Source organism: Rhodovastum atsumiense, from assembly GCF_937425535.1.
Lineage (GTDB): Bacteria > Pseudomonadota > Alphaproteobacteria > Acetobacterales > Acetobacteraceae > Rhodovastum > Rhodovastum atsumiense.
This window is the reverse complement of the sequence record NZ_OW485601.1, coordinates 6,282,501-6,396,329: the sequence shown is the minus strand read 5'-3', so window position 1 is coordinate 6,396,329 and position 113,829 is coordinate 6,282,501. Positions and strand designations below refer to the sequence as shown.

General features: G+C 70.1%; 98 protein-coding genes, 1 tRNA gene and 1 riboswitch (2 of these 100 running past the window's edge). Of the genes, 56 read left to right on the top strand and 43 right to left on the bottom strand.

Going from position 1 to position 113,829, the window contains the following annotated elements:
• On the top strand, positions 1-892 hold the 3' portion of the coding sequence (locus NBY65_RS28765; protein ID WP_150042417.1) for a sensor histidine kinase. The gene continues 815 nt to the left of window position 1, outside the view; 892 of the gene's 1,707 nt are visible here — the last part of the coding sequence; its start codon lies beyond the left edge, outside the window; its stop codon occupies positions 890-892.
• Positions 893-973: 81 nt separating this feature from the next.
• Here NBY65_RS28765 and metC read toward each other — a convergent pair whose 3' ends face one another.
• From metC to otnI, 6 genes are all read right to left on the bottom strand, one after another.
• Positions 974-2,203 carry a cystathionine beta-lyase gene (gene metC, locus NBY65_RS28760; protein ID WP_150042418.1) on the bottom strand — a complete coding sequence of 410 codons (1,230 nt, stop codon included), beginning with the start codon at positions 2,201-2,203 and terminating at the stop codon, positions 974-976.
• A gap of 5 nt (positions 2,204-2,208) precedes the next feature.
• A complete protein-coding gene (gene sseA, locus NBY65_RS28755; protein ID WP_150042419.1) occupies positions 2,209-3,048 on the bottom strand; it encodes a 3-mercaptopyruvate sulfurtransferase in 840 nt (279 codons plus the stop codon).
• Positions 3,049-3,061: 13 nt separating this feature from the next.
• A complete protein-coding gene (locus NBY65_RS28750) occupies positions 3,062-3,775 on the bottom strand; it encodes an alanyl-tRNA editing protein (protein WP_150042420.1) in 714 nt (237 codons plus the stop codon).
• Positions 3,772-4,416: an NUDIX domain-containing protein gene (locus NBY65_RS28745; RefSeq protein ID WP_239002898.1), complete on the bottom strand. Its 645-nt coding sequence runs from the start codon at positions 4,414-4,416 to the stop codon at positions 3,772-3,774. Before NBY65_RS28745 ends, NBY65_RS28750 begins: the two co-directional genes overlap by 4 nt.
• 108 nt (positions 4,417-4,524) lie before the next feature.
• Positions 4,525-5,406: a helix-turn-helix domain-containing protein gene (locus NBY65_RS28740; protein ID WP_150042422.1), complete on the bottom strand. Its 882-nt coding sequence runs from the start codon at positions 5,404-5,406 to the stop codon at positions 4,525-4,527.
• 291 nt (positions 5,407-5,697) lie between these two features.
• Positions 5,698-6,477, bottom strand: a complete 780-nt coding sequence (otnI, locus tag NBY65_RS28735; RefSeq protein WP_150042423.1) for a 2-oxo-tetronate isomerase — start codon at positions 6,475-6,477, stop codon at positions 5,698-5,700.
• Between the two features lie 251 nt (positions 6,478-6,728).
• Between otnI and NBY65_RS28730 the strand changes: the two genes are divergently transcribed.
• From NBY65_RS28730 to NBY65_RS28705, 6 genes are all read left to right on the top strand, one after another.
• A complete protein-coding gene (locus NBY65_RS28730; RefSeq protein ID WP_239002899.1) occupies positions 6,729-7,793 on the top strand; it encodes an AI-2E family transporter in 1,065 nt (354 codons plus the stop codon).
• A 253-nt stretch (positions 7,794-8,046) separates the two neighbouring features.
• Positions 8,047-9,036 (top strand): ABC transporter permease, encoded by a 990-nt coding sequence (locus NBY65_RS28725; RefSeq protein WP_150042424.1) that lies wholly within the window; start codon positions 8,047-8,049, stop codon positions 9,034-9,036.
• A complete protein-coding gene (locus NBY65_RS28720; RefSeq protein WP_150042425.1) occupies positions 9,033-9,977 on the top strand; it encodes an ABC transporter permease in 945 nt (314 codons plus the stop codon). Before NBY65_RS28725 ends, NBY65_RS28720 begins: the two co-directional genes overlap by 4 nt.
• A gap of 13 nt (positions 9,978-9,990) precedes the next feature.
• Positions 9,991-10,986: an ABC transporter ATP-binding protein gene (locus tag NBY65_RS28715; RefSeq protein WP_150042426.1), complete on the top strand. Its 996-nt coding sequence runs from the start codon at positions 9,991-9,993 to the stop codon at positions 10,984-10,986.
• Positions 10,979-12,010 (top strand): ABC transporter ATP-binding protein, encoded by a 1,032-nt coding sequence (locus NBY65_RS28710; protein WP_150042427.1) that lies wholly within the window; start codon positions 10,979-10,981, stop codon positions 12,008-12,010. The genes NBY65_RS28715 and NBY65_RS28710 overlap by 8 nt, the downstream gene beginning before the upstream one ends.
• A gap of 71 nt (positions 12,011-12,081) precedes the next feature.
• Positions 12,082-12,318 carry a DUF6614 family protein gene (locus tag NBY65_RS28705; RefSeq protein WP_338110426.1) on the top strand — a complete coding sequence of 79 codons (237 nt, stop codon included), beginning with the start codon at positions 12,082-12,084 and terminating at the stop codon, positions 12,316-12,318.
• A gap of 126 nt (positions 12,319-12,444) precedes the next feature.
• Here the strand turns inward: NBY65_RS28705 and NBY65_RS28700 are convergent, their stop codons facing one another.
• Positions 12,445-12,924: a hypothetical protein gene (locus NBY65_RS28700; protein ID WP_150045726.1), complete on the bottom strand. Its 480-nt coding sequence runs from the start codon at positions 12,922-12,924 to the stop codon at positions 12,445-12,447.
• Between the two features lie 50 nt (positions 12,925-12,974).
• Complete coding sequence (locus NBY65_RS28695) at positions 12,975-13,565, bottom strand: DNA-3-methyladenine glycosylase (protein ID WP_150045727.1); 591 nt, start codon at positions 13,563-13,565, stop codon at positions 12,975-12,977.
• A 206-nt stretch (positions 13,566-13,771) separates the two neighbouring features.
• Here NBY65_RS28695 and NBY65_RS28690 point away from each other — a divergent pair, with 206 nt between their 5' ends.
• Positions 13,772-14,236 (top strand): MarR family transcriptional regulator, encoded by a 465-nt coding sequence (locus NBY65_RS28690; protein WP_239003287.1) that lies wholly within the window; start codon positions 13,772-13,774, stop codon positions 14,234-14,236.
• 111 nt (positions 14,237-14,347) lie between these two features.
• Positions 14,348-15,454, top strand: coding sequence for a polyphosphate kinase 2 (gene ppk2 / locus NBY65_RS28685; protein WP_150045728.1), 1,107 nt, complete (start codon positions 14,348-14,350; stop codon positions 15,452-15,454).
• A gap of 49 nt (positions 15,455-15,503) precedes the next feature.
• Here ppk2 and NBY65_RS28680 read toward each other — a convergent pair whose 3' ends face one another.
• Positions 15,504-16,880 carry an aspartate aminotransferase family protein gene (locus NBY65_RS28680; protein WP_150045729.1) on the bottom strand — a complete coding sequence of 459 codons (1,377 nt, stop codon included), beginning with the start codon at positions 16,878-16,880 and terminating at the stop codon, positions 15,504-15,506.
• 85 nt (positions 16,881-16,965) lie between these two features.
• On the opposite strand from NBY65_RS28680, the gene NBY65_RS28675 reads away from it, so the two are divergent.
• On the top strand, positions 16,966-17,724 hold the full coding sequence (locus tag NBY65_RS28675) for a sulfite exporter TauE/SafE family protein (RefSeq protein ID WP_203330771.1): 759 nt from the start codon (positions 16,966-16,968) through the stop codon (positions 17,722-17,724).
• A gap of 3 nt (positions 17,725-17,727) precedes the next feature.
• On the opposite strand, the gene NBY65_RS28670 is transcribed toward NBY65_RS28675, so the two are convergent.
• The 7 genes from NBY65_RS28670 to NBY65_RS28640 form a co-directional block, all read right to left on the bottom strand.
• Positions 17,728-18,501, bottom strand: a complete 774-nt coding sequence (locus NBY65_RS28670) for a hypothetical protein (protein ID WP_150045730.1) — start codon at positions 18,499-18,501, stop codon at positions 17,728-17,730.
• A gap of 22 nt (positions 18,502-18,523) precedes the next feature.
• Positions 18,524-18,964 carry a DUF350 domain-containing protein gene (locus NBY65_RS28665; protein WP_150045731.1) on the bottom strand — a complete coding sequence of 147 codons (441 nt, stop codon included), beginning with the start codon at positions 18,962-18,964 and terminating at the stop codon, positions 18,524-18,526.
• Complete coding sequence (locus tag NBY65_RS28660) at positions 18,961-20,355, bottom strand: DUF2491 family protein (protein ID WP_162530918.1); 1,395 nt, start codon at positions 20,353-20,355, stop codon at positions 18,961-18,963. Before NBY65_RS28660 ends, NBY65_RS28665 begins: the two co-directional genes overlap by 4 nt.
• A gap of 165 nt (positions 20,356-20,520) precedes the next feature.
• Positions 20,521-21,372: a dienelactone hydrolase family protein gene (locus tag NBY65_RS28655; protein WP_150045735.1), complete on the bottom strand. Its 852-nt coding sequence runs from the start codon at positions 21,370-21,372 to the stop codon at positions 20,521-20,523.
• A gap of 234 nt (positions 21,373-21,606) precedes the next feature.
• Positions 21,607-22,581 carry a threonine ammonia-lyase gene (locus NBY65_RS28650; protein ID WP_150045096.1) on the bottom strand — a complete coding sequence of 325 codons (975 nt, stop codon included), beginning with the start codon at positions 22,579-22,581 and terminating at the stop codon, positions 21,607-21,609.
• Positions 22,582-22,592: 11 nt separating this feature from the next.
• Positions 22,593-24,101: a glycosyltransferase family 39 protein gene (locus NBY65_RS28645; protein ID WP_150045098.1), complete on the bottom strand. Its 1,509-nt coding sequence runs from the start codon at positions 24,099-24,101 to the stop codon at positions 22,593-22,595.
• Between the two features lie 8 nt (positions 24,102-24,109).
• Positions 24,110-24,586, bottom strand: coding sequence for an Lrp/AsnC family transcriptional regulator (locus NBY65_RS28640; RefSeq protein WP_150045100.1), 477 nt, complete (start codon positions 24,584-24,586; stop codon positions 24,110-24,112).
• A 191-nt stretch (positions 24,587-24,777) separates the two neighbouring features.
• Between NBY65_RS28640 and trxB the strand changes: the two genes are divergently transcribed.
• Together trxB and NBY65_RS28630 are read left to right on the top strand one after the other, a co-directional pair.
• Positions 24,778-25,746 (top strand): thioredoxin-disulfide reductase, encoded by a 969-nt coding sequence (trxB, locus tag NBY65_RS28635; RefSeq protein WP_150045102.1) that lies wholly within the window; start codon positions 24,778-24,780, stop codon positions 25,744-25,746.
• 218 nt (positions 25,747-25,964) lie between these two features.
• The gene (locus NBY65_RS28630) at positions 25,965-26,855 is read left to right on the top strand and encodes a LysR family transcriptional regulator (RefSeq protein WP_150045104.1); all 891 of its coding nucleotides are present in this window, start codon (positions 25,965-25,967) and stop codon (positions 26,853-26,855) included.
• Positions 26,856-27,278: 423 nt separating this feature from the next.
• Here the strand turns inward: NBY65_RS28630 and NBY65_RS28625 are convergent, their stop codons facing one another.
• Positions 27,279-29,957, bottom strand: coding sequence for an FG-GAP-like repeat-containing protein (locus tag NBY65_RS28625; protein ID WP_150045106.1), 2,679 nt, complete (start codon positions 29,955-29,957; stop codon positions 27,279-27,281).
• A gap of 340 nt (positions 29,958-30,297) precedes the next feature.
• Between NBY65_RS28625 and NBY65_RS28620 the strand changes: the two genes are divergently transcribed.
• Positions 30,298-31,188, top strand: a complete 891-nt coding sequence (locus tag NBY65_RS28620) for an NAD(P)-dependent oxidoreductase (RefSeq protein ID WP_150045108.1) — start codon at positions 30,298-30,300, stop codon at positions 31,186-31,188.
• Positions 31,189-31,302: 114 nt separating this feature from the next.
• Positions 31,303-32,559 (top strand): Coenzyme F420 hydrogenase/dehydrogenase, beta subunit C-terminal domain, encoded by a 1,257-nt coding sequence (locus NBY65_RS28615; protein ID WP_150045110.1) that lies wholly within the window; start codon positions 31,303-31,305, stop codon positions 32,557-32,559.
• Here NBY65_RS28615 and NBY65_RS28610 read toward each other — a convergent pair.
• From NBY65_RS28610 to rpsU, 4 genes are all read right to left on the bottom strand, one after another.
• Complete coding sequence (locus NBY65_RS28610) at positions 32,523-33,236, bottom strand: GNAT family N-acetyltransferase (RefSeq protein WP_150045113.1); 714 nt, start codon at positions 33,234-33,236, stop codon at positions 32,523-32,525. The two genes, NBY65_RS28615 and NBY65_RS28610, sit on opposite strands and share 37 nt — an antisense overlap.
• A 92-nt stretch (positions 33,237-33,328) precedes the next feature.
• Entirely contained in the window at positions 33,329-34,957 is a 1,629-nt protein-coding gene (locus NBY65_RS28605; protein ID WP_150045115.1) for an FGGY-family carbohydrate kinase, read from the bottom strand.
• 89 nt (positions 34,958-35,046) lie between these two features.
• Entirely contained in the window at positions 35,047-36,549 is a 1,503-nt protein-coding gene (gene pdxR, locus NBY65_RS28600) for a MocR-like pyridoxine biosynthesis transcription factor PdxR (protein ID WP_150045117.1), read from the bottom strand.
• A gap of 212 nt (positions 36,550-36,761) precedes the next feature.
• The gene (gene rpsU, locus NBY65_RS28595) at positions 36,762-36,965 is read right to left on the bottom strand and encodes a 30S ribosomal protein S21 (RefSeq protein ID WP_150045119.1); all 204 of its coding nucleotides are present in this window, start codon (positions 36,963-36,965) and stop codon (positions 36,762-36,764) included.
• Positions 36,966-37,130: 165 nt separating this feature from the next.
• On the opposite strand from rpsU, the gene def reads away from it, so the two are divergent.
• From def to NBY65_RS28580, 3 genes are all read left to right on the top strand, one after another.
• Positions 37,131-37,706, top strand: a complete 576-nt coding sequence (def, locus tag NBY65_RS28590; RefSeq protein ID WP_150045121.1) for a peptide deformylase — start codon at positions 37,131-37,133, stop codon at positions 37,704-37,706.
• Positions 37,703-38,332 (top strand): COQ9 family protein, encoded by a 630-nt coding sequence (locus NBY65_RS28585; protein WP_150045123.1) that lies wholly within the window; start codon positions 37,703-37,705, stop codon positions 38,330-38,332. The genes def and NBY65_RS28585 overlap by 4 nt, the downstream gene beginning before the upstream one ends.
• A gap of 243 nt (positions 38,333-38,575) precedes the next feature.
• On the top strand, positions 38,576-39,673 hold the full coding sequence (locus tag NBY65_RS28580; RefSeq protein WP_150045124.1) for a transglutaminase family protein: 1,098 nt from the start codon (positions 38,576-38,578) through the stop codon (positions 39,671-39,673).
• A gap of 50 nt (positions 39,674-39,723) precedes the next feature.
• On the opposite strand, the gene NBY65_RS28575 is transcribed toward NBY65_RS28580, so the two are convergent.
• Positions 39,724-41,394: a methyl-accepting chemotaxis protein gene (locus NBY65_RS28575; protein WP_162530848.1), complete on the bottom strand. Its 1,671-nt coding sequence runs from the start codon at positions 41,392-41,394 to the stop codon at positions 39,724-39,726.
• Between the two features lie 263 nt (positions 41,395-41,657).
• Between NBY65_RS28575 and clpB the strand changes: the two genes are divergently transcribed.
• The gene (gene clpB / locus NBY65_RS28570) at positions 41,658-44,240 is read left to right on the top strand and encodes an ATP-dependent chaperone ClpB (protein ID WP_150045128.1); all 2,583 of its coding nucleotides are present in this window, start codon (positions 41,658-41,660) and stop codon (positions 44,238-44,240) included.
• Between the two features lie 386 nt (positions 44,241-44,626).
• Here clpB and NBY65_RS28565 read toward each other — a convergent pair whose 3' ends face one another.
• Genes NBY65_RS28565 through NBY65_RS28540 form a run of 6 tightly spaced genes read right to left on the bottom strand, consistent with a single transcriptional unit; the run spans position 44,627 to position 50,133 of the window.
• Positions 44,627-46,282: an NTP transferase domain-containing protein gene (locus NBY65_RS28565; protein ID WP_150045129.1), complete on the bottom strand. Its 1,656-nt coding sequence runs from the start codon at positions 46,280-46,282 to the stop codon at positions 44,627-44,629.
• A 46-nt stretch (positions 46,283-46,328) separates the two neighbouring features.
• The gene (locus NBY65_RS28560; protein ID WP_150045130.1) at positions 46,329-47,036 is read right to left on the bottom strand and encodes an XdhC family protein; all 708 of its coding nucleotides are present in this window, start codon (positions 47,034-47,036) and stop codon (positions 46,329-46,331) included.
• Positions 47,033-47,353 carry an XdhC family protein gene (locus NBY65_RS28555; protein WP_150045135.1) on the bottom strand — a complete coding sequence of 107 codons (321 nt, stop codon included), beginning with the start codon at positions 47,351-47,353 and terminating at the stop codon, positions 47,033-47,035. The genes NBY65_RS28560 and NBY65_RS28555 overlap by 4 nt, the downstream gene beginning before the upstream one ends.
• Before the next feature lie 2 nt (positions 47,354-47,355).
• On the bottom strand, positions 47,356-48,576 hold the full coding sequence (locus NBY65_RS28550; protein WP_150045131.1) for a vWA domain-containing protein: 1,221 nt from the start codon (positions 48,574-48,576) through the stop codon (positions 47,356-47,358).
• A 7-nt stretch (positions 48,577-48,583) separates the two neighbouring features.
• Positions 48,584-49,498 (bottom strand): AAA family ATPase, encoded by a 915-nt coding sequence (locus NBY65_RS28545; RefSeq protein WP_150045132.1) that lies wholly within the window; start codon positions 49,496-49,498, stop codon positions 48,584-48,586.
• Positions 49,498-50,133, bottom strand: coding sequence for an SRPBCC family protein (locus tag NBY65_RS28540; protein ID WP_150045133.1), 636 nt, complete (start codon positions 50,131-50,133; stop codon positions 49,498-49,500). Before NBY65_RS28540 ends, NBY65_RS28545 begins: the two co-directional genes overlap by 1 nt.
• 269 nt (positions 50,134-50,402) lie before the next feature.
• Between NBY65_RS28540 and prpB the strand changes: the two genes are divergently transcribed.
• Positions 50,403-51,326, top strand: coding sequence for a methylisocitrate lyase (prpB, locus tag NBY65_RS28535; RefSeq protein ID WP_150045134.1), 924 nt, complete (start codon positions 50,403-50,405; stop codon positions 51,324-51,326).
• A gap of 56 nt (positions 51,327-51,382) precedes the next feature.
• Here prpB and NBY65_RS28530 read toward each other — a convergent pair whose 3' ends face one another.
• Entirely contained in the window at positions 51,383-52,306 is a 924-nt protein-coding gene (locus tag NBY65_RS28530) for an IS110 family RNA-guided transposase (RefSeq protein WP_408895628.1), read from the bottom strand.
• A gap of 233 nt (positions 52,307-52,539) precedes the next feature.
• Positions 52,540-53,451, bottom strand: a complete 912-nt coding sequence (locus tag NBY65_RS28525) for a PhnA-like protein (RefSeq protein WP_150043450.1) — start codon at positions 53,449-53,451, stop codon at positions 52,540-52,542.
• 237 nt (positions 53,452-53,688) lie between these two features.
• On the opposite strand from NBY65_RS28525, the gene NBY65_RS28520 reads away from it, so the two are divergent.
• The 5 genes from NBY65_RS28520 (at position 53,689) to NBY65_RS28500 (ending at position 58,178) form a co-directional block, all read left to right on the top strand.
• A complete protein-coding gene (locus NBY65_RS28520) occupies positions 53,689-54,819 on the top strand; it encodes an acetoin utilization protein AcuC (RefSeq protein ID WP_150043452.1) in 1,131 nt (376 codons plus the stop codon).
• On the top strand, positions 54,816-55,304 hold the full coding sequence (locus NBY65_RS28515) for a DUF192 domain-containing protein (RefSeq protein WP_150043453.1): 489 nt from the start codon (positions 54,816-54,818) through the stop codon (positions 55,302-55,304). The genes NBY65_RS28520 and NBY65_RS28515 overlap by 4 nt, the downstream gene beginning before the upstream one ends.
• A gap of 57 nt (positions 55,305-55,361) precedes the next feature.
• Positions 55,362-55,438, top strand: a tRNA-Pro gene (locus NBY65_RS28510).
• A 209-nt stretch (positions 55,439-55,647) separates the two neighbouring features.
• Entirely contained in the window at positions 55,648-57,843 is a 2,196-nt protein-coding gene (locus NBY65_RS28505) for an RNA degradosome polyphosphate kinase (protein WP_150043519.1), read from the top strand.
• A 194-nt stretch (positions 57,844-58,037) separates the two neighbouring features.
• Entirely contained in the window at positions 58,038-58,178 is a 141-nt protein-coding gene (locus NBY65_RS28500; RefSeq protein WP_162530773.1) for a hypothetical protein, read from the top strand.
• 443 nt (positions 58,179-58,621) lie between these two features.
• On the opposite strand, the gene NBY65_RS28495 is transcribed toward NBY65_RS28500, so the two are convergent.
• Positions 58,622-59,236 (bottom strand): TetR/AcrR family transcriptional regulator, encoded by a 615-nt coding sequence (locus NBY65_RS28495; protein ID WP_239002989.1) that lies wholly within the window; start codon positions 59,234-59,236, stop codon positions 58,622-58,624.
• A 145-nt stretch (positions 59,237-59,381) separates the two neighbouring features.
• On the opposite strand from NBY65_RS28495, the gene NBY65_RS28490 reads away from it, so the two are divergent.
• Both NBY65_RS28490 and NBY65_RS28485 read left to right on the top strand, forming a co-directional pair.
• Entirely contained in the window at positions 59,382-60,527 is a 1,146-nt protein-coding gene (locus NBY65_RS28490; RefSeq protein WP_150043459.1) for an efflux RND transporter periplasmic adaptor subunit, read from the top strand.
• 25 nt (positions 60,528-60,552) lie between these two features.
• On the top strand, positions 60,553-63,726 hold the full coding sequence (locus tag NBY65_RS28485) for an efflux RND transporter permease subunit (RefSeq protein ID WP_150043461.1): 3,174 nt from the start codon (positions 60,553-60,555) through the stop codon (positions 63,724-63,726).
• Positions 63,727-63,803: 77 nt separating this feature from the next.
• Here the strand turns inward: NBY65_RS28485 and NBY65_RS28480 are convergent, their stop codons facing one another.
• From NBY65_RS28480 to NBY65_RS28470, 3 genes are all read right to left on the bottom strand, one after another.
• Positions 63,804-65,420, bottom strand: coding sequence for a sensor domain-containing diguanylate cyclase (locus NBY65_RS28480; RefSeq protein ID WP_150043463.1), 1,617 nt, complete (start codon positions 65,418-65,420; stop codon positions 63,804-63,806).
• A 238-nt stretch (positions 65,421-65,658) separates the two neighbouring features.
• Positions 65,659-69,144 (bottom strand): methionine synthase, encoded by a 3,486-nt coding sequence (gene metH, locus NBY65_RS28475; RefSeq protein ID WP_150043465.1) that lies wholly within the window; start codon positions 69,142-69,144, stop codon positions 65,659-65,661.
• Positions 69,141-70,115, bottom strand: coding sequence for an ArsR/SmtB family transcription factor (locus NBY65_RS28470; RefSeq protein WP_150043467.1), 975 nt, complete (start codon positions 70,113-70,115; stop codon positions 69,141-69,143). The genes metH and NBY65_RS28470 overlap by 4 nt, the downstream gene beginning before the upstream one ends.
• 29 nt (positions 70,116-70,144) lie before the next feature.
• Between NBY65_RS28470 and NBY65_RS28465 the strand changes: the two genes are divergently transcribed.
• Both NBY65_RS28465 and NBY65_RS28460 read left to right on the top strand, forming a co-directional pair.
• On the top strand, positions 70,145-70,510 hold the full coding sequence (locus NBY65_RS28465; RefSeq protein ID WP_150043469.1) for a hypothetical protein: 366 nt from the start codon (positions 70,145-70,147) through the stop codon (positions 70,508-70,510).
• A gap of 30 nt (positions 70,511-70,540) precedes the next feature.
• A complete protein-coding gene (locus NBY65_RS28460; RefSeq protein ID WP_150043471.1) occupies positions 70,541-71,794 on the top strand; it encodes a Zn-dependent hydrolase in 1,254 nt (417 codons plus the stop codon).
• On the opposite strand, the gene NBY65_RS28455 is transcribed toward NBY65_RS28460, so the two are convergent.
• Both NBY65_RS28455 and NBY65_RS28450 read right to left on the bottom strand, forming a co-directional pair.
• On the bottom strand, positions 71,791-73,776 hold the full coding sequence (locus tag NBY65_RS28455) for a TonB-dependent receptor plug domain-containing protein (RefSeq protein ID WP_150043473.1): 1,986 nt from the start codon (positions 73,774-73,776) through the stop codon (positions 71,791-71,793). The two genes, NBY65_RS28460 and NBY65_RS28455, sit on opposite strands and share 4 nt — an antisense overlap.
• A gap of 110 nt (positions 73,777-73,886) precedes the next feature.
• A riboswitch (cobalamin riboswitch) is annotated at positions 73,887-74,101 on the bottom strand.
• 75 nt (positions 74,102-74,176) lie between these two features.
• Positions 74,177-74,878 (bottom strand): enoyl-CoA hydratase-related protein, encoded by a 702-nt coding sequence (locus NBY65_RS28450; RefSeq protein WP_150043475.1) that lies wholly within the window; start codon positions 74,876-74,878, stop codon positions 74,177-74,179.
• A gap of 82 nt (positions 74,879-74,960) precedes the next feature.
• Between NBY65_RS28450 and NBY65_RS28445 the strand changes: the two genes are divergently transcribed.
• The 3 genes from NBY65_RS28445 (at position 74,961) to NBY65_RS28435 (ending at position 79,459) form a co-directional block, all read left to right on the top strand.
• Entirely contained in the window at positions 74,961-75,599 is a 639-nt protein-coding gene (locus tag NBY65_RS28445; RefSeq protein ID WP_150043477.1) for a DUF1194 domain-containing protein, read from the top strand.
• 116 nt (positions 75,600-75,715) lie between these two features.
• Positions 75,716-77,245, top strand: coding sequence for a class I SAM-dependent methyltransferase (locus NBY65_RS28440; protein WP_150043480.1), 1,530 nt, complete (start codon positions 75,716-75,718; stop codon positions 77,243-77,245).
• 228 nt (positions 77,246-77,473) lie between these two features.
• The gene (locus NBY65_RS28435) at positions 77,474-79,459 is read left to right on the top strand and encodes a PAS domain-containing sensor histidine kinase (protein ID WP_150043481.1); all 1,986 of its coding nucleotides are present in this window, start codon (positions 77,474-77,476) and stop codon (positions 79,457-79,459) included.
• Positions 79,460-79,549: 90 nt separating this feature from the next.
• Here the strand turns inward: NBY65_RS28435 and NBY65_RS28430 are convergent, their stop codons facing one another.
• The 5 genes from NBY65_RS28430 to carA all read right to left on the bottom strand — a co-directional run bounded on the left by NBY65_RS28430 (position 79,550) and on the right by carA (position 86,293).
• Positions 79,550-80,746, bottom strand: a complete 1,197-nt coding sequence (locus NBY65_RS28430; RefSeq protein ID WP_150043484.1) for a threonine ammonia-lyase — start codon at positions 80,744-80,746, stop codon at positions 79,550-79,552.
• A 4-nt stretch (positions 80,747-80,750) separates the two neighbouring features.
• Positions 80,751-81,224: a transcription elongation factor GreA gene (greA, locus tag NBY65_RS28425; protein ID WP_150043486.1), complete on the bottom strand. Its 474-nt coding sequence runs from the start codon at positions 81,222-81,224 to the stop codon at positions 80,751-80,753.
• 171 nt (positions 81,225-81,395) lie between these two features.
• Positions 81,396-84,638: a carbamoyl-phosphate synthase large subunit gene (gene carB, locus NBY65_RS28420; protein WP_150043488.1), complete on the bottom strand. Its 3,243-nt coding sequence runs from the start codon at positions 84,636-84,638 to the stop codon at positions 81,396-81,398.
• A gap of 1 nt (position 84,639) precedes the next feature.
• Complete coding sequence (locus NBY65_RS28415) at positions 84,640-84,906, bottom strand: hypothetical protein (RefSeq protein WP_150043490.1); 267 nt, start codon at positions 84,904-84,906, stop codon at positions 84,640-84,642.
• 1 nt (position 84,907) lies between these two features.
• Positions 84,908-86,293 (bottom strand): glutamine-hydrolyzing carbamoyl-phosphate synthase small subunit, encoded by a 1,386-nt coding sequence (gene carA, locus NBY65_RS28410; protein WP_150043492.1) that lies wholly within the window; start codon positions 86,291-86,293, stop codon positions 84,908-84,910.
• 129 nt (positions 86,294-86,422) lie between these two features.
• Here carA and NBY65_RS28405 point away from each other — a divergent pair, with 129 nt between their 5' ends.
• The 22 genes from NBY65_RS28405 to NBY65_RS28295 all read left to right on the top strand — a co-directional run bounded on the left by NBY65_RS28405 (position 86,423) and on the right by NBY65_RS28295 (position 110,037).
• A complete protein-coding gene (locus NBY65_RS28405) occupies positions 86,423-86,881 on the top strand; it encodes a GatB/YqeY domain-containing protein (RefSeq protein WP_150043494.1) in 459 nt (152 codons plus the stop codon).
• A gap of 38 nt (positions 86,882-86,919) precedes the next feature.
• Positions 86,920-88,785, top strand: coding sequence for a DNA primase (gene dnaG / locus NBY65_RS28400; protein WP_150043495.1), 1,866 nt, complete (start codon positions 86,920-86,922; stop codon positions 88,783-88,785).
• An 80-nt stretch (positions 88,786-88,865) separates the two neighbouring features.
• Positions 88,866-90,842, top strand: coding sequence for an RNA polymerase sigma factor RpoD (rpoD, locus tag NBY65_RS28395; RefSeq protein ID WP_150043497.1), 1,977 nt, complete (start codon positions 88,866-88,868; stop codon positions 90,840-90,842).
• A 19-nt stretch (positions 90,843-90,861) separates the two neighbouring features.
• Positions 90,862-91,431, top strand: a complete 570-nt coding sequence (locus NBY65_RS28390; RefSeq protein ID WP_150043499.1) for a GNAT family N-acetyltransferase — start codon at positions 90,862-90,864, stop codon at positions 91,429-91,431.
• A 139-nt stretch (positions 91,432-91,570) separates the two neighbouring features.
• On the top strand, positions 91,571-93,004 hold the full coding sequence (locus NBY65_RS33945; protein WP_150043501.1) for a glycosyltransferase family 4 protein: 1,434 nt from the start codon (positions 91,571-91,573) through the stop codon (positions 93,002-93,004).
• Between the two features lie 87 nt (positions 93,005-93,091).
• A complete protein-coding gene (locus NBY65_RS28380) occupies positions 93,092-94,780 on the top strand; it encodes an ABC transporter substrate-binding protein (RefSeq protein ID WP_239002996.1) in 1,689 nt (562 codons plus the stop codon).
• Between the two features lie 257 nt (positions 94,781-95,037).
• Entirely contained in the window at positions 95,038-95,319 is a 282-nt protein-coding gene (locus NBY65_RS28375; RefSeq protein WP_338110432.1) for a hypothetical protein, read from the top strand.
• A gap of 303 nt (positions 95,320-95,622) precedes the next feature.
• Entirely contained in the window at positions 95,623-97,863 is a 2,241-nt protein-coding gene (locus NBY65_RS33940) for a response regulator (protein WP_162530775.1), read from the top strand.
• Between the two features lie 117 nt (positions 97,864-97,980).
• Positions 97,981-99,252, top strand: coding sequence for a glutamate-5-semialdehyde dehydrogenase (locus NBY65_RS28360; RefSeq protein WP_150043509.1), 1,272 nt, complete (start codon positions 97,981-97,983; stop codon positions 99,250-99,252).
• Positions 99,253-99,262: 10 nt separating this feature from the next.
• Positions 99,263-99,880, top strand: coding sequence for a nicotinate-nucleotide adenylyltransferase (locus NBY65_RS28355; RefSeq protein WP_150043511.1), 618 nt, complete (start codon positions 99,263-99,265; stop codon positions 99,878-99,880).
• Positions 99,881-99,948: 68 nt separating this feature from the next.
• Complete coding sequence (gene rsfS / locus NBY65_RS28350) at positions 99,949-100,434, top strand: ribosome silencing factor (RefSeq protein WP_239002991.1); 486 nt, start codon at positions 99,949-99,951, stop codon at positions 100,432-100,434.
• Position 100,435: 1 nt separating this feature from the next.
• A complete protein-coding gene (locus NBY65_RS28345; protein ID WP_150043513.1) occupies positions 100,436-100,891 on the top strand; it encodes a 23S rRNA (pseudouridine(1915)-N(3))-methyltransferase RlmH in 456 nt (151 codons plus the stop codon).
• A 9-nt stretch (positions 100,892-100,900) separates the two neighbouring features.
• Positions 100,901-101,818 (top strand): retroviral-like aspartic protease family protein, encoded by a 918-nt coding sequence (locus NBY65_RS28340; RefSeq protein WP_150043515.1) that lies wholly within the window; start codon positions 100,901-100,903, stop codon positions 101,816-101,818.
• 25 nt (positions 101,819-101,843) lie between these two features.
• Positions 101,844-102,749: a retroviral-like aspartic protease family protein gene (locus NBY65_RS28335; RefSeq protein WP_162530776.1), complete on the top strand. Its 906-nt coding sequence runs from the start codon at positions 101,844-101,846 to the stop codon at positions 102,747-102,749.
• Positions 102,750-102,843: 94 nt separating this feature from the next.
• Positions 102,844-103,731, top strand: a complete 888-nt coding sequence (locus tag NBY65_RS28330; RefSeq protein WP_275266331.1) for a cation diffusion facilitator family transporter — start codon at positions 102,844-102,846, stop codon at positions 103,729-103,731.
• 95 nt (positions 103,732-103,826) lie between these two features.
• Positions 103,827-104,642 (top strand): ABC transporter substrate-binding protein, encoded by an 816-nt coding sequence (locus NBY65_RS28325; RefSeq protein ID WP_150045674.1) that lies wholly within the window; start codon positions 103,827-103,829, stop codon positions 104,640-104,642.
• Entirely contained in the window at positions 104,639-105,589 is a 951-nt protein-coding gene (locus NBY65_RS28320) for a FecCD family ABC transporter permease (RefSeq protein WP_150045675.1), read from the top strand. Before NBY65_RS28325 ends, NBY65_RS28320 begins: the two co-directional genes overlap by 4 nt.
• Positions 105,586-106,269 (top strand): ABC transporter ATP-binding protein, encoded by a 684-nt coding sequence (locus NBY65_RS28315; protein ID WP_150045676.1) that lies wholly within the window; start codon positions 105,586-105,588, stop codon positions 106,267-106,269. The genes NBY65_RS28320 and NBY65_RS28315 overlap by 4 nt, the downstream gene beginning before the upstream one ends.
• On the top strand, positions 106,266-107,285 hold the full coding sequence (locus NBY65_RS28310) for an energy transducer TonB (RefSeq protein WP_150045677.1): 1,020 nt from the start codon (positions 106,266-106,268) through the stop codon (positions 107,283-107,285). The genes NBY65_RS28315 and NBY65_RS28310 overlap by 4 nt, the downstream gene beginning before the upstream one ends.
• Before the next feature lie 73 nt (positions 107,286-107,358).
• Positions 107,359-107,919: a cob(I)yrinic acid a,c-diamide adenosyltransferase gene (locus NBY65_RS28305; RefSeq protein ID WP_150045678.1), complete on the top strand. Its 561-nt coding sequence runs from the start codon at positions 107,359-107,361 to the stop codon at positions 107,917-107,919.
• Positions 107,920-108,343: 424 nt separating this feature from the next.
• The gene (locus NBY65_RS28300; RefSeq protein ID WP_150045679.1) at positions 108,344-108,706 is read left to right on the top strand and encodes a hypothetical protein; all 363 of its coding nucleotides are present in this window, start codon (positions 108,344-108,346) and stop codon (positions 108,704-108,706) included.
• Entirely contained in the window at positions 108,703-110,037 is a 1,335-nt protein-coding gene (locus NBY65_RS28295) for a glutamate--tRNA ligase (RefSeq protein ID WP_150045680.1), read from the top strand. Before NBY65_RS28300 ends, NBY65_RS28295 begins: the two co-directional genes overlap by 4 nt.
• Positions 110,038-110,152: 115 nt before the next feature.
• Here NBY65_RS28295 and NBY65_RS28290 read toward each other — a convergent pair whose 3' ends face one another.
• Positions 110,153-111,136: a lysylphosphatidylglycerol synthase domain-containing protein gene (locus NBY65_RS28290; protein WP_162530914.1), complete on the bottom strand. Its 984-nt coding sequence runs from the start codon at positions 111,134-111,136 to the stop codon at positions 110,153-110,155.
• 209 nt (positions 111,137-111,345) lie between these two features.
• Between NBY65_RS28290 and NBY65_RS28285 the strand changes: the two genes are divergently transcribed.
• The 3 genes from NBY65_RS28285 (at position 111,346) to NBY65_RS28275 (ending at position 113,720) form a co-directional block, all read left to right on the top strand.
• Positions 111,346-112,164 (top strand): nucleotidyltransferase family protein, encoded by an 819-nt coding sequence (locus NBY65_RS28285; protein ID WP_150045682.1) that lies wholly within the window; start codon positions 111,346-111,348, stop codon positions 112,162-112,164.
• Positions 112,157-112,924 carry a metallophosphoesterase family protein gene (locus tag NBY65_RS28280; RefSeq protein ID WP_150045683.1) on the top strand — a complete coding sequence of 256 codons (768 nt, stop codon included), beginning with the start codon at positions 112,157-112,159 and terminating at the stop codon, positions 112,922-112,924. Before NBY65_RS28285 ends, NBY65_RS28280 begins: the two co-directional genes overlap by 8 nt.
• Before the next feature lie 91 nt (positions 112,925-113,015).
• On the top strand, positions 113,016-113,720 hold the full coding sequence (locus NBY65_RS28275) for a DUF599 domain-containing protein (RefSeq protein ID WP_150045684.1): 705 nt from the start codon (positions 113,016-113,018) through the stop codon (positions 113,718-113,720).
• A 13-nt stretch (positions 113,721-113,733) separates the two neighbouring features.
• Here NBY65_RS28275 and NBY65_RS28270 read toward each other — a convergent pair whose 3' ends face one another.
• Positions 113,734-113,829, bottom strand: partial view of a GNAT family N-acetyltransferase gene (locus tag NBY65_RS28270; RefSeq protein WP_150045685.1) — the end only. It continues 429 nt past the right edge of the window; only the last 96 of its 525 coding nucleotides appear in the window; its start codon lies beyond the right edge, outside the window; it ends in the stop codon at positions 113,734-113,736.

The window sequence follows — 113,829 nt, the reverse complement described above, 5'->3', positions numbered from 1 at the left end:
GCTGGCGATCGGCATCGCCGCCGTGGCGCAGGGGGCCAACCTTGCCGTGGTGATACCGTTGCGCCGGCTGGCGCGCGCGGTCGGGCGCTGGCGGGGCGGCGGCAGCTTCGCACCCGGTCAGTTGGAAGGCATGCCGGTCGAGTTGCGCGAGCTGTCTGCCAGTTTTGCGCAGGCGACGGCCGCGCTGGGCGAGCGCGAGCAGCAATTGCGGTCTGCCCTGGCCCAGCAGGACCTGCTGATGCAGGAGATCCATCATCGGGTGAAGAACAACCTGCAGATCATCGCCTCTCTGCTGAACCTGCAGGCCAGTCGCATCCGCATGCCGGAGGCGCGGGCGGAATTCCAGGCGGCGCGTGACCGCATCCGCGCGCTGGCGACGCTGCACCGGCACCTCTATGCCGAGGGCGAGCTGCACACGATCAACATGCGCAGTTTCCTGACCGAGCTGTGTGGCCAGTTGCTGCAGGCGGTCGGTGATCCCAGCCGCATCAGCCTGACCATCGAGGCGCCGGAGCTGCAGATTTCCTCCGACCAGGCCGTGCCCTTGGCATTGGTGGTCACCGAGGCGGTCAGCAACGCGGTGAAATACGCCTTCCCCAATGGGCGGGCGGGCCATATCCAGGTCTGCCTGACCACCGAGGGTGAGGACCGTGCCCGTCTGGTGATCGAGGATGATGGCGTGGGCATTCCCGCCGGCCGCGCCGAAACCGAGACCGGCGTGCGCGATGGCATTGGCCTGCAGCTCATCCGGGGCTTCGCCCGCCAGCTCGGCGCGCCGTTGACGGTTACCGAGGATGGCGGCACGCGCTACGAACTGGACCTGACTCTGCATCGCAGTCGCGGCGAAACCGCCCCCGGAGTCGATGCGGAAGACGCCCCGGCAACCGCATAAAGCCGCGCAGCGAGAATGGGATCCAAGGGCCTTGTGGCCCTTGGCGGGTCACGGGCGGAGCCCGTGTCTTCCTTTTTGCTTTTAAGACCCCGGGTCCTGCAGCCCCGAAGGATGCGCGCGCAGCACCGCCAGTGCCTGTTCCAGGTCGGCGGTCAGGTCCTCCACGGCTTCCAGTCCGATATGCAGCCGCAGCACCTGGCCTTCGAAGCGCCCGGTGCCGGCGGTGCGGGTGATGAAGCCCGTGGTGGGCAGGGCCAGGCTTTCATAGCCGCCCCAGGACGCGCCGATGCCGAACAGGCTCAGCGCCTCGGCCATGGCGTGCACCGCCGCCTGCGAGAACTGCGGCTGGAACACCACGCCGAACAGGCTGCAGGCGCCGGAGAAGTCGCGCTTCCAGATCTCGTGGCCGCGTGCGCTGGGCAGCCCGGGGTGCAGCACCTCCGCCACTTCCGGCCGCTCGCGCAGCCAGGCGGCGACGCGCAGGCCGGACTCCATCTGCCGTTCCAGCCGCACCCCCATGGTGCGCACGCCGCGCAAAGCGAGCCAGCAATCATCCGGGCTCGCATATTGCCCGAGCGACAGTGCCACGCCGCGGACCCGTTCCCAATCGTCCGGCGTGTTCACGGTGACGCTGCCGAGCAGGACGTCGGAATGCCCGACCACGTATTTGGTCAGGGCCTGGATCGAGCAGTCCACGCCTTTGGTGAAGGGCTGGAAGAAATGGATGCCCCAGGTGTTGTCCATCAGCACCTTGGCCCCGCGCGCATGCGCCACCTCGGCGAGTGCCGGAATGTCCTGCATCTCGAAGGTGTGGCTGCCGGGACTTTCCGTGTACAGCACGGTGGTGTTGGGCTGGAACAGCGCCGCGATGCCGGCGGCGTCGATGCCGGGATCGTAATAGGTGGTTTCCACGCCGAAGCGCTTCAGCATGCCGTCGCAGAAGCTGCGGGCCGGGCCGTACACCGAATCCGGCACCAGCACGTGGTCGCCCGCCCGCGTGTAGCCAAGCAGCGGCGTGGTGATCGCGGCCAGGCCCGAGGAGACGATCTGGCAATGCGTGCCGCCCTCGATTTCGGCGATCACGTTCTCCAGCGGCCAGTGCGTCGGCCCGCCCATGACCCCGTAGACGAGCTTCTGCTCCAGCCGGTGGGCGAAGGCGGCGCGGCGCCCGGCCATGTCGGGATAGAGCACGGTGGAGCCGCGATGCACCGGCGGGTTGACGAAGCCGTGCACATGGGTTCCGGCGCGGCCGGCATGTGACAGGCGGGTGGTCAGGCGCGGCTTCTGGGGCGGCACGGCGTCATCGGGCATCAGCGTCAGGTCTCCACCGGGGTATCGGGGCGGCCGCCCCATTCGGTCCAGGATCCATCGTAGACCGCCGCGTGCGGCAGGCCGGCGCGCACCATGGCGAGCGCGAGCACGCAGGCGGTCACGCCGCTGCCGCAGGAGGCGACCACCGGCCGGCTGCCATCGACGCCGGCCTGGGCGAGGCGGGCGCGCAGGGCCTCGGGCGGCAGCATGGTCTGGTCGGGGGCAAGCAGTTCGGTGAAGGGCAGGCTTGCCGCCCCCGGGATGTGGCCCGACCGCATGCCCGCGCGCGGCTCCGGCACGGTCGCGTTGAAGCGGCCGGCGGCGCGGGCGTCGAGCACCTGTTCGCCCGCCGTGGCGAGGTTTGCCAGCATGTCGCCGATGCCGCGCAGGCGCTTTGCCCGGAAATCGGGGCGGAAGGTCGCGGGCGGTGGCGGCGGCGGGTCGCCGGAGTCGGTCGGGTGGCCCTCGGCCAGCCATTTCGGCAGGCCGCCATCCAGCACGACGGCGCGGTCATGGCCGAACAGCCCCATCATCCACCAGCCGCGGGCGGCGGAGAACAGGCCCTTCTGGTCGTAGAAGACCACGGTGGTGTCGTTGGCGATGCCGAGCGCCCCCACCAGCTTCGCGAACCGGCCGGGGGTCGGGACCATGTGCGGCAGGTCGGTGTCGGCATCGGCGATGGCATTGATATCGAAGAAGCGCGCGCCGGGGATGCGGGCTTGCCGGAATTCCGCCGCCGCGTCCTTCGGCTCGTTGGGCAGATAGAGGGTGGCGTCGAACACCGCGAGGTTCGGCGCGCCGAGGCGCCCGGCCAGCCAGGTGGTGGAGACGAGCGGTGCGGTCATCGGCAACCTCCGATCAGGCCAGGGCGACGGTGATGCGGCGGTTCTGGCGCCCCTTGTTCTCGATCTTCCGCACCACCACGGGGCCGATCTCGGCGGTGTTGGCGACATGGGTGCCGCCGCAGGGCTGCAGATCGACCGGCGGCTCGCCGGCGCCGATGCGCACCAGTCGCACCCGCCCGCTGCCGCGTGGCGGCTGCACCGACAGAGTACGGACCAGGGCGGGGTTCTCGTCCAGCACCGCCTCGTCCACCCATTCGGTGCGCACCGGATGGGCGGCCGCGATCACCGCGTTCAGGTGTTGCTCGATTTCCTCGCGCGGGGGCGGGCTCGGCAGGTCGAAATCAAGCCGCGAGCTGTCGGGCCGCACCGATCCCCCGGTGACGGCGATGCCCGGAAGTACGGTGCACAGCAGGTGCAGGGTCGTGTGCATGCGCATCAGGCGGTGCCGCCGCTGCCAGTCGATGGCGCCTTCCACGGTCGCGCCGACCGGCGGCAGCAGCGCCTCCGCGGTGGGGATGTGCAGGATGGCCGCGCCGTCGCCCTTCACCGTGTCGGCGATCGCGGTTTCGCCGCCTGCCCAGCGCAGTACGCCGACATCGCCCGGCTGGCCGCCCGAGCGGGCGTAGAAGATCGTCCGGTCCAGCACGATGCCTTCCGGCGCCGCCGCGACCACGGTCGCGAGCACGGTGCGGAGGGTAGGCTCATCGAGGAACAGACGGTCGGTCATGCGGGGTCCTTCCACAGCGTGCGCAGCGTCTCCCGCTTCGCGGCCAGCCAGAGCAGCGCGATGGCGGTGACGGCATTGGGCATCTGCCCGGCCAGCGCCGCCTCGATGGCGCGGTCGGCCGGCCAGATGCGGACCTGGATGTCCTCGGCCTCGGAGGCAAGCCCGGTGCGGCCGACGATCCCCTCCGCGTCGCAGGGCGGGGCGGTGACCTCGCCGGCATGCAGCGCGCAGAATTCGTCGCAGCCGCCCGGCGAGAGCAGGATATCGGAAATCGGCAGGATGCGGCGCGGGGTGAGGCCCAGTTCCTCCTGCGTTTCGCGCACCAGGGTGGTGGCGACGTCCTCGCCCGGGTCGCACAGCCCGGCGGGCACTTCCACCATCACCGGATCGACGCCGGCGGCGAGGGCGGGTAGGCGGAACTGCTCGATCAGCACCACTACGTCGGCGACCGGGTCATAGGGCAGCAGGGCGGCGGCACGGCCGCGGCGCCACAATTCCCAGGTTCGCACCGGGCTGGTGTCGCCGTCGAAACGCCGGTGGCGGAATTTGATCCGCTGCAGCGGGAAGCGGCCGTTCCAGACCGTTTCGTCGGACTCGACGGTCAGGCCGGGCCAGGGGGGGAGGGGGGATGACTTGGGCATCGGGGGCACCATAGAACGCGGTCGCGTGGCTGCCCACCCCGGCCATCCGGATGGGATCCAGGGCGCGGCCGGGTTTCGCCCGGCGCGCGTGGCGGGACGATCCGGCCCTCAGGCCACCATTTGCGTCGCCAGCAAGTCGCGCACCCGTGCCGCCGCGTTGGTGCCCTTGACCGCTTCCTTCCAGAGCGCCTCGGCGACGCGCTGATGGGCCGCGATGGCTTCGTCGGCGCCGGTGATCATGGCGACACCGGTGGCGGCGCCGGGCGGGCTGTCCGGCCGGAACGGGTTCACCGCCAGCATGGCGCGATCGCGCGCCCGCAGGATCTTGAAGCTGCCGGTGGGCTCGGTGCCGGTGAGCAGGCCGAACTGCAGCCCCATGGGCTCGGCTTCCATCAGCGCCGCGATGTTCTGCACCTCGGCCGCCGCCACCTGCCGGCACAGCCGGCGTGTGCGCTCCGACAATGGTACGGTGCCGGCGATCCCGGTTTCCAGGAAACGGGTGAGTCGTGCCAGGGAGAGGATGCAGATGATGCCTGGCTTGCGCACGGCATAGAGCCGCTTGCGGGCGGCCAGGATGCCGAGGACCTGCTCGGCGGTCGCCCGCCATTGCCCCCGTTCGACCCGGGTCTGTTCGCCGGTTTCCTCGAAGGCCGCGGCCAGGGCGGTATCATAGGAGTCGGAGGTCACCAGGTAGGCCGGCATGCCGTCGACCTGCAGGATCTGGTCGGTGGTTTCCTCGATCTGCCGGATCCGCTCGAAATAGCCGATCGGACGATGGTAATATTCGACACCGATCCCAAGCAGCGACAGCGGGGAGATCTTCAGCAGTTCGGCAAGCCGCTTGATCGTGTCGAGCTTGATCACTTCGCCTTTTTCATAGCGATAAAGCGCGGCGCGTGAGACTCCCAGCCGGGCTGCGATTTCTTCGGCACGCAGGCCCGACTCCAGGCGGTAGGCACGGAGTTGCTGGCCGATCTCGGTAAAGCGCATGGCGGTGCTCCGTGCAGAGACGACGAAGCCCGACATCCGGCGTCCCCCGAAACGTCTCAGATGTGAGCGGGGCCTACCATATTTGCGATTCGTCCGGAAATCCAACCCCAAACCCGACCAAAGAGCGCCTTCTCACCCGTTAACGCAACTCAACGGTTATATAACGGACCTTTAACGTGGTTTTCCGGTCGAATGCCTCATGGTTGTGGATTGGACATGGTTTCGATCGCCCGCACGAGGGCGGGGGGGGGGGCGGGGGCGGCGCCGGTGTCGCGGTGGGACCGCGCCGCGCTACACGCCGTAGCGCCTGCGCCACGCCAGGCCGGCCACGGTCCCCTTCGCCGGGCGGTACTCGCAGCCGATCCAGCCGCCGTAGCCGAGGGCGTCGATGTGCCGGAACAGATGGTCCCAGCCGATCTCGCCGGTGCCCGGTTCGTGGCGGTCCGGCACGTCGGCAAGCTGCATATGCGCGATGATGGGCAGGTGCGCCTCGATCCGCCGGGTGATGTCGCCTTCGGTCACCTGGCAGTGATAGATGTCGAACTGCAGCCCGAGCCGGTCCGGGCCGATCGCGGTCACGATGGCCGCGCCCTGGGCCAGGGTGTGCAGGTGGTAGCCCGGCATGTCGCGGTGATTGATCGGCTCGATGGCCAGCTTCACGCCGGCGCCGTGCGCCTGTTCGGCGGCCCAGGCGAGATTGGCGGCATAGACGGCGGCGGCGGTGGCGAAGGGCACCTCCGGACCGGGGATGCCGGCCATGCAGTGCAGCGTGCGGCATCCCAGCGCGGCCGCGTACTCCAGCGCCTGTCGCACCGAATCCCGGAACTCCGCCTGGCGTCCCGGCAAGGCGGCGAGTCCCCGTTCGCCGGCGGACCAGTTGCCCGGCGGCAGGTTGAACAGCACCTGGGTCAGGCCATTCGCCTGCAGCCGTGTGCGCAGCTCGGCGACGGGATAGTCATAGGGGAACAGGAACTCGACGCCGCTGAAGCCGGCCTGCGCCGCGGCGTCGAAGCGGTCCAGGAAATCGACCTCGTTGAACAGCATTGTCAGGTTGGCGGCCAGACGCGGCATGCGGGTTTCTCCCTCCAGGGGCTGCGGCCCTGACGGGCTCTTGATCGGGTGGGCCGGTTGGCGCGACGGGACCGATGGCGCCGTCGCGCCCCGGACACTAAAGCGCTTCCGGTTCGACCGTAAACGGCCGGTCTGCCTTGGTTGCGGGTTTTGACCGCGCCGTTCCGCGGCCGGGCCGGCCGGAGCGGGGCGTTGCGGAGCAAGGCCGGTTTGCCCGATACCCCCACGGAACGGGACAGGAGCAGACAGCGATGCCGACCAACGTCATGATCGCCGAGCGCGTGCTGATGGGGATGCTGCTGGGTGGTGTCGGCGTCGGCTGCGTGCTGGTCCTGTGGCCGTTCTTTTCCGGCATCCTGTGGGCGGCGATCCTCACCTACACGACCTGGCCGGCCTATGAATGGCTGCGCGAGCGCGCCGGCCTCAGCCGGGTGCCGGCATCCGGCATCATGGTTTCGGCGGCCTTCGTGCTGGTGGTGCTGCCGCTGGCGCTGGCGGCGCCGGGCGGGGCGGACGACGTCGACCGGCTGCGCAAGACCGTGCAGGCGGCGCTGGCCGCGGGCCTGCCGGGCGCGCCGTCCTGGCTGTTCGACGTGCCGCTGATCGGCCCGACCCTGGGCGGGCTGTGGAACTCGTGGGCCGCCGACCTCTCCGTCATGGGTGATTTCTTTCGTCCCTATTTCGGCATGGCGGCGGAGTTCGGCCTCTCGCTGCTGCTGGGCCTGGCCAATGGCGTGCTGATGTTCCTGCTCGCCCTGTTCGTCGCCTTCTTCTTCTTCGCCTCCGGCGACCGGCTGGCGGCGACGCTGCGCCTGGTGCTGCTGCGCATCGCCGGCGCGCGGGGGCCGCGCCTGATCGAGGTGACCGGGGCGACGATCCGTGGCGTGGTCTATGGCATCCTCGGCACCGCGATCGTGCAGGGCATTCTGACCACGTTCGGGCTGTGGCTGTCCGGCGTGCCGCGCCCCCTGCTGCTCGGCCTGATCGCGGGCGGGCTGTCGGTGCTGCCGATCGGGGCGCCGGTGGTGTGGATCCCGGCCTCGCTCTGGCTGCTGGCGGAGGGGAAGACGGCCTGGGGCATCTTCCTGTTCCTCTACGGCGTGATCGCGGTGTCCGGCGCGGATTCGCTGATCCGCCCGTTCTTCATCGCGCGCGGGGCGCAACTGCCGTTCCTGCTGACCATGCTCGGCGTGCTCGGGGGCGCGATCGCCTTCGGCCTGCTCGGCATCTTCGTGGGGCCGGTGCTGCTTGGCGTCGGCTACACCCTGGTCGCCGAATGGGCCCGCGGCGATGCAACGGTTGTGGATGTGAAGTAATGTACGGTTACGTCCGGCGCGGCACTCCGTCAGGCCGCGCCGGCCGGATGCAGAAGCCGCAGGCGGATACTGCAACAAGCCGGCCGTTATCGTTTCGTTCCGATCCGTACGTTTGGCGGCCCGGCGGTACGTTCCGGGTCAGGCGCCGTCTTTTCCCGTCTTTACCGGGGTTTGCAAGGCCGTTCTCTCTGGCATAACGTCGCGGCACGCCGGCTGGCAGGCCGGCCCAGAAGGGGGCTTTGGATCGGCACGCATGTTCGCCTTCATCATCTCACGGCTTCTGCAGGCGATCCCGGTGCTGCTCGTCGTCGGCTTCATCTCCTTCGCCATGTTCGCCTTCGTCGGTGATCCGGTCAGCATCATGCTCGGCCAGGACGCCACCGAGGCGCAGCGCCAGGCGCTGGTGCAGCAGCTCGGCCTCGACCAGCCCTTCCTGGTGCAGTACGCGAAATTCATGTGGGCGGTGGCGCAGGGGCAGTTCGGCATTTCCTACCGTATCGCCCGCCCGGTCTCCGAGCTGATCCTCGAACGCCTGCCCGCCACCGTGGAACTGGCCTTCTCGGCGGCGCTGCTGGCGCTGGCGGTCGGCGTGCCGATGGGCGTCTACACCGGCATCCGCCGCCATTCGCCGCTGGCACGCGCCTTCATGGTGTTCTCGCTGCTGGGCGTGTCGCTGCCCACCTTCCTGATCGGCATCCTGCTGATCCTGGTCTTCTCCGTGGTGCTGGGCTGGCTGCCGAGCTTCGGCCGCGGCGAGGTGGTGCATTTCGCACACTGGAGCACCGGCTTCCTGACTCTCAGCGGGCTGCGCTCGCTGGTGCTGCCGGCGGTCACGCTGGCGATGTTCCAGATGACGCTGATCATGCGGCTGGTGCGGGCGGAGATGCTGGAAGTGCTGCGCAGCGACTACATCAAGTTCGCCCGCGCCCGCGGCCTGTCGGAGCGCGTCATCAATTTCGGCCATGCCCTGAAGAACACGCTGGTGCCGGTGATCACCATCGTCGGGTTGCAGATCGGCGGCCTGCTGGCCTTCTCGATCGTCACCGAAACGGTGTTCCAGTGGCCGGGCATGGGGCTGCTGCTGGTGCAATCGATCGGCGTCGCCGATATCCCGGTGATGTCCGCCTACCTGCTGCTGATCGCGGTGTTCTTCGTGCTGATCAACCTGATCGTCGATTTGCTTTACTATGCAGTTGATCCGCGGCTGCGCCTGGACCGTCGCGGCGCGGGGGCGGCGCGATGAGCGCCACCGCCTCCACCGTCCGCCGTCCCCGCGCGCTGGCGCGGCTCTGGGACAGCGACGTCGTCTGGTCGTTCCGGCATTCGCCGATCGCGGTCATCTCCGCCCTGGTGGTGGCCGTGCTGGTCATCGCCGCGGTGTTCTCGCGCTGGCTGGCGCCGCACGACCCGTTCGACCTGGCGAGCCTGTCGCTGATGGACAGCCTGCGCCCGCCCGCCTTCCTGGGCGGTGAGGGCGACTGGAGCTTCCCGCTCGGCACCGATGACCAGGGCCGGGACGTGCTCTCGACGATCATGTACGGCATGCGCGTCAGCCTGGTGGTGGGCGTGCTGGCGGTGGGCTTCGCCCTGGTCGTCGGCATCGTCATCGGGCTGGTCGCGGGCTATGTGGGCGGTCTGGTCGACACCGTGCTGATGCGCATCGCCGACATCCAGTTGACCTTCCCGGCGATCCTGATCGCGCTGCTGGTGGACGGCATCGTGCGCGCCGTGCTGCCGCGGGATCTGCACGACCAGTTGCAGATCTACGTGCTGGTCTTCGCCATCGGCATCGCCCGCTGGCCGCAATTCGCCCGCACCGTGCGCGGCTCCACCCTGATCGAGCGCGGTCGCGAATACGTCATGGCGGCGCGCGTCATCGGGCTCTCGCCGCTGCGCATCATGGCGACCCATATCCTGCCGAACGTGCTCGGCCCGGTGCTGGTGATCGCGACCCTGAACGTGGGGCTCGCGATCGTCGACGAGGCCACGCTGTCCTTCCTGGGCGTCGGGCTGCCGCCGACTCAGCCCTCGCTCGGCACGCTGATCCGAATTGGCAACGATTTCCTGTTTTCCGGCGAATGGTGGATCACGATCTTTCCGGGACTCACGCTGGCCATGCTGGTGCTGTCCATCAACCTGCTCGGCGACTGGCTGCGCGATGCGCTGAATCCGCGGCTGCGATGAAGGGCGCCCGCTGATGCCGTTGCTCGACGTGCAGGACCTGGTGGTCGAATTCCCGACGCGGCGCGGCGTGCTGCGTGCCCTCGACGGCGTTTCCCTCGCCATCGATCCCGGCGAGGTGCTCGGGGTGGTGGGCGAGAGCGGGGCGGGCAAGTCGATGACGGGCGCCGCCATCATCGGCCTGCTGGAACCCCCCGGCCGGATCGCCGGCGGGCGCATCCTGCTGGATGGCAACCGCATCGACGACCTGCCGCCCGAGCGCATGCGCCTGATCCGCGGCCGCCAGATCGGCGCGATCTTCCAGGATCCGCTGACCACGCTCAATCCGTTGCATTCGGTCGGCCGCCAACTGGTCGAGACCATGCAGACGCATCTGCGCCTGTCCGACCGCGACGCCCGCGAACGGGCCGTCCAATGGCTGGAGGATGTCGGCATCCCGGCGGCGCGCCGTCGCATCGACGCCTATCCGCACGAATTCTCCGGCGGCATGCGCCAGCGCGTGGTGATCGCGCTCGCGCTCTGCGCCGAGCCGCGCCTCATCATCGCCGACGAGCCGACCACCGCGCTCGATGTGTCGATCCAGGCGCAGATCATCGCGCTGCTCCGGCGCCTCACCCGCGACCACGGCACCTCGGTGATGCTGGTGACCCATGACATGGGGGTGATCGCCGAGACCGCCGATCGCGTCGCCGTCATGTATGCCGGCCGCATCGCCGAGATCGGGCCGGTGCGCGACGTGGTGAAGCATCCCGCCCACCCCTACACGGAAGGCCTGATGGGCAGCATCCCTTCGCTCGAGCATCGGGTCGGGCGGCTGCGCCAGATCGATGGCGCCATGCCCCGCCTGAATGCCATCCCGCCGGGCTGCGCCTTCAATCCGCGCTGCCCGCGTGTGTTCGACCGTTGCCATGTCGAGCGCCCGGACCTGCTGCAGGCCGGCGCCACCCGCGCCGCCTGCTGGCTGCATGATCGCGGCGCGGTGCACCCGGCCCAGGTGGCGGCCGATGCCTGAGGGATCGCTGCGCGCCGCGTCCGGCCCGGTGGTGCTGGAGGCGATCGAGGTCTCCCGCAGCTTCGACGTCTCGCGTCCCTGGCTGCAACGCAAGCTGGCGCGCGAGAAGCGCGCCGTGCTGCGGGCGGTCGACGATGTCAGCTTCGCCATTCCCCGCGGCACCACGCTGTCGCTGGTGGGCGAGAGCGGCTGCGGCAAGTCAACCGTCGCCCGGCTGTCGGTGGGGCTCTATCCGCCGAGCGGGGGCGAGATCCGCTTCGAGGGCCAGCCGCTCTCGGCCGCGCGGGCGCAGCCGGCACTGCGCCGGCGCATGAACATGATCTTCCAGGACCCGTACGCCTCGCTCAATCCCCGCTGGCGGGTACGGGATATCGTGGCCGAGCCGATCCGCGCCTTCGGCCTGCTGCGCACGCGCGCCGATATCGCCGCGCGGGTCGGGCAGTTGCTGATGCAGGTCGGGCTTTCCCCGGCCGATGGGGAGAAATTCCCGCACGAATTCTCCGGCGGCCAGCGCCAGCGCATCTCGATCGCGCGGGCGCTGTCGAGCGAGCCGGAATTCCTGGTCTGCGACGAGCCGACCAGCGCGCTGGATGTCTCGGTGCAGGCGCAGATCCTGAACCTGATGCGCGACCTGCAGGCGCGGCTGGGGCTGACCTACCTGTTCATCAGCCACAATCTCGCGGTGGTGCGCCACGTCTCCGACCGGCTCGGGGTGATGTATCTCGGCCGCATCGTCGAGATCGGCCCGGTCGAGGCGATCTTCCGCACGCCGCACCACCCCTACACGCGGATGCTGCTGGACGCGATCCCGGATCTCGAGATGGCCGGCCGCGCCCGCATCCCTGTGGGCGGCGAGGTGCCGAGCCCGATCGATCCACCCTCGGGCTGCCCGTTCCACCCGCGCTGCCCGCTCGCCAATGCGCGCTGCCGGGAGGAGAAGCCCGGGCACACCCGGGTCCAGGCTCCCGAGGGGCCGGTGCTCGCGGCCTGCCACGCCGTGGAGGAAGGGCGCGCGCAACCCTGAGCCAGGGGGAGGCGGAATGGACATCTATCACATCTGGTGCGACCTCAGGCCGGGCGTGCGCGACACGACCCTTGCAGGACCTGTTTGAGCGCATGGCGACCCGCACGGGGGCGGACGAGGAGGCGCATCACGGCATGAATTCGCTGGTGCGCAATACCCAGTTCGGTCTGACCCGCGATTTTCCCGACCCGGTCCGCCAGCGCGGCGAGGACGGTTCTGAGAGAAAGGCCAGGACTCCACCCCAGAGGCGCTCGGATCAGGACGGGCCGCGTTGGCGGGGTTTCAGCGCAGGTCATGTCGTCATGTAGGGCGGATAAGCGCAGCGCAATCCGCCAACGCAAGATGGCCACCTCGCAGAGCGTTGCGGTGGCGGATTGCGCTGCGCTTATCCGCCCTACACTGCATTTGCTGTGCTGCCCAGTCGTGCTGCCTGGCTAGGAGGTCTCGCCCGCCGGCCGCGAGATCCGTGTCGGCGAGAGCATCCGCAGCCATTCCGTCACCGCCAGCATGTGCCGCAGGATATGGCCTGCCTCGGTGCCTGCGAGGTGTTCCAGCACGCGCCGGGCCTGGGCGGCCTCGCCGCGGCCCAGCGCCTCCCAGGTGGCGAGCAGCACCGCTTCGGCTTCCTCCACGCGCAGGGCGCAGGGGCGTTCGAAGCGGAGGGTTTCGCGTGAGCTCCGGTCGAGCAGGGTCATCGCGGCATCGAAATCCTCCAGCGCTTCGCCCACGCCAAACCGGGCGAAGCGCGGCGTGAGCGGCTGGCGCGGATCACCGCCAAGGGTGCGGGCGAGCACCCAGACACGGGTGACATTGAGCAGGAAGCGGTCACGCAAGGCCAGATCGTTCACCTTCTGGTCGAGATACGCGTACAGGGCCGCCTCCTGCTTCGTATTGCTAATGAGAATAAGTCTCAATTACAGCCTGGGCACGCCCCCGTCAAACGGGAACGTGACGTTCCCCCCGGCTACAGGTTCAGGTGACGCGGCCCGCTGAGGAAGGGGCTGCCGCGCACCAGGAAGCGCAACGGACGGTGGGCGTCGCGGGTGATGCCGATGCGGGTTGAAATCCCGATCTCGCCGGTGGGGGCTCCGTCTTCGGCCAGGAACAGCGCCCCATCCCGGCACAGGTCGATGCCATCGAGCGCAAGATCGATCCCGAGCGCCGCCGCCAGCCGTCCCGGTCCGCGGGCGAGGTCGCGCGGCTTCGCGCCGGGTCGGCGGGCCGCCATCAGCGCCACCCCCTCGACCGGCGCGAGGGCACGGATCAGCACGCCCGCGCCGACGCCGCCCGGTTCGCTGGAGACGTTCAGCATCATCGCGGTGCCGTAGCAGACATAAACGTAGGCGTGGCCGTGCGGCAGGAACAACGACCGGTTGCGCCGGGTCATGCCGCGCCAGGCGTGCAGGGCGGCATCGCCCGGCGGATAGGCCTCGGTCTCGACGATCCGGCCGGCGGCGAGTCCTTCGGGCAGGCGGCGCACCACCAGCCGGCCGAGCAGGAAACGAGCCTGTGTCACCGTTTCCTCCGGCAGTCGCGCGCGCGCGATCACCTGCATTGGCAGCCCTGCCGGGGGCGTTGCATTCGGTCGGCCAATTGTTGGGAAAAGCAGAACACTTATCGACATTTCCCGATTAGGTGGCAGGCGGGCTCTGGATTACGACTGTGCGCAGGCACACACATTCCCCCGCAACGGCCGATACATGCCGGGTCCGGCGCCGGCAGGCGCGACGCGGAGGAAAAAACAACGAGAACGAGGCAGCCATGAACCACGACCAGATGACGACCGGAAAGACGCCGTTCGGGTTCACCAGCAATCTGCAGGCCCCCGCCCTCGAGACCAACGGCCTGGTCGCGCTGCCCGAGTCCGAGGACGTGGGAAGCGGCAATGCCCCGGTGCCTGAACGCCTGGTCACGCTGCACGGCACCCTGCTTGCGCTGGTGCGCCGCGACGGGCGCGACCTGACGGCCCGCCAGCTCACCGCCTTCATGACGGTCTATCTGGACAACCAGGTCCACACCGTCAGCAGCATGGCGGAACTGCTCAACATCTCCCGCCCTGGCGTGACCCGGCTGCTCGACCGGCTGGCCGAGTATGACCTGGTGGAGCGCCAGGAAGATCGCAACGACCGCCGCCGTGTGCTGATCCGCCGCACTGTCCGTGGCACCGCCTTCCTGCGCGAGCTGGAAGAGATCGCCCGCACCGCGCCGGCGCTCGTCCACGCCTGAACCCGACTCGCCGCGGCCGGCAGCGCGCCCCCGGGATGGGGGCGCAGTTGCCATTGCGGCCCTGTGCTGCCACGGCCTAACCTCGCGGGCGTGGCAGCACAGGAGTTGATGATGCCTGTGAGACCGAAGTCGAACGGCACATCGCCAGAGCCCGATCCCTTCATTGGTCCCGATCCGGACGCCACGGCCGCCGCAGCGGCCGTCACGTCGCCTTCCGAACCCGCCGGCCCGCCGCAACCCGAACCGTCCCCGCCCGCGGCACCGGTTTCCGACGCCCCGTCGGAGTCAGCCGCTGCCCCGGCCACGCCGTCGCCGGAGTCGCAGGCGGCGAAACTGCGCCTCAGCCTGGCCGAGTTGCGGCACGACCCGCTGGCGATCCGCCGCATCTTCGAGGGCGGTGACTATCCCTACCGCTCCCGCCTGCGCACCGGCGCCTACGAAGAGCACATGCTGGAGCTGCAGCGCGAGCTGCTGAAGGCGCAGCGCTGGGTGGAGCAGAGCGGCGAGCGCGTGGTGATCCTGTTCGAAGGGCGCGACGCCGCCGGCAAGGGCGGTACCATCAAGCGCTTCATGGAGCACATGAACCCGCGCACCGCGCGGGTGGTGGCGCTGCAGAAGCCCACCGAGCGCGAGCGCACCCAGTGGTTCTTCCAGCGCTACATCGTGCATCTGCCCGCGGCCGGGGAACTCGTGCTGTTCGACCGCTCCTGGTACAACCGCGCCGGAGTCGAGCGGGTGATGGGGTTCTGCACGCCGACCGAATACCTGGAATTCATGCGCCAGTGCCCGGAGCTGGAGCGCATGCTGGTGCGCAGCGGCGTGCAGCTGTTCAAGTACTGGTTCTCGGTCAGCCGCGAGGAGCAGCGCCGGCGCTTCTTCGCGCGCGAGACCGACCCGCTGAAGCAGTGGAAGCTCTCACCGATCGACCGGGCCTCGCTCGACAAGTGGGACGACTACACCGAGGCCAAGGAGGCGATGTTCTTCCACACCGACACCGCTGACGCGCCCTGGACCATCATCAAGGCCGATGACAAGAAGCGCGCCCGCATCAACTGTATGCAACACTTCCTGTCATGTCTGCCGTACGAGCCGAAGGACCGCTCGCTGGTCAGCGGGCCCGATCCGCTGATCGTCGGCAGCACCGCTCACGTCATCGGCACCGACCTGCACATCATCGACAAGAGCCGCCACCCCAAGCTCGGGCGCGGGCGGTTGTAGCGGGACGCGGTCACGGGACGGGGAGGCGCGCTCCCCGTCCCGGCGCGTCCTAACCCTTCAGCTCCGCCCAGGCCGCATCCAGGCCCTTGCGGAACAGCGCGCACATTTCCTGAAGATTCTCTTCGGTCATGATCAGCGGCGGGGTGAAGGCGATGCGGTCGCCGATCGCGCGCACCACCAGCCCTGCCTCCAGGCATTTGCGCTCGACCAGCGCACCCGCCTTCGCCTCGGCGGGGAAGGGGGTACGGGTCCGCTTGTCGGCCATCAGCTCCACCCCGGCGATCAGCCCGACGCCGCGGGCATTCCCGACCATCGGGTGGTCCTCGGTGGCCTTCAGCCCTTCCTGCATCACCGGCGAGACGCGGCGCACATGGGTGAAGATGTCGCGTTCCTCGTAGATCTTCAGCGTCTCCACCGCCACCGCGCAGGCCACAGGATGGGCGGCGTAGGTGAAGCCATGGGCGAAGCTGCCGATCTTTTTCGATTCCCCCAGCATCGCCTGGTAGATCTTCTCGTTGACCAGCAAAGCCGAGATCGGCTGGTACGAGGCCGACAGCGCCTTGGCGCAGGAGAGCATGTCGGGTTCGATGCCGTAGGTCTGGCAGCCCCAGACATTGCCGGTGCGGCCGAAGCCGCAGATGACCTCGTCGGCGATCAGCAGGATGTCGTATTTGCGAAGCACCGCCTGGATCTTTTCCCAGTAGGTCGCCGGCGGGGTGATGGCGCCGCCCGCGCCCTGCACCGGTTCGCCGAAGAAGGCGGCGACGGTGTCGGGGCCTTCGCGCAGGATCAGTTGCTCCAGATTGTTCGCCATGCGGGTGGCGAACTGCTCCTCGGTCTCGCCGTCTTCGTGGAAGCGGTAGTAATGCGGGTTGTCGGTGTGCCGGAACTGCGGCAGCGGCACGTCGAAATCCGAATGCATCTGCGGCTGGCCCGAGAGGCTGACCGCCGCCACGGTGTTGCCGTGATAGCCGCGCACCCGGCCGATGATCTTCTTCTTCTGCGGCTTGCCGATGGCGTTGTGGTAGTACCAGACCAGCTTGATGGCGGCGTCGTTCGCCTCCGAGCCCGAGCAGGAGAACAGCACCTTGCTCATCGGCACCGGCGCCAGTTGCACCAGGCGCTCCGCCAGATCGACGCTCGGAATGTTTCCCTTGGCGAAGAAATGATGGTAGTACGGCAATTCCAGCATTTGCCGGTACGCCACCTCGGCGAGTCGCCGCTCGGAGAAACCGAGCGAGGCGCACCACAACCCTGCCATCGCCTCCAGGTACTTCTTTCCGGCTTCATCGTAGACGTAAACGCCCTCGCCGCGGGCCATCAGCGTGCCGCCGGTTTCGCGATAGCCCGCGATGTCGGTCTGGTGATGGACCAGGAAGGCGATGTCGCGGGCGTGGACGGAGTTCGGGGCGAATGCGGCGGTCATGCGAGCCTCTTTGCATACGGGGCAATAAAGTTTCCGCGCCTGACGTGAACTTCGCAAGCCCCGGTGCAGCCGCGCCGGTCAGCCGGTGACATCGCTCCTGTCCGAAAGCGGCGCCTGGGCGGGTGTGCTCGGCGCGGTCTTCCTGGCCGGCCTGCTGCGCGGCTTCACCGGCTTCGGGTTCGCGCTCGCTGCCGTGCCGCTGGCGAGCCTGGTGCTGCCGCCTTCCCGTGCGGTGCCGATGGTGATCCTGCTGCAGCTTTGCCTTGGCCTGCGCGACGGTATCGCCGAGCGCCGCCGGGCCGACCGCTTCTCGGTGGGGTGGGTGGCCGCGGGCTGCGTGCTCGGCACGCCGCTGGGGGTGGCCGCGCTGGCGGCGTTGCCGCAACCGGTGGTGCGGCTGGTTCTGGGCGTGATCGTCGGCGTCGCCGTGCTGGCCACCTGGCACGGTCCGGGACGGCCGCTCGAACGGCGCCGGGGACTGGCGATGCTGGCGGGACTGGCGAGCGGCGTGTGCAACGGGCTGGCGGCCATGGGGGGGCCGCCGGTGATCCTGTATTTCCTCGCGGTGGAGCCGGTACAAGCGGTGATGCGCAGCTCGCTGCTGGTCTATTTCGCGCTGGCCGCGGTGATTGCCCTGCCGGGGACCCTTGCGGCAGGGCTGATCGACGCGCCGCTCCTGGCCGCGGCGGCCGCCGGGGTGCCCGTGGTGCTGGCCGGCAGCTGGATCGGCGGCTGGGGATTCCGCCATGCCGGCCACCGCTGCTATCGCATGGTGGCGGCCGGCGTCCTGCTGGTCACCGCCCTGGCGACGATCATCCGCGGTATCGCCGGGCTGTCCGGCTGAGGATCAGACCTGCCGCGCGCGCAGCGCCGCCAGCCTTTCGTTCAGCCCCTGCGGCGCCGGCGACTTGCCGGCGGCGGCTTCCAGCGCGCGGGCGATGTTCGGGTCCTCCTGCTCCGGCCGGCTCGGCCGCAGCAGCCGCGCCTTCGACGCCGCCGCATCCGCCGAGGCGAGATCCTTCGCCGCCGCGTCCTGCATCGCCTTGAGCGCCACGGTCAGGCTGGAGGTCGCCTGGCTCAGCCCGGCCGCGCGGCGTGCCGCCTCGGCCTGCTGCTCGGCGGTGCTGCGCTGCTGTTCCGCCCGCGCCATGTCACGTTGCGCGCGTTCGAGCTGCGAGCGGCCTTCCTTCAGCTTGCGCCCGGCTTCCAGGTAGGTGCTTTCCAGCATCTGCAGGAAGTCCTTCGCCTCCTCGGCATCCTTCTTCTCGCGCTCGACGTCGGGCGCCATCTGCTCGAGCATGTCCAGCAGCGTGGCGAGGCTGTGCTCCAGCTCGGCCTTGCGGCCCGCGTTCGGTTCGGCGGCGATCTGGGTCTGCAGCAGCTCGGCCGCGGCCATGCGCTGGCGCGAGAGTTTGGCGATCTCGTCGGCCTCCCGCTGCTCCTTGTCGAAGGCCTGGCGGGCGGACGCCACCTGCAGGCCGAGATCGTCGAGATGCTGCTCCATGCCGCGCAGCTCCGCCTCGCTCGCGGATTTCGGATCCCAGCGCACCAGCGCCTCGATCCCCGACTGCACCGCCTTGTCCGCCTTCACGCCGATCAGGTTGCCGATGAAGCGAAGCATCGCGTGTCTCTCCCTTGTTGATTCAGGCCGGCACCATCGCCGCCGCGTTCAGCAGCGCCACGGCGAGCTGGATCGCCACCAGCAGGATCGCGCCGGCGATCTGGTCGGCCTCGATCATCTTGCCGAGCGCCCCCAGCAGCCGCGACGCCACCTGGAACGTCACCAATTGCAGTACCACCGCCACCAGCCCCCACACCAGCAGGTCCAGCGCCACCGGCGTGGTCGCCAGCAGCGAGGCGAGCGGAATCGCCAGCGCCACCACGGTGCCACCCAGCACCAGCGCGGCGCTGCTGTTGCCGCCGCTGATCAGCCGGCGTTCGTTGAACGGCGTCAGCGCCATGTAGATCGCCGTGCCGAGCGCGAGCAGCGCCAGCGTCAGCAGGAATTGCAGCAACAGGTTGGGCAGGCCGGTGCCGAGCGCGCCGAGCACGGCGGCGAAGGTTCCGGGAACCGGTTCGTTCATGCGGATCTCCGATCGGGGGCGGCGGGCAGGGCGAGCGCCGCAGGATTGACGTCGATGCCGGCGTGGATCTCCACCCACGCCTGGTCGGCGGCCTGGATCGCGGCCACCATGACGAATTCGGTGGGCGGGGCCGGCGGCGCGGCCCCGGTGGGCGCGGCATACAGCATGGCCTGCAGCCGGCGTTGCGCCGTGCCGTCCAGGGCCTGCACCGTCTCGTCCAGCATCTGCGGGCTTACCCGGCCCCCGCCGGGCACCCAGGCGCGGCCATAGGTCTTGCCGTCCCGGGTCTGGAAGGCAGGCCAGCCGATCATGCCCTCGGCGGGGTCGAGCCAGACGCCCCATTCCCGCGCATCGGCCGGCGTCACCTCGTCGAGCAGGCTGAAATACCGGCACTCGTCGATCGCGCCCGCCGCATCGGTGTGGACCTGGAAGAAGCCCTGCCGCCCCGGCAGGTAAAGCCGGTGCAGCACCACCCCCGCGCCGCGCAGCGTGCCAACCGCCTCGACATTGGTCATGCCGCCCGGCGGGGCCTGCACCTTGGTCGCACTCCCGGCCAGCAGGAAGGGCGAGGGATCGATCGGGAAGGTCATGCCGACGCGGAATCCCGCCTCGGCACTGCCGGGGGGCGGGGGGCGTCCGGCGGTGGCGCCCGTGCCGGTGGTGCCACCCGCGGCACGCCGGCTCAACCACAGGAACACGAGGATCGCGCCTCCCCCCAGGAGCACCAGCCAGAGGATCCCCGTCCCGACCTTGACGGAGGAGCGCGGTGCTGGCTGCGCCAGTTCCTGGTCGAGCTGGTTCAGTTGCGCCGCGACCTGCGGATCCTGCGCCGCCCGTGCCTCGGCTTCCTGGCGCCAGCGCAGGTATTCCGGGTTGTCGCGATGCGCGCGGAAATACTCCGCCCGGCCGGGCGAGGTCAGGCTGTTCAGCAACGCCCACAGCATGACGCCGTTGACCACGGCGCCGGCCGAGGGGCCGCCCCAGCCTCGGGCCGGCGAGGGCCGGCGATCCACTGGTGGGGTGGTGGCGCCGCCCCAGGGCGTCGGCCGGCGCTCGGCCGGGGCCGCGTTGCCGCTGCCCCAGGGCGAGGGGGTGCGCTGGTCCGGCCGGGGGCGCTGGCTCGCCTGGAAGTCCTGCAGCGCCTGCGCCGAGCCGCGCCGCGAAACCGCGCGATCCCCCGCCGAGCCGCTGGAATAGCCGGACGACGGCACGGAGGGTCGGGCATAGCCGCCACTGCTGGCGGGTGGGCGCGGCGCCGGTGCCGAATAGCCCGGGGAGGGACGGCGATATCCCCCGCTGGCGTACTGCGCCGCCGCGCCGTCCTGCAGCAGGCAGAAAAAGACGGCCGCCAGCAGCAGCCGCGCGATGCGGCGGTGACGTCGTGGCGTCATGCGACGGGGCCGCTCAACATGGGCTGCTTCCTGCTGCCGACAGACCGGACGCCATCTGCCAAGATCAATGGAATGAAGTCGGGATGCACGACTCGTCCGCCCGCCGCCGCCCTGGCCGTGCCGCAGCGGGTACGATACGCCCCCCGGTGTCGGCAAGGACGTTCATCACCCCACGCCATGGCCGCGGAACCAGGCCAGCATGCGCTGCCATCCATCGGCCGCATCGGTGGCACGATAGCTCGGCCGGTAGTCGGCCAGGAAGGCGTGGCCGGAATCGGGATAGATCACCAGATCCACGGTTCGGCCGGCCGCCCGTGCCCTGGCGACCGCCGCCTGCACGTCGGCCACGGGGATGCTGGTATCCTTGCCGCCGTACAGCGCCAGCAGCGGGCAGCTGATCCGGTCGGCGATGTCCGTGACGGTTTTCGGCTGGATCTCGGTGCGGGCCCCCCCGACCTGCCCATACCAGGCGACCGCGGCCTTCAGCGTTGGGTTGTGCGCGGCATAGAGCCAGGTGGCGCGCCCGCCACGGCAGAACCCGGTCACGCCCACCCGCCCGGAATCCCCGCCATGCGCCGTTGCCCAGCGGAGCGTGGCATCGAGGTCCGCCATCAGCGTCGCGTCCGGCGCCTTGCTGATCACGTCGCGCATGATCACCGCCGCGTCGGTCATCTTCGAGAGGTCGGCCAGCCGCGCATAGACCTCGGGCGCCACCGCGAGATAACCGGCCTTGGCGAGCCGGCGGCAGATGTCCTTGATGTGCTCGTGCACGCCGAAGATCTCGGCATTGACCAGCACGATCGGGAAGGGGCCATTCCCCTGCGGCCGGGCGAAATAGGCCGGCAATTCCCCGTCCACGACGGGCACCCTGGCCTCGCCCGCCTCCAGCCCGGCGGTGTCGGTGTGGATCACCTGCGCCTCGACCCGCGTGGTCGCCAAGGTCAGCCCGGTGATCAGGCCGGTCATCATCAGCCCCCGGCGCGCCAGCGGCGGGCCATCCTGCGCAAGTTTGGTCATTGCCGGTTCTCCCCTGTGATGCAACCGCTTCCGCACTTAGGCCGCTGCCCGGGCTGGACAAGCATGTCCCGGGGCGCTGCCCCGGCCCCGCCAGGAGGCTTTGCCTCCTGGACCTCCACCAAGGGCCGAAGGCCCTTGGATCCCAAACGAATGGGGTGCAGGGGCCTTTGGCCCCTGCCGGAGTCCAGAGGCGGAGCCTCTGGCGGGGCCGGGGCAGCGCCCCGGAAACACCGGTCAGCCGTTGAGGGCGCGGCCGAACACCTGGGGGTCGACGTTGCCGCCGCTGATCACCGCCCCCACCACCTTGCCCCGTGCGTCGAAATGTCCGGCCAGCAGGGCGGCGAGGGCCACGGCCCCGCCCGGCTCCACCACCAGCTTCAGGTGCGAGAAGGCAAACGCGATCGCCGCCAGCACTTCCGAGTCGGTCACCGCGAGGCCGCCGGAGAGGCGGGGGCGGTTGACTTCGAAGGTGATGCGTCCGGGGGTCTTCGACAGCAGCGCGTCGCACAGGGTGGAGCCGCCGGGCGCGTTCTGCCGCCGCTCCCCGGCAACCAGCGAGCGGGCGGTGTCGTCCCAGTCCGCCGGCTCGACGGCGTAGACGCGGGTGCCGGGTGAGGCGCCTTCGATTGCCAGTGCGCACCCCGCGATCAGCCCGCCGCCGCCGGTGCAGACCAGCAGCGCGTCCATGGCGAGGCCGCAAGCAGCGGCGTCCTCGACCAGTTCCAGCGCCAGCGTGCCCTGGCCGGCGATCACGTCGGGGTGGTCGAAGGGCGGCACCAGCGTGGCGCCCGTGCGCTCGGCATGGGTGCGCGCCAGGGCCTCGCGGTCGTCGTTCAGGCGATCATAGGGCACGATCTCCGCCCCCCAGTGGCGGGTGCTCTCCACCTTGATGCGGGGGGCGTCGGCCGGCATGAACACGGTGGCATGGCTGCCCAGGGCGGCGGCGGCGCAGGCGGTGGCCTGGCCGTGGTTGCCGGAGGAATGGGTGACCACCCCGGCGCGGCGCTGGGCATCGGAGAGCTGCAGGATGGCGTTGGTGGCGCCGCGCAGCTTGAAGCTGCCGGTGCGTTGCAGCGGTTCCGGCTTGAGCAGGATGGTGCCGCCGGTGCGTTCGTCGAGCAGCGGATGGCGCAACAGGGGCGTGCGCACCACGTGCGGGGCCAGCCGCGCGCGGGCGGCGGCGACGTCCTCGAAGCCTGGCAGGCGCATCCCCGGTTCCCCTATCTGTCGGGGCGCGGGAGGATCACCACTGGTTCCTCTCCCGCGCGGCCGCGCACAGGATAGAGCCGGAAGCCTTCTGCCACCACTCCGCCGCGGGCGCGCTCAACCAGGGCGGCCGGGCCGGTCGGGGTGAAGGTGGTGGTTTCCAGGGCCTCGGCACGGCGGGCGCTGCGCACCAGCAGGCCGGGGCGGTCCTCGGCCAGGGCGGTGCCGTCCGGCAGGGCGAACCAGCGCCAGCGCGACTCCACCGCGAGCACCGGGATGTCGCGCGGCATCAGCCAGGCGAGCAGGGCGGCCTGACCGTAATTGTCGGCGACCACGTAGGCGGCGCCGCCGGCGCGGGCGGCAGCGGTGACGTCGGCGGCCAGCCTGTCCCAGCCGCCGAGTCGGATCAGCGTCATGTCGGCGCGGCGCGGCAGTGCGAGCGGCGCCCAGGCCGCCTGCACCCAGACCACCGCCGTGATCACGGCTCCGCAGGCCAGGGCCGGCCAACGCCACCGCAGCCAGCTTCCGGACAGTCCCGCCGCGGCGATTGCCGCCGGTGGATGCAGCAGCAGCGGCCAGTTGGCCTGCACCCGGTCGCCCAGGGCGTGTTGCAGGAACACCAGCGTCGGCACTCCGAGCAGCGCCGCGAGCAGGGTCCAGCCGGGATCGCGCCCGACCGCCCGGCGCAGTGCCAGCACCAGCCCGGCGCCGAACAGCACCGCGATCAGCGGGGTGGCAAGTCCGATCTGCCCGCCGATCAGCTCGCCCAGGAACTGCAGCGCCCGGGCCGGTTGGAAGTCGCCGACGCGCCCACCCTGCTTGGCGAAGCTGACCCAGTCATGGGTCGCGTTCCAGGCCAGCACCGGGGCGAAGAGCAGAGCGGCGAGGGCGGCGGCGATCCAGGGCTGGGGCCGGCGCAGCCAGGGCCGCAGCGACGGTACCGCGAGCAGCCAAACCAGCACCGCCGGCGCCAGCAGCGCCGCGGTGTATTTGCTGTCGAGCGCCAGTCCGGCGGCGAGCCCGGCCACCAGCCACCAGGCGCCGTGCCCGGTCGCGACCAGCCGGGCCAGCGCCCAGATCGAGGCGGTCCAGAACAGCAGCAGCGGGGTATCCGGCGTCATGGTGACGGCGCCGGCGCCGAAGGTCAGGGTGGCGTTGGCCAGCGCCGCCGCCCAGGGCCCGGCGCGACGGCCGGGCAGCAGGTCCTCGGCCGCCTGCCACAGCAGCACCGAGCCCAGCGCCGCCGCCAGCGGCCCGAGCAGCCGCACCCCGAGCGCGGTGTCGCCGGCGAGCCAGGTGCCGGCGCGGATCCACAGCGCGACCATGGGCGGGTGGTCGTAGTAGCCGCCCGCGAGCGCCTGCGACCACACCCAGTAATAGGCCTCGTCCGGGGCGAGCGGAGTCGCGGCGGCGATGCCCAGGCGCAGCGCCGTGAGCAGCAGCAACAGCGCCGCCCCGGCCAGGATGACGCCATGCGGGGTCGCCCCGCCCGGGGCGGGGAGGGCGGCTGGCCGGACGGACATGGGGTGATCTAGAGCGGCACGCCCGCGAGCGCGCGGCTGGTGCGGATGGTCTGCAGGGTCTGCACCCGGCTGACATGGGACGCGCCGGTCAGCTTCTGGGTCAGTGCGTTCTCGTGCGCGGTGTCACGCGCCACCAGCTTGAGCAGGAAATCCCCGCCGCCGCGGATCATGTGGCATTCGCGCACTTCCGGCCATTCGCTGACCATGGCCTCGAACCCGGAAAGCACCTGTTCTTTCTGGCTTTCCAGGCCGACGACGGCGAAGAAGGTGATCTCCCACCCCAGGGTCTGGGGGTCGGTGTCGGCGTGGTAGCCGCGGATGATGCCGGCTTCCTCCAGCCGGCGCACGCGGCGCAGGCAGGGGGGGGCGGAAATGCCGGCCCGGCGGGCGAGCTCGACATTGGTCATGCGCCCATCCTCCTGCAACTCGGCCAGGATGCGGCGGTCGATCGCGTCAAGCAGGGGCGTCTCGGCTGGGGGCTTCATCTGGTATATGCGGGCAAGGGCGCGGGCGGGGAACGGTGATCACCGTTCCGCCGTTGCTCATGGGTGACGGTCGCGCGCAATAATATTGCACGACCCTCGCGCCGCAAGGGCGAAATCCCGATGCTTCCTTGTGCCCGATCCTGCGGCCCCGATATGGTCGTCAATCAACATGTCTGGAACGCCTTTCGCACATGCCTGACACCCACCGCACCCGCGTGCTGATCATCGGCGCCGGACCGGCTGGCTACACCGCCGCGATCTATACCGCGCGGGCGAGCCTGCAGCCGCTCCTGGTCGCCGGTCTGCAGCCGGGCGGGCAACTGACGATCACAACCGACGTCGAGAACTACCCGGGCTTCGCCGAAACGGTCCAGGGGCCGTGGCTGATGGAGCAGATGCAGAAGCAGGCCGAGCACGTCGGCACGCGCATCCTGTACGACCTGATCACCGAGGTCGATTTCACCACCACCCCGTTCCGCTGCGTCGGCGATTCCGGCGACCTTTACCTCGCCGATTCGGTGATCATCGCCACCGGGGCGCAGGCGCGCTGGCTGGGACTCGAGTCGGAGAAGCGCCTGCAGGGCTTCGGGGTGTCGGCCTGCGCCACCTGCGACGGGTTTTTCTTCCGCGGCAAGCGCGTCGCCGTGGTGGGCGGCGGCAACACCGCGGTGGAGGAGGCGCTGTATCTGACCCACCACGCCGAGAGCGTGGTGCTGGTGCACCGGCGCGACACGTTGCGCGCCGAGAAGATCCTGCAGCAGCGCCTGGCCGCCAACCCGAAGATCCAGGTGATCTGGGACAGCGTGGTCGAGGAGGTGCTAGGCACCGACAAGCCGCCTTCGGTCACTGGCCTCAGGCTGCGAAATCGCCATAGCGGGGCGGAAAGCCGGCTCGACGTGGACGGTGTCTTCATTGCGATCGGTCACGCACCGAATACTTCCGTATTCCGCGGTCAGGTCGAACTGGACGAAGATGGCTATGTCGTGACCGCGCCCGGCACGACGCGCACCTCGGTGCCCGGGGTGTTCGCGGCGGGCGATGTGCAGGACAAGGTCTGGCGGCAGGCGGTCACCGCGGCAGGAACCGGTTGCATGGCGGCATTGGAGGCCGAAAAGTGGCTGGCTGCGCAGGAAACCGAGTCGGCGCTGGCCGCGGACTAGTGTACCGGTTCCGACAGGTGCGTCCGCCCCGTCGGGGGAAAGCGGAACGCCCCATGCAAGCTTGGTGTTCCGGTCCGGCGGTCCTGTGGGCCGGGGCTGGAGCCTGCGTGGCGGATACCGTGACTGGAGCGAATGATACCGCCGGGGTGCTGGGCTTCGGGCGGATTGACGATCAAAGGCCGGCCGGCAGGGACCGGACGGCAGGGGATGGCTGAACGATGGACTGGGACAAGCTGCGCGTCTTCCATGCGGTGGCCGAGGCTGGCAGCTTCACGCATGCCGGCGACGTGCTGAACCTCAGCCAGTCGGCGGTATCACGGCAGATTTCGGCGCTCGAGGAAGCGCTGCAGGTGCCGCTGTTCCACCGGCACGCGCGCGGGCTGATACTCACGGAACAGGGAGAAAGCCTGAACCGTACGGTGCGCGAGGTCTTCGCGAAACTCGCGATGACCGAGGCTTTACTGACCGAAAGCAAGGAGAAGCCGGCCGGCCGGCTGAAGGTGACCACCACGGTGGGCTTCGGCTCGTCCTGGCTGGCGCCGCGGATCAATGCGTTCAACCAGCAATATCCTGACGTGACGATGCAATTGCTGCTGGACGATTCCGACCTCGACCTCGCCATGCGCGAGGCCGACGTGGCGATCCGGATGCATGCGCCGAAGCAGCCGGATCTGGTGCAACGCCACCTGCTGTCGCTCGACTGGCATGTCTGTGCCAGCGCCGACTACCTGCAGCGGCACGGCACGCCGACCAAGCCCGAGGACCTGGACGGTCATCACCTGATCCTGTTCGGCAATTATCGCCCGCCGGTGCCGGATATCGACTGGCTGGCCGAGGCCGGCCGCAAGACCGGCCATCCGCGCCGGGGCGTGCTGGAGGTAAACAGCCTGACTGCCATGCTGCTGGCGGTGCAGTCGGGGCTGGGGATCGCGGCGCTGCCCGACTACATGGCGGCCGATCCGGCGAACGGGGTGGTGCGGCTGCTGCCCGACATCAAGTCGCCGAAGGTGGACGTGTATTTCGTCTACCCGGAAGAGTTGCGCAATTCCAAGCGCGTGGCTGTCTTCCGCGACTTCCTGCTCGCCCGCCTCGCGGAACGCTCCTACTGAGCGACGCCTCTGCCGACAAGGAAGGGGCGGCTGATCGGCGGCAGGCTTCCGGCCTGCCGCCGGGCCGGCGAGACCGGAGCCGGCATGCGGACCGGTCATATCCGATCCGGTGAATCGGACATGGTTCGGGCCGGTCGGGCACCTTAGCTAATCCTCAGTGATTACGGTGTGCCCGGTGGGGCTGTCGCAGGCCCCCGGATATGCCAGCCTTCCTGCCCTGTCGGGGCGGGAAAGGGGGTCATCGACCCCTACGTCTCCCAGACGTAAAGCCTCCCTGTATCCTCGCCCCGCCGCCCTTCGGGCTGGCGGGGCTTTTCTTTTCTGGCTTGAAGATCCGGGGGACGGCGAAGCTGCCATCGCCATGGCCCCGCACTATCCTGGTTCCGTCAACTGCCCGGGTTCATACTGAACCGCAGAGTGAATCTATCCCATCGTTGCATGGCCGATCGGTGCCGCGAAGGCGAAGCCTGTCTGGGTGGTGGCTGGCGTCGACAGCATGAAGGTGTCGCTTGCCGTGGCCCCGGCGCTGTCCTGGGCGGTGACGCGGATGGACAGATCCGGTGCGTTCGCCGGCACCGTGGCGAGAAAGCTGCCGTTCTCGGGGGCGAAGCTGATCCAGTTGGGCAGCGGCGAGCCGTCGGCAGCGGTCGCCATGTAGGTCATCGTTTGGCCGTCGAGGTCGGTGAAGGTGGCATTGCCGATGACCGTCCCCCCACGATTGGCGGTGCTGTCGTAGGTCGTTCCCTCGGGCGCGCTCTGATCGGGGATCGGGTTGGTGACCACGATCCGGTGCTGTGCCGCCATGCCGTGGGCGTTCAGCAGCACGGTCAGGCCAATGGGATACCCGGTATTGCCCCCCACGGCATCGAGCCAGCCATCATTGTTGAGGTCGCCGGCCGCGACGTCCTGTGACCACTGGTTCCGAGCGAAACCCCGCGCTGCCTGGAAAGTGCCATCGCCGGTGCCGCGTAGTACCTGCAGCCCGGCTTCGGTCCCGACCAGCAGATCGAGAGTGTCGTCGTTGTCGACGTCACCTGTGACGATCCCGTTCGGGGCCGCGGTGGTTCCGTACTCGACCGCCGGCCGGAAGCTGCCATTGTCCTTGCCGAGCAACACCCAGACTGTGTTGCTGTCGTGGCGGGTGGCGGCGATGTCGGGCTGGTTGTCCTTGTTGAAGTCACCAACCACCAGTGTGGAGGGGCCCCGGGAGGTGATGCCGTCGGTGGGGTAGGGAATGGGGTTGGCGAAGCTGCCATCACCCTTGTTGAACCAGATGCCGATCGTTCCGCTATTGCCGATGGTGATCAGATCGGCGTGGCCGTCATGGTTGAGATCCTGTGCGGCAACGCCCCGGGCGGCGGTATCGCTGCTGTAGGTGCCGCCGCCCGTGAAATTGCTGCCGGCGAATCGCACTGCCAACGTCTCGTTCGTGTTGACTGCGGCGATGTCGGGATGGCCGTCGCCGTCGCCGTCGAGGTCGGCAGCGGTGGCGGCGTTCGGAAGGTAGCCGACGGGAATCGGCGCCGGTGCTGCCAGGGTGCCGTCGCCCTGGTTGTGCAGGATCGAAACAGTACCATCACGCTGATTGGTCACCACCAGGTCGGTGTGCCCGTCGCCGTCCATGTCGGCGCCCACCAGCGTTCCCGGGTCGGAGCCGGCAGGATAGAGGGCGCGGTTGCCGAAAGTTCCATCACCGTTGCCCGGCAGCACCGAGATGAAGCCATCGTTGTCCCCGTTCCAGTCGGTGCTGGCGAGGTCAAGGATGCCGTCGCCGGTGAGGTCGACGACGGTCACCGCCACCGGTGTGGTTTCGATTCGATAATTGACGATGTCGGTGAATGCGATTTCGCCGTTACCCATCCCCAGGCCAAAAAACAATGCCTGCAACTGATTGACGGTCATGATGGAGAGTTGGTGCGCGGTGAAGCCATGGCTGCGTCCGGCAGGCGGGATGGCGGCCAGGGCTTTGGCCTTCAGTGCCAGCACCTGGGGCGTGGTGAATGCGACGACCTGGTCGATGCTCAGCGCCGCTGCCTGCCCCGCCGTCAAGGCCGCCATCCCGGCCGTCGACAGCGCCGTGACCTCCGTGGTTGACAGCGCCTGGATCTGCTCGGTCGTCAGCGCGGCGACCTGGGCCGTTTGCAATGCCATGACCTGCGCGGTGGAGAGGATCGCCACCTGATCGGCCGTCAGCGCGGCGACCTGGGCCGTTTGCAATGCCACGAACTGCGCGGTGGAGAGGGCCGCCACCTGCGTGGTGGTCAGCGCTGCCACCGTCCCGGTCGACAGCGCCGCCACCTGCGTGGCGCCCAGCCGGGGCAATTGCCGCCGGACGCTCAGGGCCTCGATCTGCACGGGCTGCAGCGCGTTTATCTGTGGCGTGGTCAGCGCGCCGATGTAACCGGCCGGCAACTCGGCGATCTGCGTGCTGGTCAGGGCCGCCACCTGCGCGGTGGTGAGCGCCTGCAGTTGCACCGTGCTGATCGACCAGGCCCAGTAATTGCCGAGGGCGGGGATGTCGTCGGTCGGCAGCGCTGACAGTTGCGCAGGGGCGAGCGCCGCCACCTGGGTCGGCGTCAGGGCCGCCACCTGGGCGCTGGAAAGCGCCGCCACCTGGGCGCTGGAAAGCGCCTGGATCTGCTGGGCGGAAAGCGCGCCGATCTGCGCGGGGGCCAGCGCCGCCACCACCTCGGTCGACAGCGCGCGCAGCTGCGAGCTGGTCAGTACCGTCATCTGGGCCTGGGCATCGAGGGCGGCGATTTGCTCGGGGCTCCAGCTGGCCAGTTGCGCGCTGCCGAGCACTGCGACCTGGGCCGGGCGGAGCACGGCGATCTGGGCGGGGGTGAACGCTGCCACCTGGGCCGTGTCGAGGCTCGCCAGCACCGCGGTCGGCAGCGCGATGACCGGGCTGCCGGCGCTGATGGCCTGGATCTGGTGGATCGAGAGCCTGGCTGTTTGAGAGGGCGTCAGCGCTGCCACCTGTTCGGCGTCGAGGCTTGCCACCTGGGTGGTGGTGAGTGTCGCCACCTGTGCCGAAGTGAGGCCGGTGATTTCCGCGGGCGTGAACGAGGCCAGATCGGTGGTCTGGGTGACGACACTCATGACGGCTCCATTCGTTGCCCCTGTGAGCACAAGGCGAAAACGGCAAGGCGGGAGTCGAGGTCATGCCTGGATGCACACGCGGGAATAAGACCGCGAGGGACGCGGGAAGGAGGCATGACTGTGTTGGATGAAACTGTTGCCCCGCATCATTGGAACATACGTCTGGGCGTGAAATCCGCGCCAAATCACCTGCGGACACCATCGCACCGGCCTTGCCTTTGTGCCGTCTTGCGGCCAGGGGAGAGTAGCGCAAAAGGTCAGGGCACATGGACGTTGTTTCTGCGCACGGGCAGCCGCTTCTGGTCCGCACGTGCGGGCCCGATATCATCCGGAGGGGAACATGAAAGTCGGAGTCATCGGCCTCGGGCGCATGGGGGCGGCCATGGCCGCCAACCTGCTCAGGGCCGGGCACGAGGTGACTGTCTACAACCGCAGCCCGGAGAAGGCGCAGGACCTGGTGGACCAGGGCGCCCGCCTCGCCGCCCGGGTGGAGGAGGCCTGTGCCGGTGCGGCCGTCATCACCATGCTTGCCGACGATCCGGCGGTGGAAGGCGTGGTCTGCGGCGAACACGGCGTGGTCGCCGGGCTCGGGGCGGGGGCGATCCACATCTCCATGAGCACCATCAGCGTGGCGCTGTCCGAACGGCTGCAGGGGGCACATGAAGCGGCCGGCCAGCGCTTCGTCGCCGCCCCGGTGTTCGGGCGTCCGGAAGCCGCCGCCGCCGCCAAATTGTTCGTCGTCGCCGCGGGGGCGGCCGCGGCACTGGATGAATGCGCCCCTCTGTTCGATGCGATGGGGCAGCGGACCTTCCGCATCGCCGATCGCCCGCCGGCGGCGAACCTGGTCAAGCTCAGCGGCAATTTCCTGATCGCCTCGGTGATCGAATCGCTGGGCGAGGCGATGGCGCTGGTCGGCAAGGCCGGCATCGACCGCCACCAGTATCTCGACATCCTGACCTCGACGCTGTTCGCGGCGCCGGTCTACCGGACCTATGGCGGGCTGATCGCCGAGGAGAAATTCGAGCCGGCCGGCTTTGCCGCCCCGCTCGGCCAGAAGGACATCCGCCTGACCCTGGCCGCGGCGGAAAGCCTGCGCGTGCCGATGCCGCTGGCCAGCCTGCTGCGCGACCGGTTCCTGACCTTGCTGGCGCAGGGGGGGGAGGCGCTCGACTGGTCGGCGATCGGGCAACTGGCGGCGCGCGATTCCGGCCAGGGCGACCGGCGCGGATAGGGGGCTACGGATAGGGGCGCTGGCGCCACGATCGCCCCTCGATTAGTTTCGCCCCGGACCGCCCGGCGGCGCGACCGCCCCCGGGGCGGGCGTGCTGACCGGTGGAAACGTCCCATGCCGCATTCCCTCGCCGAACCCGCCTCCGTGACCACGCCGGAGGCCGCGCCGCCCTGGACTCCCCCCCTGGCCGAGCCGGCGCCACGCAGCCTCTGCACGGATTGCGGCATTTCCCGCTCCGACGATCCGCGGCGCTGCGGTCGGGCCTGCCAGTTCATCCGGCCGGACCATGCCGCGCTGGAACGCCGCGTCCATGGCCGCACCCGCGATCCCGCCGCCAGCCCGGATGAACTGTTCTTCGGGCCATTCCGCCGCATGCTGCGCGCGGCGCTGAAGGAGCCTCGCCCCGGCGCGCAATGGACCGGCATCACCACGCGCATCGGCCAGCGCCTGCTGGAAACCGGCGCGGTCGACGCGGTGCTGGCCATGGCGCCCGATCCGGCCGACCAATGGCGGCCGATGCCGGTGCTGGTTACCCGCCCCGAGGACATGGCCAGGTGCCGGGGCATGCGCATGGGCTACGCGCCGCTGCTGGCCTTGCTGGAACCGGCGCGGGCGAAGGGCTACCGGCGGCTCGCGGTGATCGGCGTCCCCTGCCAGGTCTATGCCCTGCGCGCGCTGGAGCAGGAACTCGGCTTCGAGCGCATTTACGTCATCGGCACGCCCTGCTCGGACAACACCACCACCGAGCATTTCCACGACTTCCTGGCGCTGCTCGCCGAGGATCCCGCCACCATCACCTATCTGGAATTCCGCGCCGACTACCACGTGGAGCTGCGCTTCACCGACGGGCGGGTGAAGAAGATCCCGTTCCTGCTGCTGCCGCTGTCGAAGCTGCCGGGTGATTTCTTCCCGCTGACCTGCCGCACCTGCGTCGACTACACCAATTCGCTCGCCGACATCACCGTGGGCTACATGGCCGGGCAGGGCGAGCAATGGCTGCTGGTGCGCAACCAGCGTGGCGAGGAGTTGCTGGCCCTGCTCGGCGAGGAACTGCGCACCGCCGAGCCGGGCAGCGCCGGCAAGCGCCGCGGGCCGGTCACCGGGTTCCTGAAGAACACCGAACGTGCCGCCGGTGGCCTGCCGGTGCGCGGCATGCCGAATTTCCTGCGTCCGCTGGTCGGTTGGCTGATGCCGAAGGTCGGGCCGCGCGGCCTGGAATTCGCCCGCGCCCGGCTGGAGATGAAGGCGATCGAGACCATCCTGCACCTGCGCCGCGAGGAACCGCGGCGGCTGCGCCACATGGTCCCGCCGCATGTCTGGTCGCTGGTCGCACCCTACGGGCTGGCTCCCACCGAAACCGAGCGTCCCTGAGCTGCCGGCAGCCAGGGAAGCCGGTCCGGCGTCGCTTGCAGCGGGAAGGCGAAGCGCAATTGGCGGGCGAGCGGATTGACCGGGGTGACCAGCGTGGTCTCGAACACGCCGCCATTGGCGGCGATCACCCCGATCGAGCCGGCATTGTGGGTGTCGCAGACCGCCGAGACCGAGGACAGGCCCTCCTGGCGCGCCAGTTGCAGCAGCATGCCGAGTGCCCGGCTCGCGTAGCGGCGGCGCCGCTTCCAGGGCACGATGGCATAGCCCAGGTGGCCCATCAGTTCCGCCGGCAGGTCCTGGTCGTCCGGACGCCAGCGCAGGCTGCAGACGCCGCAGAATTCGCCGTCCCACAGCCAGAAATGGCAGGTGCGCAGCATGAAGCTGCGCCGCGGCGGCTGGCGCAGCATCCGCTCCAGCAAGGGGGGCAGTGCCAGCAGATTGCCCTGGCCGAGTCGCATGACGCGGATGTCCCGCCCGCGGCACCGTTGCAGGAAGGTCGCCGGGCTGCGCCGCACCATCCGCAAGGTGCGGCGGCTGGTGTCGTGCTGGCTGTTCGGCGACCATCCGGCTTCCAGCGCCGCCACGAACCCGGGCAGCATGGCCGCGTCCGGTTCGCGCAATTGCAGCGGATGCTCCGTTCCGGGCAGGAGCGGGACGGCGGTCGGCGCGAGGGGCATGCCGGACTCCGGGGCAGGGCGCGGCCGCTAACCCGCGTCCACCGGTTCCGGTTGCACCACGCGACGACCTCTCGCGCAGGCGTGTGCCGGGCTCAGCCTTCCCGCATCAATTGCCGGTATGCCATCTGATCATCGTGCAGCCGCAGATGCACGGCGTATTTGCGGTCGTAGAAGTCGCGCAGGTCCGGGCCTGCGGGCAACACCTCACGTCCCATCCGCGTCATCGCCGCCATAGCCGTGGGCATGTCGGCATAGGCGCCCGCCGCCAGCGCGCCCAGGATCGCGGCGCCGAGCAGCACCGCTTCCGGCTCGGCCGGCAGCACCACCCGGCAGCCCGTGGCGTCCGCATGCGCCTGCAGGAACACTTGGTTGCGCGCATCGCCGCCGCAGGTGAGCAGGGTGTCGATCGCCCAGCCCTGCGCATTCAGGGATTCGATGATGTGGCGCGTGCCGCAGGCGATGCCCTGCACCGTCGCCAGGTACAGCAGCGCCAGATCGTCCGCCGTCGCCGAGAGATCAAGGCCGCTGATCATGCCGCGCAGTCCGGGATCGGCGCGGGGCGAGCGGTTGCCGTGGAAATCCGGGAAGACGTGCAGCCCGGTGGTCAGCGTCGCCACCGGCTGCGGGCCCCCCGCCAGGGATTGCAGCCGCGCGTTCAGCGCCGCGAACACGCTCTCGCTGCCGGCATCCGCCGCGACCGCGGGAAAGGCGGGATGCGTCCGTACGATGTGGTCCAGCAGCGCCCCGGTCGCCGACTGGCCGCCCTCGGCCAGCCACAGCCCCGGCAGCATGGCGGACAGGTAGGGGCCCCAGACTCCCGGCACGAAGCGGGGTTCGGGCGACACCGCCATGTGGCAGCTCGAAGTGCCGCCGATCAGCGCGAGGCGGCGCTGGGCCGTCCCGGCGTCCAGCCCGGCGCCGTCCAGGCTGGCCCCGATCATGCCGATGCCGCCGGCATGCGCGTCGATCGCGGCGACTGAGACCGGCAGGCCCGCCGGCAGCCCCAGTTCGCCTGCCGCCGCCGCCGACAGCCCGGCCCCCAGCGTGGTGCCGAGCGGCAGGATGCGCGTGCCGATGCGTGCAAATTCTTCTTCCGCCAGCTCGCCCAGGCCGATCCGGCGGAAATAGGCGGCATCCCAGCGCGCCTCGTGGCCGAGATAAGTCCACTTGCAGACCGTCGTGCACAGCGACCGCGCCGTGTCGCCGGTCGCCCGCCAGGTCAGCCAGTCCGGCAGGTCGAGGAACAGCGCGGCCCGCTCCCATGCCGCCGGCAACTGCTCGCGCAGCCACAGCAGCTTGGGCGTCTGCATCTCCGGCGAGATGCGCCCGCCAACATAGCGCAGCACCTCGGCGCCGGTGGCGTTGATGCGCTCCGCCTGGGCGGTGGCGCGGTGGTCCATCCAGACGATAACGTCGCGCGCCGGATCGCCCTCGGGATCGACGCTGACGCCTTGGCCATCGCTTCCCGCCACGGCCAGCGAACAGGTCGCGTCGAAGCCCAGGCCGATCGGCGCGACCGGGCCGGCCATCGCCAGCGCGTCGCGCACGCAGGCGCAGACCGCGGCCCAGATGTCGGCGGTGGATTGCTCGGCCCAGCCCGGACGCGGCTGCCAGAGGCGGATGGGGTGGACGGCATGGCCGCGCCGATGCCCCGCCAGATCGAAGATCGCGGCGCGGGCACTGCCGGTGCCGACATCCACGCCCAGGACGACTTGGTCCATCCGTTTGTCCTCCCCGTTGCCGGGGCGTTGCCCCGGACCCCACAAGGGCTTTGCCCTTGACCCACCAAGGGCTTCGCCCTTGGGTCCCGTTATTCTCTGTGCCGCGCAGAGAGAATGGGATCCAAGGGCCTTGTGGCCCTTGGCAGGTCCAGGGCGGAGCCCTGGCCTTCCTGCACGGCCATCGCCAGCCGCCGTGCCGCCTCCGCCGCCCGTGCCACCGGCGTCGCCGCGAAACCCGTGACCAGCCCAGGCAGCCGTGGAGGCCCCGCAAAATACGCACCCAGCGGGGCCGCCGCCACGCCGCGGGCCCGGGCCGCGCGCACCACCGCCGCCTCGTCGCAGCCGGCCGGCAGCTTCAGCACCAAATGCAGCCCGCCGGGGGCAGCGACCGGCTCCAGCGCCGGGCAGTGCTGCGCCAGCGCCGCCAGCACGGCGCTGCGCCGCCGGGCGTATTCCGTGCGCATGCGGCGGATATGGGCCGCCAATCCGCCGTGTTGCATGAAGGCGGCGAGGGTGGCCTGTTCGAACGTTGCCGGGCCGCGGTCCATCAGCGCGCGGGCCCGCACGAAGCCGGCGGTCAGGGGCGGCGGCACCACTGCGAAGCCCAGCCGCAGCGCCGGGGCCAGCGATTTGCTGAAGGTGCCGCAATAGATCACCCGCCCCACCCGGTCGAGCGAGGCCAAAGGTGGCAGCGGCTTGCCCTGCCAGCGGAACTCCGAATCCGCGTCGTCTTCCAGGATCCAGGCCCCTGCCTGCGCCGCCCAGTCGAGCAGCGCGAGTCGCCGCCCGACCGGCAGCGCGCCCCCGAGCGGTGTGGCGTGCGATGGCGCCACCAGCGCCAGCCGCGCCGCCGGCGCGAGGCGCAGGCCGGCGGCCACGTCCAGGCCCTCGGTGTCGCTCGGCACCGCCACCGGCATGGCGCCGGCGGCGCGCAGGGCGCCGCGTCCGGCGATGTAGCCGGGGTCTTCCACCCAGGCCGTGTCGCCGGGGTCGAGCAGCAGCTCCGCCGCGACCCGCAGCGCCTGTTGCGTCCCGGCGGTGACGACGATGTGGTCGGGATCGACGATCAGCCCGCGCGCACCCGCGAGATGCGCGGCGATCTCGGCGCGCAGTGCCGGCAGCCCCTGCAGGTCCGGGTAGCCCGTCAGTGCCGGCGGCAGGTCCCGCAGCACCCGCGCGGCGCAGCGGGCCCAGGCCGTGGCGGGGAACAGTTCGGGGGCGGGCACGCCGGGGGCGAGCAATGGCGGCCCGTCGGCGACCGGGCCGGAAGCCGAGGCGGGGAGGGCGGCGAGCGCGGCGCCGCGGCACGACAGCCCGCCGCCTCCGCCCCCTGGCATCGGCGCGGGCGAAGGGGCGGCGTCCGGCAGGTCGGCGGCGACGAAGGTGCCGCTGCCGACGCGGGCCCGCACATAGCCTTCGGCCGCCAGCCGTTCATAGGCCAGCACCACGGTTTGCCGGGCGACGCCCAGTTCCTCGGCGAGTCGGCGAGTGGGGGGGAGTTGCGCACCAGGGGCCAGCGTACCGGCCAGGATGCCCTGGCGGAGCCTGTCGAACACCGCCTGTTGTCGGGTTTGGTCCAGTGGGTCCGGCATGGAGTGGCGCTGCCCTTCGGACCAATCCTGCCATGGCAGGAGAGGGCTCACCAGGGGGCGCGACGCCGGCAGGGGCGCGGAGGCGGTGGTCGATCTGATCGGGGCGACTCTGCCCGGGTCCTGGGTGAGCGGACCTGGGCAGGAAGCCTGGGCGGCGCGGGAAACCGACCGTCGAAAGGCTGGACGGGCCCGTAACGGGGGAAAGGGGGGGCTTAGAAGCCCTCGCGCTCCAGCCGCTTGCGCTCCATCTTACGGGCACGGCGAACAGCCTCGGCGGCCTCGCGGGCACGACGCTCGGATGGCTTCTCGTAGTGACGGCGAAGCTTCATCTCGCGGAAGACACCCTCCCGCTGCATCTTCTTCTTGAGCGCCTTAAGCGCCTGGTCGACGTTATTGTCGCGGACGAGAACCTGCACTTGGCGGCATGCTCCTGTGGTTGAAGCCCTTGCGGGTATGAAAAAGGTTCCGACCAGGGGGCCCGGACGGAGGACGGCCGCTATAACACGGCCATCGCACCTCGCCAACGCGCAACTGCGCCCAATGTTTGATGCGCGCCCCTAATTCCGTGACCGGAGACGCAAATGGCCATTCTGAAGATCGCCCGCATGGGCCACCCGGTGCTGCTGCAACGTGCTGTCGAGGTGTCGGATCCAACCGCGCCGGAGATTCGCCGCCTGGTGGCCGACATGATCGAGACCATGGAGGATGCGTCCGGCGCAGGGCTGGCGGCGCCGCAGGTGCATGCCTCGCTGCGGATCTTCGTCTTCCGCGTGCCGGAGGGGCGTGGCAGCGGCGATGCGGATGATCGTCCGGTCGGCACCACCGTGGTGATCAATCCGCGCGTGCAGCCGGTGGGCGAGGATCTGCGCCTGCGCTGGGAAGGCTGCCTGTCGATTCCCGGGTTGCGCGCGGCGGTGCCGCGGCACTGGCGCATCCGCTATTCCGGCGTCGACACCGAAGGCCGCCCGCTCGGCGGCGAGGTCACCGGCTTCCATGCCGGCGTGGTGCAGCACGAGAACGATCATCTGGACGGGGTGCTCTATCCGATGCGCATGACCGATTTGCGTCTGTTCGGCTTCAACGAGGAACTGGCGAAGGCCGAGGCGCTCGCCGCACAGCACCTGGCGGCGCGGCAGGCGGCGGAGGCAGGCCGATGATCGCGCCGCCGGAGCGCTCGCCCGCGCGCGACGCCGCCATCACCGCGCTGTTGCCGCTGGTGCCGGCCGAGGGCTGGAGCCTGGTTGCGCTGCGCCACGCGCTGCGGCAGGCGGGCCAGGATCCGCTGGATGCCGAGTTGCTGTTTCCCGGCGGACCGGCCGATCTGGTCGAGGCCTATATCGACCTGGAGGACCGCCAGATGGAACAGGCCATGGCGGCGCAGGACTTGCAGGGGCTGCGCCTGACCGAGCGGGTGCGATTCGCCATCGCGCTGCGGCTGGCGGCGGCGCGGCCGCACAAGCAGGCGGTGCGCCGGGCGCTGGCGCTGCTGGCCTTGCCGCGCCATGCCCGGCTGTCGGCGCGGACGCTGGCGCGGACCGTCGATTCGATCTGGCACGCAGCCGACGACCGCTCGACGGATTTTTCCTGGTATACGAAACGTGTGATCCTGAGCGCGATCTATGGCGCGACTTTGCTGTTCTGGCTGCGCGACCAGAGCGACGACGATGCCGCTACGCTGTCCTTCCTCGACCGGCGGCTCGCCGATCATGCGTGCTTCCATCGCTGGCAGCGCCGGACCGCCACGGCCATCGAGCGCTGCCTGCCGGGGGAGGCCGCGGCCTGATCCCGGCGAGGGCGGTGGCTGCGCGCACAGCGAAGCAAAAACCCGAACTCCTTCGGGGTTCGGGTTTATAACGGCAACCGTCTCGGCTGAAGGAGCGTTGCGGTGGCGAACATCCGGCAAGGGGAAACGCCATGCGTGGCATCCTGCTTTGGCTCCTGGGGCTTCCCATCCCCATCATCATCCTGCTCTATCTCTTCAACGTCATCTAAGCCCTCGACGCTTCCCGAACGGATCGGACCGCACATGCCGTTGGTGCGTGTCGTCCACACCACCGAGTACCATTATGCCCGGCCGGTGCGCTTCACCGCGCACCGGCTGATGACGCGCCCGCGCGACTCGCATGACCTGCGCCTGCTCGGGGCCACCCTGACCCTGACCCCGCCGGCGCAGGGGATGCACTGGGCGCATGACGTTTTCGGCAATTCCGTCTGCATCCTGGAATGGGATCCCGCGATGCGGGCCGATCTGCTGCGCATCGTCTCCACCTTGCACCTGCAGCATTATCCGGTGGGTGCCGAGGAGCCGCTGGCCACGCTCGATCCGGCCGCCGAGACTTTTCCCTTCAGCTATGCGTCCGAGGAATTCCCCGACCTTGCCCGCCTGCTCGAGCGCCATTACCGGGATCCGGACCGGCAGGTCGATGCCTGGGCCCGCAGTTTCCTGCGCCGTGGCGAACCGACGCCGACCATGGACCTGCTGACCCGGATGACGCAGGCGATCAAGGCGGATTTCACCTATGCCACGCGCGAGGCCGAGGGCACCAACTCGCCGCTGGTCACGCTGGCGACCGGCACCGGGGCCTGCCGGGATTTCGCCCTGCTGATGATAGAGGCCTGCCGCTCGCTTGGCCTCGCCGCGCGATTCGTCAGTGGCTACCTGTATGACGCGGCGCTGATGGACAGCTCCGATCCGGTGGTCGGCGGCGGTGCCACCCATGCCTGGTGCGCGGTCTACCTGCCCGGGGCCGGCTGGGTCGAGTTCGATCCCACCAACGGCCTGGTCGCCGGCCGCAATCTGATCCGGGTCTGCACCGCCCGCACGCCGGAACAGGCCGTGCCGGTGGCGGGTGGGTTCGTTGGCATGCCCGGCGATGCCGCCGGCATGTACGTGAACGTGGAAGTCGCTGTCGGGGACAACGCCGACATGTCCGCCTGTGACATGAAGCTGCGCGCTTGCGGCGCGCCGGCGGGGCGGGCGACCTGGACCGGGGCACCGGTGACGACTGGGGCACCGGTGACGGAGGCCAGCGAACCCGGAATCTCCGGGATGGAGAGGCCCGTGACGGCGATGCCCGAGGCGGAACTTCCCGCCCGGGTGGCGCCGGAGACGGCGATGGGCTGACCGGGCGGGCAAGGCGGCCCGCCCGGCCAGGCGGAGTCAGGCGGGCGAGGTCAGGCGGCGCGGATCTCGGCGGTGAAGCGGGTGACTTCCCCGCGCAGGGATGCGGTCTGCCGGCCCAGGTCGCCGGCGGCGTCGAGTACCTGCGTGGCGGCGGTGCCGGCTTCGGCGGAGGCATTGGTGACCGCGGCCACCGCGCTGGACACGGTGTTGGTGTGCTGCGCCGCATCCGCGGCACTGCGGGAGATCTCGGTGACCGCGGCCGTCTGCTGCTCGACCGCGGCGGCGATGCCGGTGGCGACCTCGCTGACCGCCGCGATCGCCGAGGTGATGCGGCGGATCGCCTCCACCGCGCGCCCGGTGCTGCCCTGGATGGCGGCGATCTGGCGGGCGATTTCGTCGGTCGCGTGGGTGGTCTGGTTGGCCAGCGCCTTCACCTCGGCCGCCACCACGGCGAAGCCCTTGCCGGCATCGCCGGCCCGCGCCGCCTCGATGGTGGCGTTCAGCGCCAGCAGGTTGGTCTGGCTGGCGATCGAGGAGATCAACTGCACCACCTCGCCGATGCGCCCGGCCGCCTCGGCCAGTTCGCCGACATTGGCATCGGTGGCGCGTGCCTCGGCGGTGGCCTCTGCCACCATCTGGCTGGAGCGGCCGACCTGCTGGGCGATCTCGCCGAGCGAGGCGGCCAGTTCCTCGGCCGAGGCGGCGACCGTCTGCACGTTGGCGCTGGCCTGGCGCGCCCCTTCGGCCGAGCCGAGCGCCTGCCGGTTGGTGGACTCGGCGATGTTGGCCATGCTGTGCGCCGTGGATTCGAGCTCGTGTGCGGCGGCCGAGAACGCCTCCAGCACGGCGCTGATCGAGTGGTCGAAATCGGCGGCCAGCCCGGTCACTCGCATCGTCCGCTGTTCCTGGGCGCGGTGCTCCGTCTCCTGCTGCGCGGCGGTGGCATCGGCGGCGGCAAGGTCCTGGCGGAACTGTTCCAGGGCCTGCGCCATCGCGCCGACCTCGTCGCGCCGGTCGCAGCCGAACACCACGATGCCGGGTTCCCTGGCGGCGACCTGTCGCATCTGCCCGGCCAGCGTCAGGACCGGGCGGCACACGCTGGAGATGGTCATGACGCCACCGATGCCGCAGACCCCGGCGCAGGCCACCATGGCCCCGATCGTCAGCCACATCCCGAACAGATAGGTGCTGCGGGTGGTGCCGACGCCGGTCCATGCCTCCAGCACGATCGTCTGGCGCATGGTGTTCACGGTATCGACGAACTTCTGGTAGAGCCCCCCGACACGGTCGAGCGCCGCGGCTTCCATCCGCTGCCCGCCACCCTCGTGGCCGAGCGCGATCACCCCCGCCGCCGCTTCGCGATACGCCGCCCAGGCGCCGCGCGCGGTTTCCAGCAGGCGCTGTTGCTGCGGCGCGGTGAAGGCGGACCCCGCGTTCCGGAAGAAGGCGTCGATCAGCCCGGTCTCGTCAGTGAGTTGCGATTCCAGCGTCGCCATCGCCTGGGGCGTGTCGGCGATCACGTGGCGCAGCAGGATGCGGTTGTGTTCATTCACTTCGGCGCGCAGATCGGCGAGCACGCTGACATGCGGCAGCAACTCGGCGCCGAAGCGGGCTGCCACCGCATTGAGGCGGTGGGTCTGGTAAAGCGAGATCAGCCCCAGGCCGAGGCAGGCAAGAAAGGCCACGGCGAAGCCGAACAGAATGCGGGTGCGGAGGGTCATGGACCGATCCTGGCAATGGCATAGCAATGCCCGACCATGCCGCCGGACGCTTAACGACAGGTGAAGGGCGCCGGCGTAAAACCCCTGCCTGCGGCGGGGAATGGCTACGCCCCCGCTCGCCCGCCGGGCGTGGGGCAGGGGCTGCCTGCACTTGCGTTCGCCGGGCTCGCACACCATCTCGATGCGCGGATATACTGTTCAGCGTCGCCGTTGCCTCGGGGAGGGGCGGCCACGCGGGGGTCGCCTTCACAGGGACACAACACATGGATTTCGAGAAGTTCACCGAGCGTTCGCGCGGCTTCATCCAGGCCGCCTCCACCATCGCCATCCGCGAGTTCCACCAGCAGCTCACGCCCGAGCACCTGCTCAAGGCCCTGCTCGACGACGAGGAAGGGGCGGCGGCCGGGCTGATCCGTGCCGCCGGCGGTGATGATCGTGCCGCGCGCGGCGCGGTCGAGGCCGAACTCGCCAGGCTGCCCAAGGTCTCAGGGGCCGGCGCCGGGCAGCCGGGTGCCACGCCCGGCTTCGTGCGCGTGCTCGATGCCGCCCAGACCGCGGCGCAGAAAGCGGGCGACGAATACGTCGCCCAGGACCGGTTGCTGGTGGCACTCGCCGCCTCCGACGGCCCCGCTGCCAAGGCGCTGCGCAACGCCGGGGTGACGCCGCAGGCGCTGGACCGCGCCATCACCGACATCCGCAAGGGCCGCAAGGTCACCAGCCAGAACGCCGAGGCCAACTTCGACGCCCTGAAGAAATACGCGCGCGACGTCACCGCGCTGGCACGCGAAGGCAAGCTCGACCCGGTGATCGGCCGTGACGAGGAGATCCGCCGCGCCATCCAGGTGCTGGCCCGCCGCACCAAGAACAACCCGGTGCTGATCGGCGAGCCCGGCGTCGGCAAGACCGCCATCGTCGAAGGGCTCGCGCTGCGCATCGTCAACGGCGACGTGCCGGAGGCGCTGAAGGGCAAGCGCCTGCTGGCACTCGACCTCGGCGCGATGGTGGCCGGCGCCAAGTATCGCGGCGAGTTCGAGGAACGGCTGAAGGCCGTGCTGAAGGAGATCGAATCCGCTCAGGGCGAGATCGTCCTGTTCATCGACGAGATGCACACCCTGGTCGGCGCCGGCCGCGCCGACGGGGCGATGGACGCCTCCAACCTGATCAAGCCGGAACTGGCCCGCGGCGCGCTGCATTGCATCGGCGCCACCACGCTCGACGAGTACCGCAAGCACGTCGAGAAGGACGCCGCCCTGGCCCGGCGCTTCCAGCCGGTCTTCGTGGGCGAGCCCTCGGTCGCCGACACCATCTCGATCCTGCGCGGCATCCGCGAGAAATACGAGCTGCACCACGGCGTGCGCATCACCGACAACGCCCTGGTGTCGGCGGCGACCCTGTCCAACCGCTACATCACCGACCGCTTCCTGCCCGACAAGGCCATCGACCTCGTGGACGAGGCGGCCAGCCGGCTGCGCATGCAGGTCGACAGCAAGCCCGAAGAACTGGACGAGCTCGATCGCCGCGTCATGCAGCTCAAGATCGAGCGCGAGGCGCTCCGGCGCGAGGAAGATGCGGCCAGCCGCGACCGTCTCGTCCGGCTCGACCGCGAGCTTGCGGATCTCGAGGAACGCTCCAACGCCCTGACCGCCGCCTGGAAGGCCGAGAAGGAAAAACTGGCCGAACGGCAGAAGCTGAAGGAACGGCTGGACGCCGCCCGCAGCGAGGTCGAGGTGGCGCAGCGGCGCGGCGACCTCGGGCGCGCCTCGGCGCTGCTTTATGGCGAGATCCCCGAACTGGAGAAGAAACTCGCCGAAGCCCAGGATTCCGGCCACCTGGTCAACGAGGCCGTCACCGAGGAACAGATCGCCTCGGTGGTGTCGCGCTGGACCGGCGTGCCCGTGGACAAGATGCTGGAAGGCGAACGCGCCAAGCTGCTGCGCATGGAAAGCGAACTCCGTCGCCGCGTGGTCGGCCAGGAGGACGCGCTCAAGGCGGTGGCCAACGCCGTCCGTCGCGCCCGCGCCGGGCTGCAGGACCCCAACCGGCCGATCGGCAGCTTCCTCTTCCTCGGCCCGACCGGCGTCGGCAAGACCGAGCTGACCAAGGCGCTCGCCGAGTTCCTGTTCGACGACGAACGGGCGATGGTGCGCGTCGACATGAGCGAGTTCATGGAGAAGCACAGCGTCTCCCGTCTGATCGGTGCCCCGCCGGGTTATGTCGGCTATGACGAGGGCGGCGTGCTGACCGAGGCGGTGCGGCGCCGGCCCTACCAGGTGATCCTGTTCGACGAGGTCGAGAAAGCCCACGAAGACGTCTTCAACGTGCTGCTGCAGGTGCTCGACGACGGGCGGCTGACCGACGGACAAGGGCGCACGGTGGACTTCAAGAACACCATCATCGTGCTGACCTCCAACCTCGGCAGCGACATCCTGGCCGCCCAGCCGGAGGGCGAGGACATCGCGTTCGCCTACAAGGACGTGATGGAAGTGGTGCGCGCACGGTTCCGGCCGGAATTCCTCAACCGGCTGGACGAGATCGTGCTGTTCCGCCGCCTGCAGCGCAGCGACATGGCCGCGATCGTGGAGATCCAGTTGCAGCGGCTGCGCAGCCTGCTGGTTGACCGCAAGATCACGCTCGACCTCGACCACAGCGCCACCGAGTGGCTGGCCAGCGAAGGCTACGACGCCGTCTACGGCGCCCGGCCGCTGAAACGGGTGATCCAGCGCAGCCTGCAGAACGTGCTGGCGGGGCTGATCCTTGAAGGGACGGTGCGCGAAGGGGAGACAGTGCACGTCTCCGCCAACGACGAGGGGCTGGTGATCAACGGAAAACTGGCGGAAGCCGCTTAAGAGAAAGGGAAGGCAAGGGCTCCGCCCTTGACCCGGCAGGGGCCACACGGCCCCTGCACCCCATTCTCGCTGCGCGGCAAGGATGGGGTTCCGGGAGCCCGTGAGTTGATGTAGGGCGGACGCAGTCCGCCAACGCAAGCCGGCCACCTTGCGAAGCTTAGCGATGGCGGATGACGCTGCGCTTATCCGCCCTACTTTTGCTCTGGCTGTTGAGCCTGTCGGGGTGAAGCCCCGACAGGCTCAACAGCCAGAACCTTGCTGACAGGGAAAGGCGACGAAGTGCGAGTGGACGCCGCCGGTCGGCCCCTCGATGGCGCGGCGGTCGTAGACCAGCGTGCGCGGGCCGCCCGCAACTGGCGAGCACCAGCGCCAGGCCCGGCAAAAGCCTAACCAACATCGACAGGTCGCAGCCGTTGCGGCAACCGGGCCAGGCTTTCCGGCGTGTCGAAGTCGCGCAGCACGGCGTCTTCGACTTCCACCTCGACGACCTGCTCGGCATGGTGCCGCAACAGCTCCCGCGCACCCTTGTCGCCGGACAACGCCAGGATCTCGGGGAAGAAGGCGCGGTCCCACAGCACCGGGTTGCCAGCCTGGCCCTGGTGCGTCGGCACCACGATGGCGCGGCCCTCGTCGGGGTCATAGGCGGCCAGCAACCGGTCGATCATCCGGCCGGTGACCAGCGGCATGTCGCCGAGACAAACGAGCGCGGCGGTGGCTTCCTCAGGCAAAGCGGCAATGCCCGCCTTCAGGCTCGCGGACAGGCCGGCTGCATAATCCGATGCCTGCACCCAGCCGACGGGCCGCCCGCCGAGCGCGGCACGCACCGCCTCCGCCTGATGGCCGGTGACCACCACCACCGGGCGGGCGGCGGAGGACAGCACGTTGTCGACCACGCGGGCGATCATCGGCTTGCCGCCGCGGTCGGCGACCAGCAGCTTGTTCCGTGGCCCCATGCGCGTCGAGGTGCCGGCGGCGAGCACCACGGCGGCGATCCGTGGCCGGCGTGGTGCCGGTGCCATCGCCTCAGGGGGACGGCCGGCGGCCCTGGCGCGGGGCAGGGGGCGCGCGCTGGTGTCCTTCAGCAACCCGCCCACGCCCATGCGCATCACCTCGGCCGCGCCCACCGGTAACCCGGCGAACACCCGCGCCAGCACCCGGTCGATGCCGTTGGGCCTGGGACTGCGCGCACAGCCGGGCAGCACATAGGCGGGCACCGTACCGATATGGCCGAGGCAGATCAGGTTGCCCGGATCGACCGGCATGCCGAAATGGTCGATCGCGCCGCCCGCGCGCACCACCCCCGCCGGTCCCACGTCGCGCCGGTCCACCGTGGCCGAGGCGCCGGCGACCAGCAGCAACTCGGCACCGCCGGCAAGCAGGCGGCGCAGCGACGCGGCGATGGCCTCTTCCGCGTGCGGGCAGCGCAGCGGCGGCAGCAGCGTGCCCGACAGGGCGCTCACCCGCGCCTCGGTGGCGGCGATGGTGGCGTCGGTGACGCTTTCCTTCAGCCCGGGCAGCTCGGTCAGCACCAGCCCCGCGCGCAACGGTCGGAACGGATGCAGTGTCAGCGCCGGCACGGCGGCAGCGAGCTGCTCCACCTCGGCCAGCACCGGGCCCGGAACGGCAAAGGGGATCACCTTGATGGTCGCCACCATCTCCCGCGCGGCGACCACGACATCATCGGGCAACGTGCCGAGGGTGAGGCTCTCGTGCACGGCGTTGATCCGGTCCACCTGCGTGGCCTCGACGCGCAGCAGTCCGGCACCGGTGGCGTGCAGGTTGACGCGGCCGGTGCCGGCGCGGCCGGGCTGCAGCCCGGGGGCCGCCACCGCGGCAGCGAGCCGTTCGGCCGCTTCGTTCTCGGCGACGTCGTCCGGTTCGAACCGGGCGGCGACGACGCTGTCTCGCCCGGCTTCCCGCAACGCCGCGATCGCCGCCGCGTCCAGCACCGCGCCCTTCTTCAGCACGCGCCCGGGCAGGCGGTGGGAATGGGCGAGCACGGCACCGAGCGCCTCGGCGAGGGGGAAAGTGGCGAAGATCACCGCGGCGACCGGAGGGACACGGCTGCGGCAGGCACTGGCTGCGGGGTCACGCCGCCTTCGCCGCCTGCCGGACGGCCAGCTTCGCCCCGCGCCGCACCGCCACGAATTCCGCCAGGATCGCCAGCGCGATTTCCGGCGCCGTCACTGCCTCGATGAACAGCCCCACCGGTCCGTGGATGCGCGCCAGCGCCGCCTCGTCATGGCCGAGCGCACGCAGCCGCTCCAGCCGGGCCGCATGTGTCTTCCGGCTGCCGAGTGCACCAATATAGAACGCCTCGCTGCGCAGCGCCCGGTCGAGGGCCGGATCATCGAGCTTCGGGTCGTGGGTCAGCGTCACCACCGCGGTGCGCGAATCCGGCGCCAGCGCCTCCATCGCCTCGTCCGGCCAGTCGGTACGGATGGTCACCTCGGGGAAGCGCTCTTCGGTGGCGAAGGCCCGGCGCGGGTCCACCACCACCACGGCAAGCCCAAGCTGGGCCGCCATCGGCACCAGTGCCTGCGCGATATGCACCGCCCCCACCAGGATCAGCCGCACCGGCGGGTTGTACGCCTGCAGGAACCACTCCCCGTCGGACAGGCTGATGGTGAGGCTGCGATCCTCGCGCAGCGCCGTCCGCGCCGCCTCGGCCAGCTCCGCGGGGGCGGAGGCATCCGGCAGCAGCACCTGCTCGCCCGAGGGCAGCTTCGTCGCCAGCACCACTGGCCGCTTGGCCGCGCGCGCCGCGGTCAGGGCCGCCAGCGTTTCCGGTGTCACGACAGCTTCTCCACGAACACCTTCACCCGCCCGCCGCAGGCCAGGCCCACTTCCCAGGCGCGTTCATTGGTGATGCCGAACTCCAGCAGTTGCGGCGTGCCGGTGGTGATGGTCCGTTGCGCGGCTTCGGCGACCGCGCCCTCAATGCAGCCGCCGGACACCGACCCGGCCATCCGCCCGCCCGCCGTCACCGCCATGCGGCTGCCGGCCGGGCGCGGGGAACTGCCCCAGGTCTGCGTCACCGTCGCGATCGCCACCTGCTCGCCCGCCGCCCGCCACGCGGCGGCGGTGGCCAGCACATCCTCGGCCTCGGTCATGCTCATGACGCCTTCCTCCACCGGTCCATCTCGCGCGGCGCGGCCGGACGCGAGAGCGACTCCACCAGGGCGCGCAGGCTGGCCAGGTTGTGGATGGTGCGGAACTCGTCCACATGCGGCAGCATGGCGCGGATGCCTTGCGATCTTGGTTCGAACCTGGCCCAGCGCAACAGCGGGTTCAGCCATACCAGCCGGGCGCAGGATTTGTGCAGCCGCTCCATCGCGTCCGCGAGCCCGGCGGCACCGTCGCGGTCGAGCCCGTCGGTGACCAGCAGCACCACCGCGCCCTGGCCGAGCACGCGCCGGGCCCAGAGCCGGTTGAAGCCGGACAGCGCCTCGCCGATGCGGGTGCCGCCCGACCAGTCCGGCACGGCGTGCGCGACCATCTGGAAGGCCGCTTCCGGATCGCGGTGACGCAACTGGCGGGTGACGTTGGTGAGCCGGGTGCCGAACAGGAACACATGCACGCGGTCGCGGTCATTGGCCACGGCATGCAGGAAATGCAGCAGCACCTGGGCGTAACGATTCATCGAGCCGCTGATGTCGCACAGCACCACCAGCGGCGGCGATCGGGTGACCCGGCTGGTGGCGGCGATGTCGAGGATCTCCCCGCCGCTGCGCAGGCTGGCGCGGATGGTGCGGCGCAGGTCGAGCTGCGGGCCGGCGGGATCGGCGCGGCGGCGGCGGGTCGGGCGCAGCTGCAAGGGCAGCACCAGCCGGCGGATCTCCTGCTTGGCGGCGGCGATCTCGGCCGCGCCCATGGCCTCGAAATCCATGGTGTGCAGCCGCTCGTGCGCCGAGGCGCCGGTCGTCGCCTCGCGCTCCGACGACGGATCCGCCGCCCGCGTCCGCGGCGTCCGTCCCAGTGCTTCGGCGAGCCGGCGCGCGCCCGGCGGGGCGGGGACGGCGGGCTGGTCCGGATCCGTCCCCGGCAGGCCGGCCGGGGTGGACTCCGGCGCCATGTCCGGGGCGCGCCAGAACAGCGCGAAGGCCTGGTCGAACAGGACGGCATGTTCGTGCCGGTGCACCAGCGTGGCGTGGAGCGCGGTGCGGACCTGGGCGCGCTGGCCGAGATCGACCAGCGTCACCGCCTGCTGTGCGGCCAGCATGTCGGCCGGCCCCACCGGCAGGCCGGCCCGGCGCAGCAGCCGCGCGAAGTGCAGGATGTTCAGCGCGAGTTTGCCTTCGCCGCGGAGCGCGGCGGGCGGTGGGGTCAGGTCCATCCGCCCCTTACCCGAACGGTGTCGCCGGGGCGGCGGCGGCGCGGGCCTCGGCTACCAGCCGGGCGGCCTCGGCGCCTTTTACCCGGGCGATGTCGTCCTGGTATTTCAGCAGCACTCCCAGCGTCTGGTCCACCGCGCCGGGATCGAGCTCGGTGCGATGCAGGTGGCTCAGCGCGGCGGCCCAGTCGATCGTCTCGGCCACGCCGGGCAGCTTGAACAGGTCCTCGCGCCGCAGCGTCTGCACGAAGGCGACGATCTCGGCCGCGAGCCGCTCCGGCACGCCGGGGGCCTTGCGCGCCAGGATCCGCCGCTCGCGCGCCGCATCCGGGTAGTCGACCCAGTGGTACAGGCAGCGGCGGCGGATGGCGTCATGCACCTCGCGGGTGCGGTTGGAAGTGATCACCACCACCGGCGGGGTGCGGGCATGCACCGTACCGTATTCGGGGATGGAAATCTGGAAATCGCCGAGCACTTCCAGCAGGAACGCCTCGAACGGCTCGTCGGCGCGGTCGAGCTCGTCGATCAGCAGCACCGCGGGTGGCAGATCGGGGTCGATGGCCGCGAGCAGCGGCCGGGCCTGCAGGAAGTCCCGGGTGTAGATGTCGGAGGCCAGCTTGGCGCGGTCCGCCGTCCCGGCCGCCTCGGCGATGCGGATGGCCATCAACTGGCGCGCATGGTCCCATTCATAAGCTGCGGCGGCGAGGTCGAGCCCGTCATAGCATTGCAGCCGCACCAGCCGCCGGCCCAGCCCGGACGCCAGCACCTTGGCGATCTCGGTCTTGCCGGTGCCCGGCTCGCCTTCCAGGAACAGCGGGCGCCGCATGGCCAGCGCCAGGTGCACGGTGGTCGCCAGCGCGGCATCCGCCACGTAGCCGCCCGCTTCCAGCAGGGCGGCCGTGTCGGCGACCGTGGCCGGCAGCACTACAGGTAGCTTCCGAACAGCAGCGCCGCGATGCCAAGCCAGGCGACGATGCCGAACCAGGCGATCCGCGGCAGGCCGAGCGGCTCGGAGGGCAGCCGGTCGAGCATGCCGAGCGTGGCCGGGCCCGCAGCGGCCAGGGCGGCGGCCGGGGCCTCGGCACCGGTTTCCGACACGCCGGTATCGGGGGAAACCGGCGGCGCCACCTGGGCGGCGAAACGGGTGAAGAAGGTGTCGGCCATCTGCTTGGCGGTGGCGTCGATCAGCCGGCCGCCGAGCTGGGCGATCTTGCCGCCGACCTGGGCGTGCACCTCGTAGCGCAGCAGGGTTGCCTCGGCGCCGTCCTCGGCGAGCCGCACCGCCGCGCCGCCCTTGGCGAAGCCGGCCGCGCCACCCTGGCCCTCGCCGGCGATCCGGTAGCCCGCCGGCGGCTCGAGGTCGGTGATGCTGACCTTGCCGTTGAAGCGGGCCGAGATGGGGCCGATCTTTACCGCGGCGGTGGCCTTCATCTCGTTGTCGGAGGTCTTCTCCAGGCTCTCGCAACCGGGAATCGAGGCCTTGAGCACCTCGGGGTCGTTGAGAGCGAGCCAGACCCTGTCGCGAGGCGCCTGGATGCGCCGCTCACCGGTCATGTCCATGATGTCAGTCGTCTCCGTTGCGCGCCTCTGACCATGTCGATGGGGAAGCGGCTGTGAAGACGCCCTGCCTTTTCCCCTCGCATGGCGGGAAATGTGGGACGGCGTGGCAGGTTCCGCCAGCCTCCATGGCATGCGGGGTGGCGTGCGGCAGGCCGGGGGGGGGCGTTCGCAGGGGCGATGTCTTCGGCTACATGCTGCGACGGCGCCTGCGTCTGCCGCCGCCCCCGGGCCGCGGGTGCCCTTGTCCTTCCTGTCACGGAGATGCTGCGATGACCTATCTGGTCGCCGACGACCTGCCCACCGAGCCCGGCGGCGTCCGCTTCCGCCGGCTGCTCGAGCGTCCGGAGATCCTGCAGATCCCGGGCACTCACAATGGCATGGCTGCGTTGCAGGCGCGTGCGGCCGGGTTCGAGGCGTTGTACCTGTCCGGCGCGGCCATGACCGCGTCGATGGGGCTGCCCGACCTGGGCATCATCACGGTGGACGAGGTGGGTTTCTTCATCCGCCAGGTCACCCGGGCGAGCGGCCTGCCGGTGCTGGTGGATGGCGACACCGGCTATGGCGAGGCGCTGAACGTGATGAACATGGTCCGCGCCTTCGAGGATGCCGGGGCCGGCGCGGTCCATATCGAGGACCAGTTGCTGCCGAAGAAATGCGGCCATCTGAACGACAAGAAGCTGGCCGACGCGCGTGACATGGCGGCCAAGGTCGCCGCCGCGCGCAAGGCGCGCCGCCACCTGTTCATCATTGCCCGCACCGATGGCGCGGCCAGCGAGGGCATCGACGGCGCGGTCGCGCGCGCGAAATTGTACATGGAGGCCGGTGCCGACGCGATCTTCCCCGAGGCGCTGACCAGCCGGGAGATGTTCGAGGAATTCGCCCGCCGCATGCCCGGCGTGCCGTTGCTCGCCAACATGACGGAATTCGGCCGCACGCCGTTCTTCACCGCCGCCGAGTTCCAGCAGATGGGCTATCGGATGGTGATCTGGCCGGTCAGTTCGCTGCGGGTCGCCAACAAGGCGCAGGCCGAGCTGTTCGCCTCGATCCGCGAGCATGGCGGCACGCATCAGATGCTGGAGCGGATGCAGACCCGCCAGGAGCTGTACGATGCCATCGGCCTGCATGCGTACGAGGCCCTGGACGCGACCATCGTGAAGACCGTTGTCCCGACGCCGGTTCCTGGTCGCGAATAAGGAGTGGGGTGCAGGGGCCATGTGGCCCCTGCCGGGTCCAGCGACTGTCTTGCGTGTCAAGCGGCTTGCCACGGTTGCTGGTCCCGGATGATGGCATTGAGGATTGTGAGAAGTTTGCGCATGCAGGCGACGAGGGCGACCATGTGTGCTTTGCCCGCGGCGATCAGACGCTCGTAGACCGACTTGAGGATGGGGTTGCGGCGTGTGGCGACCCAGGCAGCCATGAAGAGGGCGGAGCGCACCACGGTGCGTCCGCCGCGAATGCTGCGTTTGCCGCGATGGGTTCCGCTGTCGTGGTTGAACGGAGCGAGGCCGGCGAGAGCGGAGATATGTCGTCGGTCGAGCGTCCCCAGTTCAGGGAGTTCGGCCAGCAGGGTGCGGGCGGTTGTCTTGCCAACGCCTGGCACCGAGTCGAGCAACGCCTCATTGCGTGACCACACGTCACTCTCGCGAATGGCGCTATCAAGATCCGTATCGATGTCAGTGAGTTCCTGCTGTAACCAGGCGAGGTGGGCGTTGATGCCGCGCTGCAGCTTGCGGGCGGTGGCCTGCTTGAGGCGCATGCTTTCGGCGGAGATCATGTCGATGATCTGGCGGCGCCGCGCGGCGATCTCGCCCAACATCTGGGTTGCGGCATCCGGCAACGGCCGCAACTCTGGACGGATACGTTCGGCGAAGCGGGCGATCACCGCGGCATCGAGCTGATCGGTCTTGGCCAGCCGGCCGCAGGCGCGAGCGAAGTCGCGGATCTGGCGGGGATTGACCGCCAGCACCGGCAGGCCAGCGCCAGCCAGAGTGGCCAGCACCACCTTTTCGTATCCTCCGGTCGCCTCCAGAATGATCAGCGCAGGCGACAAGCCCTGCAGCCGATCGCGTAAATCATCCAGGCCGGCACCGTCCCGATCGACACGAAAACTGGTCGCCGCCGGTAGCACATGCACATCAAGATGCTTCTTGGCAACGTCGATGCCAACAAACATCGATTGCTCTTGAGCCGTCTGGTCCATCACCCGTCCTTGCGTATGCGGGATCGACTTGCGCCGTCCCTGGCGACTGTTCGGGCTTACGGACATAGCCGCGGAAGGGGCACCGTGCTGGACCACGGGCTCGATCACCCCAGGGCAAGGCGGGCTCCCTTCCGCTCCCGAGCGCGTTACCCTACGCGCTCGGGTGCCTGTTGAGATACAAGGGCAGCGCCCTGGCCTTGCCTTTTCTAAAGCCGCCCCGCCGCATCGGTCGCCACCGCGGTCTCGCGCAGGGGCGTGCCGATGCCGCCGCCGAACCACGATGCGACCGCGCCGAGCAGCAGTGCCACGAAGCCGAACAGTCCGGCGGTGGCTATGCCCTTGCGGGTTGCCTCGGCGGCTGCGGCGGCGCGTTGCTTCGCCTGTTCCAGGGTCTGCTGGTACTGCTGTGTTGCCTGGTTGATGCGGGTGCGTGCCTCGTCGGGGCTGATATTGGCGGCGCGGGCGAGGCTGTCCACCGCGCGGTCGCGGGCCGTGTCGGCCGCCTGCTGGTCGCCGTTCACGCTGGCGCGGACATAGGCGAGCACGCTGTCCTGGACGTTCTGTGTTTCGTTCGGGTTCACCAGTTGCCGCACCCGGTTTTCCAGGGCGTTGCCGTCGGTGTTCTGGGTGATGCCGGTGACGGCCGAGGCCGCGGTGCGGCCGGCCCCGCCCAGGGCGTTGCCAAGCGCGTTCAGCGTGCCGCCGAGCATGGCGCCCACGGTGGAGGTGAGCAGCCAGAACACGATGAAGGTGGTGGTGCACCAGGTCACCAGGCCGTGCCAGCGGGCGGTGTTGGCCCGGGCGGCCCCGCAGAGCCGCCCGGCGACGATGCCGCCGGCGAAGGAGGCGATGATGCCCGAGATCGTCCACCAGATGCCGGCGGTGATGGAGAAGGTGCTGGCGGTCGGGTTATCGGCGGCGTTGGCGGCATCGAGCGACCAGGCGCCGATGCCGATGCCGAGCAGGTTCAGCAATATCTGCACGACCAGGGCGGCCACCACGCCGGCGAGGATGGCGCCCCAGGAAACCCGGTTGAGCAGGAAGGTGCGGCGATCGTCCGGCACGATCGTCTCTTGGGCGTAGGTGCCGGCATAGGCCGGATCATGTTGAACAGCCATGGCATGTCCTTTGTGTTCAGGGGGGCAACACTTGGTCGCAAGAACGCACCCGCGGGCACGGGGCGGTGCCGGGCGCGGGCAACCCATCGTGAACGCCCCCGAACGCCCGCCTGGGACGGCAGTTGCGGTGCTGCCGGGCGGCGGCATACTGTTGTGTTGCTTTGATCACAGAGCGGGCGGGAAGGCCCGGGCCCCCGGCCTTGCCGGGGGGCGAACCCGGCGCATATGCGCAGCGCCATGTTCCCCGACCCGCGTCTGCGTCCCGTCTATATCGGCAGCGAGATCTACCGGAACTCCACCTACGGCCCGAAGCATCCGCTCGCGGTGCCGCGGGTGTCGACCTGCACCGACCTGATCCGGGCGATGGGCTGGCTGCCGCCTGCGGCGTACGTGGAAGCGCCGATGGCCAGCGAGGCGGAGCTGGCCCGCTTCCACGACCCTGGTTATCTCGCCGCGCTGCGGCGCGCCGAGGCGACCCAGTCCGTCTCCGAGGCGGACCGGGCGCGCTATCGCATCGGCGCCGACGGCAACCCGGTGTACCGGGAGATCTGGCGCCGGCCGGCGACCTCGGCGGGGGGCGCGATGCTGGCGGCGCGGCTGACCGGGGCGGGCGGGGTAGTGCATTGTCCGGGCGGCGGCACCCATCATGGCCGTCCCGACCGCGCGGCGGGGTTTTGCTACCTGAACGATCCGGCGCTGCTGATGCTGGAATGGCTGGGCCAGGGGCTGGAGCGCATCGTCTACCTGGACATCGACGCGCATCACGGCGATGGCGTGCAGGACGCCTTCCATGCCGATGCACGGGTGTTCACCCTGTCCATCCACGAGGCGGAACGGTGGCCGCATACCGGTGCCGCCACCGACCGGGCCGGCGGCATGGCGCGCAACCTGCCGGTGCCGCGCGGCTGCAACGACAGCGAGTTTCGTTACCTGATGCAGCAGGCGGTGCTGCCGCTGATCCGCGCCTTCCGTCCGCAGGCGATCTTGCTGCAATCGGGGGCCGACGGGCTGGAGGAAGACCCGCTGGCACGTCTGTCCTTGTCCAACAACACGCATTTCGAGGTGGTTGCCGCGCTGCGCGGGCTGGCGCCGCGGCTGGTGGTGGTGGGCGGGGGCGGCTACAACCCCTATACCGTCGGGCGGTGCTGGGCGGGGATCTGGGCGGTGCTCAACGGCATCGCCATCCCCGCGCGCATGACGCCTCCGGCCGAGGCGGTGCTGCGTGGGCTGGCCTACAACCGGGCCGCCGGCCGCAACCCGCCGGAGCACTGGTTCACCACCCTGCGCGATGCCCCGCGCGAAGGGCCCGTCCGTGACGAGATCCGCCGGCTCGCCGGACTCGCGCTGAAGGAGACCTTGCCTGCATGAATCGCCGTGTCCTGCTCGCCGCGCTGCTGTCCACCCCCGGGCTTGCCGGGGCGGTCCGCGCCCAGGCTTTCCGCGAGCCGACCGGGCCGCAGCCGGAGCTGCCCAAGGAAAAGCTGGTGATCGTGACGCATGACGGAAAGCGTCATGACTTCAGCGTGGAGATGGCGACCACGCCGCAGCAGCAGATGGTCGGGCTGATGTTCCGCCCCTCCGTGCCCGCCGATGGCGGCATGCTGTTCGACTGGGAAGTGCCGCGCGAGAGCCAGATGTGGATGCGCAACACGGTGGCCAGCCTCGACATGCTGTTCATCGCCGCGGACGGCACGATTCGCCGCATCGCCGAGCGCACGGTGCCGTACAGCCTGGCCGTGATCGACGGCGGGAAGGTGCGGGCCACGCTGGAACTGGCCGCGGGCACTGCCGAGCGGCTGGATATCCGGGTCGGCGACCGGGTGCTGCAACGCATCTTCGGCAACGCCCTCTGATCCGATCAGGGCGGGCTTGCGTTCCGCGCTCCGGTTCCATAGCTTCCCGCCCGGAGTCGGGGCGTAGCTCAGCCTGGTAGAGCACAGCGTTTGGGACGCTGGGGCCGGAGGTTCGAATCCTCTCGCCCCGACCATTCCGGTCATGCGCATCGCCTGAAGACGGAATCGCCCGCGCCCGCCGCCCGTTCTGTCATGGGAATGCGCTTGCGCCGGTGTGCGCCCGCGCCGCAATGCTCGCGTTGATCATGGCCGCGGGGATGCGATACGCGGCCGCCGCAAGGCCGCCACCCGGCCTCAGCAAGGGGGATCATACGTGGACGATCTGACCGACCGGCTCGCGCCGATGACCGCGGATCCCGGCCTCAGCCTGGAACAGGCCGGGCAGGACGGCGTCCGCATCGCCGCCGACGACCCCGAGCGGTTCATCAACCGCGAGCTGTCCTGGCTGGATTTCAACCGCCGGGTCGTCGAGGAAGCCGAGAACACCCGCCATCCGCTGCTGGAGCGGCTGCGGTTCCTGTCCATCAGTGCCTCCAACCTGGACGAATTCTATTCGGTGCGCGTGGCCGGGCTGATCGGCCAGGCGAAGGCCAAGGTGCGGCGGACCTCACCGGACGGCCGCACGGCGGCGCAGCAACTGGTGGCGATCCGGGCGCGGGCCACGGCGCTGCTCGGTGAGCAACAGCGCGTCTGGGACGAGCTGCGCGGCCTGCTGGCGGGGGCGGGGATCCAGATCTGCCGCAGCGCCGACCTGACGGATGCCGAGCTGGCCTGGCTCGACAGCGTGTTCATGGAGCGGATCTTCCCGGCGCTGACGCCGCTGGCGATCGATCCGGCGCACCCGTTCCCGTTCATCCCCAACATGGGGCTGGTGATGGCGCTGCTGCTGCGCGAGCATGGCGGGCACGACATGAGCGCGCTGCTGCCGCTGCCCGCGCGGGTCGAGCGTTTCGTCCGCCTGCCGGCCGCCGGCGTGGACGGGCCGATCCGCTTCGTCATGCTGGAGGATGTGGTCAGGCAGTTCCTCGACCGCCTGTTCCCTGGCTTCCGGCTGAAGGGCAGCGGCCTGTTCCGGCTGATCCGCGACACCGATGTCGAGTTCGAGGAAGAAGCCGAGGACCTGGTGCGGTCCTATGAAACCGCGCTGAAGCAGCGCCGGCGCGGCGTGGTGATCCATCTCGACCTCGATGCCGGGATGCCGGAGAAGCTCGCATCCCTGGTGGCCGACGAGCTGGACGCCGCGCCGGACGAGATCCATCGCGAGAGCGGCATGCTGGCCGTGGTCGATCTCAAGCAATTGATCGTGGACGACCGGCCGGACCTGCTGTTCGCACCCTATACGCCGCGCTTCCCCGAGCGCATCCGGGATTTCGGCGGCGATTGCTTCGCGGCGATCCGCGCCAAGGACATCATCGTCCACCACCCCTTCGAGAGCTTCGACGTGGTGGTGCAGTTCCTGCGCCAGGCGGCGCAGGACCCGAACGTGGTAGCGGTGAAGCAGACGCTGTACCGCACCAGCCGCGACAGCCCGATCGTCAAGGCGCTGATCGAGGCGGCCGAGGCCGGCAAGTCGGTCACCGCCATGGTGGAGCTGCGCGCGCGCTTCGACGAAGAGGCCAATATCCGGCTGGCGCGCTCGCTGGAAGCGGCGGGGGTGCAGGTCGTGTTCGGCTTCACCCAGCTCAAGACCCACGCCAAACTCAGCCTGGTGGTGCGGCGCGAGGGCGGCACCATGCGCGCCTACGCGCATTTCGGCACCGGCAACTACCACCCGATCACCGCGCGCATCTACACCGACCTGTCGTTCTTCACCTCCGACCCCGACCTGACGCGGGACGCGGCGCGGCTGTTCAACTACATGACCGGTTATGCAAGGCCGGAGCGGATGGACGCGGTGGCGTTCAGCCCGCTGACCACGCGCCCGACGCTGCTGGAGCTGATCGACCGCGAAATCGCCTTCGCCAACGAAGGGCGGCCGGCGACGATCTGGTTCAAGGTCAATTCGCTGGTCGACGTCACCCTGATCGACGCGCTTTATCGTGCCTCGCAGGCGGGCGTGAAGGTGATGGGGGTGGTGCGCGGCATCTGCTGCCTGCGCCCGGGCGTGCCAGGGTTGTCGGAGAACATCCGCATCAAGTCGATCGTCGGCCGCTTCCTGGAGCACAGCCGCATCTGCGTCTTTGGCGAAGGCCACCCACTGCCGGGCCGACAGGCGCGGGTCTATATCAGCTCGGCCGACTGGATGGAGCGCAACCTGGACTGGCGGGTCGAGACGCTGGTGCCGATCCGCAATCCCACCGTGCACGCCCAGGTGCTCGACCAGATCATGGTCACCAATCTCAAGGACAGCCTGCAATCCTGGGAACTCGGCCCGGATGGAGTCTGGACGCGGCTGGTGCCCGGATCGAAGCCGGTCTCGGCGCATGACTACTTCATGACCAACCCCTCGCTCTCCGGTCGCGGCTCGGCGGCCAAGCGCGCCGGCGCGACAACGGTGCAGGTGGCGGTGCGGCGCCACGATCGCGTCAGCCAGGACTGATAACGGACAGGAACCGCCATCCCGGACATGCGTCTATGGCCAAAGCTGTTTTGGCCGGGCTGTCGAGGGCTGGCAAACGACAGGACGTTGCCCTGGACCCATGGGGTCCAGGGCAACGTCTTATCCTGGCTTGCGATCAGAAAGGGTTAGTGATGATCCCAGCGCCTCCATCCCCACCAAGGCCAATGGCCGCCATGGTGACCGCCATGATGGTGGCCACCATGGTGACCTCCATGATAACCGCCATGGCCTTCATGGCCACCGTTGCCAGCGGAAACCATGTCCAATTCGAGTTCGCTGAGCTCGGCCATCTGCCCAAACTCAGTATTAACTGAAGATTTTTCAGTATTATTCATGGATTCCCCTTTTCTGCTATTTTAGTTGTGTCATAGGCGACGTTATATGGTGCGCCTTGTATGGTTTGGACACACGCATATGCCGGAGCTGTACACCCATGCATGGGATGTGCTCCGGATTAAACAGAATCACGATTCATATTTTGTGTCTATGCACATAAAATATTTTGCAATTCAATTTGAATAAAGTATCACGTTACAGGGTAAATTAATAATAAAGGTAGCTATAATCTGGATTAACAAATTATGACATTAGACCGAAGGGTACACGGCTTGGGGTACCCTCCCAAATGAGAATACATCATTGAGTATACTCACAATGTTACAGGACCGTTGTATCGTTAACGGCCCTGGACCAGGGCGGGACAACCGAGGTTGACGGCTGCGGCCGGACTCAGGCTCCGACCAGCCTGGCGCCGAGCCTACATGCCCGTGGCGTCCGGCCGGGCAGGGGGCAGGGCGGCGGCGAGCAGCGCTCGCCCGGCGCGTTCCAGCGCCGTGGCGGCCTCCGCATGGCCCAGATAGGGCACGGCGGCAAAGGCGCCCTCCACCAGCAGCATCAGCCCGTCGCCGACTGCCTCGGGCTCGGCCGCGCCAGCCTCGGCGCAAAGATGGCGCAGGAATTCCCGCGTGGCCTGCTTCTTCGCATCGGCCACCTTGCGGGCCGGGTGCTCGGGATCGGGGAACTCGGCGATCGCCAGCCCCATCGGGCAGCCACGGAAGCCCGGCTGGCGCAACGCCTCCGCCGCCCTGTGCAGGCAGGCAGCCGGGCGGTCCCGCACCGGCACCGCCTTCAGCGCTTCTTCCGACCAGCAGGAATCGACCTCGCTGGCCTCGCGCAGGATCGCCTCCACCAGCGCGTCCTTCGAGGGATAGGCGCGATAGAGGCTCATCTTGGTAGTGCCGGCGACGCGGCACACCTCGTCGACCCCGGTGGCATGGAAGCCCTGTCGGTAGAACAGCTCCTTCGCGGCTTCACGAACCCGCTGCGCGGCGGGGCGCGGATCACGGGGGTGGCAACCGGAAGCATCTTTCACCGTCAGTCTCCTCTGTTCGCGTCGTTTCCCGGCGGCGAGGCAGCACGACGCGCCTTGAAAACGCGGGCTGCCCCTTGAAATGAGACAGACCGGTTCGTATCAATAGGACGAACCGGTCGGTATCATCCGGCCCAGGAGATAGGCGATGCAGCCCCCCTTCCGCAAGTCCCTGGCTCTGCTGACTTTGCTTCTTGCAACATCCGCGCTTCCGGCTGCCGCCCAATCCCCGCCGCCCGCCGTCACCGTCGCCCCGCCCGAGCGCCGCAACGTGACCGAATGGGACGAACACCTCGCCCGGCTGGAGCCCTCCGCCCGGGTGGAACTGCGCGCCCGTGTCTCCGGGCAGGTGGAGCAGGTGCATTTCCGCGACGGCCAGGTGGTCCGGGCCGGCGAGTTGCTGTTCACCCTCGACCGCCGCCCCTTCGAGATCGCCGTGGCCGCCGCGAAGGCGGAGGTCGCCAGCGCCCAGGCCAAGCTCGACCATGCCGGGCAGGAGCTGGAACGCACCCTGCCGCTGGTGCGCGACCGGGTCGCGCCGGTGGCGCAGTTGGATGCGCGCCGCGCCACGCTGCGCGATGCCACCGCCGCCCTGGACGCTGCCCGCGCCCGGCAGCGCAACGCCGAGCTGGAACTGAGCTGGACCGAGATCCGCGCGCCCAATGCCGGCCGCGTCTCCGATCGCCGGGTCGATCCCGGCAACCAGGTGCAGCAGAACAGCACGCTGCTGACCACCATCGTCACGCTCGACCCGATCTACGCCGTGTTCGACATGAGCGAGGCGGATTACCTGCGCCTCGCCCGCCATCTCGGCACCGCCACCCGCCCCGCCGACGGCCAGGGCGCCCCGCCGGTGGAACTGCGCCTGGCCGACGAGCAGGGCTGGGACCGTCAGGGCCGCATGGACTTCCTGGACACCACGCTGGATCCGCGCTCTGGCACGCTGCGCGCCCGCGCCCTGGTTTCCAATCCGGAGCTGTTCCTCACCCCCGGCCTGTTCGCCCGGCTGCGCCTCAGGGTCGGCGAGAGCGACGCGCTGCTGGTGCCGGAAGAAGCCGTGGCGGCCGACCAGGCGGCCCGCATCGTGCTGACCGTCGCCGCCGACGGCACCGTGGTACCGAAACCGGTTTCGCTGGGGCCGGTGGTGGACGGGCTGCGCGTGGTGCGCGAGGGGCTCTCGGCGCAGGACCGCGTGGTCGTCTCCGGGCTGCACCGCGCCCGGCCCGGCAGCAAGGTAACGGCCGAACTGGCACGGCCCGCCTCCGAGCGCCCGCAACTCGCCGAGATCCGCTGACCCAAGGCGGCAGGAGCGCCCCCCGATGCGCCTCGCGCATTTCTTCATCGACCGCCCGGTCTTCGCCGCGGTCATCTCGATCGCCATTACCCTGGTCGGCGCCATCGCCGGGCTGCGGCTGCCGATCAGCGAATATCCCGAAATCGCGCCCCCGACCGTCACCGTCACCGCGACCTATCCCGGCGCCTCGGCGCAGGTGATCTCGGAGACGGTGGCGACCCCGATCGAGCAGGAGATCAACGGCGTCGAGGGCATGCTGTATCTCAGCTCCCAGGCCACCGGCGACGGGCGGCTGACGGTGACGGTGGTGTTCCGCCAGGGCACCGATGTCGACCAGGCGCAGGTGCTGGTGCAGAACCGCGTCGCCGTCGCCCAGCCGCGCCTGCCGGAAGAGGTGCAGCGCCTCGGGCTGGTGGTGCGCAAGGCCTCGCCCGACCTGCTGATGGTCGTGCACATGGTCTCCCCCGATGGCAGCCGGACCCAGCAATACGTTTCCAACTACGCCACGCTGAACGTGCGCGACCGGCTGACCCGGCTGGAAGGGGTGGGCGACGCGCAGGTGTTCGGCGCGCGCGACTATGCCATGCGGGTCTGGCTGGATCCGGCACGGGTAGCGGCGCGCGGCCTGACCCCGGGCGAGGTGGTGACGGCACTGCGCCAGGCCAACCTGCAGGTCGCCGCCGGCGGGCTGAACAAGCCGCCGAGCGGCGTCGGGGCCGGTGCCTTCGAGGTCAACGTGCAGGCGCTCGGCCGGCTGACCACGCCCGAGCAGTTCGAGGACGTCGTGGTGGCCACCGGCGCCACCGGCGCCCCGGTGCGGCTGCGCGACGTGGCGAAAGTCGAGCTGGGCAGCCAGGACTACACGGTGAACGCCTATCTCAACAACAAGATCGCCACCGCGATCGTGATCTACCAGAGCCCCGGATCGAACGCGCTCGCCACGGCCGACGCGGTGCGCAACACCATGGCGGAGCTGTCGCATTCCTTCCCGCCCGGCCTGTCCTACAGCGTCGTCTACGATCCCACCCGCTTCATCGCCCAGTCGATGGAAGCGGTGGCCCACACCTTCGCCGAGGCGGTGGGGCTGGTGGTCGTGGTGGTGATCCTGTTCCTGCAATCCTGGCGCGCCGCCATCATCCCGCTGCTGGCGATCCCGGTTTCGGTCATCGGCACCTTCGCCGCCATGTCCGCGCTCGGGATGTCGCTGAACACGCAGTCGATGTTCGGGCTGATCCTGGCGATCGGCATCGTCGTCGACGACGCCATCGTCGTGGTCGAGAACGTCGAGCGGCACCTGGCGACCGGCATGGATCCGCGCAAGGCGGCCCGCCGCACCATGGACGAGGTCGGCTTCGCCCTGCTGGCGATCGCGCTGGTGCTGTGCGCGGTGTTCGTGCCCACCGCCTTCATCTCCGGCATCGCCGGTTCCTTCTACAGCCAGTTCGCCGTGACCATCGCGGTGGCCACGCTGCTCTCGGCGCTGGTCTCGCTGACGCTCTCGCCCGCGCTGGCGGCGCTGCTGCTGCGGCCCCACGCCCACACCCGGCCGCATGGCTGGCGCGGCTGGCTCTTCGCCCCCATCGGCCTGTTCTTCCGCGGCTTCAATCGCGTCTTCGAGGCGCTGTCGCTCGGCTATGGCGGGCTGACGCGGCGGCTGGTGCGGCTCGCGGCGGTGCTGCTGCTGCTTTATGCCGGGATGCTGGCGCTGACCGGTCAGACGGTGCGCACCACGCCCACCGGGCTGATCCCGCCGCTCGACCGCGGCTACATCATCGCCGCCTTCCAGTTGCCGCCCGGTGCCTCGCTCGCGCGCACCGATGCGGTGATCCGCCGCGCCTCGGAGACGATCATGCAGGTGCCCGGCGTCAAGGACGCCGTCGCCTTCGTCGGCTTCGACGGCGCCACCTTCACCAACGCCCCCAATACCGGCGTGGTCTTCGCCGGCCTGCAGCCTTTCGAAGTCCGCGAGCGCGAAGGCATTTCCTATGGCAGCATCATCGGCACGCTGCAGGCCCGGCTGAGCACGGACCGGGAGGCGATGGCGCTGGTGATCCCGCCGCCCTCCGTGCCCGGCATCGGCACCGGCGGCGGCTTCAAGCTATATGTGCAGGACCGCAGCGGTCGCGGGCCGCGCGAGCTGGAGCGGGCGACCGGCCAGATCGTCGCCGCCGCCAACCAGTTGCCCGAAATCGCCATGGCCTTCACCCTGTTCAACACCGCGACGCCGACGCTGCGCGCCGAAGTGGACCGCACCAAGGCCGAGATGCTGGGCGTGCCGCTCGCCCGCGTTTCCGAGACGCTGTCGATCTATCTCGGCTCGGTCTTCGTCAACGACTTCAATTTGCTCGGCCGCACCTGGCGGGTCACCGCCCAGGCCGAGGAAGGCCAGCGCCTGACCCCGCGCGACGCCGCGCTGCTGCGCACCCGCAACACTGACGGCGTGATGGTGCCGATCGGGGCGCTGGCCAGCTTCCGCGACGACAGCGGCCCCTGGCGGGTGCCGCGCTACAACCTGTATCCGGCGGCGGAGGTGCAGGGCGCGGCGAAGCCGGGTGTCTCCACTGGGCAGGCGATCGCTGCCATGCAGGCGCTGCTCGCCGAGCGCCTGCCGGACGGGTTCGGCTATGAATGGACCGAGATCGCGCTGCAGGAAACCACGCAGGGCAACACCGCCCCGATCGCCTTCGGCCTCGCTGTGGTGTTCGTCTTCCTGCTGCTGGCGGCGCTGTATGAATCCTGGCTGCTGCCGCTGGCGGTGGTGCTGATCGCGCCGCTCTCGGTGCTGGCGGCCCTCAGCGGGGTGCTGCTGCGCGGGCTCGACAACAACGTGCTGGTGCAGGTCGGGCTGGTGGTGCTGATCGGGCTGGCGGCGAAGAACGCGATCCTGATCGTCGAATTCGCCCGCGCCGCCGAAGCCGAAGGCATGACACGCTGGCAGGCGGCGGAGGCGGCGGCGCGCACGCGGCTGCGGCCGATCCTGATGACCTCGCTGGCCTTCATCCTCGGCGTGCTGCCGCTCGCGGTCGCGACCGGCGCGGGGGCGGAGATGCGGCAGAGCCTGGGCACCGCCGTGTTCGCCGGCATGCTCGGGGTGACCGGGTTCGGGCTGGTGTTCACGCCGGTGTTCTACGTGATCGCCAGTTCACTCGGCCAGCGGCGGCGGAAGCCGGAACCGACCCGGGAACTTGCCCGGAGCTGAGCATGCACGATGGGGCCGGCAGCGGCGACGCTGCCGGCCTTCAGCGCCGCACGGCCTGTATGTTGCCGCGTCTCGGTTCAGCCGTTGCAATCAGCCGCCGGCGCAGTGGCATGTGCGACCCCTTCGCGGGCATGGTCGGGGCTGAAGAAACGGAAGCTGCCCTTGCCCGCCGTCTTGGCCTGGTACATGGCGATATCAGCGCTTCTGAGCAACGAGGCAACGTCCTCGCCGTCATCGGGACAGACGGCGATGCCGATGCTGGCGCCGATGGTCAGGTCGGGAAACTCCGCGGCGAAGCCTTGCCGGAGGTCCTGCAGGATCCGATGGCACATCCCGGACAGGTCGGTCCCGGTCACTTCCAGGGCGGTCACGACCGCGAACTCGTCGCCGCCGAGGCGGGCCACGGTATCGCTGCTGCGGGTGATGGCAAGGAGCCGGTCGGCGACCAGTTTCAGCAGGCGGTCACCCATGTCATGGCCCTGGCTGTCATTGACGGTCTTGAAGTTGTCGAGGTCAATGAACAGCACGCCGACCCGGTGCCGGCTTCCCCGCGCCGTGGCGATGGCCTGTTCCAGGCGTTCGTTGAACAGGCCGCGATTCGCCAGCCCGGTCAGGCCATCATGCTGTGCCTGGAAACGCGCTTCCTCCGCCCGACGGCGCTCCCGGTCGTGCGCAAGCATCTGGGCGTGATGATGGGCAGAGAGAAGCAGGGTCGATCGTGCAATGCCATGGCTGAGCGGAATCGCCAGGGCAATGCCGGCCCCCAGCAGCAGCAGGGCGACGGCGCCGCTCATCAGCAGCGACCAGCGCGTCTCCGCGGTGAGCATGGCGGTGGGAATGCCGACGACCACGGACCAGCCGGACACCTCAGAGCGGCTGAACGCCATCGTTGTCAATTCGCCTTCGAAGGCGTCGATCACCAGGATCCCGCTGGTGACCTGCGACATGCGCTGGTTCAGCCGCGAGGCGGGGCGCCCGACGAATACCTCCGGGTTGCGCGTACGGACCGCGATGATGCCGGTGTTGTCGATGATCAGCCCCAGCCATTCGGGTGGCAGGTTCTGGTGCGTCAGCACCGCGCCCAGGCGGCGGGCCGGGATGGTCATGGCGAGGTCGTAGATGACCTGGTCGTTGCGGATCACCGGCACATCGATGCTGATCAGGTGGCGCCCCGTCACGGCCCCGCTGAACATGGGGGTGATCAGCGGCTGACGAGTCTCGAAGACCTGGCGGACGATTTCCGGTACGCCGCGTCGAGGCAGCCGGTCGCCGAAGGGACGAAAGGAATTGACCACCTGCTGTGAATTGGCGTCGCTGAGGATGATGTCGGCGTCGTCATAATCCCGCAGCACCTCGCGGGCCTGGGCATGAAAGGCGGCGAGGTCGCCGCTGGTCAGGTGGGGCGACAAGGCCAGGGTCCGGATCGTCGCCTGGATGCCGGCGAGTTCCTGATCGAGATTGAGGCTGAGGGCACGCACGAAGGAAACGAGGTGCTGCTCGATCGCCTGGCGCTTGGTTTCGTAGGAATGATGGAGGAGGAGCATGCCGGCCAGTCCGGCCGGAACGAGGCAGGTGATGACCAGCCAGATCACCCGGATCCGGATCGATCGCGTCAGGGCATGGACCGCCCGAGCCCTGGAACTGGTTGCCCTCGCGACCTGGGCGTCGGCACAGAGAGCGGACTCATGTTCCATGGGCCTGTGCCGTATTATTTCGATATTTCAATTATATCTGATAGGTATTCATTTATTCCCATGTGTAACAGAAGCATAGCCGCTCAGGGTAAAGCAACCTGAAGTTGCTTTTTGGCGGACGCTCTGCCCGGTTTCTGCGTTTCTGGCCCACGCCAAACGTGGGTTCCAAGGGCTTTACCCTTGGCGGAGGTGCAGGAGGCAGAGCCTCCTGCCGGGGCACGGGGCAGCGCCCCGTCACTCAGACCGAGAAATACTTGGCCCGCGGGTTGAGAACGACGATGGCGCTGGTGGATTGTTCCGGATGCAGCTGGAACTCGTCGGAGAGGTTGACGCCGATCCGTTCCGCCCCCAGCAGTGGCAGCAGCTTGCCCTGGTCCTCCAGGTTCGGGCAGGCCGGGTAACCGAAGGAGTAGCGGCTGCCACGATAGCCCTGGCCGAGCATCTTCTCGATCTCGCGGTCGTCCTCGCCGGCGAAGCCCAGGTCCGCGCGGATGCGCTTGTGGGTGTATTCCGCCATCGCCTCGGCCATCTCCACCGAAAGCCCGTGCAGATAGAGGTAATCCTGGTAGCGGTTCTCCTCGAACCAGGAACGGGCGGTTTCGGAGGCCTTCTGGCCGACGGTGACCACCTGCAGGCCGATCACGTCGCGTTCAGGGGCGTCCACGTCACGGAAGAAATCGGCGATGCATTCGCCGTCCTCGCGCGGCTGGCGGGGCAGGGTGAAGCGCGCGAGTTCGGTGGTGCCGTCCTCGGCGAACAGGATCAGGTCGTTGCCCTGGCCGGCCGCCTTCCAGTAGCCGTAGATCGCCTGTGGCTTCAGGATTTCCTGCTCTTCGCAAAGCGTGAGCATGCGGCGCATCACCGGCCGCAGCTCCTGCTTGGCCCAGCCGAGGAAGTCCTCGAGGCTGCGGCCCTGTTTGCGGAAGCCCCACTGGAATTGATAGAGGCTGCGCTCGTTGATGAAGGGGACGATTGCCTTGGGCGGTGCCTCGATCACGCGTGCCCCCCAGAAGGGTGGCACGGGAACCGGCACGTCGGCGGTGAGGCGGTGGCGGCGGAGCGCGACGGTGGAGACATCGACGGGCCGGAACGCCTGTGCGTTCGCCTGCCCGAGCTTGCGCGCGGTGTTGCGGGCGCGGCCCGAGCGGCGGGCCTTCATGGCGGCGAGGTAGTCATCGAAGCCCTGGCCCATCACCTTGTCCATCAGGTGCAGGCCGTCGAAGGCGTCCTTGGCATAGGCGACGCGGCCGGAACCGTAGGCGCGCACGCAGTCATCCTCGACATAGGCGCGGGTCAGTGCCGCGCCGCCGAGGATCACCGGAACCTCGACGCCCTGGCGGGTCATTTCCTCGAGGTTCTCGCGCATCACCACGGTCGATTTCACCAGCAGGCCGGACATGCCGATGGCGTGGGCGTTATGCTCGCGGGCGGCGGCGACCATGTCGGCCACCGGCACCTTGATGCCCAGGTTGACCACGCGGTAGCCGTTGTTGGAAAGGATGATGTCGACCAGGTTCTTGCCGATGTCGTGCACGTCGCCCTTCACGGTGGCAAGCACGATGGTGCCCTTCTGCTGGCCTTCGAGCTTCTCCATGTGCGGCTGCAGGTGCGCGACCGCGGCCTTCATGGTTTCGGCGCTCTGCAGCACGAAGGGAAGCTGCATCTTGCCCGAGCCGAACAGCTCGCCCACCACCTTCATCCCGTCGAGCAGCAGGGTGTTGATGATGTCGAGCGGCCTGTAGGTCTGCAGGGCGATGTCGAGGTCCTCGCCGAGCCCCTTGCGGTCGCCGTCGACGATGCGTTCCTTCAGCCGTTCCTCGATGGTTTCCGCACGCTTCCTGCGGGTGGCGTCGGCGGCCTTGCGGTCGGCGAAGAGGGCCAGCAGGCGCTGCAGCGGATCGTAGCCCTCGCGGCGGCGGTCGAAGATCAGGTCCTCGGCGACCTGCACTTCCTCGGCGGCGATCTGGTGCAGCGGCCGGATCTTGGAGACATGCACGATCGCCCCGGTCATGCCCGCCTTGACGGCGTGGTCGAGGAACACCGAGTTCAGCACCGCGCGCGCCGCCGGGTTCAGCCCGAAGCTGATGTTGGACAGGCCGAGGATGATCTGGATGTCGGGGAATTTCTCGCGGATCAGCCGGATGCCTTCCAGCGTCCAGGCGCCGAGCTTGCGGTCGTCCTCGTTGCCGGTGGCGATGGTGAAGGTCAGCGGGTCGATCAGCAGGTCGGATTGCTGCAACCCGTAGCGGCCACAGGCGAACTCGACGAGGCGGGTGGCGATCTCCAGCTTGCGCTCGGGCGTCTTCGCCATGCCCTCTTCGTCGATGGTCAGCGCGATCACCGCCGCGCCGAAGCGACGCGCGAGCAACATGCGGTCGCGGGCGTGGCCTTCGCCATCCTCGAAATTGATCGAGTTGATGATGGGCTTACCGCCATGCAACTTGAGCGCGCTCTCGATCACCGGCGTCTCGGTGGAATCGATGACCAGCGGCGCGTTCACGCTGGCGGTGAAGCGGCGGATCACCTCGTCCATTTCCCCGCGCTCGTCGCGGCCGACGAAGGCGGTGCAGATGTCGAGCGCGTTGGAGCCCTCGGCGACCTGCTCGCGGCCCATGCCGACGCAGCCATCCCAGTCATGCACGGCCTGCAGCTCGCGCCATTTCTTCGAGCCGTTGGCGTTGCAGCGCTCGCCGATGGAGAAATAGGCGTTTTCCTGCCGCAGCGGCACCTGCTGGTAGAGGCTGGCGACCGAGGGCATCCACACGACCTTGCGCGCGACCGGCGCGGGGCGCGGGTTGCCGCGGCGCTTCAGCATCGCATCCAGCGCGGCGATGTGTTCGATGTTGGTGCCGCAGCAGCCGCCGATCAGGTTGACCCCGTCCTCGGTGATGAAGCGCTCCACCCAGCTTGCCATTTCGGCCGGCTGCAGCGGGTAGTGGGTGCGCCCGTCCACCAGTTCCGGCAGGCCGGCATTGGGCAGCACGCTGATCAGGCCCGGCCAGTTGGCGGCGAGCCAGCGCAGGTGCTCGGCCATTTCCTGCGGGCCGGTGGCGCAGTTCAGGCCGATCAGCGGCACATCCAGCGCCTGGATCACGGTGGCGGCGGCGGCGATGTCGGGGCCGACCAGCAGGGTGCCGGTGGTTTCCACCGTGACCTGCACGAAGATCGGCGTCTCCACCTTCGCCGCGGCGCGGGCGAGGCGGGCGCCGTTGACCGCGGCCTTGATCTGCAACGTGTCCTGGCAGGTCTCGATCAGGATGGCATCGACGCCGCCCGCGATCAGGCCACGGCACTGCTCGGCCAGCGCCGCTTCCAGCGCGTCATAGGCGATGTTGCCCAGGCTCGGCAGCTTGGTGCCCGGCCCGACGCTGCCCAGCACGTAGCGGTGCCGCCCGTCGGCGAATTCCTCCGCCGCCTCGCGGGCCAGTTCGGCGGCACGCTGGTTGATCTCGAAGGCGCGGTCGGACAGATCAAACTCGCCGAGCGTGATCGACGATGCGCCGAAGGTGTTGGTTTCCACCATGTCGGCGCCGGCGGCGAAATAGCCGCGATGGATTTCGCGCACGATGTCGGGGCGGGAGAGCACCAGCACGTCGGTGCAGTTCTCGCGGCCCCAGAAATCGCGCTCCACCTCCAGCGCCATCGCCTGCACGCGGCTGCCGGTACCGCCATCGCACAGCAGGACGCGGTCACGCAGGGCATCCAGCAGATGCGGTCGGCTCATGGGGTGGTCTCCGGAACAAGATCGTAGGTCGGGGCGGACAGGGCGGTGGAGCGGCCGGCGGGCCAGAGGCGCACTTCCAGCGGGCCGGGAACGGCGACGGGCGTGCCGGGATCGAGCCCCACGCCCCGCAGCAGGTCACACATTCGGGCGTCGCCGAAGCCGGGCCAGCGATGCGCGAGCCGGGTCATCACCTCGGTGCGCGCGTGCCCGGCGAGGTCCACCACCACCAGCCGGCCGCCCGGACGCAGCACGCGGGCGGCCTCGGCGAGGGCGGAGGCGGGATCCTCGGCGTAGTGCAGTACCATCTGCAGCACGACCAGGTCGAAGGCGGCGTCGGGCAAGGGCAGGCGGTACATATCGGCCAGCCGCACTGCGCAGTGAGTCAGTCCCGGCCGGGCCAGCCGCGCCCGCGCCAGCGCCAGCATCGCGCGGCTGGCATCCACGCCGAGCCCGGAGGCCACGCGCGGCGCCAGCACTTCCAGCAGCCGGCCGGTGCCGGTGCCGATATCGAGCACGCGGCCGAGTTCCGCCTCCGGCAGCAGCCCGAGCAGCGCCGTTTCCACCGCGGCGGCGGGCAGATCCAGCGCGCGCATCTCGTCCCAGTCGGCGCCCTTGCGACGGAAGCTCTCGGAGGCCTCGCGCGCGCGTTCGGCCAGCACGCGGGCAGCCTGGCGGCGGTCGGCGGCGAGGGTGGCGTCATCCTCGGGCAGGCGCTCCAGCACGGCGCGGGCCAGCGAGCCGCCCTGGGTGTCCGCCGGGGGCAGGGCGAACCAGACATTGGCGCCCTCGCGCTCGCGGTCGAGCAGGCCGGCATCGCCGAGCAGGCGCAGATGCCGCGACAGCCGCGGCTGCGACTGGCCGAGGATCTCGGTGAATTCCATCACGCAGAAGCTGCCCCGCGCCGCCAAAGCGAGGATGCGCAGACGGGTGGGCTCGGCGCAGGCGCGCAAGGCGGCGAGGAGATGTTCCATGGCTTGTCGGCATATAAGGATATCCTTATGTGCCGTCTATGCCCATCTTCGTTGACGCCCGTATCCCTGTCATTTTCGCTCCCGTCGCGATCGCCGGCCCGGAAGATGCCGTGCTGGTGGAAGGGGAGATCCCCGCGCCGGAAGGCGTGCCGGTGGCCCGCTTCGGGCCGCAACGCCCCGGGCACGGGATTGCCTGTGCCTGCTGCGCCCCGCGCGGGCCGGTCGCCACGGCGCTGCACCGCCTGTTCCTCGCCCGCGCCCGCGGCGAGGTGGCGATGTTCCGCCGGGTGCTGGTGCAGGCGGGGCCGGCGGGCGAGGCAACGGTGCGGGACGCGGTGGCGCAGGATGCCTTCCTGGCGGGCCGCTACCGGCTCGGGGCAGAGTCCGGGCTATGATCCGCGCAACCGGTATCAAGGCATGGGCGAATGAACGCGGCAGGCACTCTTTCCATCACGGCGGATCGCCTGCTCGGGCGGCTGCGGGCGCTGGGGCAGATCGGACGTGATTCCGAAGGCCGGTTGACCCGCCTCGCGGCCTCGGAGGCCGACAAGGCCGGACGCGACGCCGTGGCCGGGTGGATGGAAGCGGCGGGGCTGGAGGTCGTCGTCGATCGGATCGGCAACCTGTTCGGCCTCTGGCGCGGCGGCGAGGCCGGGCTGGCGCCGGTGATGGTCGGTTCGCACATCGACACGGTCATCGACGCCGGCATCCTCGATGGCTGCTACGGCGTGCTGGCCGGGCTGGAGGCGGTCGAGACCCTGCGGGACGCCGGAATAGTGCCGCCACGATCCGTCGTGGTCGCCGCCTTCACCAACGAGGAAGGCGTCCGCTACGCCCCCGACATGATGGGGTCGCTGGTCTATGCCGGCGGCCTGCCGGTCGAGACGGCGCTGGCAAGCGTCGGCACGGATGGCACGGTGCTGGGCGAGGAACTCGCGCGCATCGGCTATGCCGGCGCGCAGGCGCCGGGCTTTCTGACGCCGCATGCCTATGTGGAGCTGCACATCGAGCAGGGGCCGGTGCTGGAACGGGAGGGGCTCCGGATCGGCGCCGTGGAGAACCTCCAGGGCATTTCCTGGCAGCGCGTGACCATCGAAGGTATCGCCAACCACGCCGGGACGACGCCGATGGCGATGCGCCGTGACGCGGGACTTGCCGCCGCCCGCGTGGTGACGTTCCTGCGCGACCGCGTCGCCCGTGGCAATGCTCCGACCGTGGCCACGGTGGGATGCATGTCCTTCGCGCCGAATGCGATCAACGTGATTCCCTCGCGTGCCGTCTTCACGGTGGATCTGCGCGATCCGGACGAGGCGCGGCTGCGGGAGGAAGAACAGGCGCTCGCTTCCTGGCTGAAGCACCTCGAAGCCGAGGAGGGGGTCACGATCTCGGTCGAGCGGCTGGCCCGCTTCGCACCGGTGGCCTTCGACCAGGGCATCGTCGGGATGGTGGAGCGCGCCGTGTCCCGTCGCGGCCTGAGCGCGCGGCGCATGACATCGGGGGCGGGGCATGATGCCCAGATGATGGCGCGGATCTGCCCGACCGCGATGATCTTCGTGCCCAGCATCGATGGGATCAGCCACAATCCCCGCGAATGCACGGCGGAGGCCGACCTGGTTGCCGGCGCCAATGTCCTGCTCGACACCCTGGGGCAGCTCTCCGCCGCATCCGCCCGCTGCTAGAACTTCACGCGCGTGCCGGCCAGGAAGGACGGTCCGGGTGTCTGGAAGCCGCTGGCCGGTTCGTAGCGTGAGTCCCCCAGGTTGCGCCCATCGGCGAACAGCGTGATCTGCGGCGTCACCGCGTAGCTGACCGCGAGATTGAAAATCAGCCCGCCCTTGGTCATGCCGACCCCGGAGGAGAAGCCTTCGTCGTTGACCAGGTAGTCGCTGGCGCCGGAGGCGTAGACCAGTTCGGGGGCGATGGTCAGGCCGGGCAGGGGGGTGGCGCGCAGGTTGGCGCTGGCGGTGTTGCGCGGGCGGCGCTTCAGCAATGCCCCGCTCTGGTCGCGGGCGTCGGTACAGGTCCAGCTCAGCACTGCCTCGGCCCAGGAGAGTGGCCGCAGCGTCAGGCTGGTTTCCACGCCGGTGATATGGGCGCGCGCGATGTTCTGCGGCGTCGATGACGAGAAGTCGGACGCGTACACCACCTGGATCAGGTCGCGGATGCGGTTGTCGAAATAGGTGACCTCGAGGGTGGCGGCGTCGCGGCGGCCAAGCGCGGGCAGGTCGATGGCCCAGCCGGTTTCCCAGCCTTCGCTACGTTCCGGCCGCAGGTTCGGGTTGCCGACATAGCCGTAGCTGCCAACGCCGAACAGGTCGAACAGCGAGGGCGCGCGGAAGCCGGTGCCGTAGGATGCCTTGGCGCGTGACCACAGTTCCGGCAGGGCCAGCACGCCACCGAGACGCCAGGTGAAGGCGTCGCCGCCGAAGCTCGCGCTCTCCTGGCGGAGATTCGCCGTGGCGGTCAGCCGGTCGAACAGCGTGGTCTGCAGGCCGGCATTGCCGGAATCCGACGTGGCGTGCGCGCCGACCGCTTGGTTGGAGGGAAAGCCGGCGTAGCTTTCCGTCAGGCTCGATCTGGCGCGGTCGAAGATGTGGGCGGCACCGAAGGTCAGGGCGGTTTCGCGGGCCGGGCCGAGATCGGCAAGATGCACGGTGTTGGTCCAGGTCAGCGCGGTGCGGTAGCCGCGGTAGCGGCCATTGCTCTGCAACTGGTTGGGATCCGCCGCTTCCAGCGGCTCGGTGTATTTGCGGTTGGTGGTGACGTAGGCAAGCGACAGGCCGGTGTCCCAGAGTCCGTCGAACAATTTGGAATCGATGCCGATCCGCCCGGTGAAGGCCTCGTCGCGGCCGGTATAGGCGGGGGCGTCGAAGGCGGGCGAGCCGAGTTCATCAAGCCCGAACACGGCGCGGCGCCAGCGCAGCAGGGTGCTGATACGGGTGCCTTCGACCGGGGTGACGCCGAGGTTCAGGCTGGCGACCTGGGCGCGGTAGCCATCGCGCTCGCCGGTGTGGACGGTCTCGCGTTGCGGCGTGGTGTCGAAGCCAAGCTGAGAGCGGCTCTGCACCGCGAGGCTGTAGTCGACCATGCCGCTGGCGCCGGAGAGGCCGGCGCTGCCGAGGATGGCACGCGGCAGGCCGGCGGCGAATTCGGCGGTGGCGGTGGGGGCGCCGCTGCCCTGCTTCGAGATCAGGTTGATGACGCCGCCGATCGCGCCCGAGCCATAGAGCCCGGACATCGGGCCGCGCACCACTTCGATGCGCTCGACATCGGCCAGGGTCTCGACGCCGAAATTATAGGCGCCGTTGGGATCGGAGGGATCGTTCAGCGGCACGCCGTCACGCAGCACCAGTACGTGGTTGGAGTTGGTGCCACGGATGAAGGCGCTGGCATTGCCGCCATTGCCGCCCGATTGCACCAGCGCGAGCCCCGGCACCGCGTGCAGCGCGTCGCTCAGCATGGTGTAGCCGCGCGTGGTGATGGTCTGGCGGTCGATCACGGTCACGCCGGCCGGGATCAGCTCGGCGAGGGTGGGGATGCGGGTGGCGGTGACCACCTGTTCGGGCAGGACGAGATCGGTCTGGTCCCTGGGTGGGGCATCCCCGGCCCGCGCCGCGAGGGCGGGCAGGGCGAGAACGGACGCAAGCAGCATGCGGCGCATGCGGATACTCCGGCGGCGCGGCACCCTCCCTGGGGCACCGCGAGAGGATGGGTCGATTGCCGCCTGCGGGTCTTTCTCCCGCTGCCAGGGTTCACCCCGCCCCTCGCGCGCGTGCAGTCTCGGGGACGGCCGGTCTCCTGGCTGGTGGCATCCCGCCCCGCCTTCTCGCCCGCGATCCGGGCAATGGCGTCCTGGGGCCGGTGCGGACATTGCGGTCCGCGCGTCACCGACAGTTGCGGGGGCAGCCGCGGCCCGGGCCCCGTGCCGGAGCCCTCCCGCATTCCCGTTTCAGCCCTTGCGGGCCACCGTCACCTGCAAGGGTGATAGCCGAAGCGGGCGCAAGGCGGGATATCGTCCGGCCCGGACCGGGGACGGATCGATGCGCATGGTTGCCAAACTGTCACAGTGTCGCCGCGCTGGCGGGAAACGCGGCGCGGCTGGCGGCCGGCCCCTGCAATGCCTCGGTCACGGCACGCTTCAGGGCCGCCATCGCTTGCGGGCACCGGTCGGCGATGCTGCGGGCCAGATCGACCACGGTGTCGGAGAGGTCCTCGTCGGCGACGACGCGGTTGACCAGCCCGATCCGCTGCGCCTCGGCGGCGGCGATGCGCTGGCCGGTGGTGAGCAACATGCGCGCATGCGCGGGTCCCACCACCGAAACCAGTTGCCGGATCATGGCGCCGTCCTCGGCGAGTTCGGCCGCAGGGCCGGGGAAGCCGAAATCGGAGTCGATTGCGGCGATGCGCAGGTCGCAGTGCAGGGCGATCCCGAGGCCCGCGTCGAGGCAGGCGCCACGGATGCGCGCGATGGTTGGCCTGGGGAAGCCGGCAAGGCGCGCCCACGCGCAGGCGGCCAGGCGCATGGCCTCGCCGTGGAGCAGGTCCGGGTCTGGATCGGCGCCGGCGACGAAGGCCGTGGGGCCGGCGCCGGTCAGCACCACCACCCGCACGCCGTCATCGCGGGCGAAATCGTCCAGGATCTGCGCCAGCCCGTCCCACATGCCGATGGTCATGGCATTGTGTTTCGCGGGACGGGCGAAGGTGATCAGGCCCACGCCGTCCACGGTTTCGGCCAGAATCCTGCCTTCGACATGGTCCCGCATCGTCACGTCCCCGCTGAGCGGCGGGGATGATCGACCGGATGGTACTTCCGCTCAACCCCGGCGGGGCGATAGGGATTGTTCCATGGACGATGTCGACCTTGCGCTGATCCTGGGCTTCGACTGCTCGGCCAGCGTGACCTTCGAGGAGTTCGACCTGATGGCCCGGGGCTGCGCCACGGCGCTGCGGGATGCCGAGGTGGAGGCCGGGTTGACCGGTGGCCCCGCCGGCGCCTGCCTGCTCGCGGTGCTGCTGTGGTCGGGGGTCAACGAACAGGATGTGCTGGTCGAATGGACCCGCGTCGATTCGCCGGCGGCGCTGGCGGCCTTCGCCCAGGCGGTGGAGGACGTGCCGCGCTCGGTGCGGCCGGGGGCGACCGCGATCGGCGAGGCGCTGGGGGTCTGTGCGCGCCTGCTCGCCGAGGCGCCGGCACGGGCGCGCCGCCGCATCATCGACCTGGTCGGGGACGGGCGGTCCAATGAAGGGGTCCCGCCCGCCTCGGTGCGCGACCGCCTGGTCGAAGCGGGGGTCACCATCAACGGGCTGTGCGTGCTGCACGAGGAACCGGACCTGGTGGAGAGCTACCAGCGCGAGGTGATCGGCGGTCCCGGCGCCTTCGCCCTGGAGTGTCGCGACTACGCCGGCTTCGCCGAGGCCATGCGGCAGAAGCTGCGGCGCGAGATCGCCGCGACCGATGCGGCGGCGTGGCCGGCGTGCACATAGGCGGGATACTTTAAAATATTTGCTGACACGCATTAATATGGCGCCATTGATGCGTGAAATTTATTGTGGCTTTACTTGGGCTGTCACAGCCACAATTCAGGTCACCGGACAGCATCATGAGTTCCTGGGCATCGGGCTATGTCGCTGACATCGGCTACACGCACGGCTTCTACCGCGAGCTGACGCCGGCCCTGCTTGGCTTCATCAGCCTCGCCCGCGGCCGCAGATCACCGCTGCAGGCCGGTCCGCTGACCTATTGCGAGCTGGGCTGCGGGCAGGGATTTTCCACCAATCTGCTGGCGGCGGCGAATCCCGACATCGAATTCTTCGCGACCGACTTCAATCCCAGCCATATCGCCGGGGCGCAGGCGTTCGCGGCGACGGCGGGAACGCGCAACGTGCATTTCTTCGACCAGAGCTTCGCCGAGTTCGTGGACGAGCCATCCCTGCCGGACTGCGACATCATCAGCCTGCATGGCATCTACAGCTGGGTCACGGCGGAGCACCGCGCCGACATCGTCCGCTTCATCCGGCGCCGGCTCAGGCCGGGGGGGCTGGTCTATATCAGCTACAACACCCAGCCGGGCTGGTCGGCGGCGGCGCCGATGCGGCACCTGATGTCGCTGCACGCCAGGACCCAGGCCGGGCCCACCGTCGGGCGCCTCGATGCGGTGCTCGGCTTCACCGACCGCGTGCTGGCCACCAACCCGGGGTTCCTGCGCGCCAATCCCGCGGTCAGGGACCGCTTCGACCGGATCAAGGCCCAGAACCGGGCCTATCTCGCCCATGAATACCTGAACGATGCCTGGACGCTGTTCTACCACGCCGAGGTCGCCGCCGAACTCGGCGAGGCCAAGCTCGACTTCATCGGCTCCGCCGCTCTGCTCGAGCATATCGATGCGATCAACCTGAGCCCCGAGCAACTGCGGGTGCTGGCCGAGATCAGCGAACCGACGCTGCGCGAGACGGTGCGTGACTTCATGGTCAACCAGCAGTTCCGGCGCGACGTGTTCGCCCGCGGCTCGGTGGGGCTGTTCGCCCAGGAGGCCAGGGAAATCTGGCTGGAGCAGCGTGTCGCGCTGTCGACGCCGCGCCAGGACGTGCAGCTCACCGTGACCGGATCGGCCGGACAGGCCACCCTGCAGCCGGAGACCTACCTGCCGGTGCTCGATGCCCTGGCGGAAGGGCCTCGCACCCTGCGGCAACTGCTCGAGGACGCGACCATCGCCAGGCTGGGCTGGCCGCGCCTGCAGCAGGCGGTGCTGGTCCTGGTCGGCGGCGGTCACCTGCAGCCGGCGCGCGACGAAGCGGGCGAGGCGGCACGGTCGGAGCGGACAACGCCCTTCAACGAGGCGGTGCTGCAGCGGGCCCGCTTCGCCGACCAGCTCCAGTTCCTGGCCTCGCCCGTGACCGGGGGCGGCATCATGGTGGACCGGATCGCCCAGTTGTTCCTGCTCGGCACGCGCAGCGGGCAGGCGGATCCGCCGGGCTTCGCCTGGGACATCCTCAGCCAGCAGGGGCAGCGCCTGGTCCAGGACGGCAAATCCCTGGAAAGCTCCGAGGAGAACCTCGCCGCGCTGCGCTTTCGCTTCGGCATGTTCACGGAGCGCCAACTGCCCGTGCTGAAACAGTTGGGCATCGCCTGACACTGGCCTGCACGCCTCTTCACCCATTGCAAGGGAGATTGCAAGGGAGACACCATCCACGGTTTGCTGCTGCCCAGCGGCGCATTTGCCGGCGGGCGTGCGTTACGGCCGTGAACGCTTGCCGTGGTCGGGCTTTCTGTGCGGGTGCGCGATGGTATTGGCGCCCGTCGCTGGTCCGGCCGACGGCAAAGGCCGCAACGATGGGCAGGAAAGCCTGGAGGAAGGTGCATGGGCTCCCTTCTCGACGTCCTCGGCATGCAGGGACTGCCGCCGCACGGCTTCTGCCTTGCCTGGCAGCCCGGGCTGATCTGGCTGCACGCCGCGTCCGACGCGGCGATCGGAATTTCCTATTTCGCCATTCCCCTGGCGCTGGCCGCCTTCGTCAGCCGGCGGCAGGACCTGGCCTTCGGCCGGATCTTCTGGATGTTCGCCGCCTTCATCCTGGCCTGTGGCGCCACCCATTTCATCGAGATCCTCACGCTCTGGTATCCGCTTTACGGCGTGCAGGGGGTGGTGAAGGCGGCCTGCGCCGGTATCTCGGTGGTGACGGCCATCATGCTGTGGCCGCTGGTCATGCGGGCCGCGGCCTATCCCACCCCGGCGGAATTCCGCCGCGTCTCCGACCAGCTCACCATCCGGGAGGCCGAGCGCAACCAGGCGCTGCAGCAGTTGCGCCAGACGGAGGAAAGCTTCCGCGTGTTGCTCGACGGCGTCACGGACCATGCCATCTTCCGCCTGGACGCCGGCGGCTGCGTCAGCACCTGGAACACCGGCGCCGGGCGGATCAAGGGCTACCGGGCGGAAGAAATCCTCGGCCGGCATTTCTCGGTGTTCTACACGCCCGAGGATCGCGAGGCGGGCGTTCCGGTGCAGACGCTGGAGACGGTGCAGCGCGAGGGCCGCTTCGAAGGCGAGGGCTGGCGGGTTCGCAAGGACGGCAGCCGGTTCTGGGCCAGCGTCGTCATGAATCCGTTGCGCGACGAGGCCGGGCGCCTCGTCGGCTATGCCAAGGTGACGCGGGACATCACCCGCCGGCGGCAGATGGAAGAGGCGCTGGAGCAGACCCGCGCGACGCTGGCGCAGGCGCAGAAGATGGAGACCATCGGCCATCTGGCCGGCGGCGTGGCGCACGACTTCAACAACCTGCTCACCGCCATCCTCGGCGGCGCGAGCCTGCTGGAGCGGCGCATCGGCGCGCAGATCGGCCAGGAGGCCGGCCAGATCCTGTCGGCGATCCGCGACGCGGCGCAGCGTGCCGCCCGGCTGACGCATCAGTTGCTGGCCTTCTCCCGCAAGCAGGCCCTGACCCCGCAGGTCATCGACGCCAACAAGCTGCTCAAGGGCATGTCGGAGCTGCTGGCGCGGACGCTCGGCGAGAAGGTTTCGATCCAGACGGTGCTCGCCGCGGGGCTGTGGCGGAGCTGCGTGGATGCGAACCAGCTGGAGAACGCCATCCTGAACCTGGCGGTGAATGCCCGTGACGCCATGCCGGATGGGGGGACGCTGACCCTGGAGACCGGCAATGTCTTCCTCGACGACGCCTATGCGGCGGTGCGCCCGGAGATGAAGCCCGGCCAGTACGTCATGGTGGCGGTGAGCGACAGCGGCACCGGCATGAGCGAGGAGGTCATGCAGCGTGCCTTCGATCCCTTCTTCACCACCAAGCCGGAAGGCCGTGGCACCGGGCTCGGGCTGAGCCAGGTGTTCGGCTTCATCAAGCAATCCGGTGGCCATGTCTCGCTGTACAGCGAGCTCGGCCACGGAACGACGGTGAAGCTCTATCTGCCGCGGCACCTGGATGACACCGCCTGCGAAGCTGTCCCGGAGATCTCCTATGCCGAGATCCCCCGGGGCAACGAGACCGTGCTGGTGGTCGAGGACCACGACAGCGTCCGCGACTATGTCACCAATGCGCTGCGCCATCTCGGCTATCGGGTGCTGGAGGCGCCGAACGGGGCGCAGGCCCTGGAGGTGCTGGCGGCAAATCCGGAAATCGCGCTGCTGCTGACTGATATCGGGCTACCCGGGATCAATGGCCGGCAACTGGCCGAGCAGGCGCGCGAGCGTGGCCCCGGGCTGCGGGTCCTGTTCATGACGGGCTATGCCCGCAATGCCATCAGCCACCAGGGCCTGCGCGACATCGGCATCAGCCTCCTGCCGAAGCCGTTCACCGTCGAGGCGCTCGCGCGCAAGCTACGGGAGGTGCTCGGCTAGGCTTGCTGTGCCGCGCAGCAAGAATGGGATCCAAGGGCCTTGTGGCCCTTGGTGGGTCAAGGGCGAAGCCCTTGCCTTGCCTTTTGCCGATCAGACGCGCCGAAGCGTGTAGATCTGTTCCAATGCGTGCACGATTTCGGCGCTGTGCTCGGCGTCGCGGGTCTCGAACATCACCTCGAGCTGCGCCGCCTGCACGGATGGTGACGCGAACAGCCGATGGTGCGAGACATCGATGATGTTGCCGCCCGCCCCGCCGATGCGTCCGGAGATATCGGCCAGCACGCCCGGGCGGTCCGGGATTTCCAGTACCAGCCGCACCAGCCTGCCGTCGCGCAGCAGGTTGCGCAGCAGCACGTTGGCGAAGATGCGCGGGTCGATATTGCCGCCGGTGATCGGCACGCCGACGCGGCGGCCCTTGAACCGGTCCGGGAAGGCCAGCAGGGCGGCGATACCGCTGGCGCCCGCGCCTTCGGCCACGATTTTCGCGCCTTCGCCGAGCAGGGCGATGGCTTCCTCGACGGCGCGTTCCGGCACCACCACCACGTCGGCGACATGGGCCCGGATCACCGAAAGCGGGCCGAGGCCGATATCGCGTACGGCGATGCCCTCGGCGATGGTGGTCCCGCCCACGGACACCGGCTGGCCGGCGAGTCGCTGGGCCATGGCGGCGTAGGCGGCGACCTCGACGCCGATCACCTCGATGCCGGGGCGCAGGCCGCAGGCGGCGACGGCGCAGCCGGCGATCAATCCGCCGCCGCCGATCGGCACCACCAGCGTGTCGATCTCCGGCGAGTCGGCGAGGATTTCCAGCGCCATCGTGCCCTGGCCGGCCATCACCCCGGCGTCGTCGTAGGGATGGATGAAGACCAGGCCTTCCTGTTCGGACAGGGCCTGGGCATGGGCGGCGGCCTCGGCGAGGGTATCGCCGTGCAGCACCACGCGCGCCCCCCAGGCGGCGGTGCGCGAGACCTTGGTCAGCGGGGTGTGCTTGGGCATCACGATGACGGCGGTGATGCCGAGCAACTGGGCGTGGCGGGCCACGGCCTGGGCGTGGTTGCCGGCCGACATGGCGATCACGCCGGCGCGCCGCTCGGTTTCGGTCAGCAACGCGAGGCGGTTGGCGGCGCCGCGTTCCTTGAAGGCGCCGGTCGCCTGGAGATTGTCCAGCTTGAGCGTGACTTCCGCGCCGCAGGCGCGGGAGATCACGTCGCACGGCACGGACGGCGTGTGCAGGACGCGGCCGGCGATGCGCTCGGCGGCCGCGCGGACGTCCGCGAGGGTGATCACGGGATCAGCGATACTGGACGGACAGGATCTCGTAGCTGCGGTCGCCCCCCGGGGCGGGAACCGAAATGGTGTCGCCGACCTTCTTGCCGATCAGCGCCTTGGCGAGCGGCGAGGAGATCGACAGGCGCGCCGCCTTGATGTCGGCCTCGTGGACGCCGACGATCTGGTAGGTGGCTTCCTTATCGGTTTCTTCGTCGACCAGCTTCACATGGGCGCCGAACTTCACCTGGTCGCCGGAGAGGGAGGAGGGGTCGATCACCTCGGCCGAGGAGACGATCTCCTCGAGCTCGGCGATGCGGCCCTCGATGAAGCTCTGCCGCTCCCGCGCCGCGTGGTACTCCGCGTTCTCGCTGAGGTCGCCATGCGTCCGCGCCTCGGCGATGGCCCGGATGACCGCCGGACGTTCGATGGATTTCAGCGTCTTGAGCTCTTCCTCCAACCGCTGCAGGCCAGGGGCGGTCATCGGGAACTTCTGCACGTCGGGAAACCTCGAAAAATCCAGGGTGGGGATGTCGTCACGGCATGGTATCGGATCGTCGCGGCCGGTCAGGTGCGGTGGCAGCCCAAAACGCGACCGCCGCGGCCCGGTTCACGCAAACCCCCCATGCTTGCGCACAGGGGGATCCGCGAAGCCGAGCCGCGCCGGGGCTCAGAACGATCCGCGAAAATAGGCCTGGAGCGGGGCAACTTCAAGTGCCCCGCTGCGCAGCGCCGCGATGGCATGGGCCGCGGCCCGGGCGCCGGCGATGGTGGTGTAGTGCGGTACACCGTGGGTGAGGGCGCTGCGGCGGATCTCGAAACTGTCGGTTACCGACTGCGCGCCCGAGGCGGTGTTGATCACCATCTGGATATCGCCGGAGCGAATCGCGTCCACGCAATGCGGCCGGCCTTCCAGCACCTTGTTGACGGGCGAGACGGCGATGCCGGCCTCGCGCAGCCGGCTGGCGGTGCCGCGCGTGGCCATGATGGAGAAGCCCATCTCCACCAGCCGCCGCGCCACCGCGACCGCCCCGGCCTTGTCCGCGTCGCGCACCGAAAGGAACACGGTGCCGTGATCGGGCAGCCGCACCCCGGCGCCGAGCTGGCTCTTGGCGAAGGCGCGCTCGAAGCTGGAATCCAGTCCCATCACCTCGCCGGTCGATTTCATCTCCGGGCCAAGGATGGTGTCGACATTGGGGAAGCGGTTGAACGGGAACACCGCTTCCTTCACCGCCACGTGCGGCGCCACCGCCTGCGGGTCGAGGCGGAATTCCGACAGCCGTGCCCCGGCCATCACCCGCGCGCCGATCTTGGCGACCGGCACGCCGGTGGCCTTGGCGACGAAGGGCACGGTGCGGGAGGCACGCGGGTTCACCTCCAACACGAAGATCTCGTTGTCCTTGATCGCGTATTGCACGTTCATCAGGCCGACCACGCCGAGCGCCTTCGCCATTGCCTCGGTCTCGGCCTTCAGCTCGGTCACCGCGGCCGGGCTCAGCGTGTAGGGCGGCAGGGCGCAGGCGGAGTCGCCGGAATGGATGCCGGCTTCCTCGATGTGCTCCATCACCCCGGCGACATAGACCGTCTCGCCATCGGCGATGCAGTCCACGTCCACTTCGATCGCGTCGTTGAGGTAACGATCGATCAGCACCGGGTTGTCGCCGGAGACGCGCACCGCCTCGCGCATGTAGCGGTGCAGGCCCTTCTGGTCGTGCACGATCTCCATGGCACGGCCGCCGAGCACGTAGCTCGGGCGGATCACCACCGGATAGCCGATGCGCTCGGCGATCGCCTCGGCTTCCCCGGTCGAGCGGGCGGTGCCGTTCTCCGGCTGGCGCAGCCCGAGCCGCTGCAGCAGATGCTGGAAGCGCTCGCGGTCCTCGGCGATGTCGATGGCGTCGGCGCTGGTGCCGAGGATCGGGATGCCGGCCTTGGCCAGCGACTGCGACAGCTTCAGCGGCGTCTGCCCGCCGTACTGGACGATGCAGCCGAGCACCTTGCCGCTGGATTGCTCGCGGCGCACCAGCGCGATCACGTCCTCGGCGGTCAGCGGCTCGAAATAAAGGCGGTCGGAGGTGTCGTAGTCGGTGGAGACGGTTTCCGGGTTGCAGTTGACCATGATGGTCTCGAACCCGGCTTCCTTCAGCGCATAGGCCGCGTGCACGCAGCAATAGTCGAACTCGATGCCCTGGCCGATGCGGTTCGGGCCGCCGCCCAGGATGATCACCTTCTCGCGCGCGGAGGGATCGGCCTCGCAGACCGGGGTGCCGAAGCCGCCCTCGAAGGTCGAGTACATGTACGGCGTGGCCGAACCGAATTCGGCGGCGCAGGTGTCGATACGCTTGTAGACAGCGTGCACACCCAGCTTATCCCGCAGGGCGGCGACCTCCGGCTCGGTGACGCCGGCCAGCTGCGCCAGTTGCCGGTCGGAGAAACCCAGCGCCTTCAGCCGCCGCAGCGCGCCCGCTTCCTGCGGCAGGCCCTGGGCAGCAACCGCGCGCTCGGCCTGCACGATCCGTTCCAGCTCGCGCAGGAACCACGGGTCGAACTTGCAGGTGCTGTGGATTTCCTCGACCGAGAGCCCGGCGCGCAGCGCCTGGGCGGCCATCAGCAGCCGGTCGGGCTTGGGCTGGGACAACGCCGCGCGGAAGGCGTCGGCGCCGCCATCGCCGGGCGGCTCGATCGGATCGAGGCCGGAGAACCCGGTCTCCATGCTGCGCAGCCCCTTCTGCAGCGCCTCGGCGAAGCTGCGCCCGATCGCCATCGCCTCGCCGACCGACTTCATGCTGGTGGTCAGCATCGGCGGCGTGCCGGGGAATTTCTCGAAGGTGAAACGGGGGATCTTGACCACGACGTAGTCGATGGTGGGCTCGAAGCTCGCCGGCGTGGTGCGGGTGATGTCGTTGGTGAGTTCGTCGAGCGTGTAGCCGACGGCAAGCCGCGCCGCGACCTTGGCGATCGGGAAGCCGGTGGCCTTGGACGCCAGCGCCGAGGAGCGCGACACCCGCGGGTTCATCTCGATCACCACCATGCGTCCGTCGGCCGGGTTGACCGCGAACTGCACGTTCGATCCGCCGGTGTCGACGCCGATCTTGCGCAGGCAGGCGATCGAGGCATCGCGCATGCGCTGATATTCCTTGTCGGTCAGCGTCAGCGCCGGTGCCACCGTGACCGAGTCGCCGGTGTGGATGCCCATCGGATCGACGTTCTCGATGGAGCAGACGATGATGCAGTTGTCCGCGCGGTCGCGGACCACCTCCATCTCGTATTCCTTCCAGCCGAGCACCGATTCCTCGATCAGCACTTCCTTGGTGGGGGAGGCGTCGAGGCCGCCGGTGACGATGCGCTCGAATTCCTCGCGGTTATAGGCGATGCCGCCGCCGGTGCCGCCGAGGGTGAAGCTCGGGCGGATGACGGCGGGCAGGCCGACCTGCGCCAGCGCCGCGCGCGCTTCCTCCATCGAATGGGCGATGGCGCTGCGCGGGCTCTCGATGCCGATCTCGGCCATGGCGTCGCGGAACTTCAGCCGGTCCTCGGCGCGGTCGATCACGTCGGCCTTCGCGCCGATCAGCTCGACGCCGTATTTCTCCAGCACGCCGCTGGCGGCGAGCTTCATCGCCGTGTTCAGCGCGGTCTGCCCGCCCATGGTCGGCAGCACCGCGTCGGGGCGCTCGCGGGCGATGATGCGCTCGACGAATTCGGGGGTGATCGGCTCGACATAGGTCGCGTCCGCCAGCCCCGGATCGGTCATGATCGTGGCCGGGTTGGAGTTGACCAGGATGGTGCGGTAGCCCTCGGCCTTCAGTGCCTTGCAGGCCTGCGCGCCCGAATAGTCGAACTCGCAGGCCTGGCCGATGACGATCGGGCCGGCGCCGATGATCAGGATGGAGTGGATGTCGGTGCGCTTGGGCATCTCAGGCTCCGGAGAGGGCGCGGGCGCGCTGCACGCCGGCGGGCGTGAGCTCGAGGCGCCAATGGCATTGCAGGCCGCCGGGGGGCAGGCGGATCGGGTCGCGGATCAGGTCGGCGGCAACGGCGGCGGCGACCGCGTCATGGAAGGCGGCAGTGTCCAGGGATCCCCCTGCCAGCGCCTGGACGCGTTGCCGCGCCTCGTCGGCGTTGGCGGCGGTCACCGCATGGTGGAAGCCCACCCGCAACAGGACGTCCAGGGGATCGGCCACGTCAGGCCCGCTGGCGCTCGATCAGCTCGACGAAGCGGTGGAACAGGTAATGGCTGTCGGTCGGGCCGGGGCTGGCTTCGGGGTGGTACTGCACGCTGAAGGCGGGGCGGTCGTCGCAGGCCAGGCCTTCGTTGCTGCCGTCGAACAGCGAGACATGGGTGACGCGCACGCCGGCGGGCAGGGTCTTCTCGTCCACCGCGAAGCCGTGGTTCTGGCTGGTGATCTCCACCCGGCCGGTGGTCAGGTCCTTGACCGGCTGGTTGGCACCGCGATGGCCGCGTTCCATCTTGTAGGTCTTCGCCCCCAGCGCGAGCCCGAGCAGCTGGTGGCCGAGGCAGATGCCGAACAGCGGCTTGCCGGAGGCGAGCACGCCGCGGATCGCCGGCACCGCGTATTCGCCGGTCGCCGCCGGGTCGCCGGGGCCGTTGGAGAGGAACACGCCGTCCGGGTCATGGCGCAGGATGTCCTCGGCGGTGGCGGTGGCCGGCACCACGGTCACGCGGCAGCCGGCGGCGGCGAGGCAGCGCAGGATGTTGCGCTTGGCGCCGAAATCCACCGCGACCACGTGGTATCGCGGCGCTTCCTGGCGGCCGAAGCCGGTGGGCCAGGCCCATTCCGTCTCGTCCCAGGAATAGCCCTGCGTGCAGGAAACCTGCTTCGCCAGATCCATGCCGGCGAGTCCCGGCCAGGCCCGCGCCTGTGCGACCAGGGCGGGGATGTCGAAGCGGCCATCGGCGGGGAAGCTGATCAGCCCGCTCGGCGCGCCGCCGTCGCGGATGCGGCTGGTCAGCGCGCGGGTGTCGACGCCGCCGATGCCGCTCACGCCCTGCGCCCGCAGCCAGGCATCCAGGTGGCCGGCGGCGCGCCAGTTCGAGGGCTCGGTGACGTCCTGCTTCACGACCAGGCCGCGCGCGGCGATGGTGGTCGCCTCGATGTCTTCCTGGTTGATGCCGACATTGCCGATATGGGGGAAGGTGAAGGTGATGATCTGCCCGGCATAGGACGGATCGGTCAGGGTTTCCTGGTAGCCGGTCATGCCGGTGTTGAAGCAGACCTCGCCCACCGGGGCGGTCGCGGTGGGGGCGCCGAAGCCGCGCCCCCAGAACACGGCGCCATCGGCCAGCACGAGGGCAGCGGTGGCGCCCTGCGGCGCATCGGTCGGATCGGTCATCTTGCTACCCTGCACGGGGATCGGGTCGGGGCGGGATGGGGCGCCGGGCATCGCTTCCAGCGGCAGGCCGGTGGCCTGGATCAGCGTCGGCCAGTGCCGGGCGGGGACGGCCCGCGCCTGGCGCCATTTGCGCACGGCCTCGGTGCCGACGCCAAGGCGCCGCGCCGCCGCCGCCGCGCCACCCAGCAGCGCGATGATCTCGTCCACATTCGCCATAGGGGCAAAATATGGGAAATTTCTTCCCAAAGCAATGCGCCCATGCCATGGGTGGGAAGTTCCTTCCCATGGGGGTTCGGGCCGGAGTCCGAACGCTATATAGGAGGGATGCTGTTACCGGAGGCACCGATGGCCCTGCGCGAGCAATTCACCGAGCAACTGAAGACGGCCATGCGGGCAGGGGATGCGCCGCGCGTCTCCACCCTGCGCATGATCCTCGCGAAGCTGAAGGACGTCGACATCGCCGCCCGGCCGAAAGGCATCGAGCACGTCTCCGACGACGAGATCCTGGCGATGCTGCGCGGCATGGCGAAGTCGCGGCGTGAGAGCGTGGAGCTGTACCGCCAGGGCAACCGCCCGGAGCTGGCCGCCAAGGAAGAAGCGGAGATCGCGCTGATCGAGACCTTCCTGCCGAAGCAGATGGATGAGGCGGAGCTCGCCGCCGCGGTGGCGGCGGCCATCACCGAGACCGGGGCCGGCTCGATCAAGGACATGGGCAAGGTGATGGGGGCGCTGAAGGCCAAACACGGCGCGGCGCTCGACATGGCCCGGGTCGGGCCGGTGGTGAAGGCGAAGCTCGGCGGCTGACCGCCGCTTCCCCCGCCGCCCTGGCCTGAGGCCCCGGCATGGCGCTTCCCCCGGCCTTCCTCGACGAGCTGCGCGCGCGCACGCCGCTGCCGGCGGTGATCGGCCGGCGGGTGAAGCTGGCGCGCGCCGGCCGGCAATGGAAGGGGTGCTGCCCGTTCCACGGCGAGAAGACGCCGAGCTTCTACGTCTACGACGACCACTATCACTGCTTCGGCTGCGGCGAGCATGGCGATGCCATCAGCTTCGTCATGCGCAGCCAGGGCGTCTCCTTCACCGAGGCGGTGGAGCAGCTCGCCGCCGAGGCCGGGCTGGAGGTGCCGAAGCCGTCCCCCGCCGTGGCCGCGGCCGAGCGGCGGCGCCTTGACCTGTATGCGGTGCTGGAGGCCGCCACCCAGGCCTTCCAGCGCCGCCTGTTCCTGCCGGAAGGGGCGCGCGCGCTTGCTTACCTGCGCAACCGCGGGCTCACTGACGCGACCATCCGCGGCTTCGGCCTGGGCTGGGCGGGCGAGGGGCGGGGGGCGCTCGCCGCCGAACTGGCCCGCGAGGGCATCGAGCCGGCCCAGTTGATCGAGGCCGGGCTGATGAAGCCCGCCGAGTCCGGCCGCCCCGCCGCCGACATGTTCTTCAACCGGGTGATGTTCCCGATCCGCGACCGCCGCGGCCGGACCATCAGCTTCGGTGGCCGCATCCTCGGCGACGGCCAGCCGAAATACGTCAACGGCCCGGAAACGGCGGTGTTCGCCAAGCGGCGCACCCTGTTCGGCCTCGACCTCGCCCGCGAGGCGGCGCATGGCGGCGCCAGCGTGGTGGCGGTCGAGGGCTACATGGACGTGATCGCCCTGCACCAGGCCGGGTTCGGCGGCGCGGTGGCGCCGCTCGGCACCGCGCTGACGGAAGAGCAACTCGCCGAGCTGTGGCGGCTCTCGCCGGTGCCGGTGCTCTGTTTCGACGGCGACGCCGCCGGCGCCCGTGCGGCCGGCCGGGCGGCGGAGCTGGCTTTGCCGCATCTGACCGCCGAGCGCAGCCTGAAGCTCGCCACCCTGCCGCCGCCCGAGGATCCGGACACGCTGGTGCGCCGGCCCGACGGGGTGGCGGCGTTCCAGGCCGTGCTCGATGCCGCCCGGCCGCTGTCGGAGGCGCTGTTCGACCTGCTGCGCGAGAGCCTCGGCGACGCCACGCCCGAGCAGCGCGCCGCCTTCAGCCGGCGGCTGGAGGAAGTGGCCGACCAGATTCCTGACCGTGCCCTCGGCTGGGAGTACCGCGCCGCGTTCCGTGCCCGTTTCCGCGAGCGCTATCGGGGCGGCCGCCCCGGGGGGCGCCCGGGGGCGCGCGGCGATGGCGCGCGGTCGGTCGGAGGCCGTCCGGGCCGAATCGGGGGTGGCGACTCGCGGCCGGCGGTGACGGCGCCTCCACCCGCCCCGCCCGGCGCCGATGCCATTGCCGCCGAGCAGGCCCGCATCCTGGTCGCCATCCTGCTGCGCCATCCGGTGCTGCTGCAGGAGGTCGAGGAGCGTTTCGGCAGCCTGGTGTTGCCGGAATCCCTCGCCAGACTCCGGTCAGCCATGCTGGAATGGTTCGTTGGCTCCGAACATCTTGACTCCGCGGAGCTGATGACCCACCTCACCGCGGTTGGACTGGCGGCGGAAGCTGCGCAGGCCCTTTCGGCATTGCCCATCCCCTTGCCGGAATGCGCCTCGCCCCGCGCCATGCCGGCAGAAGCCGAGGCAGGCTGGTGGCACATCTTCGGACTGATGCATCGCAGCCGTCTGGACGAGGAAGTCGCGCTGGCGCAGCGCGATTTCGCCGTCCGGATGGACGCCGCGACGCAGCGTCGGCTGATTTCGCTGCGCGCCGCCCAGGAAGCCCTCAACCGGGGCGAACAGGGACTGGAGACCGACCGATGAGGCGCAGCCTGCCGCACGGGCCTCACACGGTTCCGCACGCCTGCCCGCTCTTTGGCCCCCTCTTTGGAGTTCGCTGATCGATGGCCACGAAGCCCGCCGTGCAGACCGATGCCGCCACGACCGACCCGGATGCGGACACCACCCTGCTCGACGTCCAGTCGGCCGCGGTGAAGCGGCTGATCGCACGCGGCAAGGAGCGCGGCTACATCACCTTCGACGAGCTCAACGCCGTGCTGCCGCCCGAGCAGAACAGCTCCGAGCAGATCGAGGACGTGATGGCCAATCTCAACGAGATGGGCATCCAGGTCGTCGAAGGCGAGGAGACCGAGGAGGGCGAGGGGCCCGCGGCCAAGATCAAGGAAGCCGACGAGGGCGGCGACGAGGAGCAGGCCGGCAACGTCGACGAGGAAAGCCTCGGCCGCACCGACGACCCGGTCCGCATGTACCTGCGCGAGATGGGCAGCGTCGAGCTGCTGTCCCGCGAGGGCGAGATCGCCATCGCCAAGCGCATCGAGGCCGGCCGCGACATGATGATCGGCGGGCTGTGCGAGAGCCCGCTGACCTTCCGCGCCATCATCGCTTGGCACGACGCGCTCAAGGCCGGGCGCATGCTGCTGCGTGACATCATCGACCTGGAAGCCACCCAGGGCGGCCCGGCCAATGGCGGCGCCGACGCCGAGGCCGAAGTCGAGGGGGCGGAGGGAGCCGAGCCCGGCGACCCCGATGCCGAGGCCGCCGCCTTCGCCCCGCCCGCCGACGACGAGGACGGCGAGGACGGCGAGGGCGCCGGCCTGTCGCTCTCGGCGCTGGAGGAGAAGCTGAAGCCCGAGGTGCTCGCCACCTTCGAGGAGATCGAGAGCCTCTACAAGAAGCTCTACAAGCTGCAGCAGAGGCGGCTGGAAAGCATCACCTCCGGCGAGGACGTCAACCAGAAGAACGAGAAGGTCTACGAAAAGCAGCGCGAGGAGCTGGTCTCCAAGGTTGAGCAGGTCCGCCTGCACAACAACCGCATCGAGGAACTGGTCACCCAGCTCAAGCAGCTCAACCAGCGCCTGACCGGGCTGGAAGGCCAGTTGCTGCGCATGGCCGAGAGCTGCAAGGTCACGCGCGACGACTTCCTCAACCAGTACCGCGGCAACGAGCTCGACCCGAACTGGATGGAAAAGGTCGGCCGGCTGCCGGGCAAGGCGTGGAAGAACTTCGTGGCCAAGCACGGCACGGACATCCCCGTGGTCCGCGCCCAGATCGCCGCCGTCGCCAATGAAGCGGGGCTGCCGATCAGCGAGTTCCGCCGCGTCTACGCCACCGTCTCGCGCGGCGAGCGCGATTCCGCGCGCGCCAAGAAGGAGATGATCGAGGCCAACCTGCGGTTGGTGATCTCGATCGCCAAGAAGTACACGAACCGCGGCCTGCAATTCCTGGACCTGATCCAGGAAGGCAACATCGGGCTGATGAAGGCGGTGGACAAGTTCGAGTACCGGCGCGGCTACAAGTTCAGCACCTATGCCACGTGGTGGATCCGCCAGGCGATCACCCGCAGCATCGCCGACCAGGCGCGCACCATCCGCATCCCCGTGCACATGATCGAGACGATCAACAAGCTGGTGCGCACCTCGCGCCAGATGCTGCACGAGATCGGCCGCGAGCCGGCGCCCGAGGAACTGGCCGAGAAGCTCGGCATGCCGCTCGAGAAGGTGCGCAAGGTCCTCAAGATCGCCAAGGAGCCGATCAGCCTGGAGACGCCGATCGGCGACGAGGAGGACAGCCATCTCGGCGACTTCATCGAGGACAAGAACGCGGTCATCCCGCTCGATGCCGCCATCCAGGCCAATCTGCGCGAGGCCACCACCCGGGTGCTGTCCAGCCTGACCCCGCGCGAGGAACGCGTGCTGCGCATGCGCTTCGGCATCGGCATGAACACCGACCATACGCTTGAGGAAGTCGGCCAGCAGTTCAACGTGACCCGCGAGCGCATCCGCCAGATCGAGGCCAAGGCCCTGCGCAAGCTCAAGCACCCCAGCCGCAGCCGCAAGCTGCGCAGCTTCCTCGACGACTGAGGCGCGGAGAGAGAGAGCCATGAGCCAGGTCGCGGAACCCGTGATGCGGGCCGAGGTAGTGGTGACGTTCCTGCGCATGGACCGTCCCCCCGCCGATCCCGCCCCGTCCTTCCCGCCGGGGCTGGAGGTGGTGGTCGAGCCGTACTGCTCGGTGGCGACCTACCGGCGGCTCTACAACACCGTGGGCGCGTCCTACCTGTGGTGGCTGCGCCGGGCGATGCCCGATGCGCAGCTCGCCGCCCTGCTGCGCAGCCCGGCGATCTCCATCCACATCCTGCGCGATGGCGATCGCGAGCTCGGCTTCTACGAGCTGGACGCGACCGCCTGGCCCACGGTCAATCTCAGCTATTTCGGGCTGATGCCGCCGGCGGTCGGGCGGGGGATCGGCCTCGCCTTCCTGCGGCATGCCGTCGACCAGGTCTGGAGCAGCGGGGCCAGGATGATGACGGTAAACACCTGCACCGCCGATCACGAACGCGCCCTGCCGACCTATCTGCGGGCTGGCTTCCGCCCGGTGCGGGAGGTGCGCGAGCACTGGGCGGTGCCGGTGCGGCTCGGCCTGGAACTGCCCGCCCGCCTGCGCGGCTGAGTCCCCGACCACCCGCCGCCGGTGGTCTTGGTGGGGCGGTAATCCTGTCCTATACCGGGCCCGCATGGGGCAGAGGGGGCGGCATGACCCGGGCATCGCAATGGGCATGGGCGCGGTCCGCCCGCATTGGCATGCGGCAATGACCCGACTTTGGATCGATGTCGAGGACCTGATCGTCTACGCGCTGGCCAATGCGCGGCCGAGCGGCATCCAGCGACTGACCTTCGATCTCTACCAGGCGTTGCGAAGTCTTTACGACGCCTCCGGCCAGGTCGGCTTCGTCCGCCACGACGCGCTGCGCGGCGGCTTCGCCACCGTCGCCTGGGACGAGGTGGCGGCCATGTTCACCAGCCTGCGCGCCGAGGCCGTGCCGGCGCCGGAACCGGACATCCCGGCGACCGGCGGCCGGCCCGGGCTGCTGCGCCGCGCGCTGCGGCCGGCCGTGTACCGGCTGCCGGAGGAAGTGCGCCGCCCGGTGATCCTGGCGGGGGTGGCCCAGGCCGAGGCGCTGCGCCAGCTCGGACGGGCGGCGCAGTCCGGCAGCCGGCTGCTGCGCCGCAGCCTCGCCCGCGACGGAACGACGCAACTGCGCGGCCTCGGGCCGCGGCCACGCCAACCCCTGGCCGAACTGGCGCGGCCGGGTGACGTGCTGCTGGCGCTCGGGGCCTCCTGGACGCCCGAATATGCCGGGCTCGTGGCCGAGGCGAAGGCGAAGCTCGGCCTGCGGTTTGGCGTACTATTATATGACATCATCCCGCTGCGGCGCCCGGAATGGTGCAAGGGGGACCTGGTGGGGCGCTTCCGCGCCTGGTTCCACGGCGTGCTGCCGCTCGCCGATGTGCTGCTGGCGATTTCCCGCCACACCGCCGCCGATGTCGAGGACTACGCCCACCGCCATGGCGTGACGCTGCGCGCGCGGGTGCGTCCGATCCCGTTGGGCACCGGCTTCGTTGGGCAGGCCGCAGAGGGGCAGGCCGAGGCCGGGTCGGTGCGGCCGGACCTGCCGGCGCCGGGCAGCTACGTGCTGTTCGTCTCCACCATCGAGGCCCGCAAGAACCACGCGTTGCTGGTCCGGGTCTGGCGCCGGCTGCTGGAGGAACTGCCGGAGGGGCAGGTACCGACGCTGGTCTTCGCCGGCCGGGTCGGCTGGCTGGTGGGCGACCTGCTGGAGCAGTTGCGCAACTGCGACAACCTCGACGGCCATGTCCGCATCGTCGCCGATCCGACCGATGCCGAGCTGCTGGCGCTGTACCGCGGCTGCCGCTTCACCGTGTTTCCCTCGCTCTACGAGGGTTGGGGCCTGCCGGTCACCGAAAGCCTGGCGCTGGGCCGGCCCTGTGTCTGTTCCAACGCGACCTCGCTGCCGGAGGCCGGGGGCGAGCTGGTGCGGTTCTTCGACCCCGAAAGCGTGGCGGACGCCACGCGCGTGATCCGCGACACCCTGCAGGACCGGTCCCGGCTGCAGGCCTGGGAAGCCCAGGTGCATGGCAGCTTCCGTCCGGTCCCCTGGACCGAGACGGCGCGCGCGGTGATGGACGCGGCAAGCCAGGCGTCCGTGCCGGTGCACGCCTAGGAAGACGCCGGCATGTCATGCGCTGTTCCGGGCACGATGTCGTTTCCTCTTCCCGGGACTGGGCTGCGCCGCTGGCATTCCGCCTTGGTGCTGTTGTTGGCCGCCTGTGCCTGGGTCCCGGTCGGTGCGCTGGCCGAGACCCTGCCCAGGGTACAGGGGCCGGCGCGGACCCAGGCCCTGCCCAGGGCGCAGGCCACCTCGCGGGAGAACGCCGCACGGGGGAGCGCGCCAAGACCGGAGGCGTCACCTGCTTCCAGGCCGGTTCCCACCCCCGAAACGGCCCCCGCCGAGGTGGCCCCGATGGAACTGGCGGCCAGGGATACCCCTCCGACCGACCCTGCCTCCCGCGCCGCTACGCTGCGGGTGGTATTGCCGCAGCTTCCCCAGCAACTTGATCCCGCGCTGGCCGGCAGCGGCGAGGACCATGTCGCCGTCCACCTGCTGTACGATGGTCTCACCCGCTTCGACCGCGACATGGTCACCCGGCCCGGCCTGGCCGAAAGCTGGACGGCCTCCGACGACCTGCGCAGCTGGACGTTCCGGCTGCGGCCGGAGGTCCGTTTCCATCACGGGCGGCGCCTGGAAGCCGACGACGTGATGGCGACGATGACGCGCATCCTGGATCCGCGCACGGGCTCGCCCGGGCGCGCCGGGCTGGAGATGGTGGTGCGCGTGGAAGCGATCGATGCCCGGACGGTGCGCTTTACGCTGACCGCTCCCTACGCGGCCTTCGCCGACCTGTTCGCCGACCGGTCGTTGCGCGTGGTGCCGCGCGACCGGGTCGAGGGGCTCGGCGGCGCCCCTGTCGGCACCGGGCCGTTCATGCTGCGCGGCGGACTGCGCCCCGACCGGCTGGAACTGGTGCGCAACCCGGCCTACTGGGAGCGCGGGCTGCCCCGGCTGGCGGCGGTGGAACTGCAGGGCATCGCCGATGCGACGGCACGCGAAGCGGCCCTGGCCGAGGGCACGGCCGACATCCTGTGGATGCTCTCGGCCGAGGCGGCGGAGCGGCTGCGTGGTGACCCGGCGCTGCGCGTCGATGCGGTGCCGACCGGAAGCTGGGACGCGGTGGTGCTGCACAACGGCCTGCGGCCGTTCGATGATCCGCGGGTGCGCCAGGCGCTGGTGGCGGCCCTCGACAAGGCGGCGCTGATCGAGGCCGCCTTCCCCGGCCAGGCCGTGCCGACGCACAGCCCGATCCCGCCGGGCCATCCCTATTACGAGGACCGGCTCGGCCATGCCGCCGCCGATCCGCCGCGGGCGCGCCAGTTGCTGGCCGAGGCCGGCTATCCCAACGGCATCGATGTGACGCTGCACGTGCCCGCCGAGCGGGAACGGCAGGTGCGGCTCGGGCTGGCGGTGCGGGAGATGGCGCGGGCCGGCGGCTTCCGCATCACCGTGGAGCGGGTGCCCTATGCCGCCTGGGCGTCGCATGTGCAGGGGCGGCAGGCCATGTTCATCGATGGGGCCTCGGCCCGGCCGACAGTGGACACCGCCCTCTATCCCTGGTTTCATTCGGGCGGCTTCTGGAACAGCCTGCTCTGGCATTACCGCAGTGCCCGGATGGACGAGCTGCTCGATCTGGCCCGTCGCACCGGCGAGGAGACGCGCCGCGCCGACATCTTCCATGAAATTCAGGCATTGGTTGAACAGAACGCGCCCGGAATCATTATCTCCGTGGCATTGCACATGAACGGTGTGCGCCGGGCCGTGCAAGGCTTCCGGTCCTCGCCAATGCAGTGGCTCGATCTCAAGGACGTCATCCTTTCACCGTGACGCCGCGGGAGGTAAAACGTGGCCTCGTGTTACAAGCCGCAAGTGTCGATCCTGGGTTGATTTTTTCCGCAATGGTGTTGCAGGACTGCCACATCCCTGCCGACATCGGCGGAACGACGAGAACTCTTCTTGGTGTTGAATGCCGGCGGTGGATAATAGTTCTCACGGTTTCGTGAGGGCGTGGCATGTTGAAACGAAAGATCAGGCCGAGCCAGGAGGTTTCTGGCCCAAATATCGTCGTGCTGCGACAGCGCGTCATGCCGAACCACCGTGCCCTGCTGGCGCGCTGGCTGGAAGCGGGGCGTTGCATGGGGTTGTGCGACGCATCCGCGTTCGGCCCGTCCCCTGGCGAGATCGACAGCGACCATGTGCTGGTCTGGGTGCGTGAAAATCCCGATCCCGCCTATCTGATCACGCCGGATGGCATGAACTGGCTTGTCACCGACTGGTTGCGCCGCGAGCCGCTGGCGCAGCTTTCGACCTTCGAGGCGGCGCTGAATTTCATTCGCCCGGTGTTGAAGCTGACCGAAGCCGCCTGAGATGTCCGGCCCGCCCGGTGTTCCGGGCGGGGTTGTTTCCCGGAATGCTCAGACCCGACGGCCGTGGGAGCCACGTCGCGGCCCAATATGTCGCAGCCTCGTCATGGACCGGATGTCCGGCATGGTTCGCCCTGACCGGTGATGCGGCCACGAAGCTTCGCCGCCTGCTGCCCGACCATTGGCGGAAGGCGGGGAGCTTACGCGATTGTGACCGTCCGGAGCCGCTGGCGAGGCGGCGTTCCCCAGAAAAAATTCAACCTATGCGTTAGAATTCTGACCGTGATGTGTCGGTCCCTTCCTCCTTTGCGAACGCTTCTGGCGTTCACCTTCAGCACGGTCGCGCTGCTGGCTGCGGTTGCTACGGCTTTGCTCGGGGGGCACGACGCGGCCGACCGGATCGCCGCGCGGGAGATGCGGGAGATGGAGCGGCTGGCCAGCCAGTTCGGCGGCATGCTGGTCCAGGGCGAGGCGATCCATCTGGCCGGGCTGCGTGCGGCCGCCCAGATGCCGGCGTTGCGCCATCTGCGGGCCGATGATGAGGAACGCCGGGCCTTGCTGCGCGCCGTGAGCGAGGCCTACCCGGGCTTCAACCAGGTCAGCCTGCTCAGGCCCGATGGCCGGGTGATCATGGATGCCTGGGATGCGCAGAGGGGATCCGTGACGGCGGCTGACCATGCCGCGTCCGGGATCGCGCCGCTGCCCGGGTTCGGCGTGCCGGTTTCCGGTGCCGACGGGCGTCTGTTCGGGATGCTGGCGGCCCGGCTGTCGCCGGAGTGGATGCGCGACATGATGGTGGCCTTCCGCGCCATGCTGCGCGAGCCGCTGGTGCCGGAGATCATGGTACTCCGGCAGGACGGCACGGTGCTGCTGGGGCCGCCCGGGCTGGAGGGCAGCATCGTGCCGGTGGGGGCCGGGCTGCAGGATTGGCCGGACGGGACCAGCTATTTGGTCGGCACTGCCGCGATCACCTCCTCCGGGGCCTTTCCCGAGCGGTCGCTGCTGGTGATGACGCGATTGCCGGCCGGGGTGGCGCTGGCGCCGGTGCGGCAACTACAGCGGCAGGTGGCCCTTGCCGCGGGCGTGGCGGCGGCCCTGGCCGGCGGACTGGGATGGCTGCTGGCGCGCGCGATCGCCCGTCCGGGCGAGGCGCTGGCGACAGCGGCGCGGTTCCCCGGTGATGCCGCCGGGCAGGGGCCTGGTTTGGGCCTGGGCAGTGCCTGGTATCGCGAGGCCCGCGAGGTGGCGGTCGGGTTGCGCGGCCTGGTGGTGGATATGCGCCGCATCGCCCGCCACCGGGCCGAGGTCGAGGCGCGGCTGCAGGAACTCAATACGACGCTGGAGCAGCGCGTGGCCGAACGTACCGCGGCGCTGGAGGCGGCGACACAGCAGCTTGCCGCGGCACAGCGGCTGGAGGCGATCGGCAAGCTCACCGGCGGCGTTGCGCATGGCATCAACAACCTGCTGCAGGTGATCGAAACGGGGCTGACCCTGTTGCACAGTTCCGATGATTCCGCGCGCCGGCGGGTGGCGGAGGCCTCGATGGCCAAGGCAGTGGATCGCGGCGCACGCCTGACCCGTCAATTGCTTGCTTTCGCCCGCCAGCAATCCCTGGCACCGCAATTGCTTGATCCGGGCCGGCTGTTGGAAGAGAGCCGCGACCTGCTGGCCCAATCGCTGCGGGACGACATCAGGCTCACGATGGACATCGCTGCGGATACCTGGCCCGTAATGGTGGACCGAACGCAGTTGGAAGTGGCATTGTTAAACATCGCGGTGAACGCGCGGGATGCCATGCCGGCAGGGGGACATCTGCACATGGCCACCGCCAATGTCACGTTTCCCGATACGGCGACGGCACCGGACGGGTTGGCCGGGCGTTTCGTTCGTATCGCGGTCACCGACAATGGCGAGGGCATGCCGGCTGAGGTGCTGGGACGAGCGTTCGAGCCGTTCTTCACCACCAAGGACCCGAGTCGCGGCAGCGGGCTGGGGCTGTCACAGGTCTGGGGCTTTGCCCGTCAGTCCGGCGGCACGGCGCGTATCGAAAGTCGCCTCGGGGGAGGAACGACGGTCACTCTGTTGCTGCCGCGGGCGGATGGGCCGGTGATGGACGAGAAAGGCGTACCCGCGACGCCGGCAGCCGAGGAGGGTCAACGCATGGTGTCGGTCTTGCTGGTGGAGGACGATCCCGACGTCGCCGAACTGTTGAGCGAGGTGCTGGAGACGCTTGGCCATCGCGTGCGCCACCTGCCCACGGGGGCGGCGGCGCTGGAGGCGATCAAGCGTGGCGAGCGCCCGGACGTGGTGATCACCGACATGATGATGCCGGGCGGCGTCAATGGTCTGGCGCTGGCGCGGGAGCTGCGGGCACGCCTGCCGCATCTGCCGGTGGTGCTGGCAACTGGCTACAGCGAGAAGGCAGCGGAAGTGCAGGAGGCCGGCGTCCCGGTGCTGCACAAGCCGTTCCGCGCGGCTGAGCTGGAAGCGGTGCTGGAGCAGGTGATCCGGGGCGGCGGCATGGCTGGCGCCGAGGCCAGCCACTGAGGCGGGGCGGCCCCTGGCCCTCGTTCGCTGCCGGCTGTCCCGCGCGGCCCTGGGTCCCGCGGGTTGCCTCTGGCAGAAGCGGCGCCGGGGGGGCAGGATAACTGCGGAGAGCGCCCTATGCACATCGATACCGATCGCAGCACCGACTGGCTTCGCACCGCCGCCGCCGCCGCCCGTGCGGCTTCCGCCACGCTTGCGCGCCTGCCGGAAAGCACCCGCAACGAGGCGCTGCGGGCGGCTGCGACCAGCCTGCGGGCGCGGTCGGAGGCGATCCTGCAGGCCAATGCCGCCGACCTGGCCGCCTATGATGCAGGCCAGGGCAGCACCGCCTTCCGCGACCGGCTCGCCCTGACCCCGGCGCGGGTCGAGGCGATGGCGCGGGGCCTGGACGACATCGCCGCGTTGCCGGATCCGCTCGGCCGCACGCTCGCCGACTGGACGCGGCCGAACGGGCTGCGCATCCGCCGCGTCGCCGTGCCGATCGGCGTGATCGGCATGATCTATGAAAGCCGCCCGAATGTCGGCGCCGATGCCGCCGGGCTCTGCCTGAAGGCGGGCAGTGCGGTGATCCTGCGCGGCGGCTCGGACAGTTTCCACAGCGCCGCGGCGATCCACGCGGCGGTCACCGAGGGGCTGCGCGCCGCCGGCGCGCCGGCCGAGGCGGTGCAACTGCCGCCCGCCACCGATCGCGCCTATGTCGCTGCCATGCTTGGCGCGGCCGGGCAGATCGACCTGATCATTCCGCGTGGCGGCAAGGGCCTGGTCGAGCGGGTGCTGCGCGAGGCGCGGGTGCCGGTGCTGGCCCATGCCGAGGGGCTCTGCCACACCTACGTGCATGCGGCGGCCGACCCCGAAATGGCGCGGCGGATCCTGGCCAATGCCAAGATGCGCCGCACCGGCATTTGCGGCGCTACCGAGACGTTGCTGATCGATGCCGCCATCGCGCCGTCGCTGCTGCCGGTGCTGGTCGCCGATCTGCGTGCGCTCGGCTGCGATTTCCGCGCCGACGACCGCGCCCGGGCAATCGTGCCGGAGCTGCCGGCGGCGCAGCCGGCGGATTTCGACACGGAATGGCTCGATGCGGTCCTGTCGGTCGCGGTGGTCGATGGCGTGGCGGATGCGGTCGCGCATGTGCGCCGCCATGGCAGCGAGCACACCGACGCCATCGTCACCGGGGACGCGGAAGCGGCGCGGCAATTCATCGAAGGGATCGACAGCGCGGTCGCCATGTGGAACGCCTCGACGCAGTTCTGCGACGGGGGTGAGTTCGGCTTCGGCGCCGAGATCGGCATCGCCACCGGGCGCATCCATGCGCGCGGGCCGGTCGGGCTGGAGCAGTTGACCACCTTCCGCTACGTCGTCACCGGCACCGGCCAGACCCGGCCCTGAGGAGACGTCCCTGACCGCACCGTCTCCGTACGGCGACCGGCGGCGCGGACGTGTCGGTCTGCTCGGCGGTTCCTTCAACCCGGCCCATGCAGGACACCGCCACGTCGCCGAGTGCGCGTTGCAGCGGCTGCGGCTGCAGCAGGTCTGGCTGCTGGTCTCGCCGGGCAATCCGCTCAAGCCGGTGGCGGGCATGGCGCCGCTCTCCGCACGGCTCGCCTCGGCCCGCACCATCGCCGACGGGCGGCGGATCGTGGCCACCGACATCGAGACCCGGCTCGGCACCCGCTACACCGCCGACACGCTGCGCCGGCTGCGCCGGCATTTCCCCTGCCGGCACTTCGTCTGGCTGATGGGCGCGGACAACCTGGTGCAACTGCCGCGTTGGCGCGCCTGGCTCGACATCGCCCGGTGCATGCCCTTTGCCGTGCTGCCGCGGCCCACGTACAATCATCGAGCCCTCGCGGGACTCGCCGCGCGGCGCCTGCGCCGGGCGCGTGTGCCCGCGCAGTTCGCTCCTGCCCTGGCCGGTCTGGCGCCGCCGGCCTGGGTGTTCCTGCCGGCGCCGCAGCATGCCGCCTCGGCCAGTGCCATCCGTGCCGCCGGGCCGCAACGACGATCCCGGGAGTAGGACCCATCGCCAGGAAGCCACCTGCGCCGCCGACCGAGCCGCCTGCCGCGCCTGCCAAGAAGGTCGCGGTGACCCGTCGCCGCGCCAGTCCCCGCACCGCCACCGGACCCGCTCTGCCCTTGCCGCCGGGCACGCCCCGCAAGAAGGCCGTCGCCGCCGGGCCCGGCCGCGGCGCCCGCCGCCCGCCTGCCGCCGAGGCGTCGTCGCGGCTCGATCAGTTGCAGACGGTCATCGTCGGCAGCCTCGAGGACGACAAGGCCGAGAACATCGTCACCATCGACCTTGCCGGGCGCGCGGCCTTCGCCGACCGGATGGTGATCGCGACCGGCCTCGCCGACCGGCAGATCGCCGCCATGGCGACGCATCTGGAAGAAAAGCTCAGTGAGGCCGGGTTGCGGCGGGTGCAGGTCGAAGGTGGCGCCGGCGCGGACTGGGTGCTGATCGACGCCGGCGACATCGTCATCCACCTGTTCCGGCCAGAGGCACGCAGCACCTACGCGCTGGAGAAGATGTGGGGGCGGGAACTGGACGAGGATCCGTCCTCCGCTGCCTGAGCTGCGCATCATCGCGGTCGGCCGCATCGGGCGTGGCCCGGAGGCCGAGCTGTTCGCGCGCTACGCCGGGCGGGTGCGCCCGGCGCTGCAACTGACCGAGCTGGCCGAAGCCAGGGGCAGTACCGGCGAGATCCGCCGGCGCGAGGCCGAGGCGCTGCTGGCGGCGCTGCCGGCTTCGGCCTTCGCGGTGGCGCTCGATCTCGGTGGCTCCATGCCCGACACCGAGGCCTTCGCCGCCCAGTTCGGGCGCTGGCTGGAAGCCGGCCGGCCGGTCTGTTTCCTGATCGGCGGGGCGGAGGGGCTGGACCGGGCGGTGCTGGACCGGGCCGATGCGGTGCTGTCGCTCGGGCGGCTGACCTGGCCGCACATGCTGGCGCGGGTGATGCTGGCCGAGCAGATCTTCCGGGCCAGGGCGATTGCGGCGGGGCATCCCTATCACCGGGCCGGCCGCCCCTGAGGTTTGCGCATGCGAAACTCCCTGGTTCCGGCCGTCGCGCTGCTGCTGTCGCTGCTCTCGGCCTGCGCGGGGCCACCGAGGGAAGGCTGCGGCCTCACTGCCAGCCGGGAGCTGCCGCTGTCCCCTCTCGGGCCGTTTCGTGGCGTGCCCTCGACGATCAACGGGGTTCCGGCGTTGCTGGTGGTGGATACCGGTGCCGGCCACACCGTGATCTCGGATGGCACCGCGCGGCGGGCCGGGGTGGTGCCGGACCTGCAGCGCCTGGTGCGGTCCACCGGCATCGGCGGCACCAGCGTGTTCCCGACCGGCCAGGTCGAGCGCATGAGCCTCGGCGGCGTGCCGGTGCTGCGGCCGGTCGTCACCATCATGCCCGGCGTGCCCATCGCCGACGGCAATCTCGGCATGGACATCCTGGGCGATGCCGACCTCGACATCGACATGCCGGCGGGCCGGCTGACGCTGCATCACGGCCGGCTGTGCCCGGACGAAGCGCCGCCATGGACCGCACGGGCGACCGAACTGGAGACCGTCGCGCAGGAGCCGCGCGCCGCTTCCCCGGCCGCCCGGCCGCGCCTGCTGCTGGCGGTGATGGAGCTGGACGGACGACAGGCGCTGGCGATGCTGGACACCGGCGCGGGGCGCTCGGTGGTGTCGCGCGCCTTCGTCGGGCGCCTGGGGGTGGACGCGGCGGCGCTGGCGCAACGGCCGGGCGTCGTCATCGCCGGCCTGTCCACCGAGACCGGCGAGGGCCGGATCTGGCAGTTCGGGCAGGCCCGGATCGGCTCCGACATCCTGCCCGCGCCCGCGCTGGTGGTGGCCGACCTGCATGGCGCGGCGTTCGACGTGCTGCTCGGGATGGACTACCTGGGGCAACGGCGCGTCTGGATTTCGTATGGCGCAAGACGCATTCTTGTCGCGCGTCCATAGCGACCGGCCGACCGGATCATGCCGGATGGCCGTGCTGGCGCTTGCGGCGCTGCTGGGGGCCTGCGCGGGGCCGCAGCCCGGGCCGGTCGCCTGTGCCCCGCAGCCCGAGGCCGAGCTGGAGCTGGAGTTTCGCCGCGGCGTGCCGGTGGTGACGGCACGGCTGGATGGCCATCCGGCGACGCTGATCCTGGACACCGGGGCCGCGGGGTCGCTGGTGACGCGCGAGGCGGCGGAGCGGCTGGCGCTGCGGCCCGACCAGACGCTGCTTTATTTCAGCACTGCGATCGGCGGCGCCGCCTTTGGCCGCGGCGTGCGGGTCGGGCGGATGGAGCTGGGGGCGCTGGTCTGGCGCGACCATCCCCTGGTGGTGGGCGATTTCATGCTGCGCGGCTGGGGCGGGCAGCCGCCGGATGGGTTGCTCGGCAACGACGTGCTGGAGGATTTCGACGTCGATCTCGACCTGGGGCTTGGCCGGGTCGCGCTGTTTCGTCCCTGCGCCCGCAGCGCGCCGCCCTGGGACGAGCCCTGGACCATGCTCGTGGCGCCGGCGGCGGCGCCGAACCGGCGGCTGGTCTATGTGCCGGCGGAGCTGGACGGGCGGGACGTGGTCGGTTTCCTCGATTCCGGGGCGATGGTGACGGTGGTGGACCGCAAGGCGGCGCATGCGGTCGGCGTGAGCGAGGCGGCGCTTGCCATGGATCCGGGCATCGCGCTGCAGGGGGCGGCCCCGGTCGATGTCGTGGCCCGGGTGCATCGCTTCCGCCGTCTGCGCATCGGTCCGGACAGCGCCGACTCGCCGCTGCTGCTGGTGGCGGAGCTGCCGCCCGACCATGGGGACCTGCTGGTGGGCGTGGGCTACCTGCACGCGCGGCGCGTGTTCATTTCTTTTGGCGCGCGCAAGGTATTCGTGAGCGTGCCCGGCTCGCCCTGAGCGTGGGCCGACCGTCCCGGTGCGGTGGGGTGACGACTGCGGCAGGCATCTGCTAGAGGCCCCGCCCAGCCGGTGGGAGCAGGAGCGGGAGCAGGTGATACAGGCAGAACGCATGGCGGCCGGCAGCATCGCCGTGGGCGTGGTGGTGCTCGGGCTGAAGCTCCTGGCCTGGCAATTGACCGGCAGCGCGGCCCTGTTCTCCGACGCGGCGGAATCCGTGGTGAACGTCGTCGCCGCCGGCTTCGCTTTCTTCGCCCTGCGCTTTGCCGCCAAGCCGGCCGATGCCAACCATCCCTATGGTCACCACAAGGCCGAGTTCTTCTCGGCGGTGATCGAGGGCGTGCTGATCGTGCTGGCGGCGATCTCGATCCTGAACGAGGCGTGGCGCGCCTTCCTCCATCCCGAGCCACTCGACGCCCCCCTGCTGGGGGTGGGCGTGAACATGCTCGCGACCGTGCTGAACGCCAGCTGGGGCAGCCTGCTGGTCCGCGCCGGACGGCAGCAGCGTTCGCCCGCGCTGGTGGGCGACGGCAAGCACCTGCTGGCCGACGTGGTGACCTCGGTGGGGGTGGTGTTCGGCGTGGGGCTGGTCGTGCTCACCGGCCTGCCCTGGCTCGATCCGCTGGTGGCGGCGCTGACCGCGGTCTACATCCTGGGCTCCGGCACCTTCCTGATCCGCGATTCCGTGGGCGGGCTGATGGACGCCGCCCCGCCGTTCGAGATCGTCGAGCGCATCCGCCAGTTGGTGGCCCGGCACGCGGTCGGCGCGCTGGAGGCGCACGACCTGCGCATGCGCCACGCCGGGCGCGTGACCTTCCTGGAATTCCACCTTGTGGTGCCGGGGAGCATGACCGTCGCCGAGGCGCACGAGATCTGCGACCGCACCGAAGCGGCCCTGAAGGCCGAGGTGCACGACATGACCATCACCATCCACGTCGAGCCCGAGGGCAAGGCCAAGCATCACGGCGTCATCGTGCTTTGAAGATTGGCGTTTTAAGGAAGGCCAGGGCTCTGCCCTGGACCCGGCAGGGGTCAGGGGACCCCTGCACCCCGGGTGCGCTGCGCGGCAGGGAAAACATGGGTTCCAAGGGCGAAGCCCTTGGTCGGTCCAGGGCGAAGCCCTGGTGGGGCGCGGGGCAACGCCCCGCCAAACTGGCTTTCGTCCTTGCCGTCCTTCTGTCGCCACCAGCGCGTGCCGCCGGCGTGGTGTCGCTCAATCTCTGTGCCGACCAGTTCCTGCTGCTGCTGGCGCCGGAGCAGGCGCTCGCGGTGACGCAACTCGCGCGCGAGCCCTCGATGTCGGTGGTCGCCGGCATTGCACCGCATGTGCCGGCGGTCCGCGCCGATGCCGAGGCGGTGCTGCGGTTGCGTCCGGATCTGGTGCTGGCGGGCCGGTTCGGCGCCCAGACCACGCTGGCGCTGCTGGAGCGGCGCGGCCTGCGGGTGGAGCGGATCGACATGCCGCAGGACTTCCCGGCGATCCGCGCCGAGACGCGCCGCCTCGCCGCTCTGCTGGGCGTGCCGGCGCGCGGCGAGGCGCTGCTGGCCGACATGGAAACGCGTCTTGCCGTGGTGCCGCCGGAGCGCAGGCCGCGCGCGGTCATGCTGCAGGCCCGTGGCTACGTGGCCGCGCCGGGCTCGCTGCCCGACAGCGTGCTGCGCGCCGCCGGGCTGGAGGATGTTGGCGCCGGCGGCCAGCCGGGGCTAGAGGCGCTGGTGGCGCATCCGCCGGAGCTGCTGGTGACGGCCACTGCCCCGGCCTTTCCGTCGATGGCGACGGATGTGCTGCGTCATCCGGCCCTGGCCGCGATTCCGCGCCGGGAGGTCGCCCCGGCGCTGCTGCTGTGCGGCGGTCCATGGACGGCGCGGGCGGTGCAGGCGCTGGCGCGATGATCCGTGCGCTCGGGGCGGTGGTGGCGGCGCTGGCGGTGCTGTCGCTGGCGACCGGGGCGGCCGGGTTCGGCCTGCCCGATCCGTTGATCCTCTGGCAGATCCGGCTGCCGCGCACCGCGCTGGCGGCGCTGGTAGGGGCGGGGCTCGGGCTGTCCGGGGCGGTGCTGCAGGGGGCGCTGCGCAATCCGCTGGCCGATCCCGGGCTGCTGGGAATCGGCGGCTGTGCCGGGCTGGGGGCGGTGGTGGCGTTCTACTGGGGGGTGTCGGCCGCCTTCGCGCCGGCGCTGCCGCTGGCCGGGCTGGCGGGGGCCGCATTGGGCTGCGTGTTCCTGCTGGGCTTCGCCGGCCGCGTCACCAGCGGGCCGTCACTGATCCTGGCCGGCGTCGCCCTTTCGGCGCTGGCCGCGGCGTTGCTGGCGCTGGCGTTGACGCTGGCCCCCAACCCGTTCGCGCTGGCGGAGATCACCTTCTGGCTGATGGGCGGGCTCGAGGACCGCACCTTGCTGCATCTGGCGCTGGCCGCCGGGCCGATCGTGCTGGGCTGCGTGGTGCTGCTGCGGCTCGGGCGGGGGCTGGATGCCCTGGCGCTCGGCGAGGAGGTGGCGGCGAGCCTCGGCGTGCCGATCGCCCGCACGCTGCGCCGGGCGGCGCTGGGCGTGGCGCTCGCGGTGGGGGCGGGGGCGGCCGTCGCGGGGGGCATCGGCTTCGTCGGGCTGGTGGTTCCGCATCTGCTGCGCCCGCTGGTGGGCGAGCGCCCCTCTGCCTTGCTGGCGCCGTCGCTGCTGGCCGGGGCGGGGTTGCTGCTGGGGGCTGACCTGCTGGCGCGGGCGCTGCCGCTGCTGCTGCCGCTGTCGCAGGAACCGCGGCTGGGCGTGCTGACGGCGCTGCTCGGGGCGCCGTTCCTGATCCGCATCGCGCAGAAGGTGAACGCGGGGAGCGGGGGATGATCGCGCTGCGGGCCGGGTGTGTGCGGCTGTCGGGACGGGCAGTGCTGCACGACATCGATTTCCGCGCGCAGGCAGGGGAGGTGGTGGCCCTGTGCGGGCCGAACGGCGCCGGCAAGTCGACGCTGCTGCGGGCGCTGGCCGGGCTGCTGCCCGGTGGCGTGCCGCCCGATCCGCGGCACCTGGGGTTCCTGCCGCAGGGGGCGCGCTGTGCCTGGGGGATGACGGTGGCCGAGGTGGTGGCGCTCGGGCGCATCCCGCATGGCGATGCCGATCCCGCCCCGGTGGCGCGGGCGATCGCCGCCTGCGGGCTGGACGGCTTGCGCGCGGCGCGGGTGGATCGCATTTCTGGGGGGCAGGCCCGCCGGGCGATGCTGGCGCGGGTGCTGGCCACGGAGCCCGAGGTCATGCTGCTCGATGAACCCACCGCCGATCTCGATCCTGCCGCGGCCCACGAGATCATGGCGTTGCTGCGCGAGCTGGCGCGACAGGGGCGGTGCGTGCTGGTGGTGCTGCACGCGCTGGACCTGGCGACGCGGTATGCCGACCGGATCGTGGTGATGGCGGACGGGCGGATCGTGGCCGACGCCCCGCCTGCCGACGCCCTGCCGCGGGCGGCCGCCGTGTTCGGCCTGCCCTGGGGGAGCGATCCGGCGCCGCGGCTGCTGCCGCCCGCGCCATGACCCCGCCCTTGGCCGCGGGGCCGCCCCGCCTGCCGCTCGGCCTGCCATCACCGCGCCGCGGCGGGCGCCCCGGACGGGCGATCCGCCGCTCTGTTGGCATCGCCAAGGGGCGGCTGCGGGAGGCGGTGGCGATCTCGGTGCTGCTGCATGTGCTGGCGGCGGGCACCGCCCTGGAATGGCCGGCATTGTTCCGGCGCGCCGTCGAGCCGGAGATGGCCGCCGACCAGGGCGCCACCGTGGAGGTGGTGATGGGCGGCGGCGCCGAAGCGAAAGGGCAGGCGACGGCGCAGATGATGTACCCGCCGCCTCCGGTTCCGCCGGAGCCTCCGTCGCCCTCCGCGCCGCCGGTGCCGTCGGCGCCCCCGGCCCCCCAGGCTCCGGCCGCTCCGCCGGCCCCGCCGATGCCGCCGGCTCCGTCCTCGCCCCCTGCGCCGCCGGCGCCGTCCGTGCCATCGGCCCCACCGACACCGGCGGCGCCATCCGCTCCGCCCGCTCCCGCCGCTCCGCCGGCGCCGCCCGCGCCGGCTTTTCCCTTTATGGCCGCGGAACCGGCCCCGGAGGGGGATGTCTCACCCGCATCGCCGCCCGCGGCCCAACTGGCGTCCGCGGCGCCTGCGTCCGCGCCCTCCGCTGCCGTGCCGGCCGCCGCGGCTGCAGCGGAGTCTCCGGCCCCGCCGAAATGGCAATCGGCTGCCTTGCTCGCGGGCGGCGACGTCGGCGCGGCCGAACTGGTTGGCGAGCGGCTGCGCCCCGCGGTCGGCGACCAGGGCAACCTGCCACCGGTCTATCCCGCGGACTCGGCGCGCTTCGGCGAACAGGGGGTCGTGGTGGTGCGGATGCACATCGCGCCGGACGGACATGTGGACACGGTCGAGCTGCTGCAAAGCTCCGGCTATTCGCGGCTGGACCGGGCGGCGCAGGGGGCGCTGGCGCGCTGGCGGTTCACGCCGGCGGTGCGCAATGGCGTGCCGGTGGACTCGGTGCAGGACCTGCCGGTGCGCTTCCGCCTGAACTGACCGGCCGGAACGGGGACAGGCCCCGCCGGGTCGGTGTAGAGGGGATGGTCGGCGACAAAAGGGGGGACGTGCAATGGTCAGGATCGATCGGGTCATCACGCGGGGCGGCGACGCGGGCGAGACTTCGCTCGGCGACGGCGAGCGGGTGAGCAAGGATTCGGTGCGCGTGGAGGCCTTCGGCAGCGTGGACGAGGCGAATGCCTGCATCGGCGTGCTGCGGCTGCATCTCGGCTGCGACGGCGAGGCGGATGCCATGCTCGCCCGCATCCAGAACGACCTGTTCGACGTCGGCGCCGATCTGTGCGTGCCTGGCGATGCGGCGGGGCGGCTGCGGCTCGGGGCCGGCACGGTGGAGCGGTTGGAACGCGAAGTGGAGGCGATGAACGTGGCGCTGCCCGCCTTGCGCAGCTTCGTGCTGCCGGCCGGCACGCCCGGCGCCACGCATGCGCATGTCGCGCGCACGATCGTGCGGCGTGCCGAGCGGCGGGTGGTGGCGCTGGCGCGCGAGCAGCCGATCAATCCGCTGGTGCTGCGCTACTTCAACCGGCTGTCCGACCATCTCTTCGTGCTGGCGCGGCGGCTGAACCTGCCGGCGGGCGGGGATGTGCTCTGGGTGCCGGAGGGCAACCGCTGAGGCCGTGATCGAACCGCAACGATCCGCCGGGGCGCGGCATCGGTTCCTGATCCGGCCTTCCGATTCACGCGGTGCACCGGACAGCTCCGCGTCCTGTCAAGCCGGTCATCCCCGCATGCGGCGTGGGGACCGGGATCGGGTCGGGGCGCCCCGCGTTGCGCGCGCGGCCGCGAGATCATAGCTTCCGGCCATGTCCCAAACGCTCAGGATCGCCTCTCCCCGGAGCCGCCGGCCTGCGACCCGCGCCGGCTTCCGGCGCTGCCAGGCCCCACCGGGGGCAGCGGTCACGCCCCGTGCCTGCGGCCGTGACCGCTGCCGTTCCATGACCACCGGCTCGACGACCTTTGTATCGTGAACGTTCTTCGTGCGTATCCGTTCCGCAACCCCTCCCCAGGCGGGGAGAGGCTACCCCCGAGGAGCTGTCATGAGTGACCTGTTCGCCCCGCCCGGCGGCTGGCGTGTCCGTATCCTCGACCTGTCCGGCGCCTCCGAGGACAACGTGACCGAGGAAGTCGGCGGTTTTCCCACGCTGATGCAGGCCAACGCCTTCGCCCGCCGCTATGTCCGCGATTCGGTCGAGCGGTGTCGCGCCGCCGGCGCCTCGGCGCGCGAGGTGCTGGATGCCTGGTTCGCCTTCGGCGAGGACGCCGAGGTGGTGGATGCCGGCGAGGCCGGCTGGCGCAGCAATACCGAGCTGCAGGATTTCGCCGACCGCCCGGCGGCCGAGGAAGAGCGTGACTGGCGCGCCCTCGATCCCCGGCGCGACCCGGGGCTTGATCTCGAATGACCCGCCCTCGTCAGGGCAGCCGCCCGTGCGTTCGCTTCGCCGCTCCGCTCACCGGCCCGCTGCATATCGGCTCCGCCCGGATCGCGCTCGGCAGCTGGCTGCTGGCGCGGCGGCATGGTGGCCGCTTCATCCTCCGGCTCGACGACCTCGAGCATCCCGAGGCCGCCGCCCAGCACGAGGCGGCGCTGCTCGCCGACCTGGAATGGCTCGGCCTCGACTGGGACGAGGTGGTGCGCCAGTCCGACCGCCGCGACCGCCATGCTGCCGCGATCACCCGGCTGCAGGAACGCGGGCGGCTTTATCCCTGCTTCGAATCGGAAGCCGAACTCAACGCCAAGCGCGAGCTGCGCCATCGCCGCCAGCAGGCAACGGTCTACGACCGGGCCATGCTGAAAATGACGCCGGCGCAGCGCGCGGCGGCCGAGGCCGGCGGCAAGCAGCCGTACTGGCGCCTGCGCCTGTCCGACCGCGTGCTGACCTGGCCCGACCTGGTGCTCGGCCGCGGCGAAGCCAGGTTGCCGGCAATCTCCGACCCGGTGCTGGTGCGTGCCGACGGCACGCCGATGCCCACCCTGGCATCCGCGGTGGACGACATCGATCTTGGCATCACCCACCTGCTGCGCGGCGAGGAACTGCTCGGCACCACTGGGGTGCAGATCGACCTGATGGCGGCGCTCGACGCGGATCCTGATGCCATCGCCTTCGCCCACCTGCACCCGCTGGCCGCTGGCAGCGGCCGCAACGCCAGGCTGCCGACGCTGCGGGGCCTGCGCCAGGACGGCATCGAACCGACCGCCCTGGCCGCAAGCCTCGCCCGGCCCGGCGCCACTGAACCGGCCGCCGTGCGGGACCTGATCGACGGCTTCGACCTGCGCCGCTTCGCCCGCGCCGACGCCTTCGACCTGCGCCCGTTGCTGGCGCTCAACCGTCTCGCGCTGCGCGACCTGCCTTTCGCCGCGGTCGCCGACCGCCTGCCGCACGGCGCCACCGAGGCGTTCTGGCTGGCGGTGCGCGGGCGTATCGACCTGCTCACCGAGGCCCGTGGCTACTGGGATGTGGTCGCCGGTACCATCGTGCCGCCGGTGATCGAAGGGGAGGGCGCCTTCCTGCGCACCGCCCTTGCCACGCTGCCGCCCGAACCCTGGGACGAAATGGTCTGGGATGCCTGGATCGGTGCCCTGGCCCGTGCGACCGGCCGCGACGGCGAGGCCCTGGCCCAGCCGCTGCTGCTGGCGCTCACGGGGGAGGACCATGGACCCGATCTCGGGGCCCTGTTGCCACTGATCGGGCGGGCGCGGGCGGCCCAGCGCCTGGAGATCGCGGTGAGCTGACCCGTGTGGGGCGCTGCCCCGCCCCTTGCACCCCAAGATGGGATCCAAGGGCCTTCGGCCCTTGGTGGAGGTGCAGGAGGCGAAGCCTCCTGCCAGGGCGCGGGGCAGCGCCCCGCTACAGGTCGTCCATTGCGGCGCGGCGACGGCGAAGGATGCGTTTGCCTTCGGCCCATTGCCACGCCACCAGTCCGGGCAATCCGACCGCGAGTTCGCGGGCGCGCTTGACCATCGACAGGGCGATGGCGGTGTCCGGGGTGATGTCGAACAGGCCGCAGACCAGGATGAATCCCGCTTCCTGCACGCCGAGCGCACCCGGCACGGCGAAGCCGGCGCTGCGGGCGGCCTGGCCCAGGCTTTCGATGACGAAGGCCTGTTCCCAACTGACATCGATGCCCATGGCGTGCAGCGCCAGCCACACTTCCAGCGAGCCGAGCGTCCAGGCCAGCAGGTGCAATGCGACTGCCTTCGCGACGGCCACGCGGTCGCGTTGCAGGCGCATCAGCTCGCCGTGCAGACCGCGCACCAGTTCGAGGGGCAGGTTGGGGAACAGGCGCTTCAGCAGGCCGGCGCTGCGTTCGACCAGCCGCATCAGCCCGGCGCGCTGGGCGATGATGAAGCCACCGATGCCGAGGGCGCCGGTGATCAGCCCGCCCTGAACCCAGGGCATCCAGCTTTCGTCGGGGTCGATGGCGGCGAGCAGGGCGAAGCCGGCCAGGGTGAACAGCACCTGCGTGCCGGCTTCGATGGTGAGGTCAAGCGTGGTGCCCGCCCCGGCCTGCGGCCCGGAGACGCCACGGTGCACCAGCAGCCGGATGCCGACGATGTTGCCGCCGAGCTGGGCGACCGGCAACAGCGAGTTCACTGCCTCGCGGATCCAGCGGATGCGGAACCAATGCGCCATGCGCACGGTTTGCACGCCGACGGAAAGGCGCCAGGCGATGGCGGAAAGCCAGAGCTGCAGGCACAGCAGCGCGGCGGTGATCGGCACGGCCCAGCCGGCGGCGATCACTTCGGCGCCGATCGTCTGGGCTCCGAACCAGGCGATGAAGCCAATGATGGCTCCGCCGCCGAGGATGATGGCGATCAGACTAAACGGCACGGTGGAATACGGACTGGGGCATGCGCGCCCGACACGCCACCGAACCGGGCCTGTGTCAAGCGCGGGTGTTGCCGGGGGATGATCCCTGTCGGGGCGGGGCCTGGGGACATGCCGTGGTGCCTGTAAGGGAGGCGGGGGGAAAATCCTGTCCGGGAACCGCTTTCCGCGCGGGCAGTTCCACCCTGACGTGATGTGGGACGAATCCGGTCATGACCCAGGAGGAGAGGGCAGGTGGCGAGGCCCCGGCGCCGACGGAGGCGGTGGTGATCGATGCGGCAGCGTACCCATCCCCGGTCTCGCCCGAGGCCGAGGCCTTCTTCGCCGAGGCGTTGCGCGAGCTGGTGGCAAGCAGGGTGCCGTTTCTGCTGTCCGGCACCTATGCCGTCGCCGCCTATACCGGCATCGCCCGGCCGACCAAGGATCTCGACATCTTCTGCCGCGCCGGGGATCTCGCGCGCATCCTCGGGCATTTCCGTAACCTCGGCGATGCGATCGCGATCGAGGACGAACGCTGGATCGGCAAGGTGCGGCGCGGCGCGCATTTCTTCGACGTGATCTTCGCCTCGGCCAACGGCACCATGCCGGTCAACGACCAGTGGTTCGCCGAGGCGCGGCAGGTGGAGATCCTCGGCACCCAGGTGCGCATCGTCGCCCCCACCGAGCTGATCTGGTCGAAGGCCTTCATCCAGTTGCGCCATCGCTATGACGGGCCGGACGTGGCGCATGTGATCCTGCGCCAGCACGACCAGGTCGACTGGCGCCGGCTGCTGGGCGCGATGGAGGCGCACTGGGAGGTGCTGCTGATGCACCTGTTGAATTTCCGCTGGATCTATCCCTCGGAGCGCGACCGCATCCCGCGCTGGCTGCTCGATGAGCTGTTCGAGCGCCTGCGCCTGCAGCTCGACATGCCGCCCTCGCAGATGAAGGTGTGCCGCGGGCGGATGTTTTCGCGCGTCGATTACCAGATCGACGTGCAGCAATGGGGATTTGCCGATGTCGGTGGCGACGGGGAGTGGCGGCATGACTGACGGGTATCCCGCCGATGCGGTGGGTGAGCAACCCACGGGCGGAGAGCCGCCGGCCCGCCTGACCATCGCCGCCATCGGCGACCTGCATGTGCGCGAGGACCAGGCCTCGCCCTGGCGCGAGGTGTTCGCCGAGGCGGCGCGGCTGGCCCGCGTGCTGGTGCTGTGCGGCGACCTGACCGATCTGGGCCGGCCGGGCGAGGCGCGGCTGCTGGCCGAGGACCTGCGCGGCATCGGCATTCCGGTGATCGGCGTGCTGGGCAACCACGACCACGAATCCGGCCATGCCGGGGAGGTGCGCGACATCCTGCGCGGGGCGGGCATGCAGGTGCTGGATGGGCAGTCGGTGGAGATCGAGGGCGTGGGCTTCGTTGGCGTGAAAGGCTTCGCCGGCGGCTTCGGGCGGCACATGCTGGGCTCCTTCGGCGAGGCGGCGATCAAGCAGTTCGTCGCCGAAACCGTGGAGGAAGCGTTGCGGCTGGAGAACGCGATGCGGCGGGTGCGCAGCCGTCGTGCCGTGGTGGTGCTGCATTACGCGCCGATTCGCGAGACCGTGGCCGACGAGCCGCCGGAGATCCTGCCGTTCCTTGGCTGCTCGCGACTGGCCGAGACGATCGACCGGTTCCGGGTGGGCGCCGTGGTGCATGGGCACGCCCATCGCGGTCGTTACGAGGGGCGCACCCCGGCCGGCGCGCCGGTCTTCAACGTGGCCGCCCAGATCGCCAAGCCGGGCGGGCGGCCCTTCGCGCTGATCGAGGTCTGACGGAGCGAGCGGGTCGGGCGAGTGATGGTTGGACCGGACCGGGACGTCATTTGGCGCTAGGGTTGCGGGTGAAACCGCTCCGGATGTGACCATGCCTGCCTGGGATTTCGCAGCTCTCGCCCTGTTCTGCCTGATGTGGCTCGGCTACGAGCCGGCGATCGGGCTGGCCGGGGTGCATTCGATCAACACCGGCATGCGCTCGGTGCGCGTGGCCTGGATGGCAAGCCTGCTGCGGCGTGACAACCGCATCACCGATTCCACCCTGATCGGTCATGTCATGCACAGTACGAGTTTCTTTGCCTCGACCAGCCTGATCGCGATCGGGGCGTTGATTTCGGCGCTGGGCGGGCTCGACCGGGTGCAGCCGGCGGTGGAGGCGCTGGGCTTCGTGCCGCCGGTGCCGCGGATGCTGTTCACGATCAAGGTCGCGCTGGTGCTGGCGGTGCTGGTGCACGGCTTCTTCCGGCTGACCTGGGCGATCCGGCAGATCAACTACACGATCGCATTGGTCGGGGCGGCCCCGGCGGCCTCCGCGCTGGGCGATCAGGTGTCGGACCTGGCCGAGGCGCTCGGCGGCATGCTGACGGCGGCGCTGGTGACCTTCAATGATGGTATCCGGTCGTATTATTTCGCGCTCGCCGCGCTGGCCTGGCTGCTCGGTCCCCTGGCCCTGGCCCTGGCGAGCCTGCTGCTGACCGCGGTGATGGTCTGGCGGCAGTTGGGCTCACCGGTCGCCACGCAGTTCCAGCACGCCGCCGCGCTGACGCTGCGCGCACATGCGCGGCTGAAGGAGTGATGTCGGGGCCCGGTCAGGCGGGCGGCGTATCGGCGCCGGCACCGAGCGGGCGGGTCATCAGCACGGAATCCACCCAGCGACCATGTTTCCAGCCGACTGCCGGCAGCAG

What these genes read in the sequence shown, in the direction of transcription:
- metC (WP_150042418.1), bottom strand. Translation starts at nt 2,203, where the DNA reads ATGCCCGATGACGCCGTGCCGCCCCAGAAGCCGCGCCTGACCACCCGC.
- sseA (WP_150042419.1), bottom strand. Translation starts at nt 3,048, where the DNA reads ATGACCGCACCGCTCGTCTCCACCACCTGGCTGGCCGGGCGCCTCGGC.
- NBY65_RS28750 (WP_150042420.1), bottom strand. Translation starts at nt 3,775, where the DNA reads ATGACCGACCGTCTGTTCCTCGATGAGCCTACCCTCCGCACCGTGCTC.
- NBY65_RS28745 (WP_239002898.1), bottom strand. Translation starts at nt 4,416, where the DNA reads ATGCCCAAGTCATCCCCCCTCCCCCCCTGGCCCGGCCTGACCGTCGAG.
- NBY65_RS28740 (WP_150042422.1), bottom strand. Translation starts at nt 5,406, where the DNA reads ATGCGCTTTACCGAGATCGGCCAGCAACTCCGTGCCTACCGCCTGGAG.
- otnI (WP_150042423.1), bottom strand. Translation starts at nt 6,477, where the DNA reads ATGCCGCGTCTGGCCGCCAACCTGACAATGCTGTTCAACGAGGTCGAT.
- NBY65_RS28730 (WP_239002899.1), top strand. Translation starts at nt 6,729, where the DNA reads ATGCCGACCAACGTCATGATCGCCGAGCGCGTGCTGATGGGGATGCTG.
- NBY65_RS28725 (WP_150042424.1), top strand. Translation starts at nt 8,047, where the DNA reads ATGTTCGCCTTCATCATCTCACGGCTTCTGCAGGCGATCCCGGTGCTG.
- NBY65_RS28720 (WP_150042425.1), top strand. Translation starts at nt 9,033, where the DNA reads ATGAGCGCCACCGCCTCCACCGTCCGCCGTCCCCGCGCGCTGGCGCGG.
- NBY65_RS28715 (WP_150042426.1), top strand. Translation starts at nt 9,991, where the DNA reads ATGCCGTTGCTCGACGTGCAGGACCTGGTGGTCGAATTCCCGACGCGG.
- NBY65_RS28710 (WP_150042427.1), top strand. Translation starts at nt 10,979, where the DNA reads ATGCCTGAGGGATCGCTGCGCGCCGCGTCCGGCCCGGTGGTGCTGGAG.
- NBY65_RS28695 (WP_150045727.1), bottom strand. Translation starts at nt 13,565, where the DNA reads ATGCAGGTGATCGCGCGCGCGCGACTGCCGGAGGAAACGGTGACACAG.
- NBY65_RS28690 (WP_239003287.1), top strand. Translation starts at nt 13,772, where the DNA reads ATGAACCACGACCAGATGACGACCGGAAAGACGCCGTTCGGGTTCACC.
- ppk2 (WP_150045728.1), top strand. Translation starts at nt 14,348, where the DNA reads ATGCCTGTGAGACCGAAGTCGAACGGCACATCGCCAGAGCCCGATCCC.
- NBY65_RS28680 (WP_150045729.1), bottom strand. Translation starts at nt 16,880, where the DNA reads ATGACCGCCGCATTCGCCCCGAACTCCGTCCACGCCCGCGACATCGCC.
- NBY65_RS28670 (WP_150045730.1), bottom strand. Translation starts at nt 18,501, where the DNA reads ATGCTTCGCTTCATCGGCAACCTGATCGGCGTGAAGGCGGACAAGGCG.
- NBY65_RS28665 (WP_150045731.1), bottom strand. Translation starts at nt 18,964, where the DNA reads ATGAACGAACCGGTTCCCGGAACCTTCGCCGCCGTGCTCGGCGCGCTC.
- NBY65_RS28660 (WP_162530918.1), bottom strand. Translation starts at nt 20,355, where the DNA reads ATGACGCCACGACGTCACCGCCGCATCGCGCGGCTGCTGCTGGCGGCC.
- NBY65_RS28655 (WP_150045735.1), bottom strand. Translation starts at nt 21,372, where the DNA reads ATGACCAAACTTGCGCAGGATGGCCCGCCGCTGGCGCGCCGGGGGCTG.
- NBY65_RS28650 (WP_150045096.1), bottom strand. Translation starts at nt 22,581, where the DNA reads ATGCGCCTGCCAGGCTTCGAGGACGTCGCCGCCGCCCGCGCGCGGCTG.
- NBY65_RS28645 (WP_150045098.1), bottom strand. Translation starts at nt 24,101, where the DNA reads ATGTCCGTCCGGCCAGCCGCCCTCCCCGCCCCGGGCGGGGCGACCCCG.
- NBY65_RS28640 (WP_150045100.1), bottom strand. Translation starts at nt 24,586, where the DNA reads ATGAAGCCCCCAGCCGAGACGCCCCTGCTTGACGCGATCGACCGCCGC.
- trxB (WP_150045102.1), top strand. Translation starts at nt 24,778, where the DNA reads ATGCCTGACACCCACCGCACCCGCGTGCTGATCATCGGCGCCGGACCG.
- NBY65_RS28630 (WP_150045104.1), top strand. Translation starts at nt 25,965, where the DNA reads ATGGACTGGGACAAGCTGCGCGTCTTCCATGCGGTGGCCGAGGCTGGC.
- NBY65_RS28625 (WP_150045106.1), bottom strand. Translation starts at nt 29,957, where the DNA reads ATGAGTGTCGTCACCCAGACCACCGATCTGGCCTCGTTCACGCCCGCG.
- NBY65_RS28620 (WP_150045108.1), top strand. Translation starts at nt 30,298, where the DNA reads ATGAAAGTCGGAGTCATCGGCCTCGGGCGCATGGGGGCGGCCATGGCC.
- NBY65_RS28615 (WP_150045110.1), top strand. Translation starts at nt 31,303, where the DNA reads ATGCCGCATTCCCTCGCCGAACCCGCCTCCGTGACCACGCCGGAGGCC.
- NBY65_RS28610 (WP_150045113.1), bottom strand. Translation starts at nt 33,236, where the DNA reads ATGCCCCTCGCGCCGACCGCCGTCCCGCTCCTGCCCGGAACGGAGCAT.
- NBY65_RS28605 (WP_150045115.1), bottom strand. Translation starts at nt 34,957, where the DNA reads ATGGACCAAGTCGTCCTGGGCGTGGATGTCGGCACCGGCAGTGCCCGC.
- pdxR (WP_150045117.1), bottom strand. Translation starts at nt 36,549, where the DNA reads ATGCCGGACCCACTGGACCAAACCCGACAACAGGCGGTGTTCGACAGG.
- def (WP_150045121.1), top strand. Translation starts at nt 37,131, where the DNA reads ATGGCCATTCTGAAGATCGCCCGCATGGGCCACCCGGTGCTGCTGCAA.
- NBY65_RS28585 (WP_150045123.1), top strand. Translation starts at nt 37,703, where the DNA reads ATGATCGCGCCGCCGGAGCGCTCGCCCGCGCGCGACGCCGCCATCACC.
- NBY65_RS28580 (WP_150045124.1), top strand. Translation starts at nt 38,576, where the DNA reads ATGCCGTTGGTGCGTGTCGTCCACACCACCGAGTACCATTATGCCCGG.
- NBY65_RS28575 (WP_162530848.1), bottom strand. Translation starts at nt 41,394, where the DNA reads ATGACCCTCCGCACCCGCATTCTGTTCGGCTTCGCCGTGGCCTTTCTT.
- clpB (WP_150045128.1), top strand. Translation starts at nt 41,658, where the DNA reads ATGGATTTCGAGAAGTTCACCGAGCGTTCGCGCGGCTTCATCCAGGCC.
- NBY65_RS28555 (WP_150045135.1), bottom strand. Translation starts at nt 47,353, where the DNA reads ATGACCGAGGCCGAGGATGTGCTGGCCACCGCCGCCGCGTGGCGGGCG.
- NBY65_RS28550 (WP_150045131.1), bottom strand. Translation starts at nt 48,576, where the DNA reads ATGGACCTGACCCCACCGCCCGCCGCGCTCCGCGGCGAAGGCAAACTC.
- NBY65_RS28540 (WP_150045133.1), bottom strand. Translation starts at nt 50,133, where the DNA reads ATGGACATGACCGGTGAGCGGCGCATCCAGGCGCCTCGCGACAGGGTC.
- prpB (WP_150045134.1), top strand. Translation starts at nt 50,403, where the DNA reads ATGACCTATCTGGTCGCCGACGACCTGCCCACCGAGCCCGGCGGCGTC.
- NBY65_RS28530 (WP_408895628.1), bottom strand. Translation starts at nt 52,306, where the DNA reads ATGTTTGTTGGCATCGACGTTGCCAAGAAGCATCTTGATGTGCATGTG.
- NBY65_RS28525 (WP_150043450.1), bottom strand. Translation starts at nt 53,451, where the DNA reads ATGGCTGTTCAACATGATCCGGCCTATGCCGGCACCTACGCCCAAGAG.
- NBY65_RS28520 (WP_150043452.1), top strand. Translation starts at nt 53,689, where the DNA reads ATGTTCCCCGACCCGCGTCTGCGTCCCGTCTATATCGGCAGCGAGATC.
- NBY65_RS28515 (WP_150043453.1), top strand. Translation starts at nt 54,816, where the DNA reads ATGAATCGCCGTGTCCTGCTCGCCGCGCTGCTGTCCACCCCCGGGCTT.
- NBY65_RS28505 (WP_150043519.1), top strand. Translation starts at nt 55,648, where the DNA reads ATGACCGCGGATCCCGGCCTCAGCCTGGAACAGGCCGGGCAGGACGGC.
- NBY65_RS28500 (WP_162530773.1), top strand. Translation starts at nt 58,038, where the DNA reads ATGGTGACCGCCATGATGGTGGCCACCATGGTGACCTCCATGATAACC.
- NBY65_RS28490 (WP_150043459.1), top strand. Translation starts at nt 59,382, where the DNA reads ATGCAGCCCCCCTTCCGCAAGTCCCTGGCTCTGCTGACTTTGCTTCTT.
- NBY65_RS28485 (WP_150043461.1), top strand. Translation starts at nt 60,553, where the DNA reads ATGCGCCTCGCGCATTTCTTCATCGACCGCCCGGTCTTCGCCGCGGTC.
- NBY65_RS28480 (WP_150043463.1), bottom strand. Translation starts at nt 65,420, where the DNA reads ATGGAACATGAGTCCGCTCTCTGTGCCGACGCCCAGGTCGCGAGGGCA.
- metH (WP_150043465.1), bottom strand. Translation starts at nt 69,144, where the DNA reads ATGAGCCGACCGCATCTGCTGGATGCCCTGCGTGACCGCGTCCTGCTG.
- NBY65_RS28470 (WP_150043467.1), bottom strand. Translation starts at nt 70,115, where the DNA reads ATGGAACATCTCCTCGCCGCCTTGCGCGCCTGCGCCGAGCCCACCCGT.
- NBY65_RS28460 (WP_150043471.1), top strand. Translation starts at nt 70,541, where the DNA reads ATGAACGCGGCAGGCACTCTTTCCATCACGGCGGATCGCCTGCTCGGG.
- NBY65_RS28455 (WP_150043473.1), bottom strand. Translation starts at nt 73,776, where the DNA reads ATGCGCCGCATGCTGCTTGCGTCCGTTCTCGCCCTGCCCGCCCTCGCG.
- NBY65_RS28450 (WP_150043475.1), bottom strand. Translation starts at nt 74,878, where the DNA reads ATGCGGGACCATGTCGAAGGCAGGATTCTGGCCGAAACCGTGGACGGC.
- NBY65_RS28445 (WP_150043477.1), top strand. Translation starts at nt 74,961, where the DNA reads ATGGACGATGTCGACCTTGCGCTGATCCTGGGCTTCGACTGCTCGGCC.
- NBY65_RS28440 (WP_150043480.1), top strand. Translation starts at nt 75,716, where the DNA reads ATGAGTTCCTGGGCATCGGGCTATGTCGCTGACATCGGCTACACGCAC.
- NBY65_RS28435 (WP_150043481.1), top strand. Translation starts at nt 77,474, where the DNA reads ATGGGCTCCCTTCTCGACGTCCTCGGCATGCAGGGACTGCCGCCGCAC.
- carB (WP_150043488.1), bottom strand. Translation starts at nt 84,638, where the DNA reads ATGCCCAAGCGCACCGACATCCACTCCATCCTGATCATCGGCGCCGGC.
- carA (WP_150043492.1), bottom strand. Translation starts at nt 86,293, where the DNA reads ATGGCGAATGTGGACGAGATCATCGCGCTGCTGGGTGGCGCGGCGGCG.
- NBY65_RS28405 (WP_150043494.1), top strand. Translation starts at nt 86,423, where the DNA reads ATGGCCCTGCGCGAGCAATTCACCGAGCAACTGAAGACGGCCATGCGG.
- dnaG (WP_150043495.1), top strand. Translation starts at nt 86,920, where the DNA reads ATGGCGCTTCCCCCGGCCTTCCTCGACGAGCTGCGCGCGCGCACGCCG.
- rpoD (WP_150043497.1), top strand. Translation starts at nt 88,866, where the DNA reads ATGGCCACGAAGCCCGCCGTGCAGACCGATGCCGCCACGACCGACCCG.
- NBY65_RS28390 (WP_150043499.1), top strand. Translation starts at nt 90,862, where the DNA reads ATGAGCCAGGTCGCGGAACCCGTGATGCGGGCCGAGGTAGTGGTGACG.
- NBY65_RS33945 (WP_150043501.1), top strand. Translation starts at nt 91,571, where the DNA reads ATGACCCGACTTTGGATCGATGTCGAGGACCTGATCGTCTACGCGCTG.
- NBY65_RS28375 (WP_338110432.1), top strand. Translation starts at nt 95,038, where the DNA reads ATGCCGAACCACCGTGCCCTGCTGGCGCGCTGGCTGGAAGCGGGGCGT.
- NBY65_RS28360 (WP_150043509.1), top strand. Translation starts at nt 97,981, where the DNA reads ATGCACATCGATACCGATCGCAGCACCGACTGGCTTCGCACCGCCGCC.
- NBY65_RS28340 (WP_150043515.1), top strand. Translation starts at nt 100,901, where the DNA reads ATGCGAAACTCCCTGGTTCCGGCCGTCGCGCTGCTGCTGTCGCTGCTC.
- NBY65_RS28335 (WP_162530776.1), top strand. Translation starts at nt 101,844, where the DNA reads ATGGCCGTGCTGGCGCTTGCGGCGCTGCTGGGGGCCTGCGCGGGGCCG.
- NBY65_RS28325 (WP_150045674.1), top strand. Translation starts at nt 103,827, where the DNA reads ATGGGTTCCAAGGGCGAAGCCCTTGGTCGGTCCAGGGCGAAGCCCTGG.
- NBY65_RS28320 (WP_150045675.1), top strand. Translation starts at nt 104,639, where the DNA reads ATGATCCGTGCGCTCGGGGCGGTGGTGGCGGCGCTGGCGGTGCTGTCG.
- NBY65_RS28315 (WP_150045676.1), top strand. Translation starts at nt 105,586, where the DNA reads ATGATCGCGCTGCGGGCCGGGTGTGTGCGGCTGTCGGGACGGGCAGTG.
- NBY65_RS28310 (WP_150045677.1), top strand. Translation starts at nt 106,266, where the DNA reads ATGACCCCGCCCTTGGCCGCGGGGCCGCCCCGCCTGCCGCTCGGCCTG.
- NBY65_RS28305 (WP_150045678.1), top strand. Translation starts at nt 107,359, where the DNA reads ATGGTCAGGATCGATCGGGTCATCACGCGGGGCGGCGACGCGGGCGAG.
- NBY65_RS28300 (WP_150045679.1), top strand. Translation starts at nt 108,344, where the DNA reads ATGAGTGACCTGTTCGCCCCGCCCGGCGGCTGGCGTGTCCGTATCCTC.
- NBY65_RS28295 (WP_150045680.1), top strand. Translation starts at nt 108,703, where the DNA reads ATGACCCGCCCTCGTCAGGGCAGCCGCCCGTGCGTTCGCTTCGCCGCT.
- NBY65_RS28285 (WP_150045682.1), top strand. Translation starts at nt 111,346, where the DNA reads ATGACCCAGGAGGAGAGGGCAGGTGGCGAGGCCCCGGCGCCGACGGAG.
- NBY65_RS28280 (WP_150045683.1), top strand. Translation starts at nt 112,157, where the DNA reads ATGACTGACGGGTATCCCGCCGATGCGGTGGGTGAGCAACCCACGGGC.
- NBY65_RS28275 (WP_150045684.1), top strand. Translation starts at nt 113,016, where the DNA reads ATGCCTGCCTGGGATTTCGCAGCTCTCGCCCTGTTCTGCCTGATGTGG.